The 115,343-nt window shown below is 62.0% G+C and carries 92 protein-coding genes and 2 tRNA genes (1 of these 94 running past the window's edge); 59 read left to right on the plus strand and 35 right to left on the minus strand.

Annotated features, from left to right (window positions below):
* Positions 1–17: 17 nt before the first annotated feature.
* Entirely contained in the window at positions 18–1,397 is a 1,380-nt protein-coding gene (locus tag KGJ62_07465; GenBank protein ID MDE2126411.1) for a hypothetical protein, read from the minus strand.
* A 440-nt stretch (positions 1,398–1,837) separates the two neighbouring features.
* Between KGJ62_07465 and KGJ62_07470 the strand changes: the two genes are divergently transcribed.
* A complete protein-coding gene (locus KGJ62_07470; protein MDE2126412.1) occupies positions 1,838–2,515 on the plus strand; it encodes a DUF1326 domain-containing protein in 678 nt (225 codons plus the stop codon).
* A gap of 16 nt (positions 2,516–2,531) precedes the next feature.
* Here KGJ62_07470 and KGJ62_07475 read toward each other — a convergent pair whose 3' ends face one another.
* A complete protein-coding gene (locus tag KGJ62_07475) occupies positions 2,532–3,581 on the minus strand; it encodes a WD40 repeat domain-containing protein (protein ID MDE2126413.1) in 1,050 nt (349 codons plus the stop codon).
* A gap of 298 nt (positions 3,582–3,879) precedes the next feature.
* Here KGJ62_07475 and KGJ62_07480 point away from each other — a divergent pair, with 298 nt between their 5' ends.
* The 4 genes from KGJ62_07480 (at position 3,880) to KGJ62_07495 (ending at position 8,512) form a co-directional block, all read left to right on the plus strand.
* Positions 3,880–5,571, plus strand: a complete 1,692-nt coding sequence (locus KGJ62_07480; GenBank protein MDE2126414.1) for a hypothetical protein — start codon at positions 3,880–3,882, stop codon at positions 5,569–5,571.
* 123 nt (positions 5,572–5,694) lie between these two features.
* Positions 5,695–6,627, plus strand: coding sequence for a preprotein translocase subunit TatC (locus KGJ62_07485; GenBank protein ID MDE2126415.1), 933 nt, complete (start codon positions 5,695–5,697; stop codon positions 6,625–6,627).
* Entirely contained in the window at positions 6,624–6,785 is a 162-nt protein-coding gene (locus tag KGJ62_07490; GenBank protein ID MDE2126416.1) for a hypothetical protein, read from the plus strand. Before KGJ62_07485 ends, KGJ62_07490 begins: the two co-directional genes overlap by 4 nt.
* Positions 6,782–8,512 (plus strand): glycosyltransferase family 39 protein, encoded by a 1,731-nt coding sequence (locus tag KGJ62_07495; GenBank protein ID MDE2126417.1) that lies wholly within the window; start codon positions 6,782–6,784, stop codon positions 8,510–8,512. Before KGJ62_07490 ends, KGJ62_07495 begins: the two co-directional genes overlap by 4 nt.
* 13 nt (positions 8,513–8,525) lie before the next feature.
* On the opposite strand, the gene KGJ62_07500 is transcribed toward KGJ62_07495, so the two are convergent.
* Both KGJ62_07500 and KGJ62_07505 read right to left on the minus strand, forming a co-directional pair.
* The gene (locus KGJ62_07500; protein MDE2126418.1) at positions 8,526–9,914 is read right to left on the minus strand and encodes an MATE family efflux transporter; all 1,389 of its coding nucleotides are present in this window, start codon (positions 9,912–9,914) and stop codon (positions 8,526–8,528) included.
* 132 nt (positions 9,915–10,046) lie between these two features.
* Entirely contained in the window at positions 10,047–11,435 is a 1,389-nt protein-coding gene (locus KGJ62_07505) for an MATE family efflux transporter (GenBank protein MDE2126419.1), read from the minus strand.
* Positions 11,436–11,614: 179 nt separating this feature from the next.
* Here KGJ62_07505 and KGJ62_07510 point away from each other — a divergent pair, with 179 nt between their 5' ends.
* Positions 11,615–12,520 carry an MBL fold metallo-hydrolase gene (locus KGJ62_07510; GenBank protein MDE2126420.1) on the plus strand — a complete coding sequence of 302 codons (906 nt, stop codon included), beginning with the start codon at positions 11,615–11,617 and terminating at the stop codon, positions 12,518–12,520.
* On the opposite strand, the gene KGJ62_07515 is transcribed toward KGJ62_07510, so the two are convergent.
* Both KGJ62_07515 and KGJ62_07520 read right to left on the minus strand, forming a co-directional pair.
* On the minus strand, positions 12,496–13,974 hold the full coding sequence (locus KGJ62_07515; GenBank protein MDE2126421.1) for an HDIG domain-containing protein: 1,479 nt from the start codon (positions 13,972–13,974) through the stop codon (positions 12,496–12,498). The two genes, KGJ62_07510 and KGJ62_07515, sit on opposite strands and share 25 nt — an antisense overlap.
* A gap of 56 nt (positions 13,975–14,030) precedes the next feature.
* Complete coding sequence (locus tag KGJ62_07520) at positions 14,031–14,657, minus strand: sterol desaturase family protein (GenBank protein ID MDE2126422.1); 627 nt, start codon at positions 14,655–14,657, stop codon at positions 14,031–14,033.
* A 350-nt stretch (positions 14,658–15,007) separates the two neighbouring features.
* Between KGJ62_07520 and KGJ62_07525 the strand changes: the two genes are divergently transcribed.
* From KGJ62_07525 to KGJ62_07570, 10 genes are all read left to right on the plus strand, one after another.
* Positions 15,008–15,568, plus strand: coding sequence for a hypothetical protein (locus KGJ62_07525; protein MDE2126423.1), 561 nt, complete (start codon positions 15,008–15,010; stop codon positions 15,566–15,568).
* 31 nt (positions 15,569–15,599) lie between these two features.
* Positions 15,600–16,631, plus strand: coding sequence for a low-specificity L-threonine aldolase (ltaE, locus tag KGJ62_07530; GenBank protein MDE2126424.1), 1,032 nt, complete (start codon positions 15,600–15,602; stop codon positions 16,629–16,631).
* A 23-nt stretch (positions 16,632–16,654) separates the two neighbouring features.
* Positions 16,655–17,782, plus strand: coding sequence for an alcohol dehydrogenase catalytic domain-containing protein (locus tag KGJ62_07535; GenBank protein ID MDE2126425.1), 1,128 nt, complete (start codon positions 16,655–16,657; stop codon positions 17,780–17,782).
* A 7-nt stretch (positions 17,783–17,789) separates the two neighbouring features.
* Positions 17,790–18,857, plus strand: a complete 1,068-nt coding sequence (locus KGJ62_07540) for an alcohol dehydrogenase catalytic domain-containing protein (GenBank protein ID MDE2126426.1) — start codon at positions 17,790–17,792, stop codon at positions 18,855–18,857.
* Between the two features lie 239 nt (positions 18,858–19,096).
* Positions 19,097–19,366 carry a hypothetical protein gene (locus KGJ62_07545; GenBank protein ID MDE2126427.1) on the plus strand — a complete coding sequence of 90 codons (270 nt, stop codon included), beginning with the start codon at positions 19,097–19,099 and terminating at the stop codon, positions 19,364–19,366.
* A gap of 385 nt (positions 19,367–19,751) precedes the next feature.
* Positions 19,752–20,648 (plus strand): squalene synthase HpnC, encoded by an 897-nt coding sequence (gene hpnC, locus KGJ62_07550; GenBank protein MDE2126428.1) that lies wholly within the window; start codon positions 19,752–19,754, stop codon positions 20,646–20,648.
* On the plus strand, positions 20,645–21,580 hold the full coding sequence (locus KGJ62_07555) for a squalene/phytoene synthase family protein (protein MDE2126429.1): 936 nt from the start codon (positions 20,645–20,647) through the stop codon (positions 21,578–21,580). Before hpnC ends, KGJ62_07555 begins: the two co-directional genes overlap by 4 nt.
* A 47-nt stretch (positions 21,581–21,627) precedes the next feature.
* The gene (gene hpnE / locus KGJ62_07560) at positions 21,628–22,977 is read left to right on the plus strand and encodes a hydroxysqualene dehydroxylase HpnE (protein ID MDE2126430.1); all 1,350 of its coding nucleotides are present in this window, start codon (positions 21,628–21,630) and stop codon (positions 22,975–22,977) included.
* Positions 22,978–23,004: 27 nt separating this feature from the next.
* Positions 23,005–23,802, plus strand: coding sequence for a tryptophan synthase subunit alpha (trpA, locus tag KGJ62_07565; GenBank protein ID MDE2126431.1), 798 nt, complete (start codon positions 23,005–23,007; stop codon positions 23,800–23,802).
* Between the two features lie 77 nt (positions 23,803–23,879).
* The gene (locus KGJ62_07570) at positions 23,880–24,608 is read left to right on the plus strand and encodes an MBL fold metallo-hydrolase (protein MDE2126432.1); all 729 of its coding nucleotides are present in this window, start codon (positions 23,880–23,882) and stop codon (positions 24,606–24,608) included.
* A gap of 132 nt (positions 24,609–24,740) precedes the next feature.
* Here the strand turns inward: KGJ62_07570 and KGJ62_07575 are convergent, their stop codons facing one another.
* A complete protein-coding gene (locus tag KGJ62_07575) occupies positions 24,741–25,412 on the minus strand; it encodes a sigma-70 family RNA polymerase sigma factor (protein MDE2126433.1) in 672 nt (223 codons plus the stop codon).
* A gap of 150 nt (positions 25,413–25,562) precedes the next feature.
* On the opposite strand from KGJ62_07575, the gene KGJ62_07580 reads away from it, so the two are divergent.
* The 10 genes from KGJ62_07580 (at position 25,563) to KGJ62_07625 (ending at position 37,279) form a co-directional block, all read left to right on the plus strand.
* Positions 25,563–26,594, plus strand: coding sequence for an NAD(P)/FAD-dependent oxidoreductase (locus tag KGJ62_07580; GenBank protein MDE2126434.1), 1,032 nt, complete (start codon positions 25,563–25,565; stop codon positions 26,592–26,594).
* Between the two features lie 191 nt (positions 26,595–26,785).
* Positions 26,786–29,278 (plus strand): PQQ-binding-like beta-propeller repeat protein, encoded by a 2,493-nt coding sequence (locus tag KGJ62_07585; protein ID MDE2126435.1) that lies wholly within the window; start codon positions 26,786–26,788, stop codon positions 29,276–29,278.
* Between the two features lie 237 nt (positions 29,279–29,515).
* Positions 29,516–30,088: a hypothetical protein gene (locus KGJ62_07590; protein ID MDE2126436.1), complete on the plus strand. Its 573-nt coding sequence runs from the start codon at positions 29,516–29,518 to the stop codon at positions 30,086–30,088.
* A 181-nt stretch (positions 30,089–30,269) separates the two neighbouring features.
* Complete coding sequence (locus KGJ62_07595; protein ID MDE2126437.1) at positions 30,270–30,836, plus strand: hypothetical protein; 567 nt, start codon at positions 30,270–30,272, stop codon at positions 30,834–30,836.
* 317 nt (positions 30,837–31,153) lie between these two features.
* Complete coding sequence (gene dnaK / locus KGJ62_07600; GenBank protein ID MDE2126438.1) at positions 31,154–33,043, plus strand: molecular chaperone DnaK; 1,890 nt, start codon at positions 31,154–31,156, stop codon at positions 33,041–33,043.
* A gap of 201 nt (positions 33,044–33,244) precedes the next feature.
* Complete coding sequence (locus KGJ62_07605; GenBank protein ID MDE2126439.1) at positions 33,245–34,273, plus strand: J domain-containing protein; 1,029 nt, start codon at positions 33,245–33,247, stop codon at positions 34,271–34,273.
* A gap of 16 nt (positions 34,274–34,289) precedes the next feature.
* Positions 34,290–34,631 (plus strand): MerR family transcriptional regulator, encoded by a 342-nt coding sequence (locus KGJ62_07610; GenBank protein MDE2126440.1) that lies wholly within the window; start codon positions 34,290–34,292, stop codon positions 34,629–34,631.
* A gap of 224 nt (positions 34,632–34,855) precedes the next feature.
* Positions 34,856–35,515, plus strand: a complete 660-nt coding sequence (locus KGJ62_07615) for a sigma-70 family RNA polymerase sigma factor (GenBank protein MDE2126441.1) — start codon at positions 34,856–34,858, stop codon at positions 35,513–35,515.
* The gene (locus tag KGJ62_07620; GenBank protein MDE2126442.1) at positions 35,516–36,283 is read left to right on the plus strand and encodes a zf-HC2 domain-containing protein; all 768 of its coding nucleotides are present in this window, start codon (positions 35,516–35,518) and stop codon (positions 36,281–36,283) included. It begins immediately after the preceding gene.
* 12 nt (positions 36,284–36,295) lie between these two features.
* Positions 36,296–37,279: a hypothetical protein gene (locus KGJ62_07625; protein ID MDE2126443.1), complete on the plus strand. Its 984-nt coding sequence runs from the start codon at positions 36,296–36,298 to the stop codon at positions 37,277–37,279.
* Between the two features lie 15 nt (positions 37,280–37,294).
* Here KGJ62_07625 and KGJ62_07630 read toward each other — a convergent pair whose 3' ends face one another.
* Complete coding sequence (locus KGJ62_07630; GenBank protein ID MDE2126444.1) at positions 37,295–38,419, minus strand: Gfo/Idh/MocA family oxidoreductase; 1,125 nt, start codon at positions 38,417–38,419, stop codon at positions 37,295–37,297.
* Between the two features lie 75 nt (positions 38,420–38,494).
* On the opposite strand from KGJ62_07630, the gene KGJ62_07635 reads away from it, so the two are divergent.
* Positions 38,495–39,796, plus strand: coding sequence for an extracellular solute-binding protein (locus KGJ62_07635; protein MDE2126445.1), 1,302 nt, complete (start codon positions 38,495–38,497; stop codon positions 39,794–39,796).
* A 93-nt stretch (positions 39,797–39,889) separates the two neighbouring features.
* Entirely contained in the window at positions 39,890–42,460 is a 2,571-nt protein-coding gene (locus tag KGJ62_07640) for a S9 family peptidase (GenBank protein ID MDE2126446.1), read from the plus strand.
* Positions 42,461–42,483: 23 nt separating this feature from the next.
* Here KGJ62_07640 and KGJ62_07645 read toward each other — a convergent pair.
* Positions 42,484–42,555 (minus strand) — tRNA-Thr (locus KGJ62_07645).
* A gap of 122 nt (positions 42,556–42,677) precedes the next feature.
* Here KGJ62_07645 and KGJ62_07650 point away from each other — a divergent pair.
* The 3 genes from KGJ62_07650 (at position 42,678) to KGJ62_07660 (ending at position 45,321) form a co-directional block, all read left to right on the plus strand.
* Entirely contained in the window at positions 42,678–43,223 is a 546-nt protein-coding gene (locus KGJ62_07650) for an FKBP-type peptidyl-prolyl cis-trans isomerase (GenBank protein ID MDE2126447.1), read from the plus strand.
* Positions 43,224–43,385: 162 nt separating this feature from the next.
* Positions 43,386–44,990, plus strand: coding sequence for a trypsin-like peptidase domain-containing protein (locus KGJ62_07655; protein ID MDE2126448.1), 1,605 nt, complete (start codon positions 43,386–43,388; stop codon positions 44,988–44,990).
* A gap of 133 nt (positions 44,991–45,123) precedes the next feature.
* Positions 45,124–45,321, plus strand: a complete 198-nt coding sequence (locus KGJ62_07660; protein MDE2126449.1) for a hypothetical protein — start codon at positions 45,124–45,126, stop codon at positions 45,319–45,321.
* A 115-nt stretch (positions 45,322–45,436) separates the two neighbouring features.
* On the opposite strand, the gene KGJ62_07665 is transcribed toward KGJ62_07660, so the two are convergent.
* The 12 genes from KGJ62_07665 to KGJ62_07720 form a co-directional block, all read right to left on the minus strand.
* Positions 45,437–46,627 (minus strand): MFS transporter, encoded by a 1,191-nt coding sequence (locus tag KGJ62_07665; GenBank protein ID MDE2126450.1) that lies wholly within the window; start codon positions 46,625–46,627, stop codon positions 45,437–45,439.
* On the minus strand, positions 46,620–47,816 hold the full coding sequence (trpB, locus tag KGJ62_07670; GenBank protein ID MDE2126451.1) for a tryptophan synthase subunit beta: 1,197 nt from the start codon (positions 47,814–47,816) through the stop codon (positions 46,620–46,622). The genes KGJ62_07665 and trpB overlap by 8 nt, the downstream gene beginning before the upstream one ends.
* 23 nt (positions 47,817–47,839) lie before the next feature.
* The gene (locus KGJ62_07675) at positions 47,840–48,187 is read right to left on the minus strand and encodes a DUF190 domain-containing protein (protein ID MDE2126452.1); all 348 of its coding nucleotides are present in this window, start codon (positions 48,185–48,187) and stop codon (positions 47,840–47,842) included.
* A 28-nt stretch (positions 48,188–48,215) separates the two neighbouring features.
* Positions 48,216–49,715, minus strand: coding sequence for a lysine--tRNA ligase (gene lysS / locus KGJ62_07680; GenBank protein ID MDE2126453.1), 1,500 nt, complete (start codon positions 49,713–49,715; stop codon positions 48,216–48,218).
* A 54-nt stretch (positions 49,716–49,769) separates the two neighbouring features.
* Positions 49,770–50,249, minus strand: coding sequence for a transcription elongation factor GreA (locus KGJ62_07685; GenBank protein ID MDE2126454.1), 480 nt, complete (start codon positions 50,247–50,249; stop codon positions 49,770–49,772).
* A 510-nt stretch (positions 50,250–50,759) separates the two neighbouring features.
* Entirely contained in the window at positions 50,760–51,302 is a 543-nt protein-coding gene (locus KGJ62_07690; GenBank protein MDE2126455.1) for a hypothetical protein, read from the minus strand.
* 55 nt (positions 51,303–51,357) lie between these two features.
* Positions 51,358–51,879, minus strand: a complete 522-nt coding sequence (locus KGJ62_07695) for a hypothetical protein (GenBank protein ID MDE2126456.1) — start codon at positions 51,877–51,879, stop codon at positions 51,358–51,360.
* A gap of 56 nt (positions 51,880–51,935) precedes the next feature.
* Complete coding sequence (locus KGJ62_07700; GenBank protein ID MDE2126457.1) at positions 51,936–52,457, minus strand: hypothetical protein; 522 nt, start codon at positions 52,455–52,457, stop codon at positions 51,936–51,938.
* Complete coding sequence (locus KGJ62_07705; GenBank protein ID MDE2126458.1) at positions 52,454–52,741, minus strand: hypothetical protein; 288 nt, start codon at positions 52,739–52,741, stop codon at positions 52,454–52,456. The genes KGJ62_07700 and KGJ62_07705 overlap by 4 nt, the downstream gene beginning before the upstream one ends.
* Positions 52,663–53,058, minus strand: coding sequence for a hypothetical protein (locus KGJ62_07710; protein MDE2126459.1), 396 nt, complete (start codon positions 53,056–53,058; stop codon positions 52,663–52,665). Before KGJ62_07710 ends, KGJ62_07705 begins: the two co-directional genes overlap by 79 nt.
* A gap of 171 nt (positions 53,059–53,229) precedes the next feature.
* On the minus strand, positions 53,230–54,417 hold the full coding sequence (locus tag KGJ62_07715) for a glycosyltransferase (GenBank protein ID MDE2126460.1): 1,188 nt from the start codon (positions 54,415–54,417) through the stop codon (positions 53,230–53,232).
* Positions 54,417–54,806: an EamA family transporter gene (locus KGJ62_07720; GenBank protein ID MDE2126461.1), complete on the minus strand. Its 390-nt coding sequence runs from the start codon at positions 54,804–54,806 to the stop codon at positions 54,417–54,419. Before KGJ62_07720 ends, KGJ62_07715 begins: the two co-directional genes overlap by 1 nt.
* A gap of 291 nt (positions 54,807–55,097) precedes the next feature.
* On the opposite strand from KGJ62_07720, the gene pqqB reads away from it, so the two are divergent.
* From pqqB to pqqE, 4 genes are read left to right on the plus strand one after another with little or no spacing between them, the layout of a single operon-like run.
* Entirely contained in the window at positions 55,098–56,006 is a 909-nt protein-coding gene (pqqB, locus tag KGJ62_07725) for a pyrroloquinoline quinone biosynthesis protein PqqB (protein MDE2126462.1), read from the plus strand.
* Complete coding sequence (pqqC, locus tag KGJ62_07730) at positions 56,003–56,722, plus strand: pyrroloquinoline-quinone synthase PqqC (protein ID MDE2126463.1); 720 nt, start codon at positions 56,003–56,005, stop codon at positions 56,720–56,722. Before pqqB ends, pqqC begins: the two co-directional genes overlap by 4 nt.
* Entirely contained in the window at positions 56,719–56,997 is a 279-nt protein-coding gene (gene pqqD, locus KGJ62_07735; GenBank protein MDE2126464.1) for a pyrroloquinoline quinone biosynthesis peptide chaperone PqqD, read from the plus strand. Before pqqC ends, pqqD begins: the two co-directional genes overlap by 4 nt.
* Entirely contained in the window at positions 56,994–58,103 is a 1,110-nt protein-coding gene (gene pqqE / locus KGJ62_07740; GenBank protein MDE2126465.1) for a pyrroloquinoline quinone biosynthesis protein PqqE, read from the plus strand. Before pqqD ends, pqqE begins: the two co-directional genes overlap by 4 nt.
* On the opposite strand, the gene KGJ62_07745 is transcribed toward pqqE, so the two are convergent.
* The 6 genes from KGJ62_07745 to KGJ62_07770 all read right to left on the minus strand — a co-directional run bounded on the left by KGJ62_07745 (position 58,081) and on the right by KGJ62_07770 (position 65,692).
* Positions 58,081–60,741 carry a glucosidase gene (locus KGJ62_07745; protein ID MDE2126466.1) on the minus strand — a complete coding sequence of 887 codons (2,661 nt, stop codon included), beginning with the start codon at positions 60,739–60,741 and terminating at the stop codon, positions 58,081–58,083. The two genes, pqqE and KGJ62_07745, sit on opposite strands and share 23 nt — an antisense overlap.
* Before the next feature lie 22 nt (positions 60,742–60,763).
* Complete coding sequence (gene clpX, locus KGJ62_07750; protein MDE2126467.1) at positions 60,764–62,029, minus strand: ATP-dependent Clp protease ATP-binding subunit ClpX; 1,266 nt, start codon at positions 62,027–62,029, stop codon at positions 60,764–60,766.
* Positions 62,030–62,089: 60 nt separating this feature from the next.
* Positions 62,090–62,701, minus strand: a complete 612-nt coding sequence (locus KGJ62_07755; GenBank protein ID MDE2126468.1) for an ATP-dependent Clp protease proteolytic subunit — start codon at positions 62,699–62,701, stop codon at positions 62,090–62,092.
* Positions 62,702–62,745: 44 nt separating this feature from the next.
* Positions 62,746–64,143 (minus strand): trigger factor, encoded by a 1,398-nt coding sequence (tig, locus tag KGJ62_07760; protein MDE2126469.1) that lies wholly within the window; start codon positions 64,141–64,143, stop codon positions 62,746–62,748.
* A 136-nt stretch (positions 64,144–64,279) separates the two neighbouring features.
* The gene (locus KGJ62_07765) at positions 64,280–64,759 is read right to left on the minus strand and encodes a hypothetical protein (protein MDE2126470.1); all 480 of its coding nucleotides are present in this window, start codon (positions 64,757–64,759) and stop codon (positions 64,280–64,282) included.
* Between the two features lie 108 nt (positions 64,760–64,867).
* Positions 64,868–65,692 carry a C40 family peptidase gene (locus KGJ62_07770; GenBank protein MDE2126471.1) on the minus strand — a complete coding sequence of 275 codons (825 nt, stop codon included), beginning with the start codon at positions 65,690–65,692 and terminating at the stop codon, positions 64,868–64,870.
* 127 nt (positions 65,693–65,819) lie between these two features.
* On the opposite strand from KGJ62_07770, the gene KGJ62_07775 reads away from it, so the two are divergent.
* From KGJ62_07775 to KGJ62_07795, 5 genes are all read left to right on the plus strand, one after another.
* Positions 65,820–66,461, plus strand: coding sequence for a DUF1361 domain-containing protein (locus KGJ62_07775; GenBank protein ID MDE2126472.1), 642 nt, complete (start codon positions 65,820–65,822; stop codon positions 66,459–66,461).
* The gene (locus tag KGJ62_07780; GenBank protein ID MDE2126473.1) at positions 66,458–67,558 is read left to right on the plus strand and encodes a Gfo/Idh/MocA family oxidoreductase; all 1,101 of its coding nucleotides are present in this window, start codon (positions 66,458–66,460) and stop codon (positions 67,556–67,558) included. Before KGJ62_07775 ends, KGJ62_07780 begins: the two co-directional genes overlap by 4 nt.
* Before the next feature lie 601 nt (positions 67,559–68,159).
* On the plus strand, positions 68,160–70,406 hold the full coding sequence (locus tag KGJ62_07785) for a polysaccharide biosynthesis tyrosine autokinase (protein MDE2126474.1): 2,247 nt from the start codon (positions 68,160–68,162) through the stop codon (positions 70,404–70,406).
* Positions 70,407–70,410: 4 nt separating this feature from the next.
* On the plus strand, positions 70,411–71,586 hold the full coding sequence (locus tag KGJ62_07790; GenBank protein MDE2126475.1) for an SLBB domain-containing protein: 1,176 nt from the start codon (positions 70,411–70,413) through the stop codon (positions 71,584–71,586).
* Positions 71,587–71,903: 317 nt separating this feature from the next.
* On the plus strand, positions 71,904–74,123 hold the full coding sequence (locus KGJ62_07795; GenBank protein ID MDE2126476.1) for an O-antigen ligase family protein: 2,220 nt from the start codon (positions 71,904–71,906) through the stop codon (positions 74,121–74,123).
* Between the two features lie 858 nt (positions 74,124–74,981).
* Here KGJ62_07795 and KGJ62_07800 read toward each other — a convergent pair.
* Positions 74,982–78,041, minus strand: a complete 3,060-nt coding sequence (locus KGJ62_07800; protein MDE2126477.1) for an exo-alpha-sialidase — start codon at positions 78,039–78,041, stop codon at positions 74,982–74,984.
* Positions 78,042–78,523: 482 nt separating this feature from the next.
* Between KGJ62_07800 and KGJ62_07805 the strand changes: the two genes are divergently transcribed.
* Positions 78,524–79,549: a YncE family protein gene (locus KGJ62_07805; GenBank protein ID MDE2126478.1), complete on the plus strand. Its 1,026-nt coding sequence runs from the start codon at positions 78,524–78,526 to the stop codon at positions 79,547–79,549.
* 63 nt (positions 79,550–79,612) lie between these two features.
* Positions 79,613–80,530 (plus strand): dihydrodipicolinate synthase family protein, encoded by a 918-nt coding sequence (locus KGJ62_07810; GenBank protein ID MDE2126479.1) that lies wholly within the window; start codon positions 79,613–79,615, stop codon positions 80,528–80,530.
* Between the two features lie 138 nt (positions 80,531–80,668).
* Here the strand turns inward: KGJ62_07810 and KGJ62_07815 are convergent, their stop codons facing one another.
* From KGJ62_07815 to KGJ62_07840, 6 genes are all read right to left on the minus strand, one after another.
* Positions 80,669–82,075: an alpha-N-arabinofuranosidase gene (locus KGJ62_07815; GenBank protein ID MDE2126480.1), complete on the minus strand. Its 1,407-nt coding sequence runs from the start codon at positions 82,073–82,075 to the stop codon at positions 80,669–80,671.
* Positions 82,076–82,171: 96 nt separating this feature from the next.
* Entirely contained in the window at positions 82,172–84,595 is a 2,424-nt protein-coding gene (locus KGJ62_07820) for a glycoside hydrolase family 127 protein (protein MDE2126481.1), read from the minus strand.
* A gap of 129 nt (positions 84,596–84,724) precedes the next feature.
* The gene (locus tag KGJ62_07825; protein ID MDE2126482.1) at positions 84,725–86,137 is read right to left on the minus strand and encodes a DUF4382 domain-containing protein; all 1,413 of its coding nucleotides are present in this window, start codon (positions 86,135–86,137) and stop codon (positions 84,725–84,727) included.
* A 78-nt stretch (positions 86,138–86,215) separates the two neighbouring features.
* Entirely contained in the window at positions 86,216–86,797 is a 582-nt protein-coding gene (hpt, locus tag KGJ62_07830; protein MDE2126483.1) for a hypoxanthine phosphoribosyltransferase, read from the minus strand.
* On the minus strand, positions 86,797–88,893 hold the full coding sequence (locus KGJ62_07835; GenBank protein ID MDE2126484.1) for a S9 family peptidase: 2,097 nt from the start codon (positions 88,891–88,893) through the stop codon (positions 86,797–86,799). The genes hpt and KGJ62_07835 overlap by 1 nt, the downstream gene beginning before the upstream one ends.
* A gap of 136 nt (positions 88,894–89,029) precedes the next feature.
* Positions 89,030–89,845 (minus strand): phytanoyl-CoA dioxygenase family protein, encoded by an 816-nt coding sequence (locus tag KGJ62_07840; protein MDE2126485.1) that lies wholly within the window; start codon positions 89,843–89,845, stop codon positions 89,030–89,032.
* A gap of 111 nt (positions 89,846–89,956) precedes the next feature.
* On the opposite strand from KGJ62_07840, the gene fdhD reads away from it, so the two are divergent.
* The 15 genes from fdhD (at position 89,957) to rodA (ending at position 107,356) form a co-directional block, all read left to right on the plus strand.
* Positions 89,957–90,814 (plus strand): formate dehydrogenase accessory sulfurtransferase FdhD, encoded by an 858-nt coding sequence (gene fdhD, locus KGJ62_07845; GenBank protein MDE2126486.1) that lies wholly within the window; start codon positions 89,957–89,959, stop codon positions 90,812–90,814.
* A complete protein-coding gene (locus KGJ62_07850) occupies positions 90,804–91,172 on the plus strand; it encodes a hypothetical protein (GenBank protein MDE2126487.1) in 369 nt (122 codons plus the stop codon). Before fdhD ends, KGJ62_07850 begins: the two co-directional genes overlap by 11 nt.
* 5 nt (positions 91,173–91,177) lie before the next feature.
* Complete coding sequence (locus KGJ62_07855) at positions 91,178–92,002, plus strand: SDR family oxidoreductase (protein MDE2126488.1); 825 nt, start codon at positions 91,178–91,180, stop codon at positions 92,000–92,002.
* A 72-nt stretch (positions 92,003–92,074) separates the two neighbouring features.
* Positions 92,075–94,876: a PD-(D/E)XK nuclease family protein gene (locus KGJ62_07860; GenBank protein ID MDE2126489.1), complete on the plus strand. Its 2,802-nt coding sequence runs from the start codon at positions 92,075–92,077 to the stop codon at positions 94,874–94,876.
* The gene (locus KGJ62_07865; protein MDE2126490.1) at positions 94,876–97,998 is read left to right on the plus strand and encodes a UvrD-helicase domain-containing protein; all 3,123 of its coding nucleotides are present in this window, start codon (positions 94,876–94,878) and stop codon (positions 97,996–97,998) included. The genes KGJ62_07860 and KGJ62_07865 overlap by 1 nt, the downstream gene beginning before the upstream one ends.
* 611 nt (positions 97,999–98,609) lie before the next feature.
* Positions 98,610–98,996, plus strand: coding sequence for a VOC family protein (locus tag KGJ62_07870; GenBank protein MDE2126491.1), 387 nt, complete (start codon positions 98,610–98,612; stop codon positions 98,994–98,996).
* A gap of 997 nt (positions 98,997–99,993) precedes the next feature.
* A complete protein-coding gene (locus tag KGJ62_07875) occupies positions 99,994–100,479 on the plus strand; it encodes a DinB family protein (protein ID MDE2126492.1) in 486 nt (161 codons plus the stop codon).
* Between the two features lie 181 nt (positions 100,480–100,660).
* A tRNA-Ser gene (locus KGJ62_07880) sits at positions 100,661–100,750 on the plus strand.
* A gap of 79 nt (positions 100,751–100,829) precedes the next feature.
* The gene (locus tag KGJ62_07885) at positions 100,830–102,281 is read left to right on the plus strand and encodes a PIG-L family deacetylase (protein ID MDE2126493.1); all 1,452 of its coding nucleotides are present in this window, start codon (positions 100,830–100,832) and stop codon (positions 102,279–102,281) included.
* Complete coding sequence (gene nadD / locus KGJ62_07890) at positions 102,275–102,889, plus strand: nicotinate-nucleotide adenylyltransferase (GenBank protein MDE2126494.1); 615 nt, start codon at positions 102,275–102,277, stop codon at positions 102,887–102,889. Before KGJ62_07885 ends, nadD begins: the two co-directional genes overlap by 7 nt.
* A gap of 23 nt (positions 102,890–102,912) precedes the next feature.
* Complete coding sequence (gene rsfS, locus KGJ62_07895; protein ID MDE2126495.1) at positions 102,913–103,389, plus strand: ribosome silencing factor; 477 nt, start codon at positions 102,913–102,915, stop codon at positions 103,387–103,389.
* A gap of 21 nt (positions 103,390–103,410) precedes the next feature.
* Complete coding sequence (locus tag KGJ62_07900) at positions 103,411–104,331, plus strand: tetratricopeptide repeat protein (protein ID MDE2126496.1); 921 nt, start codon at positions 103,411–103,413, stop codon at positions 104,329–104,331.
* A 13-nt stretch (positions 104,332–104,344) separates the two neighbouring features.
* On the plus strand, positions 104,345–105,031 hold the full coding sequence (gene gmk / locus KGJ62_07905) for a guanylate kinase (protein MDE2126497.1): 687 nt from the start codon (positions 104,345–104,347) through the stop codon (positions 105,029–105,031).
* Positions 105,024–106,244 (plus strand): bifunctional phosphopantothenoylcysteine decarboxylase/phosphopantothenate--cysteine ligase CoaBC, encoded by a 1,221-nt coding sequence (gene coaBC / locus KGJ62_07910; GenBank protein MDE2126498.1) that lies wholly within the window; start codon positions 105,024–105,026, stop codon positions 106,242–106,244. The genes gmk and coaBC overlap by 8 nt, the downstream gene beginning before the upstream one ends.
* Complete coding sequence (gene rodA / locus KGJ62_07915) at positions 106,241–107,356, plus strand: rod shape-determining protein RodA (GenBank protein ID MDE2126499.1); 1,116 nt, start codon at positions 106,241–106,243, stop codon at positions 107,354–107,356. Before coaBC ends, rodA begins: the two co-directional genes overlap by 4 nt.
* Positions 107,357–107,362: 6 nt before the next feature.
* On the opposite strand, the gene sucC is transcribed toward rodA, so the two are convergent.
* Positions 107,363–108,514 carry an ADP-forming succinate--CoA ligase subunit beta gene (gene sucC / locus KGJ62_07920; protein ID MDE2126500.1) on the minus strand — a complete coding sequence of 384 codons (1,152 nt, stop codon included), beginning with the start codon at positions 108,512–108,514 and terminating at the stop codon, positions 107,363–107,365.
* Between the two features lie 342 nt (positions 108,515–108,856).
* On the opposite strand from sucC, the gene rpoB reads away from it, so the two are divergent.
* Both rpoB and rpoC read left to right on the plus strand, forming a co-directional pair.
* Positions 108,857–112,978, plus strand: coding sequence for a DNA-directed RNA polymerase subunit beta (rpoB, locus tag KGJ62_07925; GenBank protein MDE2126501.1), 4,122 nt, complete (start codon positions 108,857–108,859; stop codon positions 112,976–112,978).
* Between the two features lie 101 nt (positions 112,979–113,079).
* Positions 113,080–115,343, plus strand: the start of a protein-coding gene (rpoC, locus tag KGJ62_07930) for a DNA-directed RNA polymerase subunit beta' (GenBank protein MDE2126502.1). It continues 2,560 nt past the right edge of the window; the window shows 2,264 of its 4,824 coding nt (coding positions 1–2,264); it begins with the start codon at positions 113,080–113,082; its stop codon lies beyond the right edge, outside the window.

The following is a 115,343-nucleotide window of genomic DNA, read 5'->3' on the forward strand; positions in this document are numbered from 1 at the left end:
TCATGCCGACCCGGCCGCTACGGCAGGAGGTGCACGGTGGTGTACCGGCGCCATCCGCCAAATGTCGCCTTGAGGACAACCGCGGTGTCCGTGGTGACGGTGCTGGTATTTGCAACGAAGTCTGCGCTCGTGTTCCCGGCCGAGATGAGCACGCCGGTGGAGTAGACGCCGGCGCCGAAGTTCACCTTGCCGCTGTACGAGGTCACAGTAACGTTCATATCGAACGGCGCCGGCGCGTCGAGCGTCACCGTTCCGCTGATCGTTTGACCGCCAACCACCGAGGATGGGCTTGGCGTGGTGATGCTGTTTATGATTACCGGTATCGCCAGAAACCCGGCCGCCTTCTGCTGGTAGTAGCCGCTGCCTACGATCGCGCCGTAGTCGTTCAGCGCCGTCGCGGTCACAAGCCGCCAACCGCTGCTGCTTTCCACCAGCGTGTTCAGATCGGTCATGAGCCCGCTCGCGGGCGCTGTAATGTCACCGGTCCAGAGGAAGGCATGCAGACCGGATTGGCCCACCACGATGCCGCTGGCCGTGTTGATCGCGTTCGCCACGCTGTAGGCGGTGTTATGCAGGAAACCAAGGGGACCGTAGGGCGCACTGGTCTGCCCGTTCCAGGCAAATGCCTCGGAATTGCCCGTGACACTGTTGTGCGCACTGCCGACCACGTCATCGGCATCGTCGATTCCGGTGGCGCTGGAGGGAGTCGAGTATGTCGCGGCGCCAAAGGTGCCCCCGGCAAGGCTCACCGAACCGTACCCCATGGTAATGAAGTTGTGACTGAATAGCGCCTGCAGCGGCGATACGCCGAGATCCGTGCCGCACATATCGTCGAATACATTCGATACGCCGGTGTACTCATAGTTCGCATAAATCGCTCCGGCGCTTGTACCGGACGACTCCAGGCCATCGAATGTCAGGGGCGTCCTGGCTGTGTCCTGGTAGGTGCCACAAAGATAGCCATCGTCATTTATCCCGAGGAAGGCGCCCGGCCAGTCCGTGGCGCTGGAACTCCCATATAAGAGCGTTTCGGAATAGGTCGTGCCGAGGTAGGTGGCCGGGCTCCACCGGGCCGGATCCACTGCCGCGCTTCGCGAGGTATCCCAGGCAGTCCCGCCAATCTGCCCCAGGTTGTTGACCGCATAGCCGTAGTAGTGTGTGTCCGATACCGTGGGATCGAAATGGAATGACGGCACGCCCGGCATCCAGACGAATCCTTTGCCGGTACTGTCATTCCCAACTACCTGGTAGTCATCGTTGACTCCGGTTGGAGCGCCAACAGTACTTGCGGGGTTGATGTTGATAATCGAGTAGTACTGCTGGGCGAAGCCCAGCCGTGGAAGGGCGGCCACCGCAAAAGCAATGGCGATGAGAGTTCCGAACCTTCGAAACTTCATGGTGTTCGTAGCCTTTCTGTGACGCACAATGCGTCGCCGGTGAATGTGAGTGCTGCGGTATGCGAAGCGTAAAGCCGCATGGCAGCCTATGCGCAGCGACTGAGCCATGCCCCCGGCAGGACTGTACGCTGCAGCCGAAACTACGGCAGGGTCGGCGGCAATTCCTGCCGGCGTGTTGCCGGCCCGTGCTGGCGGCCGCAGACGTTTACGGCGACAGTGGTCGGCATTGCAGAACGGAGAGGTTGGCCGACGTACTCCCGGCACAAGCGCGGCTGCGGCCGGTTTGCGGAGGCAGGGGAGCCGGGAACAGACGTGACCGTCAATTCAGGTGTGTCACATCTGCGGGTAACCACAGCCTGCGGGCTGGGCCAGCAGGAAACCAGGCTGTAGTATGCGAACCTGCTGCCGCCGCTTGCCACGGTAGAGAGGAGCGACCCTGGATGTTTACTGCCCTTTTTGCCGCAGCCATGTTGCCCGGGCTGCCGGCGCGAGCGACCAGGCGGCCGGAGTGGAGCGTATCGGGCAAGTTGTGCGAGGCCTGCACCTGCTCACCACCATGCACCTGCAATTTCGGCCTTGCGCCGGGCCCATACAGCTACTGCTGGACGATGTGGTCACTGGATATCCGCAAGGGCGTCTACAAGGGCGTCCAGCTGGATGGTCTGCATCTGGCTGCGTGCAGCGCGTCGAAGGGCTTTCTGTTCTTCATCGACTCGGCCGGAAGCGCGGCTCAACGGGCCGCGCTCACGTCCATTGCGCGCGACATCTACAACAAGCTGATGCAGGCGAACGGCACGAAGCCTGTGGATGCAGCAGCCGCCGCCGCTCGCGTTACCGTCGAATTAGCTGCGATTACCCAGAGTGAAACCGGTAAGGACTGCCATCTGCACATTGGCAACTTCGGCGGCTTCGATGCCGACTACCTGATGGGTCTGGATGGCAAAAAGCCGGTGGAACTGGTGAACAACTACAACTGGAACATCAAGCACAACGTCAAGGCCAAAACCGATACCTTTACCTATGCCGGGCCGAATGGCGACACGTTCCAGTACAAAGGCACTAACTGCAATGAGGGTGACTTCTCATGGAGCAGCGAGACCAAAATCTACTATCGCTGAAAGCCGCGCGAGTGGGCTAAGGCGTCAGAACAATGGTCCGTGCCGCGGCGCCGTTGCCGGCAAACAGCTTTATCAGCACTCCGGTAACCGCGAAGCATCGAACCGATCCGTCTTCCGAACCGGCAAGGAGCACGGCGCCATCGCCGGACCACACGATGGCGTGCACTGCGCTGCCTGTATCGGCAGTCAGCTGCGATGGCGCGCCGGAGACGACCCGCCACACCCGCACTTTGCCATCGGCGCTACCCGTCGCCAGCCGTCTGGAGTTGGGGCTCCATGCCACGCAAAGCACAGCCTGTTGGCTCACACGCGCCCGATACATGAGATCGCCCGACTGAAGGCTCCATGTTTTCAGGTAGCCGTCGGTTGAGACGCTGGCGATTGCGCTGTCGTTCGGCGCTACGGCCACTCCGGTTACAGCCCCATCGTGCGCCGGAATATCGTACCTGTAGCTGACTACGCCGCTCGATGGCGCCCGCCAGACACGCACCAGACGGTCGTCACCGCCGCTGACAAGCAGATTGTCGGCGGGAGCAAAAGCCAGACACCTTACCGGGGCGGCATGGCCGCGAAAGCGGGCAACCTGGTGCAGTGTGGCGCCACTGAAGATGGAGATGTGCGCATCGGCGCCGCCCACAGCAATGATCGAGCCATCCTGCGAGACCGCCAGAGCCGGCCTGCCGCATAGATCGGGTTGTGTTCCAAGCTGCAGGCGCACGCCACTCCAGCTCCATATGGATGGAAGTCCGTGTGCGTCCACCTCAAACAGCCCCTGCGGCCCTACGGCGATGGCCCGGATGCCGGCGCCACCGAACGGCATGGGAGCTGCCGGCACGCCACCAACCAGCCAGCGACGCACCTGGCCGGAGGCGTCCAGAACGGCAAATCCCGGAATCTGAGCGGTAGCTGCAGGCGCGGCCGGCGCCACCGGCGCCGGGGGCTCGGCCGGCTGCCGCGCCGGCTTGACATGCCTCTGTGCGGCGGCAGTGTTGGCGAATGCCAGTACGAACCCGGCTGAGACGAGGATTCTGCCGGACAGTGCCGTATAGAGGGTATTGCGCGTCATAAACGTCAGAAAGAGGCAAGCGCCCGGCGCAAGCAGTGCCGGTGAGCGGGCAGCGTGTGCAGCGGCAGCGAACTGGAAAGCTCAATCTGAGACACCTTCGCGCGCAACAAGTTTCGTCCTGTCGCCGGAGCCGGGCCGAAAGCGGTGAGGTTCCGCTGAACCGAATCGTATTGGGTACCTACTAAAACCATGGCGCCGGACATGGTACGGCGGCCAATCGGATCGTTTGACCTTTGCTCGCCGGGTGTGATACACTGCGCAAGTCGTTGGAGAATGCAGCCAACAGGAGAACCTATCTATGAGACGCCTCACGCTCCTCAGGGAGTTGGCAATGGCGGCGCTTCTTTGCCTGCCTGCCGCATCCAGCCTGGCTCAGGCGGGAACTGCGCCGTTCACCATCCGCATGCCTCCGGACGGCTCCACGGTGCGCGAAACGGTGAATGTTGAGATACCACGCGCCAGCATTCCAGAAAACGGCTTTGTCGCCTTCTTTATCGATGGCGTATTCGATGTCGCGCTCTCACCGCAAAAGGGTGCGCCGGCGGACTCGCCGTTCCTCTACCAGTGGGATACGAAAGCGCTCAAGGTTTCGGACGGTCCGCACACGCTGCGCGCCGTTCTTTACGCTCCAGTAGATAGCTCGCTCGGCGCGGCGCAGGTGACGCAAAAAGCCTCAAGCGAAGTGAACGTAACGGTGGCCAACCGGATCCATCAGGATCTCGGACGGGTACTGCTCCGGTACAAACTGCACAGCGGGCAGAACCTCCGATATACGCGTGGCGGCCGCACCTACATCGTAGGGGGCGTCACCGAGCAGGCCGTCTCCACCAGCGATCAGGACCTCGCCCGCATGACAGGCTCCCTGCTTCTGAATGTGGAAGACGCCAACTCAACTTCCTCGCTGGTTCGCAACAAGCTGACCAGCCTGACCGTTACGGTCAACGGGCAGGAATACACCCTACCCTCATCCGATCTTTCGGACTCGATGTACCAGGAAGTGAACCCGCGTGGCCTGGTGCAGTACGAGACCGGCGCCAGCACCGGCACTCAGCAGTTTGAGTCGCAAGGGTTGGCGGTGGATAACTCGATTGAACTTCCACTGCTGCCGGCTCAGGCGGTGCAGCAGGGCGATGTCTGGTACACCCCGAAACAGCGAATCGCCATACCGGGCGTGCCGCCGGACCAGCAGCCGAAGGAAGATGTGAAGAACACCTTTGAGGATGTGGAGTGGCAGAACAACTACCCCACGATTCGCATTCGGCAGGAGTACAGCGGACACGCCGGCAAACTGCCGATACAGGTTGGACCCGTTCTGGTGAGCTTTCCCCGGGTCAAGTACCAGCGTGATATCTACGTTGCCTGGCACTCGGGCACGTTGATTCGCACCGATCAGACGTTGACAATCTCGGGCCGCACGACACAGGTGATCGGTCAGAGTGCGCCTGGGGCTGGTGGCGCAGGCGCCGCGGGAGGCATGGGCAAGTTCGGTGGCGGATTGGGCATGATGGGTGGCGCTCCTGGTCCCGGAGGTTTCGGGGGCGTACCTGGTCCCGGCGGTTTCAGCGGTTTGCCCGGTAAATCCGGCGGCGCTTTTCCCGGCGGCTTCGGGGGCGGCGGCTTTCCCGGCGTGCCGGGTAAAGGCGGCGGCGCCTTCCCAGGTGGTTTTGGCGGCGGTAGAGCGGGCGGCGGAGCATTCCCCGGAGGTTTCGGTGGCGGACGCCAGGGCGGCGGTGCTTTTCCCGGCGGCTTTGGGGGCGGTGGCTTTCCCGGCGTGCCCGGTAAAGGCGGCGGCGCCTTCCCAGGTGGTTTCGGTGGCGCTCAGGGCGGGCCCGGCGCGTTCGGCGGCCGTCCCGGCATGGGCGGCGCATTCCCGGGCGGAGCCGGCGGTGGATTTGGCATAACGCCACCCACAGGCGGCATCGGCAGCGCGCCCGAGCATCCGGTCGTGATTCGGGCCGTAACCGATACGCGCCTTAAATCCACCCATTAAGCGCGGATCCTGACGCGCACATCGCGAGTCTGAGAACGGCGGGCGCACGTGGCGCCCGCCGTTCTCGTATGTGTATAATCAAATCCTTAATCCGGCGTCTTTAAGCCGACGCCTCTTAACGCAATGCGCATTTTTAGCCGTGAACTGGATGAGAAGCGGATGGAGCTTACCGAGCACCTCGGTGAGCTTCGGACGCGCATCATGCGGATGCTCGTCTATCTTTTGATAGGATCGATATTCGCGTACTACATGTTTCCAACCATGTATGGCTTTCTCTATCGGCCGCTCCACGCCGAGATGGTGCGCCAGAATGCGAAACTGGTTCGGGCCGGTGGTCCCAGCATCCAGTCGATCCCGTTCGTAGAAGGTCCGCCAAATGCGACGGTTACAGTCGCCCAGTTGAACAAGGCGCTGACCTGGGTGAAGCAATACGCCAGCAATCCCATCACCGCGCCGCCGATGTCGATTGTGTTCCTCAAATTTCACGAGCCGTTTATGGTACGGCTCAAGGTAAGTCTCATCTTTGGGCTGGTGCTCGTGCTGCCGCTGGTTGTCTACGAGGTTGCGCAGTTTATACTGCCGGCGCTGACGCAAAACGAGCGACGGCCAATCGCGATGCTGGCGCCAATTTCAGTCCTGCTGCTCATCTTCGGCGTTACCGTGGCGTACTACACCATGTTCTACGCGATGCACTGGTTCCTCTCGTACCTCGCCGACTACCCGCAGCCGACTGTTTTGATGCAAGACCCCAACGACTATATTCTCTTCTTCGTCAAGATGATGGCAGCATTCGGCATCGCGTTCCAGCTTCCCGTGGCGCTGATGGGCATGGCGTTTGCCGGAGTGGTGACATCGCGCGGGTTGATCAAGCACTGGCGCTGGGGGGTTGTGGTGGCGGCCGCGGGCGGCCTGTTTACGCCATCCAATGACCTCTTCTCGATGGCTTTGATGTCGATACCGCTGCTGATCCTGTACGGCTTCAGTATTATCCTCGTCTGGATGGTGGAGAACCAGCGTCGCCGCCGCAATCTCGCCGTTGGCGCACTCGTAAGATGACGGCTCCGAACGCCCCTAAGGACGGTTTGCTGCGCCACAAGGGGACGCTTGCACGGATTCTGATCGTGAGCCTCCTGATCATCGGCATCTCCTGGCTGGCCTGGTTCTCGCCATGGGCCCGCGTTCACCACCCGGTCCGTATTGAAACCGGCCGGTGAGCCCGCCAGGACCTTCGCTGGAGAAGCGGCTCCGGTCGCTGACCCGCATTACACCGACGCGAGCTCTGGCGGCCGCGATTACGCTCATCGGGTTGGCGCTGCGGCTTTGGGGCATCACCTGGAGCCTGCCCACCACGCTCCACCCGTGGGCCACATACCACCCCGATGAGACGATAAACCTGCAGGCCGCGGAGCAGGCCGATATTCCGCACGTCCGGCTGGATATCGGCTTCTACAACTACGGCGCGTTCGATTTCTACCTCGTCAGCCTTGCGCAGACCATCGCCAGGGGCTACGGACTTGTGCCGGCGGTCACCACGCCTCCCGCGGAACCAACAGCCCCAAGGGCCGTTCAGGCCGCGAGCGCTATGGAGGCCAACCGCGCCCAGCGCCGCGCGCTGTTTCTATGCGGTCGGCTGGTCAGCGTCCTTCTCGGTACGCTCACCATACCGCTGGTGTATCTCCTTGGCCTGCGCGTGTACAACCGCAAAGCGGGCGCGGCAGCTGCGCTGCTCTATGCCTTTGCCCCGCTTGCCGCGCTGCACGCCCACTTCTTCACCGTGGATGTTCCCGCCACGTTCTTCGTCGCCGGTACGCTTTTGGCCGCGGAGCGGATGACTCGTGAGGCTTCGGGGCGCGCGATTGCGGTGGCTGCCGTCTGGTGCGGCCTTGCGGCGGCCACGAAATACACGGCGGCGATGGCGCTGGTAGCGCCTGCCACAGCACTGTACCTGTGCCCCGGCCTTGTTCGCCGGGCGAGAATACAGCGGTTAGCTGCTCTTGGCGCAGGGACTGCTGCCGTCTTCCTGGTCGCGTGCCCGGGCATCTGGCTGAACTGGCACGCGTTCTGGTATGGCAGCTATCCCGGCGAGGGAGTGCGGTACGAACTGCTGGTGCACTCCCGTACCGGTCACGGGCTGCTGTTTGTTCATACGGGCAGCGGGTGGTGGTACCACCTGGTCGTCTCGCTGCCATTCGGACTGGGTGTGCCGCTGCTGCTGGCGGCCCTGGCGGGATGCTGGTACGCCCTGGCGCGGCGAACTCCCGCGGAGGTCGCGCAGTTGGCGTTTGTGGCCGTAACGTATCTGGTAACGGGGTTTTCGCAGGTCCGATTTGCCCGCTACATGCTTCCCCTGTTTCCGCCGTTGTGCGTGCTGGCCGGCGGCGTGCTGTTCGCCCCATATACGCGCCCGGCATGCCGGATTGCCGCGCGGATCGCGGCGGCCATGGCGCTGGTGACCACCGGCGTCTACGGTTTTACGCTCGTACGGCTACTTACATTGCCGGATCCGCGCGACCGGGCTGCAGCGTGGCTCAACCTCCATGCTCCGCCGGCTGCAAGCGTGGCGTTCGCTGAAACACCGTGGTTTTTCGCGCCGCCCCTGTCACCACTGCTGGGTGCGCCGGATGCGCCGGCGCGGGCCATGGCGGCCGCGCAGTGCACTCGCTACCGGCTGCTGATGCCGGCCGCAGAATGGGACGCCGGCGCGTTGAAACAGCGGCCGAACTATGTGGTGCTTTCCAACTTTGAGACGATGCATGCGGTATACCGGCTGCACCTGGCTTATGCCATGGCATTCATGAACGCCATACCTAAGGACTATGCGCGCCATCTGTTTGCATCGCCGCGCCCCTGGCTGATGCCGAGCGACGGACCGCTGATCCCGGACGACCTGTTGTACGTTATGCCGCGTATTACGGTCTATGCGCGGCCGGGCAGTTCCTGACCTACGGCCGGCGCTATACCGTCTGCCTCTTCCACCGGCCCGTACGGAAGTAGAGCAGCGTCGCCACGCCACTCACCATCGTCGAGCCACTCATCGCGAGCCAGGCTCCGTGTGCCTGCAGTCCTGCCGCCACCATGAGGAGCCAGGCAGCAGGCAGCCGCACGAACCACATGTTGAAGAGGGTTATACAGGTGGGAATCAGCGTTTCACCGGCGCCCTGCATGGCGCCCATCAGCACCATTCCCAGGGCCAGGAAAGGCTCGCAGAATGCGTTGATTCGCAGGTAGTCCGCGCCGATTCGCTGCACCATGGGATCCGTGGTGAAGAGACTGCTGAACGGTTTGGCGAACACAAAGAAGCAGATCGCCACAGCAGTCATAAGCACGACAGCCTGCATCAGCGCGTGGTAAGCGCACCGCTCCGCGCGGCGGGGATTGCCGGCGCCAAGGTTCTGGCCGACGAGCGTGGCTGCCGAGACGCGGTAGCCAAAGCCGGGCATAAACGCGGCCGCCTCCGCGCGCATTCCGATCTCCAGCGCGGCAACTCCTGCGGAGCCATCTGCCGTGTGCGCCAGCATGCCGGTAAACAGCAGCATGGCTACGCTGCGGAGCACGCCCTGAACACTGGCAGGGATACCGATGCGCAGAATGCGCCACGCCCATTCGCGCGTGAGACGCAGGTTGTGCGCCGAGACGGCAGCGGGAATGCCGCCAGGCGACCGCGTGACGGCAAGGTAGACCAACATTTCGAAGATCATCGAGCCGGCAAAACCGAGGCCCGCCCCACGCACGCCAAGCGCCGGAAAGCCCAGCAAGCCGTAGATGAGCACCACGCTGAGCGCCGTGTGGACCAGAATCACCACGCACATGATGTACATGGGGGTCCGCGTATTGCCGATTCCACGAAATGACGCGATAAGGGCGCTTCCGACCATCATTGCCGGGACGCCGGTCATTGCCATGGCCAGGAATTGGGCACAGAGACGCCGCGATTCGGTGTTGGCTGCGCCGCCAAGCAGAAGGTCGGCAAACCTGAAGCGTAACAGGAAGCATATCGCTGCGAATACGACTCCGGCCAGTGCCGCCAGGCTTATCGCCTGGCCGGCAGACCGGGCGGCAGCGGCGTGGTTTCCTTCACCTGTACTGCGAGCAACCAGCGCGGTAGCGCCGACGGTGACTCCCATCGACAGCGCGAGGAGGATGTAGATCATCTGTCCGCCGACGCCGGTTGCCGCCAGAGCGGCGCGACTATCCGGCAGGTGGCCAACGAATAGCGCGTCCATCATGCTGTTCACCATCTGCATCATCATGGTGAGGATGACGGGCCATGCCAGCACCCAGATTACGCGATGCAGACGCTCCTCCGGAGACACACGCTGCAGTTTGGTTTCCGGCAGTTGCATGAGTTGGTCCGGCAATAAGAGGAGAGCTGGCCACTACACTCAAGTGCAAAGAGGATGGCGCGAACCGGCCCTGAGTATACCTAGGGAACCGGGGCGCCATCGTTGGCGCCGCTGCGGCGCTCCAGGGCCCGTTCAGACCTTGTAATGCTTCCAGCGGCCGGTGCGAAAGTAGAGGCTGATACAGATACCGTTCAGAATGGCCGAAACGCACGTCGCGATCCAGGCGCCGCGGGCCTGCAGACCGGAATAGAACATCAGAAACCAGGCAAGCGGCAGCTGTATGAGCCAGTTTTCCACGATAGTGATCAAGGATGGGATGAGCGTTTCGCCTGCACCGCGCATGGCGCCGGCAAACACCATGGTGCATGCCATGAAGGGCTGGCAAAACGCATTGATTCGGAGGTATTCGGCGCCGAGATGCCGCACCGCGGGATCGGATGTGAAGAGCCCGCTCAACGTGTGGGCAAAAACAAAGAAGCAGACACCTGCCATCGACATGAACGCGGCGGATTGCAGGGCTGCGCCGCGCGCAGCCTGCTCCGCCCGTTTCGGCAGACCCGCGCCGAGGTTCTGGCCCGCGAGGGTGGCTGCCGCAACCCGGTAGCCGGCGCCTGGCATCACGGCTACGGCCTCGGCGCGGATACCGATCTCGAGCGCAGCGACTCCGGCGGAACCGTCTGCCGTGTGCGCCAGGATGCCCGTGAGCACCAGCATGGCTGCGTGCCCAAGCAGAGCGCGCATGGAAGCCGGCACGCCGATGCGCAGGATACGCCGGCTCCATGCTGCGGTCAGCCTCAGATTCCGCCACGTGAAAGCCTCTGGAATGCCCAGCCGGGACCTGAGGGCGACGACATAGAGTATCACTTCGGCTAGTGCAGAGCCCGCGAACGCAGCCCCGGCGCCCCGAACCAGCAGCCGCGGAAAGCCGAGCAGGCCGAAGATGAGGAGAGCGCTCAGCAGGAGGTGCACTGCCACCACTACGATCATGATATGCATGGGAGTACGCGTGTCACCGGCGCCGCGAAACGCGGCAATGATAGCCGCGCCAACGAACATCGGGAGCGCTCCCGGAAGCGCAGCCGCCAGATACTGCACGCACTGCCGCCGCGCCTCAACGTTGGCCGGGCCGCCGAGCAGAACGCCCGCCAGATGGAAGCGCAGGACATAGCAGGCCAGCCCGATCAGCGTGCCGGAGATCGCTGCCAGTGTAATCGCCTGACCGGCTGCCCGGGCAGCATCCGACCTGTTTCCGGCTCCGATACTGCGCGAAACCAGGGCCGTTACGCCGGCGCTGACGCCCATTGAACTGACGACGAGGAGATAGATCAGCGAACCGCCCACACCGGCCGCAGCGAGCGCCGCCCTGCTGTTGGGAAGATGCCCAACGAAGAGTGCATCCATCATGCTGTTCGCCATCAGCAGCAGCATGGTGACGACAGCGGGCCACGCGAGTGACCAGATGGCCCGGTGCAGTGGCGGCTCAGCCGCGCCGAAAGTGTCGTCGGAGTCCGCTGGTTGCACGAAAGGGCCTCAGCTCAACAGGTGACGGGCGCGCAGAAAGGAGATGCTGCCGAACAGGCAGGCGGGAGTCGCCCAGTATACCTTCGGCTGGGGCGCCCTACCGCAGGCGCCGGGTACAATGAGAGATCGCCGCGCCGGAACAATTCGGCGCGGCGCTTTGTTGAGTTGCCTCAAGTACCATGGATGCACCACGCCTAACGGTATTCTCTGTACCGCTCGTCTCGACATGGGTTCTGGACGAGACGCACCGGATTCTGTTTGACGCAGGCGACGGTGCGGCGGCCATGCTGGAGGGCCGAATCCTGCGCGCCAACATCGTGGCGCTGACGCACGCGCACCGCGATCACATCGGCGGTTTGCCGCAGCTTCTCAACCTGCGCGCGCAGGGCGCGGAAGCACCAACTCTGAGCATCGTGCATCCTGCGGGCAGCGGCGCGATTGGCGCCATGGCGCGCTTTCTGGCACGCCTGGACCCCGCTACAACCGGCACGCTGTCGTGGGCGGAGTGGAACGCCGGCGATCAGCTCGAACTGGAGCATCACCACAGGCTTATTGCGTTCGGCACCCGCCATATACCCGGCGGCGCCGGAACGGCATCGCGATCACTGGGTTATCGTGTGGAGCGCACGGTCAGCCGCCTTCGACCGGAGCTGCGAGGTCTCCCCCAATCCGAACTGGACCAGATGTGGCGATCGAGCGGCCGCGATGCGATAACCCGGGATGAGGTGGAGACGGTGCTTGCCGTGAGCGGCGACACCACGGTCCTCACGCCGGACGAGGTTGGGCACGCCCGATTTCTACTGCACGAGTGTACATTTCTGGAACTGGATTCCGATGCGTTTGAGTCGGTTCGCCAGCGCGGGCACGAACACAGCTCGCTGGATGAGGTGCTGCAGCTGGCAGCGGATGCCGGCGTGGAGCGGCTGGCACTCTACCATATCTCGCGACGATACGCCGACGACGAGATTGTGCGGCTTGTGCGCGCCAGGTGCGCGGCGCGGCATCTGGCCGCTTCGGTCAGCGTGGCATTCCCCGGGCGGGTAACCACCGACATTTTCGGTCAGGCGGTTTGGCCCGGTGTGTAGGCGGCCTCGGTCGCCGATTCCGTACCGCTTCCGGAGGCGACCCACCACGCGCGCAGCATCACCGCAGCGGCATCCCGATCATCCGGCGGCAGTGCACCCTCAATGACCTGGTTAAGCAGATACTCCTTGGCGCGCCCCACAGCCTCCGAAGGCCCTAATCCTAGCTCCTGCATGATCTCGCTGCCCGACAGCGGACTCTCGAGCGCCACCACATTCATGGCGGCGTTAACCGCTTCGATGCGGCCTCTCAGCCCTACGAGATCTACCTCCATGTCGGACGGAATACTGCACGCGGCAATATCGCAGCGCGCCATGATAAACAGCTCGTCAAGGTAAGAGCCGCAGTCCCGGATCAGCCGACGGATCGAGGCATCGGTCCACTCCGGCAGATAGTCGCCCAGTCGCATGTGAAGCCGCACGAGGTCGCAGACCGGAACGACATCGCGAGCGGCAAACTTGAGGCGCGTCATCATGGCGTGCACCATGCCCGCTCCAACCGCAGCGTGGTGGTAGAAGTGCACGCCGCGTGCGTCCTCCGTTCTTGTGGCGGGCTTACCGATATCGTGCCACAGCATCGCGAGGCGCGTGTGCATTCCGGCGGTGGGTGGCAGCGCCTCCACCGCCCGCAGCGTGTGCTCCCACACATCCCATGGGTGCCAGGCACTTTGAATGCAGCCCACCATCGGGCTCATCTCCGGCAGTATCTGCGGGAGCAGTCCGGACTGGAGCAGTAGGTCCATGCCGGCGCGCGCGGCGGAAGGCTCGAGTGCGATGATCTTAAGGAGCTCATCCTGCATGCGCTCCCACGCGACGGTTGGCGGCGCCAGGCTGGCGGCGGAGCTTTGAATGCTTAGCCAGCACTCGTCGTCGATTATGAAGTTGAGCTGCGCGGCAAATCTTATGGCGCGGAGCATCCGGAGCGGATCGTCGAGAAACGTGGCGTGCGGTTCGCGTGGGGTACGGATACGGCCCGCCTCAATATCCGCAAGCCCGCGTCCCGTGAGGTCCCGTATCTCGCCGGAGTGGAGCTCTTCCAGCAGCGTGTTGATGGTGAAGTCGCGCCGAAGCACATCCTGTTCAATCGTCGCCGGGGCCACGGTGGGCTTTCGTGATCCCGCCAGGTAACTCTCGGCGCGCGCGCCGGCCATCTCAATATTGACGGCGCGCATCCGCGGCGCCGGACGGACGCGAATGAGGGCAGTGCCGAAACGCGAGTAGATTACGGGTGGCCAGTCTATAACGCCTCTGGCGAAGAGCCATTTGGCGAACTCCACGGCATCGCCATCCACCAGGAGGTCGACGTCTGGGGATGCCGGGCGGTGTAGAATCCGATCACGAAGCCAGCCGCCGACCAGATAGATGCGGCCCTGCCACGGCGTGTGCTCGGTGGCGCCGCGCAAAACACCGACTGCCTGTTCGGCAGTCGAGCGCGATCCGGCACGGTAACTTCTCATAGCGAGGGAGTATACCGCCGCGCCGAGATCAGGCGGAGAGGCGAGAGCCGCCGCGTTTACTCGCCGATCGCCGGCTCGGGCGCGGTGGAAACTGGGCGCGCTGGATGGTGCGTGGGCTCCGCCGGCAGGCTCGGCGCGGTGAGCGATGAGCACTTCGATACCGGAACGGAGCGTCGGCTGCGGAACGTGCCCAGGCACACATCCGCCAGCGGAAAGAAGACGTTAAAGTTTTGCTGCATATACCGGTGATGGATGCGGTGATGCTCTTTGACGAACCGGTAGATGGCGGTACGCTCGAACCACCGGCTGCGCGGCACGTGCATGCAGTAGTGGAAGTACTCATACACACCGTAGTACGCTGTCACAGCGGCCAGGCCGCCCCAGAGGCTGGGAATACCGGTGAACCACTGGGCGAACATCATGAACGGTAGATGCACGCCGATAAACATCGGCAGTGCAAACCAATCCATAGAGATGTGGTCTTTCTGGCGGCCCTCCACCCACTCATACGAGGCCGGCTCATAACGATACCGCTGGTGGTGCACCAGGGCATGCGCTTTGAACGTATGGCGGATGAACTTCGGCGAGTGGAAGAGATGCTTGTGAAATGCCCACTCGAAAAAGCTGGCGTAGGTGAAGTAGAACAGAAACGCCAATACCTGGCACCTGAATTCCCATGTCATAAACGTGTCAGATCCTCCAGAAGGCCGGCTGAGCGCGTCGACCTGCCGTTTGGCCGGCGACGCGGAGAGTGCCCGGCAGCGTGCTGCAGATGTGCAGCTGCCGCCGCCGAATTGCGCAGGTTTCCGCGCTGGGCAAAGAGTTGGTCAAAAGCAATAGGGTGAGGTTCGGGTCGACACGCCCACACAGTGGCACGAATAGTGTACCTTAATGGGCGGCGAGCATAACGGTCCGGTCGCGCGCCTGATGAGAGACACAGGTTTCTTTACGTTCGGCGTCGAACCTCCGTTTCAGGGAAGTTGACGCAGCTGCCGCGGGTACACAGCCATATGCACCGCGAAAAGGAGAGATTTTGAAAACCCGATTTGTTGTTCTGACGGCATGCCTGTTTGTTGGTTCGGCCGGCTTGTCGAGCGCTGCTGTTGCTCAAGCGCCGACACCCGCCGAGCGGGTGCTAGGGTCGCTGCTGAGCGTAGGGGGATATGCCTTTACACAGGGACGGGCTATCCGGGCGCTGGGTACCCCCAAGTTCTTTGGCGATTCGCTGCTCTATGGCAAGCCGGCCAGTCGTGGTGGCTGGCTCTACAGCGGCGGCATCGAACTAATGGGGGCCAGCGACCACTTTTTGCCGTTCACCGGTGGCAATAGCGCCGACCTTATTGGGCCCAGCTTCCGCGTGACCACTGCGCAGGTGGCCGGTCGACTGCAGCCGTTTGCCGGCGCCGGGCTCTACTACTTTTCCGTCCATTCCGACCGTGAGAAGTTCAACTCCAACGGCATCGTGCCGGGTATCTCTTTCGGCGTCCGGTACCCCGTGGCCAGGTTTGTAACCCTGGAGGCCGCCTACCATATCAACGGCACCATCGGCGGCCTTGGATCCGATGGCTTTGCGCTCACCCTAAACGTATTCTGATGGCGCGGCGACCCGGCAGGCAGGTAACGGCATGCACACACCGGTAGACCTTCGCAGCGACACCACAACGCGGCCCTCGGCATCCATGCGGGCTGCGATGGCAGCTGCCGAGGTTGGCGACGACGTGTTCGACGACGATCCAACGATCCACCGTCTCCAGGAGCAGGCGGCCACTCGTTTCGGCAAGGAGGCTGCGCTGTTGATGCCCTCGGGCACCATGAGCAACTGCGTGGCCGTGAAGACACACACTACTCCCGGCGATGAGATTCTTCTGGATGCGGCGGCGCACTCCATGCTCTACGAGGTGGGGATGCCGGCCGTGATCGCAAACGTGCTCACGCGACAGTTTCCCAGCGAGCGCGGCGTGCCCGATGTGCCGTTCATCGCCGCCAATATCCAGACCGAATCGATTCACGCACCCGGCACCAGACTGATCGTGCTGGAGAACACGCATAACCGTGCCGGCGGGGCGATTATACCCATGGAGACACACCGTGAAATATGGGAGATCGCCAACGAACGAGGCCTGATGCTGCATATCGATGGCGCTCGCATCCTCAACGCCGCAGTGGCCACCGGGACCGAGCCGCGTGAGTACGGCGCCTGCTGCCATTCAATCACGTTCTGTCTGTCAAAGGGCCTCGGATGCCCGGTCGGTTCCGTGCTGTGCGGCAGTCGCGAGTTTATCGGTCGCGCCCGTCGCGTACGCAAACTGCTCGGCGGCGGCATGCGTCAGGCCGGTATTCTGGCCGCGGCCGGAATCTATGCGCTGGAGAACCATGTGGATCGCCTGGCCGACGATCACCGGCGCGCAGCAGCCCTGGCCATGGCGATCCGCGGCGCTCGCAATCTGGGTCTGGACGATCGGCCGCCGCCGACCAACATGGTCTACGTTCGTACGGCGGGCAGCGCCGCCGCCTTTTGCGCTGCGATGCGCGAAGCTGGAGTCCTGGCTGCGCCAACTGCCGCGGACCGATTTCGATTGGTGACGCATCTGGATATTGACGATGACGACGTTGAATTCGCGGCGAACGCTATTTGCCGCGTCGCAGCGGCTGCCTGAGCCGGCCCGCGCAGGAAGCCACTTTGCTGCACCACGATCACGTTGAGCGCGCCGCTGCCGAGACGATGCGCGCCGCCGTGTATATTGGGTGCGGCCGTGTCGAACTGCAGCACATTGCGGCGCCGGTTCCCGGAGACGACGAACTGACGGTTTCCGTGAAGGCGTGCGGACTCTGCCTGACCGACGTGAAGAAGATCACATCCAACGCCTTCCCGGCGCCACGGGTGTTCGGCCACGAGATCGCCGGCGTAGTCCATTCGGTTGGCCGGGATGTACAGGGCTGGCAGCCTGGTGACCGGGTGGTGGTCCACCACCACGTTCCATGCCGCGACTGCTTCTGGTGTCAACGGCGTCTTTTTGCGAGCTGCGAGCAGTTCAAGAGGACCGGCACAACGGCCGGGATTGGAGAGCCTTCGGGGGGCGGGTTCTCGGAGATGATCCTCGTTCACCGCTGGTGCATACCGGGCCTCGTCCGGATTCCCGAGAGCGTGGAGGATGGTCAGGCAACCTTTGTCGAGCCCGTAAACACCTGTCTCAAGGCTCTCCAGACGGCGCAGCTCGATGTGGGCGAGACACTGCTGGTGGTGGGGCAAGGGCCAATCGGCCTCCTCTTCACATGGCTGGCGGCCTCCAGGGGAATCCAGGTCATTGCGGTCGATCCACGTACCGAGCGCCTCGATGTCTCTCGGGGGCTTGGGGCCCGGGTGGCGCTCGAACAGAGTGACAATGGGCTCCGAAAGGCTCTAAGTGACGTGACGTCCGGCCGGGGCGCTGATACCGCCATCGTCACGGCAGACAGCGAAGCAGCCGTTGCGACTGCCGTGGAGAATACTCGCGCGGGCGGCAAGATCATTCTGTTCGCCCACACCGACGCCGCCGGTCGACAGGCCGTGAGCCTCGGGCACCTCTGCCGGGAGGAGCAGTGGATCACCGGATCATACAGCACCGACTTTACTATGCAGGAGGCCGCAGCCAAGATTGTATTCAGCAATCAGTTTCCTGCATCCACGCTAATCACGCACAGGATGTCGCTGGAGGAGCTGGAGACGGCAATCACGCTCGCAAACCGTGGCCGCGGAGATGCGCTCAAGATTGTGATCGAACCCGAACGCGGAAAGCCAAACGTGGGGAACGGCGGCGAGCGCCCGTGACGGCGGCATGACGTCGGCGGCGGGCGATACCATCCGGGCGGCTGTCCTCTATGGCGCAGCCGACGTGCGCATCGAGCAGGTCCTCCTGCCTCCACCGGCCAGCGGTGAGGTGCAAGTCCGCATTGCAGCGGCTTTGACCTGCGGTACCGACGTGAAGGTATATCGTCGCGGTTACCACGCACGGATGCTGCAACCGCCATGTCGCTTTGGCCACGAGTTTGCCGGGGAGATTTGCGCAGTTGGGCCCGACGTGGGTTTCTGGACCGTGGGCGACCGTGTGGTGGCCGCCAACTCGGCGCCTTGCGGGCAGTGCGCGTGGTGCCGCGCGCTGAGGGAATCACTGTGCGACGACTTGTTGTTTCTCAACGGCGCCTACGCCGAGCGAATCAACGTACCGGCGCGGATCGTTCGCCGCAACCTGGTACGCGCCGGTCCCGAAGTTTCGCTGGAAACACTTGCCATGGCCGAGCCGCTGGCGTGCGTCATGCACGGGCTTCGGCGGATGCGGATGGCTGCCGGTGACCTCGTCGCGGTGTTGGGCTGCGGCCCGATCGGCCTGATGTTTGTGGAGCGGTGCACGGCAGCCGGAGCGCGGGTGATCGCCCTGGGCCGGCGCGCGGGCCGGCTTGCCGCAGCGGAACGGATGGGCGCTGCCGCCGTTATCGACATCGATTCCGTGCACGATGCTGTCGCGGCTGTCGCGTATGCAGCCGGACGATCTGCTGCCGTCCCGGTGGTGGTGGAGGCCGTTGGCTCGCCGGAAGCCTGGGAGCTCGCGAGCCGGCTGATAGCACGCGGGGGCGAGCTGCACCTCTTCGGTGGCTGCCCCACCGGAGCACAATTCACCGTACCGGCCGAGCGGCTGCATTACGAGGAGCTGACGATCCGCGGATCCTTCCACCACACGCCTGCGTCGTTCGGCGAGGCAGCAGAGCTGCTCTCATCGCCATCGCCGACGCTGGCGTCATTGGTGGAGGCGCGGATTGGCCTGGATGATCTTCCCGCCTGGATGGAGGCTGCCGCCGCCGGCAGCGTGGATGCGGTCAAGACGGCTGTGCTTCCTCAGGCGTGTTGACACGCGCGAAGTATTTGATGCATATTCGGATTTGGTGAATCCCGCAGCGCAGCAATGGTGCCTGCGTCGTGAAGCTTTGGGCATGCTGCGCGGGAGTCGCCACCGATTCGTGATGCTCGGCCGCGCGCCCCGTTCGCGTGGCACGGCAGCCTCTGCATTGGCGTGCGGCCCGGCTCATCCCGTTCCTCTGCGAAAGTCACCGACCGGGTGACTGCCTGGTTAGCAACGGGTGTTACACCATGCGCAATCGCTCACTATTTATCCACATTTGGCGGCTGGACATCACGTTTCGCCGAAGAGGGCCGCGGCAGCGGCCGGCGTTCACGGCGCGTAAAACCGTATACCCGGCTCCCAAGACACCGCTCGCGTTCGACTACCCGATTCCACATGTGACGTGCGTCACCTTGCTTCTTCCCGGGTTCGACATACGTGTGGCGTACCACAAGTGCCGCTCGTCCGATGCTGCCGCGCTCTCGACGTGGCTCAGCGAGCACCATCCCGGTTCGTAGCGGCCGGGGCGCCGGCGCCGCCAACCAACGCTGCGCCGGCTCTCGTCCAGAACGAAGCGAAGGATCTCTCCGCTCCAACGCCATTGGCCACGACCAACGCGCCGCCGGCGCGTGCCTGGCGGAATGGGACGAATGAGACCCGTGCAACCATGGCAGCCACCGGCCAAATGGCTTCTGCGCACGCCTCGCGAGCCTGCGAAAGGCATTCGATGGCCGCTGTGCCGTTACTCTATGTGCGAGACACATAGAGTCCGTTTCTATTCGGTTCTCAGTCGCTTACGGGTTGCGCGCGCTTTGCCACAAGGTGGTTCCTGGCGCGGGAGGAACCGGAACGGTTATAATTCCGTGTGACGATCGAACCACGATACGCGGCGCAGACGCGATTATGACGGCTGTGGCGCTACTGCCGAAGTATCAGTTTGATGGCTCCGCTACTCTGGCCGAAGCTGAGGCATGGTGTGCGCGACTGGCGCGTTCGCACTACGAAAACTTTATCGTCGGCAGCCTCTTTTGTCCACGGCCGCTCCGCCACCACTTCTACAACTATTACGCTTTCTGCCGCGTCAGTGACGACCTTGCCGATGAAGCTGCCGACAGCCAGCAAGCCGCTTTAATGCTGGATGCGTGGGAGTCCGAGCTGGAGCGCATGGAGCGCGGCGAAGCCGAGCATCCCGTGTTTGTAGCCCTGAGAAGCACTACAGCCGAGTTCGGCATCCCGACCTCACTCTATCATGACCTTCTGCGTGCGTTCCGGCAGGATCAGAGCGTACAGCGCTATCCAACATTTCACGATCTGCTGGGCTACTGCCGGTACTCGGCCAACCCTGTGGGACGCGTGGTACTGCATCTCGCCGGTTATCGCGACGAAGAACGGTTGCTGCTCTCCGACTCGATCTGCACAGCGCTGCAGCTGGCTAACTTCTGGCAAGACGTGGGGCGCGACTATGCTCGCGGGCGCATCTACATACCGCTTGAGGATATCGCCCGATTTGGCTACACCGAAGCGGAACTTGCCCGGGGCGAGGAGACCGAGGCCTTTCGGAACCTCATGGCCTTTGAAGCGCAGCGCACGCGTGAGCTGTTTCAACTCGGTGCGCCGCTCGCAGGGATGGTGCATCGACGCCTGCGGCTGGACGTTGAGATGTTCTCCCAGGGCGGCGCCGAGGTGCTGCGTCTCATTGAGCGCCAGGAGGGGCGCGTCCTCAGCAAACGCCCTGCCGTCAGCCGCGGGCGCCAGGCGGTGATGCTAATTGGCCGGCTGATAGCGGGCTTGACGCCGTGACAAACTTCGCTGAGGAGTCGGCTCGGCCGGCGGACTGCACGGCAGGCAAGGCTGAGCTGGCGGCGTCCTACGCCTACTGTCGGACCGTTGCGCGCACGTCTGCGCGAAACTTTTACTACTCGTTTGTCACGCTGCCGCGAGCGCGCAAAGACGCGATGTGCGCCATTTACGCATTCATGCGGCGAAGTGACGATGCCGCCGATGAACCCGGCGACTTCGCGCTGCGCGAAAGACGCATGCGAGCCTGGCGCGCGACCGTTGATGCCGCGCTTCAAGGCAATTATGGGTCCGAGCCGGTGCTGCCGGCGCTGCACCACACCATCTGTCGATTCCGGGTGCCGGTCCATTACCTCTACGAGGTGATGGAGGGCACCTCGCAGGACCTCAGCGCCGTACGGTTCGAGACCTTTGAGGAGCTCCGCGCCTACTGTTATCGCGTGGCCGGCGTGGTTGGGTTTGTCTGCCTGTACGTATGGGGGTTCGGCGGCGACCGGGCGGAGGTCATGCGGATGGGTGAGGCCTGCGGCCTCGCGTTTCAACTGACCAACATCCTGCGAGACGTTGCAGAGGATGGCGCCCGCGGGAACATCTACCTGCCGCAGGAGGATCTCCGGCGCTTCGGCGTGACCGACGCGATGCTGCTGAACGCAAGCGCCGGCGATAAGGCTGTAAGAGAGTTGCTGCGATTTGAGGCCGAGCGCGCAGAGGACTGGTACCGGGCGGCGGAGCCGCTGGCCGCCTGCATCTCGACACCGAGCCGGCCGACCTTTGAGATCATGTTCGACATCTACCACGCCATTCTCACCGAGATAAAGCGCCTGGATTACGACGTGTTTTCAGACCGCATTACGGTGAGTACCCCCAGGAAGGTGATGGCTGTGGCGCGCGCGGTCGCGCGCACGCGGTTCAGCGCATTGCGGAGGCGCCGGTAGTGGGCGCCACCGGATCTGCCGCGGTTGCCGGCGGTGGAGTGGCAGGCATGGCCTGCGCAGTGGCGCTGTCGCAACTAGGCTACCAGGTTACACTCATCGAAAAGCGCCCCATGCTGGGCGGTCGCGCCAGTTCGTTTATCGATGCCGAAACCGGCGAGGTGATGGATGTATGCCAGCACGGAACGATGCGCTGCTGCACGAATCTGCAGTGGCTGCTGGCCGCGCTGGGCGTGGAGGATCAGATTCGGTGGCTGAGCGCATTGGAATTTGCCGATAGCTCCGGCCATCGCTTTCCTTTGCGCGCCGGTATCCTTCCCGCGCCGCTGCACATGGCGGCTTCCTTCGCCAGGTTTGGCGCGCTGCAGCTGGCGGACAAGCTGGCCATTGCGCGCGGCATGCTGCGCATCCTCCGCACCGGCGAGGAGGCTGACCGCGATGATCGCTCCATGGAGGCGTGGCTGCGCGAGACACGGCAAACCCCACGCGCCGTCAGCCGGTTCTGGCAGCCTGTGCTGGTTTCGGCGTGCAATGACTCGCCGGCCTGCATCAGCCAGGCCGTGGGCCTAAAGGTGTTTCGATACGGGTTCCTACGCAACCGTTCCGGGTGGCAGTTTGGCCTGCCTGGCGTGCCGTTGGGCACCCTGTTCACCGGTCCCGCGGAGCGCGTGGTGGCTGCCGCCGGCGGTGTTGTAAGGCTTCGAACGCATATCGCGCAGTTTGAAATAGATCGATCTTCCGATGGCGCAGCCATCACTGGATATCAGCTGCAGAGCGGTGAAACCGTGCGCGCCAGTCACTACATATCGGCTCTTCCCTTTGATGCGCTGGCGCGTATGGCGCCGGAGGCCCTTGGCCCTGGCGGGCTGGAGTTTGCGCCAATTGCGGGTGTACATCTCTGGTTCGAGGGGCGCATTGAAGCGCCGCACGCACTGGCGCTGCTGGATTGTGATGCAGACTGGGTGTTTAACAAGACGGCCAACTTTGCGATGGCCGAGAACGGCGAAACGTGGCTGCACGTGGTCAAGAGCAGCGCCGGTGAATGGTGCGCTAGTGAGCGCGAGGCCGTTCGCGATCGAGCGCTGGAGGGATTGTATGGCGCCCTACCCCGCGCACGCGAACATCGTTTGCTTCGATGGAAGGTTCTTAAAGAGCGAAAGGCCACATTTCGGCCTGGACCCGGGGTTGCCGCGCTGCGTCCTGGCCCTGAATCCAGCCTGAACGGGCTTGTACTGGCGGGCGAATGGACCAACACGGGCTGGCCATCCACGATGGAAAGCGCGGCACGAAGTGGCTTACGGGCAGCGGAAGCCATAGCGGCTCGAGATGGCATGCCCACCGCCCTTGTACAGCCTGACCTGTCGCCATCCACGCTGGTGCGTTGGCTGTCGGCCTGCTAGTGCCATAACTTGGGAAGCGGAGAAGCTATGCGGATTAGTCGGCGGTTTGAGGAGCTGCAGGCTGCCAACCAGGCAGCTCTGGTCTGTTTCGTTACAGCCGGTGATCCCGAACCTGGCGTACTGCCCGACCTTATATCGGCCATTGCAAGCGGCGGCGCGGATGCGATTGAGGTTGGCATTCCGTTTAGCGATCCACTGGCGGATGGTCCAAGTATTCAGGCATCCTCGCAGCGCGCACTGGCGGCCGGCATGAATTCGCGCCTCGCAATGGCAGAGATTGCAGAAGCCCGTCGGAGGCTGCCTGATCTACCGATTGTGGTGATGACATATTTCAATCCCGTTCTGCGATTTGGTATGGAGGCGTGGGCAGCCGCGGCGGCAAGTGCCGGCGTAGACGGTCATATCGTCACCGATCTCTCGCCGGAGGAGTCGGCGGAGTGGCGCGCCGTTTCGGCGCGTCACGGTCTGGATACGATCTTTTTAGTGGCGCCAACCAGCACCGACGAGCGGGCGGCAATTGTAGCGGAGCTTTGCACCGGCTTCGTTTACGGCGTTTCAAGGACGGGCGTCACCGGCGCTCGGCAAAAGCTGTCGGACGAAGTGGGGCCGATGGTGGCGCGTATGCGCCGGTTTACCCAACTGCCGGTATGCGTGGGCTTCGGAGTTTCCAGCGCAGACCAGGCCGGGCAAGTGGCCGCTATGGCCGACGGTGTGGTGGTGGGCAGCGCGCTTGTAGATTTGATCCATCAACGGCGCGACGATGCCGGCAGAGATGAGGCCGTTAGCGCATTCGTCCGCGAGCTGAAATCGGGCTGTATCCGTTGACGGGTGAAGAGACGCTCAGCGAACCGCGCGCGTTCCGTATCCGGATCCTGGGCAGCGGTACATCCCACGGCGTGCCGATGATCGGCTGCACGTGCGCTGTCTGCACCAGTACCAACCCGAAGAATCGTCGCACGCGCCCCTCAATTGCGGTGGAATACGGGAGCAGCGTGCTGGTGGTGGATACCGGCCCGGAGTTCCGGCTGCAGGCACTGGCGGCCGGCCTTTCGCGGGTGGATGCCGTGCTGATCACCCACACACACGCCGACCACATCTTTGGTATGGACGATCTGCGCCGGTTCAACGACCTGGCCCACGCTTCGATTCCCGTGTACGGCTCCGCCTCCACCCTGGAGGATATCCGGCGCATCTTCGATTACATCTTCAAGCCAACACAGGCCGGCGGCGGCAAGCCGCGCATTACGCTGCACGAGCTTCCCAGCACTCTGGAGCTGTGCGGGTTGGAGATCACCGTGCTGGAAGTGCTGCATGGCCGCCTCCCGGTACAGGCGTTCCGGTTCGATGTGCCCAGCGGACCGTCCGCCGCGTACATCACCGACGTCAACACAATACCGGAGGCGGCAATGTCGCATTTGGGCGGTCTGGACCTGCTCATTCTGGACGCGGTGCGGTTCGAACCCCACAGCACGCACTTTGGATTGTGGCAAGCCGTGGAGGTTGCGGGACTGCTGAAGCCGGCGATGGTTCGCTTTACGCACCTTTCACACCACTTCGATCACGAAGAGGTGAACGGCCGGCTGCCGCAAGGTATGTCCCTGGCATTTGATGGTGAGGTTTTGACGCTCTAGGCGCATCCGGTCGTTTGCCGCGCTCCGCCAGCCGGCGGTCGCTCCGGTAAAAGCATTGAGGCGGAAGCATCTCGCTTCCGCCTCAATGGAGTGCCTCTTATCCCGACCGGCAGCTCGGCGGTTCTTCCCGTTTCAGGCCGGAACAGGCTGCGACTTTGCCACGGGTCCGGCTGCCACAGCGCGCCGCTTCCGCGTCCGCGGGCGAATACCGGCCTCCATGATCCGCCGCAGCATCACCCGGCCGCGGTGGATGCGGGAGCGCACGGTGCCCACGGCGCACTTCATCCTCTGCGCGATCTCGTCATACGACTTCTCTTCAACGTCGCAGAGGAGTACGGCGTCACGGTACTCCGCCGGCAAAGCTGCCAGAGCCGATTGCAGCTTGTCGTCCATCATGGCGCCAACCACGATATCTTCCGGGTTGCTGTTTGGGTCGGCAAATTCATGCTGGAACACGTTACCCTCTTCATCCGTTCCTGCAGGAGCGTCCAGAGAGTGCATCGGAACGCGCTTCTGCCGGCGGCGCATATCGATGACACGGTTAGTGATGATGCGGAACAGCCAGCCTTCGAACGACCGGGTTTGATCGTACGACGCGAAGTTGACCAGAGCGCGCACATACGCATCCTGGGTCACATCCTCGGCATCTGCCGCGTTTCCTGTGAGCTTGTAGGCCAGATTGTAAGCACGCTTGTGGCTGCGCTCGTACAGCGAGGAAAAGTCGGCTACTTCCTGCGTTGGTGTTAATGCGGTCATGTTCCACCTCCTTGTTAATCCGACTACATTGTTGCAGTTATGTTCCATGTGCGCCCTAAGCAAACCAACGGTTTATTCACCGTGGAAATCCATGATGGCCGGCTGCCTGCATCAACTCACAACCGCGATATTGAGCGTGCGTGTGTGATAAAATGGAGGCGTCTGAACCGGACAGGCGCAGCGCGCCAGAGGGGGTTTATGGAGGACTCGAACACGGAGACGGATGAAACGTCACCGCCGGCCAGTGAGGTTTTCGACATAACCATCGTTGGCGGCGGACCGGTTGGGTTGTTCGGCGCATTTTACGCGGGCATGCGCCAGATGAAGACGAAGATACTGGAGAGCCTGCCGGAACTGGGCGGGCAGCTCGCGGCCCTCTACCCGGAGAAGTACATTTTTGATATGCCGGGCTTTCCACGGGTTCTGGCTCAAGACCTCGCCGTGGAAATGGCGAAACAAGGGACCCGCTTCGCGCCAAAGGTCTGCTGCAGCGAGAAGGTTCTGCAGCTTCAGCGGCAGCCCGAGGACGAGACGTGGCGGCTGATCACCAACCGTGCGGAGCATGTAACCAGGACAGTGGTACTCACTCTGGGCGGCGGTGCATTTGCTCCTAAACGACTGGATACTCCCGGCGTCACCGAGCTGGAGGGCCGTGGTGTCTACTACTTCGTGCGTGACATCGCCCAGTTTGCCGGCAAACGGCTTTTGATCGTTGGCGGCGGCGATTCGGCGCTGGATTGGGCCATGCACCTCGAGCCGGTAGCCAAATCGATCAGCCTGATCCATCGGCGCGACGTGTTCCGTGCGCACGAGGAGAGCGTCGACTGGCTATTAAATCGCTCACGCGTGGACGTGCGCCTCTGGCATGAGCTGCGGAGGGTGGAGGGTAACGGGCATCTTGAGCGCGCCGTTGTGATGCATAACCAGACGCGTGAAGAGGCCGTGCTGGAGGTTGATGGCGTACTGCTCCACATCGGATTCTCGATGGATATTGGGCCCGCCCGCGATTGGGGCGTGGAGATGGAGGGCTCGTCAATACTGGTCAACCATATGATGGAGACGAATCTGCCGGGTGTGTATGCCGCCGGCGACGTGGCCCAGTTTGAGGGCAAGATCAAGCTCATCGCCACGGGCGTAGGCGAGGTTTGCACCGCCGTAAACTACGCCAAGCACCGCATCGATCCGCACTCGAAGGTGTTTCCGGGCCACAGTACCAACATGGATCTATAACGGCTGGGAAACAGCGGAAGGAAAACCGGCTTCTGCCGTGGAACTGGTACGAAACCGCCGAACTGCGATTCTCAGGCGCAGTTTTCGGGCTGCCGAGCCGATCGGCGTGTTTGAGGGAGACCGGCGTCAACTCGGAACAGAGCAGCCAGCCGCTCTTTGCACCGAGATGCCCAGGAGGGGGAGTTTCGAGCATGCTATTTGAATCGTTACGTTGGACGAACCGCCGATTATCCGGCAGTTGTGCGCCAGCCCTGCTCATCATCGGCGCCGCGATGGTGATGTGCGCGCTGGTGCCCAGGGTCGCGGTCGCGCAGAACAAGGCGCACGTGACGCTGTACCACAACGACTTCGGTCGTACCGGCGCGAATCAAAACGAGTCCACGCTCACCCTTGCGAATGTGAACCCAACCGACTTCGGCAAGCTGTTTCAGCACAACGTAGACGGTCAGATTTACGCCCAGCCGCTCTATGTGCCGCACGTGGCGATCACCAATCCGCAAACCGGCGCGGTGGTTTATCACAACGTGGTCTATGTCGCCACCGAGCACGACAGCGTTTACGCATTTGACGCCGACAACAATATCGGCGATAACGCGGGCCCCCTTTGGGAGGCGAACTTTGACTTTCCTCAGATCGGCATCACCCCCATGCCGTCCGACGACGTCAACAGCGACGACATCTACCCAGAAATTGGAATAACCGGCACGCCGGTGATCAGCCTGAGCGGACACACACTGTACGTGGTTGCCACCACGCTGGAGCCGGACGGTGCACACCAGCACCTCCATGCTCTGGACCTTGGCACCGGATACGAGCAGTCGAACAGCCCGGTGGATATCTCAGCCAGTGTTCCTGGTGTGGGTGACGGCACCGACGGCAATGGCAATGTTCCGTTCGATCCGCTCTGGGAGAATCAGAGAGCCGCGCTGCAATTGTGGGGCAATACGCTCTACATAGCCTGGGGCTCACACGGCGACAATATCCCATACCACGGCTGGGTGCTTGCCTATGACGCCACCACACTGCAGCTGACGGGAGCCTGGAACTCATCGCCAAACGGCGTCACCACCATCAATCCCGATGGCAGTACAGGACCGCCGGCCGGTGGCGGCATATGGATGGGCGGCGGCGGCATCACTCTGGATAAGAACGGAAACCTGTTCCTTGCTACCGGCAACGGTATTTTCGATGCCGATCCTACCTTCTTCTCCGGAGGGACCGAATACGGGGACAGTGTGCTGAAACTCAACTTCAACACCGAGACCGGCTTCAACGTGGCCGACTACTTCACGCCGTACAACCAGGACGTGCTGAATAGCGCGGATCTGGATCTTGGCAGCGCGGCGCCGATGCTCCTTCCCGATCAGCCCGGCGCTCATCCCCACGAACTCATACAGGTGGGTAAAGAAGGCACCATCTACGTAATCAATCGTGACAACATGGGTGGCTTCAACCTGGGCAGCGACAGTCAGATTGTCCAGGAACTGCCCGGCGCCGTCGGCGGCGTCTGGGGCATGCCCGCTTACTGGAACAATATGGTGTACTTCGGCGGCGTGGGAGACTCCATCCAGCAATTCCAGCTGAAGAACGGTCTGCTCTCCGCGACGCCGACGGCGTCGACCGGTGACGTCTACGACTATCCCGGCGCCACACCCAGCATTTCATCCAACGGCGTGGCCAACGGGATCCTGTGGGCCATACAGCCGGTCTATCCCAACGACGGAACTGCGCCGGCAGCGGTGCTCAAGGCGTACAACGCTACAAACCTCAACCAGCTCTTCTCGAGTACCGCGCTTGGACCGGTGGACGGGGCTGGAACGTATGTCAAGTTCGCCGTCCCGACCATCGCCAACGGCAAGGTGTACGTAGGCGCTCAGAACCGGCTCACCATCTACGGGCTGCGCCCTGCCCCGCCACAGCAGCAGGTAGACCACTTTACGGTAACGGGCCCTGTATACGTACCCGCGTACTTCAACGAACCACTGCTGGCCAGCAACATCTATGAGCCGTTCAGCATCACAGCCGTGGGATCCGACGGAAACCCCGAGGTATTCACGGGACGCGTCTACTGTGCGGCACGCGAATCCAATGGATCGCTCTTCCCGCTCGGCACCGTAACGTTCAACAACCAGACCAACGTCATACGCTGGTTCCTGATGAGTAACTTCGGCAATATCGATGGCGAGGGCTTTTTCGAGTTTGTGGCCACCGACGGTCATGGGCACGATGCTACGGCGCCTTACGAGCCGATACCCGGCTTCTGCCCGTTCATCGTGTTTCCCACGCAACTCATCGGTCCCGACCACTTCCAGGTTCGGGCGCCGGTCAACGTTCGCGAAGGCCAGACCACGCTGATCACGATCACGTGCCTGGATGGCGCCAATCAGGTCGCCGATGCCACGTTCCCCGGCAGCTGCCTCGGGCCTCCCGGAGTGTGGGTGTACGATACGCTACCGGACGGCACCTCGGTGGGCAATGGCAGCGGTATGTTTGCCTATGAGGGCCAGTATGGCGCGCCATTCATACCCGCAAACAACTGCGTTATCGATTGGGAAGATGCACTCGGCAATCCGATCCACCGTCTCACGGTACCGGTAACGTTCACCGATCCCGGCAAGCATGTTCTGGTTGTCCTTGCACCAGGCGCCATCACGGGTACGACGGTGGTCAACGTAACACCGTAACCCGGCGCAGACCGATCGCACACTGCGGCCCGCACCGGTACTCTCCGGTGCGGGCCGTTCTGCTTTGTCGACTCCAACCGTGCCCGGCTCTGAACCTTCCGCTAGCGGTTGCGTCTCTACTGGCGAGGAGGAAACAGGCGAGCAGACAATTCCTGCACTCCTCCATCACTCCAGGTATCCGGCGCGCGGCATGCGCGCCACTCAACTCCATATCGCTCGTAAAACAAGGAAGAGAACATGAATCGCATGACCATTTTGGCTGTACTCTGCGTCGGACTGGCTCAGCCGCTGCTCTTGCCGGCAGGCGCGCAAATACCGGCGGTCCAGCGTCCCATCCGATCCACATTGCATGGACGGCTGGCCGGCGCGGGCCTACACAAGAGGCTCCACGCCATCCCGTGGTCACAAACGCTCGGGGCTCCAAAGCTGGAGGCTGGAAAGCAGGTCGGCTATTTCATCTGGCACGATGCAAAAGGCGTCTATCTGGCCACGACCAATGAGGTTGACAAAGGCCAGGTCTTTCGTGGCGCCGTTCGGGTTCGCCCGGGCAGTATCGCGAATGTCGCTGGTGTGAAGCTGGAAAAGCAGGACCGCTTCAAGCAGACCAAACCCAACGTGGTGCAGTTCCGCTTCGTCACACATGAAGGAGTGGACGGCATCACGTTTCAGGTGAGCGACATGTCGCGCTTCATAGCGTTTCGCCTGAACCTTGCCTCGCACGTAACGGCAAAGGTCTTTCTCGGCGCGAAAATGACCGAAGCCCAAAACTCCGGGCGGCCCGGTGTCTACCTGTTCAACCTGGCAAAGTAAGCCGGACAGCACGCTGGTCTGCAGGCAGAAAGCGGCGGGAGCGCAGGCTTCCGCCGCTTTCTGCGTGCGGCGATGGTGAAATCCTGCAACTTCCGCGCCGCGCCCGGCTCTAACCGCTAAGGCGGATTTGATCCGCCACGGCGCAACGCCATTTTCGCCACGCTCACCAGGAGAGACTTGCATGAGCAGACTGCAACAATGTGTCCGGTTCGGAGCGATCGCTGCGGCGATTATCTTCCCGGCGCTTGCCGGCGCGCAGGCAGGCAGCGCTACCCCCCAAAAAGGCAAAAGCCCGCTTCTGAATAAAGCCGGGCACAAGAAACTCGCCCATTTGAAGTGGTCCTCCACCGATGGCAAGCCGAAGATCAACCCCGGCAAGCAGGTCGGCTACTTTATCTGGCACGAGGGCAACACAGTGTCGATCGTGGTCACCGACAAAGCGCTAAAGGGACAGTACTTTGTAGGTCGCGTTCGCCTGAACAATGGCGTGATCACCAATCCGATCGGCTTGAAGGGCGAGGACGACAAGCGCGTCCAGGTGCTGGATACCAGCAACATCCGGTTTCGGTTCAAAACCAAGCACGCCGAGGATGGCGTCACATTCAATATTGCGCCTGGCGCAACGCAACTTTATGTCAACCTGGACTGGCTGGGACACCCCACGTACCATGTGTATCTGGGAAAGAGCAAGACGGAACCACCCAGCGAGCGGCACAAGGGCTGGCTGGCGTTTGACATCGCCCGATAGCGCCCGGCGCGTCGATAGGCTTGAGACGGCCCCGGTGCAGAAACGCTCTGGGGCCGTTGCTGCGTTTGTGCGGCAACCGACCACTTTGGTGGACGCCCGTCTGCACCGGTAACGCACTGCATCGGGACGTATTGACGGCGGCCGCCGACCACCCACTCGCGCCTCCCCAGCCGCGACTGTGATTTCGTGCGAAGCTGCACTTCGGCCGAAATTCACTTGACAATATGACACTAAACTTGTATCATACGCGTATATTCATGTGTGACTGCATGTTCGATATCAAGCGATGAGCATATGGGAGGCGGAGGAACATCAAAATGGGTAAGGCAGTTGGCATCGACCTCGGCACTACCAACTCGGTGGTGGCCATTATGGAGGGCGGCGAGCCGGAAGTGATATTGAACACTGAAGGCAGCCGAATCACTCCATCGGTTGTGGGCTTTAACAAATCGGGTGAGCGGCTGGTAGGCGCCAGCGCCAAGAGGCAGGCGATCATCCATCCGGACCGGACCATCATCTCCATCAAGCGCAAAATGGGCACCGGCGAAAAGGTCTCCATCGACGGCAAACCATACAGCCCGGAGGAGATATCGGCAATGGTGCTGCAGAAGCTGAAGGCCGACGCCGAAGCCCAGCTCGGGCAGCCGATAACCGATGCGGTGATCACGGTGCCTGCGTACTTCGACGACGCACAGCGCACCGCTACCAAGAACGCCGGCGAGATCGCCGGGCTTAAAGTACTGCGGATCATCAACGAACCGACCGCGGCCGCGCTTGCCTATGGCCTGGACAAGCAGAAGGAGGAGACCGTCCTGGTATTCGACCTCGGGGGCGGTACCTTCGACGTTACGCTGCTGGAGATTGGCAAAACGGAAGACGGCGGAAGCGTACTGGAGGTTCTGGCCACCAACGGGGATACGCACCTGGGCGGTGACGACTGGGATCAGCGCATTGTGGAGTACGTTTGCGATGAGTTTCAGAAGCAGAATGCCGTGGACCTCCGGAAGGACAAGCAGGCACTCCAGCGGGTTCGCGAGGCGGCCGAAAAGGCGAAGGTGGAACTCTCCAGCGTAACCACGGCCAACCTCAACCTGCCGTTCATCACGCTCACGCCGGACGGCCCGCTCCATCTGGACGTCAACCTCTCGCGCGCCAAGTTCGAGGAGCTGACAAAAGACCTGGTCGACAGGTGCCGCAAGCCGTTTGAGCAGGTACTGACGGACGGAGCGAAACCGGCCAGCAAGATCGACGAGATCGTTCTGGTTGGCGGCTCAACCCGGATGCCGATGATCCAGGAACTGGTGCGCGTACTTGGCGGCGGCAAGGAGCCAAACCGCACGGTGAACCCGGACGAGGTCGTGGCGATCGGGGCAGCTATTCAAGCCGGCGTACTGAGCCAGGAACCCGGCTCGGGCCAGAACATCCTGCTTCTCGACGTGACACCGCTCTCGCTGGGCATCGAGACGCTGGGCGGCGTGATGACTCGCCTCATCGAGCGAAACACCACCATTCCCACCAAAAAGAGCGATGTGTTCAGCACCGCGGAATCGGGCCAGCAGAGCGTACACGTCAAGGTCTATCAAGGCGAGCGCGAGATGGCCAGCGCCAACAAGATGCTCGGCGATTTTCAGTTGACGGGCATTCCACCGGCGCCGCGCGGTGTGCCTCAGATCGAGGTGACGTTCGACATCGATGCAAACGGCATCGTGAGTGTGTCGGCCAAAGATCGCGCCACCGGCCGGGAGCAGAAGATCACCATAACGGGATCCAGCAACCTGAAAAAGGATGAGGTGGAGCGTATGGTGAAGGACGCAGCCGCGCACGCAGAGGAGGATCGCAGCCAGCGGGAGCGTGCCGAAGTGCGCAACAAAGCCGAGGCGCTGATGTATACCTCGGAGGAGCAGTTGAAGCAGGTCGGCGCCGAAGCGCCAGCCGACGTGAAGCAGCCGGTGGAGAGCGCCATAGCGGATCTCCGTACCGCACTCAATTCCAATGATACGGCCACCGGCGAGCTGACGCAGCTGACCGAAACGCTGGAGCAAGCGGTGTACAAGCTCTCCGAGATTGCCTACCAGAAGGCCTCGGCAGAGGCACCGGACACGCCTGCAGGTGGTGGTGCTCCCGATGAGAGCGAAGTACCGCATCCCACAGCGGGTGAAGAGGAGCCGGTACTGGATACGGAGTTCACCCAGACGGGTGACCACTAAACACGAATGGCGCCGGTGCGGGCGAGCGCGGCCGCACCGGCGCTGGAAGTAGAGCGATACAAGTCTGCCCGGGCCTTCTGTGTGAGTGTGAGCTCGGGCGTGCCGCGGCCGGCGGCCAATCGGTTCGGTGGTGGCGAGGAGACTCGTTGGCGCCTGCCCCGTCGACGGCCGAAACCATAACGCAAAGGTGACCCGGCAGCGATGAAGGATCCGTACGAGGTGATGGGTGTTGCGAAGAACGCGACGGATGAAGAGATCCGGCGCGCGCACCTGCGCCTTGCCCGAAAACACCATCCGGATCTGAACCCGGGAGACAAACGCGCCGAAGATCGGTTCAAGGAGATACAGGAAGCCTACGACATCCTCTCAGACCCCGAGACGCGGCGTAAGTACGATACCTTTGGCCAATACTATCAAACCGCCGGCGAGGCGGCTCCGCCGCCGGCTGGTGAGCCGCGGCGAGGCCAGCCATTTCCCGATATCAACGCCCACGGGTTGAATCTCGACGAACTGCTCGAGCGCATGTTTGGCGGCTCTCGCGGCAACCGTGCGCAGCAGGCGACATCCGAATCGCCCCAACCTGCGCAGGAACACACGCTGGAGATCAGCCTGGAAGAGGCATGGCGCGGCACGGCCCGCCGCATCACGCTGGCACTGCAGGATGTGTGCCCGGATTGCGGCGGCAGCGGCGTGCGCCGCACCGCGCGCGGCGCCGTTGACCTGGGAGGGCCGCCCTGCCCGCGCTGCAACGGTGCCGGACAGATCGGTTCCTCACGCGAAGGCGAGGTCAAGATCCCGCCTGGAGCCTGGGACGGCTTGCGCCTCAAGCTGGCCGGTCAGGGCGCAGCCAGCGCCACGGGCCAGCGAAGCGATGTCGTGATACGGCTGAGGATCCGGCCACACCCAGCGTTCGAGCGCGACGGCCAGGACCTGATCTTCGATGGACTGACTCCATACACCGTAGCCGTACTCGGTGGTGAAATCAGCGTTACCATGCTCGACGGAAGAAAACGCAGTCTGGTCGTTCCGCCCGGCGTGCAGAGCGGCCAGCGGCTGCGAATAGCCGGCCAGGGAATGCCGGCGCTGCAAGACCGGCCGCAGGGCGATGCATATGCCAGGATCCGGATACTGGTTCCCAAAACGGTAACCGGACGAGAACGCGAATTGCTGCAGGAGTTGGCCGAGCTGCGGAGAGATACGGTCCGTTCGGAACGCGGCGGGCCGAACTGAGAGGTGCGCAATGCCGATGGATGAAAGAACCGACGGCGTGTACATGATCGGCGTTGTTGCCGAGCTGACGCAGATGCACGCGCAAACCATCCGACTATACGAAAGGCTGGGCCTTGTGGCGCCCATGCGCCGCAGCAAGAACCGGCTCTACTCGGAAGCCGATGTGGAACGGCTTCGCCAAATCCGGCGGTTGACTCAGGACATGGGTGTGAACCTGGCCGGAGTGGAGGTGATTCTCGACCTGCTCGCCAAGCTGGAACGCACCCAGAATGAATGCCATGAGCTGCGCCAGCAGGGTGAGGCCTTGAAGGAGCAGTTTCGCGCTGTCCTGGAGCAGCTTGGCCGCGGCTATCCTTGACTGAACAGCCCTCCGCCATTGCCCGCCGGGAGGCAGGTGCGGAGGAGGATCGCATCCGTGCCACCCAACCAGTTGATACGCCAAATCACGCGTGGGCCACTGATCACGCCTGTGCCCAAACGCGGGCGGCGCTAGTTAACCAGCCGGTAACCGGAATGCAAGCCGGCGCGTCTAATGGTTTGACCGGGAGCGCCTGACGCGCCGCGGTGCGGGAGAAACCGGCGGTGAAGCCGACCAGTGGAGCAGCCTTGAGCGTTATGGCGGCAAGGTGGAATACAGCCTCGACACCAGGCGCCAACGCAGCGGGCAGTGATGATGCCGCACTTGTCCAGCGGTACCTTGCAGGTGACGGAGCGGCATTCGACCTGCTCGTCGATCGGTACCGCGCGTTCGTCTATCGTGTTGTATTGGGCGTGCTGCCGAATATCGAAGAGGCTCGCGATATCACGCAGGAGGTATTCATACAGGCCTTCCGCGGGATTCGCCGTTTCCGGCACGACTCGCAGTTTGCCACCTGGCTGTATCGCATTGCGGTCAACCGGGCGTTGGATGCCGCGCGGGCCGCAAGCCGTCGGTCGCGACTGAGCAGTCCGGAGTTACTTTCCGAGCGGAGTACGTCCACAGCGGAGATGCGACCCGAGGATGCGGTTGCAGAGGCTGATGAAGCCGCGCAGGTTCGAGCGGCGTTGGCGCTGTGTAAGCCGCAGCACCGTTCCGTGCTGGCGCTGAAATACCTGGAGGACCTCACGATTGAAGAGATGGTCCCGCTGCTGGCGTGCAGCGAAACGGCAGTCAAGGTTCGGCTTCACCGCGCACGCAAAGCCTTCCGGACAGCGTGGTCGCAGCTGCACAACGGATGCCCATCGCCGGCGGAGGAGTTGTAGATGCGCGCTGTCAGTTGGCCGCTCCCGTTTGTATGCCGGCGAACGCGCCGGGCTCTGGAAGCCCAAATGGACGGGCAGTTGCCGGCAGCTCGAGCCGCCGCGATGCACGCCCATACCGCGCAGTGCGCGGCCTGCCGCGCGTTTCAAAACGAGATCACCCAGGCCGACCAGGCGCTCACCCGGTATGGCGCAGCGCTCCGGGCCGTGCCCGACTTCGCCATCGCGGCTGCTCCAGCGGCGCACCGCCAGCCACACGTCAGCAGGTTGCTGCCGGTAGCGTTCGCACTGGGCGCTTGCGCGCTGGCGATCGTTCTCGTGCCGTCAGCGCGTCGTGGGCCGGTGGCGCCGATGCCGACAACTGGGCCCAACCGGATCGCCCAGGCAGCCATCGCACCAACGCCAACAAGCACACCACTGATCGGTTTGCATACCCTGGCGGCTCACGCCCGACCGCGCCGTCAACAACTTGCGCGACGTCGGATGCCAACGCTTCGCCCGGCCGTCACGATGATCGCGATGTCGAAAACACGGTCAACGGTCCCATTTCATCATGGTTGGTGGCACAAGCCGGCGCCATCACCAAAAATCGCGGCAAAGCTGCCGGTAGTGCAGCTGGCCGATGCGCAAGCCGCCCAACCCGATGATGTGCGGATTACCATCACCGACGATGTGCGAGGCTTTACCAGCACCGCGCGCCTCAGCGGGGGATCCGGTTCATCGCAGTTGCTGGTATTACAGGCGGATGCTCCCGTCTCCGGCGCCCAGTAGCAGGAACTCGCTATGACTCTTGAAAACAGATACCGCATGCTCAGTGCGCTGGCGGCAGCGCTTATCGTGATGCCTGGCGCGGCTGTAGCGGCTGTGGACAACACCTCCGGTACGCCAACGACGCAACGCGCGCCGAGCGTGCTCGAGATATCGAGCTCGGGCTCGCTGTACTCGGTCCATGCCGAACATGCCGTTATAGCTACTGTAATTAGTCAGTTGTTCGGTCTGGCGCACCAACAGTTTGTATTGGGTCCGCACGTCGGCGGCGATGTCACGCTGCGGTTGGTGAAGCAGCCCTTGCTTACCGTACTTAACGCCATCTGTTCGGCCGCAATGCTCAAGTATCAGGAGACAGGTACCGGCACCGCGAGGCGGATCACCATCCTGGTGGACGAAAGCGCGGTGCACGCATTTGCCGTATCGATGGCTCGCATATCGGCGGATCGCCAATCTCAGTTGACTGCGCTCCAGCTCTCCCTGGCCGCACCTCGCATCATGGCCCCGGGCGGAGCTGCGAGCCGCGGGCTGCGTAACAGTCCGGCGCCCCTGGGAGGGTTCGGTGGTGCGTCGACCGCGCCGATAAATGGCCTGGCACAGGCAAAGGTGGTCCAGAAGGTGGCGGAACTGCCGATCAACCGGTTTGCAGGAGGACTGCCCAATCGTGAGGTCTCCATTCAGGTTCCCGCCGCCCATCCGATGCCGATGACCGATGTACTGCGTAGCCTAACCGACCAGGCAGGCGTTGGCCTGGTGCTGGATAAAACGGTACCGACCGGCGAGCGGTTTCGGTTTGTGGGCAGCATTCCGTCTCGCACGCTGGAGCAGGCGCTGAACCTGCTTGCGCCCTTGGCGCACCTGGAGTGGTATTGGACGGGCAGCGCTATCTACATTTCCACCACCCCAAACTTCGCGATCTACTACGGCAGCAGCAAGCAGCCCAAGGTGCAGTTTGGTTCGCAGCCCGCACTCGCGGCGCCGGCAAGGCCACCGAAGTAGCGCGAGGGCCGCACGTCAGGCATCGACCCGATCCGGCGGCAGGCCCATAGCCAGCGGCTCGGGCCGTTCGCACGTTGACTCCATAGAGTATCGCTGGCCGGACGACGCGGCATCGTGGAAGCCATGCATGGCTTCCAGAACGTGGTAGGCCAAGTCGCCCGATGCGCGGTGGGGCCGGCCGGAACGCAGCGCCGAGGCCATGTCGGCCACGGCCACGCCGCGGCTGTTCTCGGCGAAACCATGCGTCAGTGGAATATCCGACCACTCGGCGCTGTTCATTCGCCGCACGCGAACTGGCCCGCCAAACGTATTCGGGTCGGGCACCAGCAAGGTTCCTTCCGTGCCGTAGATCTCAATACACGGAGTGGTGCTCGACCATACGTCGAAGCTGGTTACCAGCGTTGCAACGGCGCCGGAAGAAAACTCCAGGATGCCCGCCACGTGCGTTGGAACCTCAACCTGGATACGCTCACCATAGTGTGGCTGGCTGGTGATGATTCGCTGTGGAAAGGTGATTCGCGTCGCGCCGCTCACCTGCCGTATGGGTCCCAGCAGCGTAATGAGCGCGGTGAGGTAATACGGCCCCATGTCGAACATCGGACCGCCGCCCACCTCGTAGTAAAACGCCGGATCCGGATGCCAGCTCTCGTGCCCGTGACACAAAAGAAAGGCTGTGGCGGCAATCGGCCTACCGATCCAACCGTCATCAATCAGCTTCCGGCACGTTTGCAGCCCGCCGCCGAGGAACGTGTCGGGCGCACCGCCGAGTCGCAATCCACGCTGCCGCGCGATTGCCAGCAACTCCTTGCCCTGTTCGCGAGTGAGGCTTAGCGGCTTCTCCACGTGAGAATTCTTACCTGCCTCAAGTGTCGCAAGGCACACCTCGTGGTGAGCGTCCGGCGTGGTAATGTTGATTACGATTTCGATTTCCGGGTCGGCGAGCAGTTCAGCATTGCTGCACGCCCGCGGAATGTTGTGCTTTTCCGCCTTTGCAACAGCCCGTTCGTGGATCAGATCGGCGCAGGCGCGGATGTTGAGCATGGAAAACGTTCGGCCAGCCTGAAAATAGATATCGCTGATGTTTCCGCATCCGATTACTCCCACCCCCGCCGGGCGCACACCCGCGTCCAGTTCTGCCATCGGTACCTCCGGCCGGTTTACCGATAGTTTGCCGACGCGCCGCCACGATTCCTGTACGGCCCAGGATGGCCACGCGTGAGCGGTCCACGCATCACCCGCCGGCGCGCGCTGCTGCTGGGGGCCTCGCTCGGCCTGGCCGGCTGCTCCGGTGCACGCAGACGCGGCGTGCTCGACCTTTGGTCGGCGCCTGTTGGACTGGAAGAGCGGGCGTTTATGCGGATCTGCCGCCGCTTTGAGCGCGAACACCCGGGCATCACAATCCAAAACAGCAGTGGCGTCAATGAGGAGAAGCTGGATCGCGCGATTGTCGCCGGTGCGGCGCCGGATCTGGCGTACCTGTACAACGAGCCGCCCCTTGGACCGCTGGCGGCAAACCATGCGGTGCTGCCCCTCGACGCGTACTACGAGGCAGAGCGCTTTCAGGATGAACAGTTCCTGCCCGGCGCCATCCAGCAACAGCGCTACAACGGTGTGCTGTACGCTATGCCAACTACCCGGGATTCCCGCGCCTTTTACTGGAACCCGGAGCGGTTTCATGCAGCGGGCATCAATCCGACCCGGCCGCCGACCACCACCGAGGAGTTGCTTCAGGTGGCCGGGACGCTGACACAGCGAGATGGCAGCGGCAACGTGCGCGCACTGGGGTTTACGTTACCGGACGACCCCGACCTGGTATTCGCGATGTTTGGCGGTCGCAGTTACAACGTCTCAACGCGCCGTATCACGGCCGACTCCGACGCGAACGTGCTGGCGCTCACGTGGCTTCTCCAGATTTGCGACGCGCAGGGAGGCATCGAGCAGGTTTCGCGCTGTACCGCCAGCTTCGGCAGCGACAACAGCTCCGAGAACCCGCTCGCAGCAGGCACAGCGGCTTCGCGGATTGACGGTGAGTGGGCGGCTATTGCTCTGGAGCGGTACGCACCACGTTTCCAGTACGGCGTCGGCGAAATCCCGTATCCCGGCAGCCGACCCGACCTGAAAAACCTGGGATTCTGCGATGGAGATATCATGATGATCCCTGTTGGCTCACGACAGCCGGAGCTGGCATGGACCTTTATGGCGTGGCTGCAGCGGCCGGCTCAGCAGCTGACCTACTCGATGCAGATGGACAATCTTCCGACGATTCGCGCGCTAATCAACTCACCACAGCTGGCCACAGGCTCGCCAAGCCGCCGGACGACCGCGTATATCCTTTCGCATATAGCCAGTAACGCACAGAACACCTGTGAGACTCCGCCGCTGCCGATCTCGATCCTCTACCGCAACACGCTGATCAACGCCTTCCAGCGCACTCTGTATCACGCAGTGACGCCGCTGCAGGCGCTGCGCGACGTTCAGAATCGAATGCAGATGGATATGGCGCGGTACGCGGCGTGAGTGTATACTCAACAGGTTTACCGCCGCTCTGATTGACGGCTGTCGCGAGGCTATTTGGCGCACGCGCCCGCCGGCGGTTCTGTTCCAAACGAGATGAGTACTCAACAAGACGAGGGCGTTCCTGCGCCAACCGAAGGCGGCGACTCTAACCGGCTGCGAATTACGCCCCGTGCTCTGCTGGAAGCGCCGCGTCTATCGGATCCTCAATTCCATCCCGATGGCCACCGTATTGCATTCGTGGTGTCGGAACCGGACTTCAACCAGAGTTCGTGGCTGAGCCACATCTGGATTACGGAGTGGCTGGAGGATGGCGTCGACGACGAGGAGCCACCACCAACGCCGGACGAGGAGCTGCCCGACCCACCGGATTCAACGCGACAGCTTACCTTCTCGCGGGAGGGTGAACGCAATCCGAGGTGGTCGCCCGATGGCCGGTATCTGGCGTTCATCTCTACACGGTTGGACCCGACCGAACATGAGCCGGAACACGACGAAGAGGTGGAGGATCCACACGACCAGATATGGGTATTGCCCACCGATGGCGGTGAGGCCGTTAAGATCACATCGGCTCCTGAAGGCGTTTTAGACTTTGTATGGCATCCGGATTGCTCCAGCCTGTTGTTCGTGGCGGCGCAGCCGAGGCCGCCGGCCGTTGACGCAGTGCGGCGGCACGACGAGCGCCAACGGCGCATCGACGCGGTGGTTGAACATGAAGACCGCCTTCGGCGCGAGGTTTGGCGGGTAAGCGTTGACGACAAGCGGTGCGATCGCCTTTTTACGGGCGACTTTGGTATCGAAGAGATCGACGTTTCGCCCGACGGCACGCGCATCTGCTACACCACAAACTATACCGGCGATGGCAACGACTATCACCTTATCGATGTCTGGGTGTGGGAAGCCGAAAGCGGGGAGCACCGGCGCCTGTTGGAGCGTAACGGAGCAAAATACCACCCGCGATGGTCGCCGGACGGCCGAAACATTGCGTTTACCGGGCCGTTGGATGCCAACGTAAGTTTCTCGCGGGAGTCGCTGTTTGTGGTGAGGGCGCCGAGTGTGGAGGGCGGCGAGGATCTGCGGCCTTGCCGCCTCATGACACCTGCGGGCTTTGATTGTGACGTTCTGGCATACGAGTGGTCGCTTCTGGATGCCAGCGTGGTCGTGGTGGCGGCGACAGGCGCCTCAACCGGCCTCTTCCGATTGGATCCGGACCTCCATGCACTCACTGAGGGTGACCTGTGCGAAATCGAAGGGTTTTGCGTTGATCCCGGCAGCAATGTGGTTGCGTTCGTGGCGCATTCGGCGACTGCACTCGACGAGCTCTATCTTGTATGCCCGGACGGGAGCCGACTTTGCCTTACCAGTCTCAACCGGCGATTCTCCGAGACCTATGCGCCGCCACAGATGGAGCTGCTCCATTGGCACAGCGCCGACGGCACGCCGGTTGAAGGCGTGGTGACCTGGCCCAACGACATGGCGCCCGCGCAGCGCTATCCGTTGGTACTTCAGCTGCATGGCGGTCCGAAAGGACGGTCTGCGCTCTCCATGCGCGATTACCTGATGCACGCGGTGTGGGCGGCACACGGCTATATTGTGCTGCGTCCAAATTACCGCGGTTCGGAAGGATACGGCGCTGCGTTTTGCGTGGCCAACCAGCGCGACCTTGGCGGCGGCGACTATGCCGATATTATGGCCGGCGTGTCGCACGTGCTGGAGCGCGGTGTGGTGGACGCCAACCGAATGGCGGTGATGGGCGGCTCGTACGGTGGGTACCTGACCAACTGGATAATCGGACACACCGACCGCTTTCGAGCTGCCGTCTCGCTGTTCGGTGTGTTTCACTTGATGACGGATTTCAGCAACTCGACCTATTTCCGCTGGGATTACGACTACCTGGGCGCAGCGTGGTGGGAGGACCCGGAAATCTACCGCCGGCTCTCGCCCGGAACTTACGTCGATCGGATGCAGACTCCCACGCTGATTATCCACGGCGACGAGGATGATGTAACCTCGATCAGCAATTCCAGAGAGCTGTACCGTGCTCTGCGCGAGCGCGGCATAGCGACGCAGTTTGTTCACTACCCGCGTGAGGGCCATGGACTGGGCGAGCCCAACCATCGTTTGGACGAACTGCGCCGCTGCCTGGCATGGACCGATCGCCATTTGCATGGCGGTAACGCTACGCTCTATCAGATTGGTGATCGCGTACCGAATACCGAGCTTGGACTGGAGTTACGCGTTGTGAGCGCAACGCACACCGAAGTCCCCGGCTGGCAGCCCTCAATCGGTGGTGAGGCGGCGCCCGAACTGTTGGAGGTGGCGTTCACGATATCGGCAGCGGGCCCAAGAGATGCTTCGGCAGGTTATCGGGTGCTGGCCGGCGAAATAAACCTGGCGTGTGACGATACATCGCATCGGATCGCTCCGAAGGGCATTGTTACCGATTCGCCTGGTGGCAAGCTGCTGCTGACCGGAGACGCGCTGGTGATCGAACGCTTTCCCGACGGCAAAACGGGCGCGCTGGCGGTAGCCATATCATTAGCGTTCGATCCGGAATGCAACCCCGGCGAACTGTGGCTGCACGTGCCGGAGTTTCCGCCGGTTTGGCTGGCCTGGGACGGCGTTCGGCCGGACGGATCCGGCGACAACGGGCTGCGCGGACGATAGCGACGGGGCACACAGAGCAAGAAAGCCTCCGGTCGGAATCGAACCGACGACCTGCCGCTTACAAGGCGGCTGCTCTACCGCTGAGCCACAGAGGCTGGCGCCAACGCGCACTCCATTGTAACATTCCGCGCTCAAAAACGTCAATTAGTGAGCGGTTGGCCACGGGTTGGCGTTGCATTATCGTGCTCCACGTATCGGACTTCAGGAGGACCACACAATGAGACATCGGATCGGCACATTAGCCGTGGTACTTGGGCTGGCATTGCTTGCCGGTGTGGCTGCTGCCGGGCCGGGCAAGCAGGCGAAGCACAAGCATTTGGCGCATCACAAAGGCGCTAAGTCGCACGGCCCAAAAATGGTGACTCTGAAGAACGGACTGAAGTACGTTGACCTGGTGGTGGGAAAAGGCGCGATGGCCAGCGCGCCACACGTGGTTGTAGTTCAGTATATCGGTACGCTGGCGAACGGCACCAAGTTCGACAGTTCTTACGACCACGGAACGCCATTCACCTTCGGCCTGGGCCAGCACCAGGTCATCAAGGGTTGGGACATCGGTGTGGCCGGCATGCGCGTTGGTGGCAAGCGCAAGCTCATCGTTCCACCATCGCTGGGATATGGAGCTGAGGGTACCCCGGGCGGACCGATTCCCCCAAATGCCACTCTGACATTTGTTATTCAACTGCTGAAGATTCAGCCATTGCCGAAGGCGCATGCCGGTGGTACGCACAAAACGGGAGATCGATTCAAGGCGCCGCATGGTTAGGACTGTTTGCGCTTTACGCTCGGAAGGAAACACGGCGACGGGCCTGTTGCGTACTACAATCCGTAAGGGCTTCACATCGCAGCTCCGTCCGCCGGCGTAAGGCGTGCGCCGGGCGCGGTTACTGCGGAGCCGTTTAACCCTGACCGAGGAGATTAAAAGAGAATGTCAGTAGCACAGAAGTACACGCGAGTAGCACGTTTCATTGCGCCGCCGGTGCTTATCGCGCTTGGCGCCGTTGCGGTTATGGCCCTGAGGGCCAGCCCCACGGCCGCTGCGTTGAACGATCCGCCGGTGATTCCGTCGCAGCAGGTCCTGGGTATCCAGCAGAACTTTGAGCAAGTAGCCGAGCGCCTTCGGCCATCTATCGTTTTGATCAAGAGCATTCACGTGCTTGGCGGCGGCGGGCAGCGAAGCCGCATCGTGCCCGGAGCGTGGCAGGGCCAGGGACAGAACCCATTTCAGTTCTTCTTTGGGAACCCCGGCAATGGGCAGAACCCGTTTGGCAACGGGCCGAATCCCTTCGGCAACGCGCCCGGCCAGGCGTTTCCGTTCAGCCAAAGCCCCTATCCGCAAACCGAAACGGCCAGCGGCTCGGGCGTTATCGTTCGCCCTGATGGCTACATCCTGACCAACGATCATGTAGTGGCAAACGCCAGCAGCGTTTCGGTACAGCTTCAGGACGGCCGCGTCTTTCCTGGCAAGGTGTATCGCGACTTTCAAAGCGACCTTGCCCTGGTAAAGATCAATGCAGACAATCTGCCGGCTGCAACGCTCGGCGATTCCAAGGGCGTAAAGATCGGCCAGTGGGCAATAGCCTTCGGTAACCCGTTTGGCCTCAGCGATACGATGACGGTCGGCGTCATTTCGTCGGTCCATCGCGATGCGACCATCGGCGACAATCAGTCGGCGCGCTACTACCCCAGCCTGCTTCAGACCGACGCCAGCATCAACCCCGGCAACTCCGGCGGAGCGCTGGTTGATGTGTTCGGCCGGGTTATCGGGATCAATGTGGCGATCGAGTCTCCATCCGGCGGGAACGTCGGTATCGGATTCGCAATACCGGTCAACACGGCGCGGTACGTTATGGATCAACTGATTGATCATGGCGTCGTCCAGCGTGGTTTTCTTGGGCTGACGCCGGTGGCGCTGACGCCTTCGGACAAGTCGCTGTACGGCGTACAGGCGGGTGCGCTGGTAACCTCCGTGGAAGATGGTACGCCGGCCGCGCGCGCCGGAGTGCAGGTACAGGATGTGGTCACCCAGTTCAACGGCACTCCGGTCAATTCGGAACTGGAGTTAAGGAACCTGGTCGCCCGCACCACGCCGGGCACGGACGTCAGCGTGGTGGTGGTACGGAACCACAATCCCGTTCATCTGAACGCGGTTGTCGGCAAGGCGCCGGTGCAGGCGTCGAACACCACGACGCCGTTGGCGCCCACGAATCCATCGACCCGACCAGCCGCTCTTGGCGTGCAGGTGGGCAGTGCCAGCGATCCTTCGATCCGCCAGCAGTTCAAGCTGCCTGCCGACATACAGTCGGGCGCGGTGGTGGTGTCGGTGACGTCCGGCAGCCCCGCGGAACTCGCAGGCATCCAGGCTGGTGAGGTGATAACCTCCATCAACGGTCGGGCCGTTTCCGGCGCTTCCAGCGTGCCCGCGATTACCCGGCAGTTGAGTCCCGGCTCGACGGTAAGGCTGGTGGTACGGGGCAGATTCAGCGATACCGGCCAGTGGGCCACGATGCTGGTACCTGTCCATCTCGACTGAGGTTGTGCAGCAAGCGCGCGCCGGGCATCCGCCTGGTGCGCGCTTGCTGTGTGTGGCCCTTTGGTGTTTTGCGGTGCGCCGCGATTCTCAGAGGGGCGTTTGGACCAAACCGCGAGGCGAAGGGAAGAGACTGATGGCTCAGGTTGTCGTTGAGCGCCTTCCAAATGGTACGGTACGCGTTCCTGAATGGATTTTTCTGTTTACCGACGAACAGTTCATTCAGTGGTGCACCAGGTTTAAGCTCCGCATCTCGTCGGAAGCACGGGCCGTGCCCGACGACGAACGCGCGGCGATATTCCGCTACATGGTACGCCAGGAGCTTATGGACTGACCCGGCCCACTCCGCGCTTTCAAACCGCATGCGGCCCCCGCCATTGAACAACGATGGCGGGGGCCGCAAACCGTTTGGGACCGTGGCTGGTACGAGCGCTGGCCCCGACTGCCCGCTAAGCCTTGACGGAATTGGCTCGGGCCGGCAGAAACTGTGTAGCAACTAGCGCTACAAATGCGATAGTAATTCCTACGTAGAACGGCAGCTTGTAGTTACCGTAGTGGGCCCACAACCACGCCCCGCCGGCAGGCACCGTCACCGCTGCGATGTGGTTCATTGTGGTGCCCATTGCCAGACATGGCGTCAATTCCGATGGCTCCGCGATACGGTGGAGATAGGTTGTGTATCCCACGCCGAAACCGAAGAGGATGTTATCCACAAGGTAGAGCGCGTAAAGCGCCCCGACCACCTGGAAGTGCGTGTACCCGAAGAACACGATGATCAGGGCGATGGAGTAGAACGTCAGCGGGCGACGCTCGCCAATTCGATCGGTAAGCCGGCCGATGAGCGGCGCCGTGAACGCAATGAGCAGGCTGTTGGCAAACTGAACTACCAGCATGGCCGCCAGGGGCTGCTTGTACACCATGATAAGCGCGAATGTGGCGAATATGCCAAATATCTGGCGGCGACACCCCTCCAGAAATATCAACAGGTAGTAGAGACCGTACTTTTTGCGAAGGACCAGGCGCGATCGCGGCGCGCCGTGCGCATCGGTGGAAAGACGCGAACAAAGGAGCGAAGCGACGCCAATGGAAACGCCGCCGATGACAAAGTACGGCAGATAATCATGGTGGGGCAGAAGGCGCGACAGGCTGAACGATGCGCCGAGCGCGCCCAGCGTCGCCAGATTGGAGATACCCGAAATGCGCCCGAGGTGATAGCCACCCTGCAGGCCCTTTGCCAGCGCGAGCGTAATTGCCGGCGCCACCGAGGACCAGAGGTGAAAGCCCACCGACCAGAATACCGTGACGAGGATGAGCTTGTCATACGAGGGCACGGAGCCCGAGAATCCGATTCCAATGGCCATTACGAACAGCCCGAGCGAGGCAATGCGCGTTTCCGCGAGCGCCACCAGCGTGCCCGCCATTACGGCCGCAAGAAGCCCGGGGATTTCCCGCAGCGACTCCAGGTTGCCAAGCTGCTGCGGGCCCGCGTGGAGAACATCGCGCATGAAGTTCAGAAACACGCCGGCATAGACCGCGAAACCAAAGGCAAAGGCGACGTTCAGGCCGTAGAACAGCGCCCAATCGCGTTTGTGTCGCCTGCCGGACGCGGTTTCCGCCTCTTTCGCCTCCGCATCACACAAGCTGAAGTTCCCGGACTACGGTCTCCATATCCTTGTCACCACGGCCCGAGAGGTTCACGATAACCGTGGCTCCGGCCGGCAGCCGGTCGCCCAATTCGTGGAGATATGCGAGTGCGTGCGCCGATTCCAGGGCGGGGATGATGCCCTCCAGCCGGGCAAGCGTTTGCAATGCCTGCAGCGCATCCTTGTCGGTGCACGAGCCGTAATCTACCCGGCCGCTCTCCTTGAGGAACGCGTGCTGCGGCCCAACACCGGGATAGTCCAACCCGGCGGAGATTGAGTGCGTTTCCGTCACCTGGCCGTCGGCATCCTGCAGCAGGTAGCTTAGCGATCCGTGAAGCACGCCCGGCAATCCACGACCCAGAGTGGCGCAGTGATGCGGCGTATCCACTCCTTCGCCGGCAGCTTCGACGCCGAAGAGGCGGACATTACGATCGGCCACGAAGGCCGAGAAGATGCCCATCGCGTTGGATCCACCTCCAACGCAGGCGACCACGGCGGCCGGAAGAGTGCCATCGCGCTCCAGTATCTGACTCCTGGCCTCCCGTCCGATCACGCTCTGAAAGTCGCGCACGATGGCGGGGTACGGATGCGGCCCGACGACGCTGCCGATTATGTAGTGTGTAGTCCGTACGTTGGTTACCCAGTCACGAATGGCTTCGTTGGTGGCATCTTTGAGCGTTCGCGTGCCACTGGAAACCTTGACCACCTCGGCGCCGAGAAGCCGCATGCGGGCAACATTGAGCGCCTGGCGGCGGATATCTTCCTCGCCCATATAGACGCAGCACTCCAGCCCGTAGCGAGCGCAGACGGTAGCCGTGGCCACACCATGCTGTCCGGCGCCGGTTTCCGCTATGATGCGCGGCTTGCCCATCCGCAGCGCCAGGTGGATCTGCCCGACTGTGTTGTTGATCTTGTGCGCACCGGTATGGCACAGGTCCTCGCGCTTGAGGTAGACGCGCAGTCCGGTGCTTTCCGAAATGCGTTCAGCCAGGTACAGCGGCGTAGGACGCCCAACAAAATCGCGCAGGGCGAGGTCGACGCGGGCTGTGAACGCCTCGTCGGCGCAGGCGCGCGCGTATTCTGCCTCCAACTCGTCGAGCGCAGGGATCAAGGTCTCCGGCACATACCTGCCGCCAAAGCGACCGAAGTGGCCCGGTGCGTCGACAATCCCAGTGGTTTGGCTCATGGTCTCCTGTTGGCCCGGTGAGGTCAGACGCTGCCCGCACGGCTGTGGGTGTACTTCACAACCGAGCACGGCTGCCGCGTGATCAGCCCTTCGGTGACCATCTCGTCCAGCACCGGCACGAACGCGCTGATCTTCTCGTCGCTGTCCACCAGCTCAATCACGACCGGCAGGTCCTCTGAAAGCCGCAGAATGGATGCCGTGTGGATACGGCTGTTAGCCCCGAAGCCGGCAATGCCAATCGAGACCGTTGCCCCCGCCAACCCTTCCTGACGGGCTCGCTCAAGGATCGCTTGATGAAGCGACCGTCCGTGCCAGTGATCATCCTGGCCCACATAGACGCGCAGCATCGTCGCCTCGCCTGCTATTTTCATGACATAGCCTTTCCGCGGCAGCTTCCATCTATCGCGGACGAAGCAGAGGAAACGGTATCACATCACGGATTGAGGCTGTATTCGTCAGCACCATAACCAGCCGGTCAATACCGATTCCCAGCCCCCCGGTGGGCGGCATTCCATACTCCATCGCCTCTAGGAAGTCGGTATCCATGGGATGCGCTTCCGCATTACCGGCCTCATTCTGCCGCACCTGCTCCTCGAAACGCTGACGCTGATCCACAGGGTCGTTCAGTTCACTGAAGGCGTTGCCGAGTTCCTGCGAGGCGATATAGAGCTCAAACCGGCGCGCCACCGCCGGATTCCTGGCGCTGCGTTTGGCAAGCGGCGAGGTTTCCACGGGGAAATCGACGATGAACGTTGGCTGCAGCAGGTGTGGCTGCGTATAGACCTCGTGCAGCTTTTCAATAAGTCCGCCGAGCGTCGTTTCAGCCGCCAGGTCCAGTGGCGCGCCGACGCGACGGCACGCAGCTTTCGCCTGCTCCAGGCTTGCCAACTCCTCCGGCCGTATTCCGGCAAACTCGGCGATGCCATCGTTCATGGCCAGCCGCCGCCACGGTCGCTGCGCCAGGTCGATCGCGCCATCGGCGCACGCGATCATGGGTGAGCCGTTTACCGCCGTGGCCACGGCAATGTACATCTCCTCCACCAGCTCCATGATCTCTTCCAGGTTTGCGTAGGCCTGATAGAGCTCCATCAGACTGAATTCCGGCGAATGCCGTGGTGAGACGCCCTCGTTCCGAAACACCCTGCCAATTTCGTACACGCGCTCGAAGCCGCCAATTATGAGACGCTTCAGGTAGAGCTCCAGCGAGATGCGCAGCTTCAGGTCGAGGTCCAGCGCGTTGTGGTGTGTGACAAACGGCCGCGCCAATGCCCCACCCGCCACGTTCTGAAGAACCGGCGTTTCAATTTCAATAAACTGGTGGTCATCCAGCCAGCGCCGGATGGTTGAAATGGCGACACTGCGCCGGCGAACCAGATCGCGAGCTGCCGGATTCGCCAGAAAATCGAGGTAGCGCCGGCGATACCGGTCTTCCACATCGGCCAGTGCGCCATGGACCAGGCCCTGATCGTCAACCTTTCCCGTCGGTGGCGACCGCAGCGCCTTGGCCAAAAGCGTGATTTCGGACGCTCGGATCGATATCTCGCCGGAGTTGGTCCGGAAAACCGATCCGACGGCCCCTACGATGTCACCCAGATCCATGTCGAGGAACAGCTGGTAGGCGGCATCCCCCAATTCGTCGCCGCGCACGTAGAGCTGAATTCGGCCGGATTGATCCTCAATGTTACAGAATGAGGCCTTACCCATTTTGCGGCGAGCGACAACACGCCCGGCCACGGTTACGTGGGTGCCGTCGAGGCTGCTGAATGCCACTTCGCACGCAACCTCGGCTGCCTTGTGGCTGCGATCAAAGCGCTCGATCGCAAAAGGATCGCGCCCTTTCGCGTTCAGCTCCTTTAGTTTGGCGAGGCGCGCCACATACGTTTCGGTCTCTTCAGACATAGCCGGTTGGGCGCTGGTCCGGGTCGGCGCATGCAGATCGGCGGCGCCCTTACCTTACTTTCTAATGGAATCGATCCGGTAGCGGACCACGCCCGCCGGTACGTTGGCTACAATCTCGTCACCCGGCTTGTGCCCGACCATAGAGAGGCCAATCGGCGACTCATCCGAGATCAGGTCCTCGTCGGGATTGGCCTCAACAGAGCCAACCAGCGTAAACGTCCAGTTGTCGCCATCGTCCAGATTGGTAACGGTGATCACCGAGCCGATACCTGCGACGTCCACCGGAATGTCGTCATCGTTGAGCACCTGCGCCAGCTGCAGCAGGCGCCGGATCTCCATGATCTCACTCTCAACGAGAGCCTGCTCCGTTTTGGCGGTCGCGTACTCGGTGTTTTCGGAGACATCGTCGGACAGCAAAGATTCGTGGATTCGCGTGGCAATCTCCTTGCGCTCAACACTGCGCAGAAACTCCAGCCGCTCCTCCAATCGGCGGTAAGCCTGCGGAGTTATGACCACAACACCGTCGCCAGTCATCTACCGCCTCCTCACAGCGCCACGTTTGCTGGGATCGAGCCGCGCACGCGTCACCATACAGAAAACAAAGCACTGCCTTCGTTTTCAAGGTCAGTGCCATCTCGCCAGACGAATTGTGTGAACGGGCCATTTTGGCACACGCGGTTCTGCGAAGTCAATTACCCGAGGCGCCTCGTCCAAAACCTGACCGGACTAGAACCGTTGCGTGTTAATCGAACCGGACCGACGGCCCGGACGGTTTGCTGACTTTCGCGAGGCGCTATCGCAATGCCGGCGTGCTGCCTACGACGTGCGGCAGGTTGGCTCTAGCGCGGAATCGCGCAGCGCTCTTGGGCCGTGGTCGGCGCGCTCAATGCGGCGTACATACAGCGGCACCGAGCGGCGATGATTTCTCGGCCATAACCACGGGCCTTATCGACGATGAGGTTGCAGACGGTATACCCGCCGGGGCGGTGGTAAACGTCAAGTCGGCTGACAACCCGCTTTGGCCCGGCGCGGGTGAGCCGCGGATCATAGTTCCACCACCCGAATTGTGTCAAACGACTGGCGCAAGCAGTCCACGGCGGCCAACTCGGCTGCGATCACCTGATACGGCCCAAAGTCGGAATTGCGGATAACAAGATCGACGGGAAACGGGGGCGGCGTAGCGCCCGGCGTCCGGCAATGGGCGATCTCGACTGGCAGCGCGACCGCTCGACGGCAACTTCGCCGCGCTGCGTGGACGCATTCACATTGGTGCACGATCGCCGCCCTCTCCAGCAGCCGAACGCCGGATACGCGCGCTGCGCGGCTTTCCTGCGCCGCCAGCTCAGGAAACATGATCCCGACTGCTTCGGCATCGGCTCCGCTCTGGCGAGCACCGGGAAGATACGTGTGGAACTCGACATCCGACAGAAACCATTCGCTAAGCGCCACAGCGCTCGGACCTGCGGTGGCCAGCGCGCGCAAGACGTCGATCAAGTCCCAACATGGCCGCAGCCGCCCGCAAACGCGGTCATATATCGTTACCGCGAAAGCGCGGCATCCCTCAACCCCTGCTTCGCCACTTGCCACACAGCGCTCCCCGGTCCGTCGCCGCCCATGCTGGCGCCTGCGACCGCCTGGCACGTCAGAACTCGGCGATCCGAACTATGTCGAACGCTTCGTGCAGCGCAGATAATGCCCTGCGGTCCCGTGTTACCACCTCGAACGGCTCATCTGCGCAGCAGCGAACGAGCATATCTGCCGGGAATGGCAGAATGGTATCGGGAAAAGACCAGCCCGCGCTGACATCTGTCGGGACACCAGCTTCGCCGGGGCCAGCCCGCCGCGCGCACTGGACTTCCTCGAATCGCTGAACGATGGATGCGCGCTCCAGCAGGCGGCTGCCCGGCACCGTGACGACCCGGGCTCCCTCGCCGGCGAGCTCTGGAAACAGTGTGTTAATTGCTGCGGACCCGTATGCCGCCGGTTGCGGGCCAACAAAGGACCGTACACCAACGTTTGAGACACACCACTCCCGCCCAGCTACGGCAGCCGGCTCCATTGCTGCGAGCGCCCGCAGCACCTCAACAAGATCGTGGTGGCACGTGCTCCGGTTGAAAGCGCACCGCAGGTGAACCACAACAACGATGAGGCGTTGGTGACACATGGAATTCAGGCTCCGGACCGAGGCACAGCGAGCCTCCGCATCGATAGACTCAACGGCTAGAATGCCCTTCGGGTCGCGGACGCGAACACATCGTACACTGCGTCGAATTCGCTCTCGTTCAAGCAGGCAATTGACCATGGCCCGGCCGGCGTCAGCCAGGCCGCGAAATCCGTGGGTGGCGGCTCAGTTATGCAGCCCTCGCCAAGGCGCAGCACCTGAGTTGGAAGCGCCTTCTCCTTGCTGCGGGATACTCGGTGCACGCGGCCGGTTACCCATTGCGCTACAAGCGCAGACCTCTCCAGCAGGCGCTCGCCGGTCACGACAGCTGCGCTCTCGTCGCCGTGCCCAAGTTCCGGAAACATTGCACGCATGCCGCCATCCCCGGCCCGCCCGGATGAAATGCTCTGGCCAAAAAGGCGCACCGAGAGACCGTGGACCCACCAGTCGCGCTCGACGACGAGGTCCCACCCGATCGGCGTGAGCAGCCGCAGGATATCAATGAGCGAAAAGTCATGGTCGACCGAAGCCCGCATGTGCATGGTGTACAACTTGCCTGTAAAGCACTCCCTACGGCTCATGGTTCCGGTGACTCCTTCCCTAGGATCTCCTTCGGCGAGCCACCGCGATCATTCCGCGCGTTGGGTGCCCACACCATCTCGTGGTAATGCGGAAACGTGTGGTCAGTTCGACCGCTCCGACTGTAGAAGTCCATCTGCCGCGTCACATAGCCCTCCAGGTCGTACTCGGCGGCGCTCTGGTTGCCTCGGCCCTCTTCGCCCCATCTCAACAAGGCGTACGCTGCGCCCTCGCCCTCCGGGTTGGGCCGGTACTGCGGGAACTTGCCGCCTCGCTTCGCCCGCATGGCCCGTGATGAACCTCAACCCCGCCACCGACTTGCCCGACCGAATAGTCGTGGACGCCATCGACGATGAGGTTGTAGACGGTATACCCGCCATGGCGGTGCAAAACGTCAACACGGCTGACAACCAGCTTTGGCCCGGCGCGGGTGACAATGGAAGTGCCGAGCGCCAACTCGCCCGCGTATACAAAGCCCTTGCCGGCAGCGTAGAACGGATGCTGCCGCGTGCAGAGCAGGGTTTCAACCGGTTTGCGGGAGCCTGGCGCCGTGAGCGTAACGCGAAGTAGCTGCGGTACGTTCCGGGCCGCGGTGGAGAGCACGCGGCAGTATTGGCGACGAAGACCGCATTGGAGCACACTCGGATTAACGTGGCTCCCGGCATATGCTGCACGGGTCTCATTGGTACCACAGCGCAGACTTGCCGGTTGCGGTCGACCGTCGCCAACTGCAGAGTCCCAATGGCGCCAGCGCCATGTATGGCAGAGAGTCCGTTACGGGTTGCCGGTCCGGATCAGCCGGCCGCCACGGCCGATACGAAGCCGGACACCGCGCCAGGTGATCGTCCGGCCAGCTACCGATGCCACGAAGATTGCGAACGTGACCACGTCGGCGACAGGGAGCCACCACTTGAAGCGGCGTACGCAGAGATCCTGCGTGCAGCGCCCTACAAGTTCGGCTGCGCTCAGGCGCAGCGCCAGCGTGAAAGCCACGGCCCACAAGCCGAATGGACTGGCGCCGGTGACGGCCAGAAGCGTAAGGGCCACAACCCATCCATGCGTCACAACTGAGCCGAGGTGGCCGGCCGGCCGACAAGCCCTCACGGTTCGCATCCAGCGCAACCGCCGCCCCAGCGATTCTCGCCAGCCGGGTGCGCCAAGTACGTCATCCACCATCTCCGTACTGAGCACCACGGCATGCCCGGACGACAAAACCGCCTGGGCCAGCAGATAGTCGTCAGCCAGTTCATTGCGCAGTGGCTCGAGTCCGCCGCACTCCTGAAGCAGGGCAGCGGGCAGCACGATGGTTGAACCAAAGGCAAACTTCACGCCCTCCATCCTGCGACTGACGAACGCGCCGGGAAGAAAGTCGGCGCCAATGGCGAGCGCTTCGAAGACGGCTGCGAGAGACTCCGGATGGGTGCCGCGATACGGAGCGGTGACCATGCCGATCTTCGCCCCTTTGCCCCCATTGACCACGAATGGCGCCGTGATCGCACGGAGGTAATCGGGGCCGACACGCATGTCACTGTCGGAGAGGAGAATAAATGGGTGGCTGGCGTTGGGTAGCATCGCCACAAGGTTGCACACCTTGCGGTTGAGACCATCGGGCTGCGGCAACCTGGCGTCCAGCACCTGCACATTGTGCTCGGGAAACTCGCGCCCAACCTCGCGCGCGATCTCCAGCGCCGGATCATCAACACTGGAGGATCGGATCAGAAGCTGAAATCTGTCGACGGGATAGCGCTGCCGACAAAACGAGCGGATATTGTCGGCAAGGTGCGGGTCCGCACCGGCCACGGGCTTCAGGATCGTTATGCCGGGCAGCTTGTTTTCCGGCGCAGAAGCCAACCTGGACCGGAGCCAATCGCGCGCAGCCGCAACGAGGGCCAACTGGTAACCGGCAAACGCAGCCAGACACAACGTGAGCAGCCACACCACGGCCTGGTGCACCACATGCATCAGGGAGCAGCGTGCGGACCCGCGTCGCCGAGCCCGACGATGATTACGCCGATGGTAATCACAATCGCGCCGATCCAGCGGACGGCAGTCACGTGTTCGTGCAGGTAGAGCCTGGCCAGAATGGCGCCAAGCAGGTACGAAAGCGCGGTGATGGGCAGTACAAAGCTAAGATCGGCCCAGCGCAGCGCCAGCATATACAGCGCGAAGTAGACCGCCATGAGGCACACGCCGCATATTACGCGCGGATTGGCAGCGGCGGCGCGTATGGCGGCAGCGCCGGACGCGCCTGCGGTCTGCTTCATGCCTTTGGCAAGTAGAGCCTCGCCACACGAGACCGCCAGTACGGCAACAAGCATGATCAGCAGGACCCGGGCTTTGGCCGGTGTCACGGCGCAGCCTCCTTCAATCACAATCGCGCGGGGGGACGGAACCGCAACGGCGCGTATTGTACCAGATTGGTCTCGCCTGCGTCGGTAAGGAGTGTCGCTCAGCGCGGCATCGGATATAATAGGCGTGGAAAGGAGGGCCTGGAACATGGAAAACTGGGTCACCCCTGACTTCGAAGAGGTTGGCGTCAATGCCGAGTGCACTGCGTACGCCGGCGTTAGCTGATCATCGACCCGCATAAGGCCGCTTGTTCGCAGGCGGCCTGCTGCGGCCCTAAAGCCCACCTGGAGACGATGCGCGTTCACATTTTGGGTTCGGCGGCCGGCGGCGGCGTGCCGCAATGGAACTGCGGCTGCCTGAACTGTTGTGAAGCTCGCCGCGAAGGTGGAACCGTTACGGCGCGAACTCAATCGTGCGCAGCGATAACGGGAGACGGCTCTGCCTGGTACCTGCTCAACGCATCGCCGGATGCGCCGGCACAGTTGGCGGCGTTTGCCGCCCTCCGCCCCAACGATGGCGCGGCAAGGCACAATCCCGTCGCCGGCGTACTCCTGACAAATGCCGACCTGGATCACGTCCTCGGCATAGCGCTCCTCCGCGAAGGCGAGGCCATGCCGGTGTGGGCAACGGCGGAGGTGCGCCGCGCTATGGAAAGCGGTTGGAATGCAACGGGATTGCTGGCCGCGTATGGCGGCATTCACTGGAGTATCGCCGTACCGGGAGCGGCCGAGTTCGAGCTCTGCGGCGGGCTGCGGGCCAGATGCGTTGCCTTGACGGGCAAGCCACCCCGCTATCGCGAATCGCAAGAAAAATCGGTGACCGGCAACTGCGTAGCCTGGCTCTTCACCGACATACAAACCGGACGCCGACTCCTGGTTGCGCCGGACGTCGCGTGCCTGGATCCTCAGCTGCAGGATGCTGCCGAGACCGCGGACGCGGTGCTCCTTGACGGCACGTTCTGGAGCGACGGCGAACTCCGCGAGGTCGATCCCGCGGGTCGCACCGCCCGGGATATGGGACACTGGCCAGTCGGGGGTCCGTCCGGCTCTCTCGAGTGGTTGAGATCGCACCGCGCGCCACGGCGCGGCTACCTCCACATCAACAACACCAACCCGATGCTGCGGTGCGACTCAGAACAGGCGGCGGAGGTGCGCCTTCATGGCATCACCATTGCTGAAGACGGAATGGAGTGGACGATTTGACGACGGAACCACAAGCGGGAGTCGGTAGCCTCACCGAACGGCTGCGCAAGGTTGGCGAGAGCCGGTACCACCACCTGCACCCGTTTCACCAGCAGATGAATGCCGGCATGTTGAGTCCCGAACAGATTCGGGGATGGATTGCCAACCGGTTCTATTACCAGCAGAGCATTCCTCTGAAAGACGCAGCCATCATCTCCAACTGCCCGATCCGGGAAGTGCGCCGGATGTGGCTGCACCGGATTACCGATCATGACGGTACGGCTCCCGGTGAAGGCGGCATCGAAGCCTGGCTGCGCCTTGCCGAGGCTGCCGGCATTGGGCGTGACACAGAAGAGCTGCACCAGCGCCTCCTGCCCGGCGTGCGCTTTGCCGTGGACGCTTATGTTCAGTTTGCGCGGACTGAGCCGTGGCCAATCGCGGTGGCCTCCTCGCTCACCGAGCTGTTCGCTCCAGACCTGATGGCGGAGCGGATCGCGGCCTTTGAGCGCTACTATACGTGGCTGCCGACGTGGGGCCTGGACTACTTTCGCTCGCGCGTTACACTAGCCCGCGGCGACTCCGACGAGGGTCTTCGGCTGACGCTGCAGTACTGCACCACCGCCGAGATGGAAAACGCCGCCGTCCAGGCACTGAACTTCAAGTGCGACGTACTCTGGCAGATGCTGGATGCCATGATGCTTGCATACGGACCGGTACCAGGCAGTGGCAACCCATGACCGCAGCGCTGAAACCACGATGGGCACTGGCCGTGGGCACACGCCTCCATGAGGACCGCCTGACCGGCAGGCCGGTTCTGCTGTATCCGGAGAGCGCACTCTGGCTGAATCGGTCAGCGGCCAGCATCTGCGCGCTGCTGGACGGCACTCGGACCTCCGACGACATTGCGCGTGAACTCAGCCGCACGTTCAACCGGCCCGTTGACACAATTGCCGCCGACGTGGAGGTTTGCATCAGCAGATTGCGTGACAAAGGTCTGGTGACGGTGAGGTGACACCCGCAGAGGCGCCTCGTCCGCTCGGACTGCTCGCCGAACTCACGTGGCGCTGCCCGCTGCACTGCCCCTACTGTTCGAACCCGGCGCACTATCCCGCTCCAGAACCCGAGCTCTCCACGGAAGATTGGCGGCGCGTCATGGCCGAAGCCGCGGAACTCGGTGTGCTGCATGCCCTGATTTCGGGAGGCGAGCCGCTACTGCGCGCAGATCTGGAACTCATCGTGAAGGCCGCCCGCTCCGCGGGACTCTATACCAACCTGATCACCTCCGGCATTGGCCTCTCGCAGGCACGCCTGACGGCGCTTTCAACAGCCGGCCTCGAGAGTGTGCAGATCAGCCTTCAGGCCGCGGAAGCCGGGATGGCAAACGAAATTGCTGGTGCACGTGCTCATACGGCTAAACTGGAGGCGGCGCGGCGCGTTACAGGCGCCGGCTTGCCGCTGACCATAAACACCGTCATCCATCGGTTGAATATCGAGCAGGTAGGCGCGATCATCGCTCTTGCGGAGGCGCTTGGCGCGCGCCGTCTGGAACTGGCAAGCGCGCAGTTTTATGGATGGGCGTTGTTGAATCGGGATGCCCTGCTGGCGTCACGCCGGCAGGTGGAATCGATGATGGCGTGCATCAACACCGAGCGAGACCGTCTGGGCAGCCGGATGCAGCTGCTTGTGGTGACGCCCGACTACTATGCCGGGCGCCCGAAGCCCTGTATGAACGGTTGGGGCGCCAGGTACCTCACGGTAAATCCGTACGGACGTGTGCTACCCTGCCCAACCGCCGGTCACATTGCCGGAATGGAGTTTGAATCCGTACGCGTGGCGAGCCTGCGCCGAATCTGGACCGACTCCGAAGCGTTTAATCGCTATCGCGGCACGGCGTGGATGCCCGCCCCATGTTCCGACTGTGCGATGCGTGAAATTGATTTTGGCGGCTGCCGGTGCCAGGCAGCGGCGCTGACCGGAGATGCGGCAGGCGCCGATCCCGTTTGCGAGCTCGCACCGGACCACGGGCTGGTTTTGGCGGCCGCAGCGGCGGCCGAAAGCGGAGAGTCACGTCCCGCCTGGCAGTACCGCCGCAATCCTACTGGCCGCTTTGCTGGATAAGCTTGGCTACCAGGGCTGTCCAGCCGGTTTGGTGGCTGGCGCCCAGTCCCGCGCCGGTGTCTCCGTTGTAGTACTCGTAAAACGGGATATTATCGCGCCACAGAGGGTCCTTCTGATACACCTCGTTCGCGCCGAACACGGGCCGTGTGCCGTCTGGCCGGCGCGTAAAGGTGCTGATCAAGCGCCGCGAGAGCTCAACCGATACCTCCCACAGGTTCATCAGCTTGCCGGAACCGGTTGGGAACTCGATTTGAAAGTCGGAGCCGTAGTAGTAGTCGTACTTTTGCAGCGCCTCGATGATCAGGTAGTTAAGCGGGAACCATACCGGCCCGCGCCAGTTTGAGTTGCCGCCGAACGCGGCTGTGGTCGACTCTGCGGCCTCATAGTCAATGCGATACTCGCGCCCGGCCAACGCCAAAGTATACGGATTCTCCAGGTGGTAGCGCGAAAGCGAGCGGATGCCTGTGGGGGCAAGAAACTCCGCCGGATCGAACGCTCGCGTCAGGATTCGACGCAGGCGATCCGGCGCGACCACCGTAAAGATCCTTCGCTCGCCGGCGCCGGTGCGCGTCAGCGAAGCCGCGGTAGAGCACAGGTCGGGCCGGTGCTGAATAAACCAGTCGAGCCGCCGGCGCAAATCGGGAAGCCGCTCGAGAACGTCGGGATCGAGCGTCGCGACACCCAGCAGCGGCACCAGCCCGACCATAGACCGGATTTGAAGTGGAAAGTGCGTGCCGTCGGGGAGGTGCATCACGTCGCAATAGAAGCCCAACTCCTCGTCCCACAGTTCTACGTCGTCACCATAATGGGTGCTTGACCGGGCATTCATAGCATGGCTGATGTAGAAGAAGTGCTCGAGGAACTTGATCGCTAAATCCTCATAACTGCGCTCCTCCACGGCCAGTTCAATGGCCATGGCCAACATGTTGAGGCAATACATGGCCATCCAACTGGTGCCATCGGACTGATCCAGATGGCCACCGGTCGGCAGCGGCTGGCTGCGATCGAAAATCCCGATGTTGTCGAGTCCGAGAAAGCCACCCTGAAAAACGTTGTTTCCCTCGGAATCCTTGCGGTTGACCCACCATGTGAAATTGAGGAGCAGCTTATGAAAAACGCGCTCCAAAAAGTTTCTATCGCCCTTACCTGTGGCTTTTCGATCGATCTGAAACACGCGCATCGCAGCCCAGGCATGCACCGGCGGGTTGACGTCTCCGAACGACCACTCATACGCAGGCAGTTGGCCGTTAGGATGCATGAACCACTCGCGCAGCAGTAGTATCAGTTGACCCTTGGCGAACTGCGGATCGACCAGCGAGATCGGGATACAGTGAAACGCAAGGTCCCATGCCGCATACCACGGATACTCCCACGTATCCGGCATCGTCATGACCCGGACGTTGTTGATGTGCTGCCAGCCACAGTTGCGTCCGCGCCAGCGGTCTTCCGCAGGCGCCGGCTCGGCACTATCGCCCACCAACCACTTACGCACGTTGTAGTGGTAAAACTGCTTGCACCAGAGCAGCCCAGCGAACGCCTGGCGCTGCACGCGCAGCGCGTCATCAGAGAGCCCCGCGGGGGCCAGATCCGCGTAAAACTGGTCCGCTTCGGATCGGCGGAGATTGAGAATGGTGGAGAACGGACGTCCGAATGGCACATCCGGCACTGTTCGGCATAAACGCAGTCGAACTTGCACCTCTCCCCGTCCAGGGACGTTCAAGTGCCATAACGCCGATGAGCGCGTACCCTGAAGATCGGGCGATACTGCCGAATGCACCCCATTGACGATATAGTTATTGATGCTGTCTTTTGGATACCGGGAAATGGGCTGGCCGCCGGGGAATAGCCGCTCCACGTTGGTCTCGTTATCACAAAACAGCAGCTCGGGAGTTCCTGGCTCCGTGTCGCAGATCAACCACCAGGCACCGATCTCCGCGTGCTCGGCCCGGATCGCCGGGCAGCCGGCAGCGTTGGCCGCGCTCAGCCGTGGACGGCGCGGGTCTCCCGTCCATATCCAGGTGTTTCGGAACCAGAACATGGGCGCCAGATCGAGCGTCGCAGCTTCGGGACCGCGATTGCGCACGGAGATGGAGATAAGGATGTCGTCTGGAGCGTTCTTTGCGTACTGCGCCACCACATCAAAGAAGCGGTTATCATCAAACACCCTGGTGTCAAAGAGCTCATACTCCGGTCGCGTGCGGTCACGGCGCGCGTTCTCGGCCACCAGGTCGCCGTATGGGTACTCCGCGTGCGGATACCGGTACAATGCCTCCATCCACGAGTGCGTCGGCGTGGAGTCGAGGTAGTAGTAGACCTCTTTGACATCTTCGCCGTGGTTGCCTTCAACCCCGGTAAGGCCGAACAGACGCTCCTTGATAATGGGATCACGCCCGTTCCACATCGCCAGCGCAAAGCAAAGGTGCTGAAGGTTGTCGCAAATGCCGAGCAGCCCATCTTCGTTCCAGCGGTAAGCGCGTGAGCGCGCGTGGTCGTGTGGAAAGTACTGCCAGGCTGAGCCATCGGGGCTGTAGTCCTCGCGAACCGTGCCCCAGGCCCGTTCGGCAAGGTATGGTCCCCACAAACGCCACGTATCCCAGGTGCGCCCGCAATCACCAAGGCGGTCACCTTCAGGATTCATCAGCGATTTGAGTGGCCCGTGCTCACGAGGCCTGCCGCAACTGCTCGCGCGTGTACAACTCAGGCTGGGATCGGGTTTGCACACAGTCGGCGGTGATAACGCATCGCCGCACTTCGTCATTCGACGGGATTTCGTACATCACGTCGAGCATCACTTCTTCCAGGATAGTGCGCAGCGCGCGTGCACCGGTGCTGCGAGTCATTGCCTCCCGCGCAATAGCCCGAACGGCCTCGGGCGTGAACGCCAACTCCACATTGTCCAGTTCAAATATGCGCGTGTACTGCTTCACGAGCGCGTTGCGTGGTTCCTGTAGAATCCGTACCAATGCGTCTTCGTCCAGCGCTTCAAGAGTGGCCAGCACCGGCAGCCGACCGATGAATTCAGGAATCAGTCCAAACTTGAGCAGGTCGTCCGGCATCACCTGCTGCAGCAGTTGATTGTTTCGGTCGTGCTGATCGGCGCGTCCGGACACCTGCGCCCGAATTCCCATGGCGCGTGTGTGGACGCGACGCCCAGTCAGCTCGGCCAGCCCTTCAAAGGCGCCGCCGCAGATGAACAGCACGTCGCTGGAATCAATCTGCACGTACTCTTGCTGCGGATGCTTGCGTCCGCCCTGGGGAGGTACGTTGGCTACCGTGCCCTCCAGAATCTTCAACAGGGCCTGCTGCACACCCTCGCCGCTTACGTCCCGCGTAATGCTTGGGTTATCACTTTTACGGGCGATCTTGTCGATCTCGTCGATGTAGATGATGCCCCGCTGCGCCGACTGCACCGTCTGCTCCATACTCCCACCGACATCGGCGGCCTGCAGCAGCTTGAGAAGGATGTTCTCAACATCCTCACCCACATACCCGGCCTCGGTAAGCGCGGTGGCGTCGGCCATGGCGAAGGGCACCTGAAGGATGCGCGCCAGCGTCTGCGCCAGCAGCGTTTTGCCGCAGCCGGTTGGCCCAATGAGCAGGATGTTGCTCTTCTGAAGCTCCACATCGGTGCTGACGCTGGAGATGCGCTTGTAGTGGTTGTACACGGCCACGGAAAGCGACCGCTTGGCTCGCTCCTGACCAACAACGTATTGACTGAGCGTTCGGTAGATCTCTTGCGGCCTCGGAACGCCTCCCGGTATCGGCAGCGTGGTGGTTTCGCCCGCCGGCGCATCGTTTCGGAGCAAGTCGTTGCAGCGACCCACGCATTCCAGGCAGACGCTGCCGTTTTGCCCCACGATGAGCTTTTTGACCTGCTCCCGGGTTTTGCCGCACAGGACGCAGCGGCCCTCAGTCGGTTTTGTCACAGAATGCCCCCAATGTTGCGATAGCCGGCGCGGACCAGGCCTGCCAAGGTACGTACGATACTACCGCTCACCTCGCTCCGCTATTTTGTCGATGAGCCCGTACTCCAGCGCCTCCTGCGGAGACATGAAGTAATCACGATCCATGTCGCGGCGCACGCGCTCTTGCGTTTGCCCGGAGTGGTGAGCCAGGATCTCGTTGATGGTGTCGTGCATCCGAACCATCTCCTTCAGTCGGATCTCGGCATCCTGAACGGGGCCCTCAAAGCCGCCCGAGACCGCGTGTATCATGATGCGCGAGTTGGGTAGTGCGTAACGCTTACCGGTCCGCCCACCGGTTAGCAGTACCGAAGCCATAGAGGCCGCAAGGCCGACGCAGATGGTTGCTATGTCGCACTTTACCATCTGCATCACATCGTAGATTGCCAGCCCAGCCGAGACGCTGCCGCCCGGACTGTTGATGTAGACATCGATATCGGCGTCGGCATCCTCCTTCTCAAGGAAAAGAATCTCGGCGATCACCAGGTTTGCGAGGTGGTCGCCGATCGGCTCTCCGATAAAGATAATGCGATCCTTGAGCAGGCGTGAGTAGATGTCGTACGCTCGCTCGCCACGCGCACTTTGCTCCACCACCATCGGAATCACGTTGTCCGGACGCCAGATCGATTGCATCATGTTTGGGTTATCGCTTCGTGTTGTATTGACCATATTGAACAGGCTCAGCTATCTTCAGCTTCTGTCGAAGCGGGTGCCGAATCCGCAGCGGGCTCACCACCGCTTTCGGTTTCCGCCCCCTGCCCGCCCGCGGCCTCGCCGGCCCGTTCCGTTACGGGCTCTGCATCCACAACGGTATTGTTGTTCAACAGGAACGCACGTATCCGCTCGGTCAGAATGCCCGCCGAGACCGCACCCTCCAGCCGGTTGGCCGCGGCTCGGCCCGAAAGCAGGCTGCTGGGGATCCGCTCTTGCTCAACCATCTCCGTGAGACGCTCGTCCACCTCGTCGTGGCCAACCTCGATGCCGTTCGCTTTCGCGATCTCATTGCATACCAGTACGGATCTGAGTCGCTGCTCCGCCGACGGACGCAGGCGCTGCAGAATGCCCTCCACGTCGAGGTTGTTTTGCTGCAGGTAAGCTTCCAGCGAGCTGCCGTTCTGCTGCAAGTCGCGATCCAGGTGCCGCGCAAGTGTCAACGCCTGTTCGGTGACCATGCCTTCGGGATACTGAATCTCCGAGGATTCAATGATCTGCGACAGTAAGTCGGACTCAACAGCCTGGAGCGCGGTCCGTTGATTTCGCGCAATGAGATTTGCTGAAATCGTTTCTCGCAGCGCAGCCACGGTCTCCACGCCGGCCACCTTCAGGGCGAATGCGTCGTCGACTGCTGGAAGCTCCGGCGCATTGATTCGATGCAGGGTAACGGTGACCTGACCCGATTTACCGCTGGAAGCATCCCCCTCCGTTGAATCCGGCGCCGGCACCGCGAAGGTACGGGTTTCGCCAATCGCCATACCGATGATTTCACTTAGAAACGGCTCGGACCCGGATCCCGCGTGGGCGAGCTGCCTTCGTTGCGGCTCCGGTTCACCGCCTTCCTGCGCCCACGTGGCGTCTATCACCAACGTGTCACCGGCTTCCACACTCCGCCCAGTGACATCGGCAAGGCGCGCATTCGACTCGCGCATCCGCTGAATCACTGCGTCAACATCGGCTTCGGTCACCTCAACTACCGGGCGCCGGGCTGTAAGGCCCTTGACGGGACCAAGCTTTACAATCGCGTCAAGTTCAACTACGGCTGACCATTTGTAAGGCTCGTTATCCACCATGTCGCCGGCATCCACATGCGGATCACCGTTTGGCGTGAGTTGCTTCTCGTCAAGCGCCTGCCTGCCCGTGTTTAGCAGCACAATGTCGCGCGCCCTCTCCCGGACGCGGTCACGGTCTGCAAACTGCTCGACGATGTTTCGAGGCGCCTTGCCGGGCCGGAAGCCCGGTACACGGACAGCGCGGCCGGCCTCACGCCACGCCTGCGCGAACGCGCCGGAGACCTCGGCGGCATCTACCTCAACCTCGAGCTTTACCGTACAGGGGCCGACGTTCTCAAGTTGAACCTGCATGAATTACTCTGCTAACAGCGTGGAGCCGGACTGCCGTGTTGTGCAAGTGCGGCAGTTCAACCGCCGGCTCACGGCAAACCCCGCTTCATCCGTATAAGCGGGGTCGTGATGATCGATTACCGTGTTCACCGTCGCTCTAACCGCCCGATTCTCCATCGGACGCCGGCGCATCGGACCCGGCTTTTTCCGCCGCGGCCTTTGCACTCGTGGCTCTTGGCGCTCGAGCAGGCTTTTCTCCCTTGACGGCCTCGGGTGAGGCGGCCTTCGGCGAAGCCGCCTTTGGGGTCCTGGCTGGTGCCGGCTTGTCGGCCGTCGGTGATGCTGCCTGTACGGCAACCGGCGTAGCTGCGGAGGCCGCACGAGGGGCCCTGGCAGCACGAGCCGGTTTGGTTTCTGTGGCAACGGCCACCGGCGCAACCTCGGTCACTGCAGCTTCAGCCACCGTCGGAGCGACCGTTTTCTTTGGCCTCGGCGCCTTTACGGGGGCTACGGCAATTGTGGTTTTCGGCGCGCGCAATGTGGGCGTGCTTGCCGCCTTGGCAGCCACGGCCAGCTTTTTCAGTCGCTCGGCCTCACGCTTCCGGCGGTGCCGGATCTCCTTCGATCGAATTCGCACTGGCAAGATTCTCCCCGGCCGGCTTGGTCTGAAACGCGGCCGCTACTCGTGTGGTTATACCAGAGCGGTTGCCCCCCCGTCAATCAGCACGAGCGCAGGAGGCGCCCCTCAGGCGCTGCACCGCCAGGCGGAAACCTCCTCATATCTACTTCGCATTGCCGCGCTGTGCCGTCTTACTATTTCCACGCCGTTGACCGATGCGTGGACGAGGCGTTCCGAAGAGAGGCAGAGGGCAACATGCGTGATGGCGCGGCTGGATGTGCCGGCGGCCGCCCGAAAGAAAACCAGATCTGCAGGCTCCAGTGCCTCTGCAGCGGTTATCACCCTGCCGCCGGATGCGCCTGCCTGCATCCAGGCATCACGTGGCAGCCGGACGCCGCACCAGCCGAACACACGCTGCACCAGGCCGGAGCAATCAAATCCAAATGGCGTGACGCCGCCCCACAAGTACGGCGCCCCGGCAAAACCGGCTGCCAGGCGACAAACCGTTTCGGCAGCAAAAGCTGGTCGCTCAACCGTTACGCAGCATGCATCCACGGTGCCGAACCTCCAGCCACGCGGTTGCGGCCACGCCACGGCAAACCTGCCTGCCGGTGCGCGAGCGCGAATACGAAGCACTTCCGCGCCAAACGGCGCCAGGAGCGAGTTCGCCACAACCGATCGCCGCGTGAACGTCGCAAACGCCGAAGACACGTATGCCGGCTCCCCGCTGGGCCGTTGGCCAGCCGTGGCTGCCATTTGAAGGTGACTGCGGAGCAGCCAGCCCGTATAGCCGTCCGGCGTTTCTAGCCGGACGAATGGGCCGGAATGCTCCAGCACCTGCACAGTTTCGCCCAACACCGACTGGCTGACGACCTCAGCCCTTTCATGAGGCTCGGCTCGAAGGCTCGAAACAGTTAGCGCGGTTGTTGCCCGTCCAATTCGCATCTCCATGCAGATAGTTTGCCCCTTAACGCGCCACAATGGTGCGGACGATTACCGACTTGACCCAGGTTGAACTCCGGGTCGACCGCGCTCACGATGCCCGGAGCAGTAAGGCAGTACTGGAGGTGAGCAAGGCATGCAGTCGTATCACTGGATCCTCTGGAATGTGATGTTGGCGGCTGTTCCGGCAGCTTGCGCGTACGTGATGGAGGCTGGACTGAAGGTTGCGCGCAAACTGCACATTCCAGCGGCTGTAGTACTGGCGCCGCTCGCTCCGGTATGGCTTGCATTTCTTCCCAACTCGTGTTATCTGCTCACCGAGTGGCGGCACTTTCTTTTTGACCGGCCGTACACCGCGATGCGCGCCGCAGCCGCCGTGGAGCATATCAAGCGGTTGGACGTCGCCGTCTGGGGGCTCTACTTTGTGCTGTACGCGGCTATCGGCGCGCTCTGCTTTGGCCTGGCAATTCGCCCGGTGGCGCGGATGATGGGCAGGCGCCGAGCGTTAAGGGCGCTGGCAGCTGTACCGTTCTTTTTTCTGGTCTCGCTCGGCGTCTATCTCGGACTGATTGTGCGTCTTAACTCGTGGGATCTGGCGCGACGGCCGGCTTTGGTTTTGCAATCGGCACAAGAGGCGCTGTCGCGGCCGATACTGGCCAACGCGATACTGGTGTTTGCCGTGCTGCTGTACCTACTCTACATGACGGTGGATGTATGGATCGATGGACTTGCACTACGTATCGGCAGCGTTCACCTTGCTGGACGGAGGAGCGGATGAATAGACCCGTCAGGATCGGGATGCTGTCGTTTGCGCACGGTCACGTAGGCGTTTACGCGCGCGAACTGGCTGCGCGCGACGACGCCGAATTGACCGCGTGCTGGGATTCCGACACCGACCGGATGCATGCCATGGCCGCGACTTTCGGCATGCAAGCGGAGCCCGACCTGGATCGATTTCTGAGCCGGGATGACGTGGAGTGCGTCATCATAGGCAGCGAGACGGCCTACCACGCCCGGCATGCTGTGATGGCCCTCCGCCGCGGTAAGGCGGTGCTGCTGCAGAAACCGATGGCTCTCACCTTGCCGGAGTGTGACGAGATCATTCGGGAAGCAGCCGCCGCGGGCCGCTGGTTCAGCCTTGCATTCCAGATGCGATGCGACCCAGTGAACATCGCGATACGCAGCATCGTTCAGTCTCACCGGTTGGGACGGCTGATCTTTATCCGGCGACGCCATTGCATCGGCGTGCTGTTCAACGATCAGTTCGTGAATGGCGCAACCCGTTGGCATACCGAGCAATGGGCAAACCGCGGCATGTTTTTTGACGACGCAATTCACGCAATCGATTGGCTTACGTGGACGCTGGACCGACTGCCCGAATCGTGCACTGCCGAGATATCTAATACGATCGGTCGCATCGAAACCGACGACACCGGCGTGGCGATCTATCGGTACAGCGACGGCTTGACGGCCACGGTAATGAACAGCAGCGTTATCCTTGCGGGTGAGAACACGACCGAGATATATGGCGATAAGGGGGTTTTGATCCAGAACCACGGCGATGGCCCATCATCTTCATGCATGCCGGCTTGCGGAGGGTGTGCCCTAAAACTCTGGGAGACCACGGATTCCGGATCCGGCTGGACCGACCTGGGCCTCCCAATCCAGCAGCAGGGTGAGCGAATCGCCGCGGTTGTTCCTGTATTCCTGAGCGCCTATCGAGCCGGCGTCCCGATGTGCAGCGCCCAGGAGGGCCGCAGATCGGTGGAGATGTGCCTTGCCGCCTACCGGTCATCGCATTTGGGGCAGCGCGTGCGGCTGCCGCTGACGCACGATGAACTGGATCGCGTACCGGCGCCGCCGGGCCAGGGATGAACAACAGCCGGGACGGGATGCGGCGCTTTATAGCAGGCCGACCACAAAGCGCGTAGCCGTCGCAGAACGCCCTTCGCTGCCGACCGGCGCGCCTGTCTCTCGCTGCAGCCTTGCCCAGTGGGAGCCGTCTCAGACGTTTTCGACCGAAGCATCGCCCAGCAACGTGAGAGCGCCCGGAAGACTGTGACTCTATCGCAGGCGCAGACCAAACACAGAAGAGTTATGAAATACTGCCGTCTGCAAACCGGTGCCTGCGCAGGAACAAACTGCAGCCCAGCCGCGTCGAACGGACCAGCACTTCCCTACCGACGAGGTCAGGGGGTTTGGTAGCTTGTCGCGCCATGTCGCCCGTCAACCGGCTTGACACATACGCGATACTAGGATAAACTGCTTTTCCTTCCGCGCGTTTCGCTGTGTGCGGTCAGGAGGCCGCGCATGGCAGCAACACAGGTCGCCGGCGCCCAGCATGAAAGGCGCACTGCGTAACAAGCCAGGTCGGTGGAGCGGATACGATAACCTGTCGAATACCATTTCGCGACCCCGCCCTACGAGCCCTTGTTCCTGCATCCCCACTTCAGGCATTGTTGAGGAATAGTCACCTATGAGAGATGAGCTGATCGACAGCGGCCCCCAGTTCGGAATCCGCGAATACCTTGAGATCCTTCGGCGACGCAAGGCGATCATCATCCAGACGCTGGTACTGGTGATGGTTGTTGGTCTCATCGTAACCTTCATGACGAAGCCGCTGTATCGCTCCACGACAAAGATTCTGGTCGAGGGGAAAAACATGGTGGTCGCCAGCATCAATGCCAACGACCCGATGAGCAACCTCTATCAGCCGGACGTGGGACATGAGGTTCCGACGCAGCTGGAAGTAATTCAGAGCGCTTCCGTAGTCCGCAGCGCCATGGATGAAGCCGGCATTCCGCGGACGGTGCCGGGGCAGGTGGGCTCACCGGCATACCTCTCCGCCTCACAGGTGAATGACACCGACGTTCTGGAAGTGGATGCGGAGTCGCATAATCCAGAGTGGGCCTTTGCACTTGCCCGTACCATTGAGCCAACGTACCTGACGTACGTAACCGGCAACCAGAAGGAGCAGGTGCTGACGGCCCTGCGCTTTGCATCGGACCAGTTGACCAAGGAGAACAAGGCGCTTGAGAACTCTGCGAACGCGTTAGAGGCATTCAAGCAGCATGCCGGCGTCGTCGGCGTGGAGACGGAGAAGGCGGCCCGCATCAACGATGAGATCACCGCGCAGGCAACCGTGCGTAGTATTGAGGGCGAGCTGGCCGCCAATAGGGCGCGACTTGCCTCCCTGCAGGGCGATCTCACCTCGACGCCGGCGATGGTGACAACACCGCAAACCGTTACAAATCTGCAAGAGATCCAGAACGCTCAGGATCGGCTTGCGCAGCTTCAGCAGGAGCGTGCGCGTCTGCTTGTAAACTACAAGCCGAATTCGATACCACTTCAGAAGATTGGCGCGCAGATCGCGGACGCCACAACGGTTCTGAACTCGATACCGAAGACGGTATCCACGATCAGCCGGCAGGTGAATCCCGAAGTTCAGAGCATCCAGGATCGTATTTCGCAGGCACAGGCTGACGTAGCTTCTTCAACGGCATCGTTGGCAGCCGCACAACAGAAGGCTGCGCAGGTTTCGGCGGGACTCGGTCGCTTTTCCCAGATTGAGCACACGAATACCGACCTTCAGCGGGAGTACGACAAGCACTCAGCCGCTGTTGACACGCTCAGCACAATGGTGCTCGATCTGCGGCTGCGGGCCAATGCCGAGCACGACCCGGTTCTCACGATTTCCGCAGCTACGCCTCCGACTCTGGTTCGACCGCAGAAAGCGCTGTATCTTGTTCTCAGCCTGGTGCTCGGGTTGGTGCTGGGCGTGGCATTTGCCGTAGTTCAAGACTTCCTGGACGACAGGATCCGCGATCCCGAAGAGGCACGGCGCATTACCGGCTCTCCGCCGCTGGGTTATGTTCCGCTTGCAGGTAACCAGAGCGCATTGCTTATCGAGCAGCCGCGCAGTGGCCTCGTGCTGGAGAGCTTCCGTGTGCTTCGCTCCAACGTGGGATTCGCGGCTGTAGATGCCCCGACAATGTCGCTCACCATCACCAGCACCGTTCCATCTGAAGGCAAATCACTAACATCCACCAATCTTGCCGTGGCCATGGCGCTGGATGGGCGGCGCGTCATTCTGGTTGACGCCGACTTGCGGCGCCCAACGCTTCACCGTAACTTTGCCGTGAACAAGCATCCGGGCTTGACCAACATCCTGCTCGGTGAACTGAAAGCCAGCGAAGCCCTGATTGATACACGGGTCGAGGGTCTGCGCCTGCTCACATCCGGGCCGGTGCCGCCCAATCCCGCCGAGCTGCTGAACTCACAGGCAATGCGTCACCTTCAGAACGAGCTCAAGTCCATGGCGGACGTGGTGATTTTCGACAGCCCGCCCTGCCTGGCAACTGCCGACGCGCAGGTACTGGCCAGCGGAACGGATGGAGTTATCTACGTGATGCAGTTCGGCGCCGCCAAGAAGTCTGAGGTGCGCCATTCGTTCGACTTGCTCAACCAGGCGCACGCACGCATGCTCGGCATCGTATATAACAAGGTAGACACTTCGGGTCGGAGCGGCGGATACTACTATGGCTACTATAGCCACTATAAGTACTACGCCTCGCCAGCGGCCGACGACCCCGGTGATGTTGGGGAAGGCGCGGCGGTTCGGTCGATTGGAGCCAATGGCGGCAACGGTTCGCATAACGGCGCAGCCCGGCAAAATGGCTCAGCCTCACATGACAAGCCGCAAGACGCCAACGGCAAGGAGTAGCGGAATGAAGAGGCACAGCCAAATTGCGGCTACGGCCGGCGCCATCGTCTGTTTGGCGCTGGCGTGGCGCGCCGCAGGGGCTCAGGAGACACCATCCTCCTATCGGCTTGGAGCCGGCGATGTGATTGAGGTTACCGTACCTAACTATGTGGATACGGAAAAGGACCTGGATCAGGTACTTACCGTCTTGCCGGACGGCACTATCACCTACCCCGAAATCGGCCGTGTGGTTGCGGCCGGCATTACGCCCGAGAAACTCGGCGCCGAGATACAGACCGTGCTCAGCAAGACGCGCAACAACGCGGACGTGCTGGTGATTGTCAAGGAGGTTCACTCCCGTAAGGTGAGCGTGGTTGGCGCCGTACACCAGCAAGGCCAGTACGACCTGGGACCAGGCTGGCGCGTTATGGACGCGATAGCCGCGGCCGGCGGACTTTCGACCGAGGTTCAGTGGACCAAAGGCCGATTGATCCGCGGACCATCTACGGTCGCGTTGAACCTTGTCGAGGCGCTCGCCCTGCCGAACTCCGACGCCAATCCAACGCTGCGCCCGGGCGACCTCGTTATTCTGGACCAGCAAGACGTGCACAACCAGGTGCATGTGCTGGGAGCCGTGGCGCGGGCCGGCGCGTACGATCTCGAACAGAACATGACGCTCTTCTCGCTGCTCTCTGAGGCCGGCGGCGCGTCGGACAATGCAGCCCTGAAGCAGGTGTATGTATTGCGTAACGGCAAGCAGATACCGCTCGACCTGTACCCGGTGCTGGCGGAGGGCCGTGATGACCCAACCATCTCCACGTTCACGATGCATCCGGGCGACACACTCTTTGTACCGGTTATCCAGGCACAGTACGCGGTGATGGGCGATGTGCTCAAACCCGCCTACTACACGCTGCCGGAGAATCCCGCAGACGCCACGCTCCTCAAAGCCCTCAGCAGGGCCGGCGGTCAGTCAGCCGATGCCGACCTATCCAGAGCTGTGATCATCCATACTGCCGGCGGCCAGAATACAACCCAGAAGGTGAATATCGCGCAAATGCTCCAGCACGGGGATCTTGCCCCAAACCTGCGCCTGGCCGGTGGCGACGTGCTCTTCATACCGCCGAAGGGTCAAAAGCGGACTTTCGCAGATTTCTTCTATGCGCTCAGCGGTCTCTCGTACCTGCGAACCTTGTTCTGACAGTCGGCTCGTGAGCCGGTATCCACCAGCAAACGGGGCGGCAAGGCCGCCCCGTTTGCGCATCCGGCGGTAATTGTATAGCGCGGTTCGCGCAACGCCGGCAGTTTTTTAGCGACCTACCCGATATTTCACCCAGATGGCACTCTTTTGGGTGTACAATATGGTGCTGCCACTGTGCCGGGGATGGCAGCGCTGTACTCCCCGGCATTACCCTAAACCCGCGCATGCGGATGTGCAAGGCACCGCATGCCATTTCGTGGACGGTTTGGCGCGGATGTGTAAGTCACCGTGCCGGCCGGCCAGGAGAAAGTTCAGGAATGAAACGAAAGACTGAAACCTGGTGGGCGCAAGTGCTGCAGAATCGCCTCATAGCACTTGTCCTGGCGATGGTGGTCATAGTACCGCTGATCGCCACTCCCGCCGATGGCCGCATCCATGGTGTGGCCGCATTCGCGTTCGAAGGATTGGCGATCCTTCTCTTTGGCACTCTAATCCTGCGGTCCAAGTGGGACCTTCGGCGGGAGAAGATTGTCGCGTTTCTCAAAACAGGCCCGAACCTGCCTATCCTGGCGCTTGGCGTCCTCGGTGGTATTTCGGTTCTGTATGCAGCCCACAAGGGATATGCAGAGCAGGCGCTCCTTCAACTGGTCGCCGGCATTCTGATCTACTTCGTGGCTGCGTACCAGTTCCGCAGGTCTGAGCACCTGACCAAACTGGTAGACACTGTCATGGCGGTAGGAGCTGTCGCAGCGATCTACGGCTTTGTGCAGTACGGGCTTTCGAGCACGCACTCGGTAGTCGGACCGTTCGGAAACGACCAGCTGATGGGCTCGTTCCTGATGATCCTCCTGCCGCTGCTGGGCATCACCGCCCTTACCGAGAAGTCACCAGCACGCAAAAACGTGGCGATGGTGGTTACGGTAATGGTGGGCGCATGCCTCGCACTTGCCCACTCACGTAGCGCGTGGCTCGGCCTTACGGCCGGCGCCGCCGTTATTGGCGTACTGGCAATCGTGCTTGCCCGCCGCGGCACGCAGCTCTTCGGTCGGAAGGCCGACGTGGTGCTGCCGATCGCGATGGTGATTTCCGCCATTGCGCTGTTCCTGTTCCTGGCGCCGAACAGCGGCTCGATCCTCGATCGGGTTGCCTCAATCGGCAACGCCAACGGCCAAAGCACCTTCATTCAGCGCGAAACCCAGTGGGCCGGCAGTCTGAAGATGGTTGCTAACAAGCCAATCCTGGGATACGGCATCGGCCAGTATCCTCCGGATCAAGCGGCATTCACTCACGTGGGTGTTACAACCGCCGGCGCCAAGCTGATGGGCAGCAACGCAGTGCTCCTGCCATCGCTTCTCGAGCAGGCTCACGACTACTATCTGCAGCTTACGGCAGAGCTTGGCCTTACGGGCCTTCTGCTGATGCTGGCGGTTCTCGGCTCGTTCCTGACATTGGGCCTCATGAAGGTTCGATCGATGGACGCGGGCGTGCGCCGCAACGTACTTCTCGCCTCGATCGCCGCTATCGTTGCCTTTATGGTTGACGCAATGGCGAGTCCGTCGTGGCAGTTCGGTCAGATTTCGATGTTTATGTGGCTGATGCTGGGCGTTGGCGTAAGCTGCGCGCGCGGTCATCAGCGCCGGGATCGCGAAGAGGCAGAGGTAGCGGCGTCGCCGCGGCTCAGCCGGGCTACCGCCCTCGTGGGCGCAGGCCTTATGGCAACCATGCTTCCCTCCGTGGTCTTCGCGAACATCGGAAACCGCTATGTGCCGCCGGTTAGCGCCACGCTGGGCGCCAGTCCGGATCCTGATCCGGGCGGAACACAGATCCAGCTGCAGGCGATCGTGCGATTCAACGATGGAAGCACCGTTGACTTCACCAACGACCCGAGCACGGCAACCTTCTCAGCGACGCGAGTCCGCGGCACGGGCCCGGTCGGGCAGCTGGGCGGACCGAACAACAGCGTGTACAGTCCGGCAGCCGGCGAAAACGATGAGATCCTCTTCAAAGTGAATCTCAGCGTGCTCGTAACCAGCCGGCAGACCGGCGGCGGTACGATCCACATGCTTCAGGCGTCCCGCGCCGTTGCCGTTGGGAACTTCGTAGTTACAGGTTCCTCGAGCAACACCGGCGCAGCCATCGCGGGCGGCATTGGCGGCGCAGCGCTTCTTTATGAAGTGTTCGCGGCGCATGGTGGTCCTGCCGCAGGTGGCGGAACCGGGAAGAATGTGCTGATTCGGCCAGGTAACGCATCGGTAACTGAGGGGCAGAGCCAGGCGTTTACGCTGTGGGCACGCGTCAACGGCGACAAGCTTGTTGACGTTACGCTCAGCAAGTACACGCGGTTCACGGTGGAAGGTGGCCACGGCTACCTGACCGGCCCGAACGACTCGGTCTACCAATCGGTTGCCGGAGAGCCGGAATCGGTTACCGTGACGGGCGAATACAGCGGCCCCGAAGTTCAGGGCAGCGATACCAGCTCGCTTAAGGTTACCGAGGCCATACCCGGACCAGCAGGTACCAACGCAGGCGATCCGTAATCGCCCATCCGCTGCAGAGTGGACGGGCCTTGCACCGCCTTCCATTCGACGCATAGGATAAAAGGCCGCCGCCCAGCAGTGGGCGGCGGCCTTTTTGTCAGATTGTCGGACACGCTCGTAATCTCGAAGGTGCGTGCCCTCTATTGTCCGGCGGGTAGAAACCGTCAGGCTGGCGCCGCAATGCCGCCGTCGGCCTCGCCTGAATTTCGACGGTCGGCAAGCGCCGGCAGATCCCTCGCAGCGCTCCTGTTAACAGCGCACCACGGCGCTAAGCTAAAAACATTGGCTGGTGGAGAGTGTACGGCGACCAGACGCCCAACTGCTGGTAATGTGCCGCGCCGAACGCGTTATTTCAGCCCGGTAGTCGCAATAGCTCCAAGTGACCCCTCCGACAAGCGCTCCTCACACCGGAAGCATCTACGCGCGGAACAGCGGCGTAAGCGAATGGGAGATTGCCAAATCCGGGTATGGCTGCGAGGCAGTTAACTAGTTCAAAACCACACAACGGCGAACCACCGCTCGGTGTTAGGCTCACCACGTGCATGCGACTCAAGCGGAAGGTGGCCACGGGCTACCAACGCGCGTGAGTAGCCCGGTCTACCAATAGGTTGGCGGCGATCCGGCAACCGTTACCTTAGCAGTCTCGTACGCAGAGGACCGGAAGTTCAGGGTCACGCGTGCCCCGCCTTTCCGGCGGTGATTACCGATCTCAACGCGATCAAGACTAATGACACTTCGCGGTACTCGCTCGTCCACTGCACGATCGATTTGCCCCGCGTTGGCCAGTATCGCAGGCAATTGAGGTGGGGGGTCGCTGTCGACCACCCCACCCCAATTTGTCACCGTCTCGGCCGCAGGTTACGGGTTTACCGTAATATACGCCGCGCGGGCAATGGAGAGGTAGGTGCCCGTGATGCGAACCACTGTGGTGACGGCTGGCGGTGATGTGACCACACGGAACGTCACGGAGCTGGAACCGGCCGGCACCAGCACGTAGCGCGGCGGCAAAGCCACGCCCGGCGCAGATGACACCAGCCTCACGGTGACACCGCCAACCGGCGCAGTGCCGGAGAGGCGCACCGTACCGGTGGCGGAGGCGCCGCCGACCACCGTGGAGGGGCTGATGCTGACCGACACGAGGTGTACCGGCTGAGGGGTAACCGTGAAGGCCGCACCCAGCGAGGTCCCGCCGCCTGGCGTTGGATTGGTAACCGTCACTGAGAAAGTGCCTGCCACTGTGAGATCCGTCGCCGGGATGGCGGCAGTGAGCGACGTGCCGCTGTTGAATGTCGTCGTGAGCCCCGCCCCATTCCATTTTACGACGCTGGTGCTTACGAAACCGGTGCCGGTGACCGTAACGTTCGTCGCGCCGGTTCCCGCCATCACGGTCGACGGCGACAGACTGCTTATGACCGGCGATGGGTTGTTGATCGCAAACGACAGCGCATTGGATGCCGCGCTTCCCGGGTTGGTGGCCGTCACGGACGCCGTGCCGGTTGCCGCGATGTCGGTTGCCGGCACAGTGGCCTGAAGCTGCGTAGGACTGGTAACGGTGGTCGTGAGGCCGGTTCCGTTCCATGCCACCACAGCACCGCTCTGGAAACCGGAACCGTTTACCAGCAGCGTGAAGCCCGGCCCGCCAACAATGGCGGACGAAGGTGAGAGGCTGGTCAGGGTTGGTGCGGCCGCGGCGAGCGAGATTTCCCATGCCGACCGGCCATGCGTGTATGCGGCCAACAGGTTCAAACTGGAGTTGAACGCCAGATCAGCAACCTGCGCATCGGCCAGGCCCGTGCCGAACAGGCTCCATTGCGTGGCCACGGTCGACTGATACACGCCATCATCCGTTCCCACCCAGACGGTGCCGTTCGTCCAGTTAACCTTGATCGCGTTTGTAGGTATGTCTGGCAGGTTGCCGGTTTCGTCCGTCCATGAGCTGCCGCTGTTCGAGGTAAAGAAGACGTGTCCCGTGCCGGCGGAACCGGTAAACCGGTCCCGCACGATATAGGCCTGTGCCGCGTTGGCCGGATTGACGCTGATATCCTGAAAGTGATCGGTGAAACCGGTCACATTCCTGGTCGCCCACGAACCACCATCGTTCGTCGTGACGTAGATGGAGCCGCCTGCGGAGGCATAGACTGTGCTTCCGCTCACGCCTACGCAGTTCACGGTGGCACCAGGGTTGTTAAACCCGCTACTGCCGGCTACGCCGATTTCTTTCCAGGTCGTGGTGTCATTTGTGGTTTCCCAGACGCCGGTTGTGGGAAACAGCAGCCGCGAGGAGTTGGACGGATCCATCGTAAAGTGCGGGTAAAAGTCGGAGCTTTCGCCGCTCGGCGGCCCGGCGGAGTTCCAGGTGCTGCCGCCATCGGTAGACTTGGCGAGGTCGTTACCACTGTATGTGTGGTACATGATGAGCGGGTTGGTCTGGTTGATCTTGCAGAATCCCCCATCGCCGCCATCAATCTCGGGCCAGATGGTGTTGTTGTTGTACTCCTCGGTCCCGTCGTCCTGGCTTCCGGCTAAGGCGAACAGCGAGTTGGTCGGATGCAGGTCACCGCCGGTGAATTGAGTGGTCGCGAGGTTGCCGTTGATCGACTCCCACTGCAGGTTGGCGGGGCTCAGGGTGTCCAGCCGCCAGATGCCTCCGTCGCAGCCATTCAGCAGGCGGCCGGAGGCATCAAAGGTCAACGAATGTTCATCCGTATGCGGTCCGTTACCGGAGGAGTCGCTCTGAACGTTGCTCCACGTCGTGCCGCCATCCGTCGACTCCGCCACGTTTTCGCCGCTGAAGTCGCCGGCGCCGGCGATGAAGACCACGCTGGCGTTAGTTGGGCTCACGCCGATCGGCATGTCGTACCATGCCTGTGGCTGCGCGACGTTGGGCGCAGAAGTCAACTGCGACCAGCTCGTGCCGCCATTGGTCGTCTTCCAGACACCAAGGATTCCGCTTGTGCTGATATTCTCCACAACGCTATAGATCGTGCTGGGCGCCGATGGAGCAATCGCAATATGGATCCAGCCAACATTGCCATTGGTGTGCCCGTTGGGGTGGCCGGACAGCAGTGTCCACGTGCTTCCACTGTCCGTAGATTCGTAGACGCCGTTGTTGGCGCTGCCCCCGACGTTTCCGACCGCACAGTAGACGGTACTCGGCGTTGTTGGGTTTATAGCCACATCGCTGAATGGGTCGATCGACGTTGTAATCGCCGACGTCATCTTGGTCCACGTCGAACCGCCGTCCGTCGATTTGTAGATACCGGGACCGCCGCCGTAGCTTCCGTTCGCGCCGAAGTCTCCCATGGCTGCGTAGACGATGTTCGCGTTTGTGGGATCGACCGCGATACGCGACGTTGTCATACCGACGAATGCACCGCCTCCGGTTTCTAATGTCCACGTAGAACCGGCATCGGTAGAGACCAGAATACCGAGGCCATACCGTGAGTCACCGGCATTGTTGGCCTCACCGGTACCGGCATAGATCACGTTGGCGTTGGATGGCGCTACAGCGATAGCGCCCATCGCGAGGTCGGGCTCCGTGTCCGTCAGGGGCACCCAGCTCGTACCGCCGTTGGTCGTTTTCCATACGCCGCCGCCGGCCGGCGCCAGATAGATCGTATTTGCATCGGTGGGGGAACCGGCCGCGTCAGCCACCCGGCCGGACATGCCGGACTCTACGCCGAAGCCGTTGAACTCCATAAGCGGCGCAGGACCGATAAGCTGCCACGTTCCACCCAGCTGCGGTGTGTAAAAACCACGCGGCGGCGGAAGCGTCACCTGGTTGAGGAGCATTTGACTGCGCGTCGCGCGCACGTGCAGGATGGGCCGGTGGTTCTGTGCAATTGCCGGAAGGCAGGGGGTGAAACAGGCAGCCAGCGCGCTTGCCAGTACGGCCGATCTCCGAATTGAAGCGTTCATTACAGGTCTCCGTAGATTCAAAACACATGGGCGCTTCCACCAGATACCGGGCGAACGCCTCCGGCGCGTGGAACCCATCTGTACGGCGATGGCCGGCGCTGCGGTATGACGCCACCTACCCTTCCGCTACGAGGCGGGGTGGTGCGAGATAAGACGCGCAGTTGAGCCGGTTCGATTGTCCTTGCCGCCGATGCGGCTGGTTCAGCGGTGTATTCACCACCGGAGATGGATTATACTCCTTTGTTTTGCCAGGCAATTCGCAAAAAACATCGGGCAGTGCTCGCGCGTAGTTAGCAGGAGGTCGCCACTTTCGCCGCGTGACGCGGGCGACATCGTATGTCGCGCGACACCGGGAGATACTGAGCTCTTCGGCGTGACGCTCCGGTGCTCGTTGCTTGGCGCGGGCACGGGAAGCACAGGCTGAAGCGCTCTGCGACCTGGCCGGTACGGGTCTGCAAGGCTGGCTTGACAAGAGGTCTCAAATGCGGAGCTCGGATGTTCGATGCTTGATCGGCGTACAGGCGGTGACCTGCGTATTGGTCTTTCTCCTGCTCAGTTGTCCGGAAGCAGGCTGTGCGCGCAGTACGGCTCCTCCCGTCCTTCACATGGTTGCAGACGTACCGCTCCCAGGGGCGACGACACGATTTGACTATCAGAGCTACGACCCAACCGCTCACAGGCTCTACATCAGCCACATGGGTGATGGCGCGTTAATCGTATTCGATACGCTTACACGGCAGGTCGTGGCTGTAATTCGTGGATTGCCCTCTTGCACGGGTGTTCGCGCAGTACCGGCACTTGGCCGCGTATTCGTCAGCTCTCCGGGCCTCCATGCCGTAGCTGTGTACAACAGTCAAACCCTCCAGCGCATTGCCCTGATACACGGCCCGCGTTTTCCAGATGGCATCGCGTGGTCTCCCGCCGACGACAGGGTCTTCGTCTCAGACGAGTCGGGGCGCGCCGTTTGGGCCATCGACGCCGTGCACAACCGGATACTCCGGCGCATTCCGCTGGATGGCGAGGCCGGGAACACGCATTACGATTCCCGCCAGCACCTGGTATACACCACCAACCAGACGGCCAACGCGCTAGAGGCGATAGATCCTGTGCGGCTGGCGGTGAAGGCTACCTACCCGCTCGCGATCGGCAGGGGCAGCCATGGCTGGCTGATCGACGAAAAGCACCAACTGGCCTACATAACCTGTGAGGATGATGCAAGCCTGCTGGTTTTCAATCTGGCGACGCATCGGATCATGGCAAGTTACCGTGTGGGCGCCGGACCGGATGTGCTGCGAATGGATGCCAATCTTCACCGCCTCTATGTGGCGTGCGAGTCCGGTGTCGTGAATATCTTCCGGCAGGCTGGTGACCACCTGGCTGAGATTGGTTCGTTGACCGTCCCGGCGGCACATACCGTCGAACTGGATCCAAATACCGGACTGGTCTACCTGGCGCTCAAGGATATTCACGGACACGCAGTGCTTCGCATCTTGAGAGAGGTTCACTAGCGATTGGATTCTGCACCCGACGCGCTGTGCGGCGGGCAAGCGGACGCGGCGGCAGGCCATACCATGGAAACACCGGAAGCAATTCGGAGCGGGCTCATTGCACCACCACACACGCCGTTCACGCCGGATGGCAATCTGGACACGTCACGGATTGTACGCCAGGCCGACCGGTTTGTTCGCACCGGCATCACCGGGGTCTTCGTTTGCGGCAGTACCGGCGAGGGTCTTTCCCTCACATCCGCCGAGCGCCGGACCGTGCTCGAGGCCTGGGTTGCGGCTTCCGCAGGCCGCCTCGTCGTCATCGCGCATGTCGGCTGCACAAGCGCACAGGAAGCGCGGGAGCTCGCAACGCACGCGAAGGCAGTGGGCGCAGACGCGATAGGTGCGCTGCCACCGTTCTACCACAGCCCGGCTACCATTGAAGACCTCGTGCGGACGATGCGGTTTATCGCCGACGGTGCGGTTGATTTGCCATTCTACTACTATCACATTCCCATGTTATCGCACGTACAGCTCCCGATGCTGGCCTTCGCAGATCAGGCGGTAGAGCAGATACCGAACTTTGCCGGCATCAAGTACACGCACAACCACCTTGTGGAGTACACCGCGCTGCGCGAGGCGCATCCAGACCTTGCGATGTTCTGGGGTCTGGATGAACTTCTGGTTCCTGCAATGAGCTGCGGGTGCGTGGCCGCGGTGGGCAGCTGCTACAACCTCGCCGCACGGTTCTTCCTCAAGATGATGGCAGCTTACCGGGGTGGTGACCTGCAGGACGCGCTGGCACACCATCAAACCGCCGTACAGTTCGTCTCGAAGTTACTGCCGCTCGGCGTTGTGCCCTCCCAAAAGGCGATCCTGGCTGGGCTGGGTCTGGACCTCGGGCCGCCACGCCTGCCGCTTCGGTCGCCGGATCCCCCGGAGGCTGCGCGATTGTTCGATGCCGTCAGCAGGCTCGGTCTACTGGACGTGGAGCCGCAATAAGGTCACGGCGACGAAACCAGCGCGCACTTCCGCGCGACGGTCACTTCAAATCCAGGTCACGCTTTGAGATCGGTTAGCGCCGGTCAATTAGCCGCTCCCCGCACAGCCTCCGCAACCTGAGACGTGTCCGGTGCGCGGCTACAGCTTGACGCTTAGGCGCGTCACCGATGCGGCGGGTAGTGTGACCACGTCACTCTCCTCATCGTGTTGCAGCGGATGGCTGGCGACAGCGTCAGGATGCTGGAACGTGTTGTGCGCGTGATAATCACCACCGGGTGCTGCGAGCGTCTCAGCCGCCGTTATCCTGACACGGCCGCTCGCGGCGCGAAGTTGAACATCAACCGGACACGTGGCGGAGCTGTTTGTCAGCGTCAATGTGGCGGATCCGCGTGCCAGGCTCGAGGCCGAAGCTGCCACCAGCGGCATGTCAAACCGGCCGGGCGCCAGCTCGGAATCCACCTGTGTTCGCAGCGCATCGGCGCCCTGATGCGGCGCGAACATCCGGTACACATGCCATGTTGGTGTGCGAACAAGGCGGTCTTCCTCAGTCAGCAGCACCGCCTGCAGTACATTGATGGTCTGCGCTATGTTCGCCATGGTCACCACTGCAGCATGATTGTTGAAGATGTTGAGCGTAATGGCTGCGACCAGAGCATCGCGGATGGTGTTCTGCTGCCACAGGAACGAGGGATTCTCGCCAGGCGTTGCAGGATGCCATGTGCCCCACTCATCAATAATCAGGCCGATCTCACCGTCCGGGTCGACCTCGCGGAGCGCAGCCGACTGTGCCCGAATGAGGTTCTCGATGCCGGCGGCCCTGGCCAGCAGCTCTGTCCACTGGTCCTCGGTGTATTCCAGTGCCGAGCCGGCGGTGCCGCAGTAGTAGTGCGCGGCGAAGCCATGCACACGCTCGCCTTGCCCGTAGTCGCGCCGGAGGCGGGCAAAGAATCGGCGCGTCCATTCCAGGTCATTGCCATTTGGTCCGCACGCAATCAGATGGAGTTGACTGCCGCTGTAGTTCCGCATGAAGGTGGCGTAACGCCGATAATCTGCGGCATAATCCTCGGGCGAGAGGTTACCGCCGCAGCCCCACAGCTCGTTGCCCACGCCCCAGAATCGCACCTTGAAGGGTTCGGCGCTCCCGTTTCGCGCACGAAGCTGCGCCAGCGAGCTGTCGCCGGCATAGTTGCAGTACTCAACCCAATCGCGCAGCTCGCGAGGCGAACCGCTGCCAACGTTGCCACACAGATACGGTTCCGCGCCGGTCATGCGACACAGATCGAGGAACTCGTGTGTACCGAATTCATTCGATTCCAGCGTCTCGCCCCAGTGGATATTCACCGTGGTGGGCCGATGCTCGCGCAGGCCGACCCCGTCGCGCCAGTGATAGTCATCGGCAAAGCAGCCGCCCGGCCATCGGATTACAGCCGGCCGTATTTCCGACAGTGCCTGGATCACATCATTGCGTATGCCGCGTGTGTTCGGAATGCGCGACTGTTCGCCAACCCAGCATCCGCCGTAGATGCAGGCGCCGAGATGCTCCATGAAGTGGCCATACAGATTCGGCGAGATACGGCCGATCGGCTCATCCGCCAGGATCGTTACCGTGGCTGTAGTCAAAAGCAGCTCCCCAGATTCAAGTTAATCCGTATCGCGGAAAGTATCGGGCCCGGATACTCGCCACTGCTGGATGCCGGCCGCCCAATCCGGCTTCAGCTGCAGCTCCAACCGTAGTGCGGTTGTAACGACCGGTTGAAACGAAACGCGGCACCATCCATCATCCCGGATTGGCCAACCGGCATTCTGGTCCGAACGGGATACAGGCGCCCAGCCGCTGGCGGTACGGTACATGAGTCGCCAGGAGGCCGGCAGGCGGCACTCACCGCGCCCGGTGTCATCAAACCAGTAGACCTGCGACGAGTCGATGGTAACGGGATGCTTCCACGTGTACTGCACCCACTCAGCTGTGCCTTTATGCGGCCACCAGTGGCACAGCGCCGGCGGCTGCTGACCAGAGCTGGCAGGGTCACGCCCGTTGTTGATTCCCCAGGGCTGGCAGTTACCGCTCACATACGACATGCTGACTTGTGCTGACCGCTCCAACGTGCCGTAGATCGGAGCCGGCGGCTGTTCCGGAATCCAGATCTCCATAGCGTCCGGCGTGCGATTATCCCAGCAATACCACGGAATCGCGCGGATTGGAACGCGCTTTACGCTCGATGCCGTCTCGTAGAGACCGCCGGGCCAATCCCGAGAGCCCTGCGTCTCTCCCGTTCCGGCTATGGTGACCACGCCATTCAAAAGGTGGGCATCGTAGGCGCAGGTAAGCGCGCTCTGTACAGGCAGCGCCAGGGCGGCGACCGGCGCCGACTGGTCGACGCCCTCCAGGCAGTATATTAGTGGACCACGTGCCAGCGCGACTTTGCCGACGTCATTCTTCACGAGCGGATTTGCCTGAATCCGCCGGACCGGCATCGGCATGTAGTAACGCACCGAATCGCCGTTACGCCACACGCGATCGATTGCGATATAACCGCGCTTGACCGCCGGCGGCATCAGGCTGCCATTGACGCGCACCTTCTCACCGCGGCACCACCCCGGAGCCCGCAGATTGAGAGCGAAGCGACCCGGTTTCTTGAGCTGAACCCGAATCTCCACGAGCCCGCTCCAGGGATAGACGGTCTTCACTGCAAGTGTTACGGGCTCTCCATCGACGCGCGTCTGTACGGTGCCCTGCACAAACAGGTTCAGGTAGATGGATCCTGGGCCAGAGGCGGCAACATACTCGCCGAGAGCCGCAATCGTCCGTGCGGCATTCGGCGGGCAGCATGCACATGAGAACCAGCCGGAACGGGCGTAGCCGCCGGGACACGCCAATGGGTTGCCATAGAAGAAAGTATGGCCATCCAGCGAGACTCCATCGAGCATCCCATTGTAGAGCGCGCGCTCCATCTCGTCGGCATATCGGCCGTCGCCAAACAGCAGATTCATCCTGTGCGCCCACAGAATCATGGCGACAGAGGCGCAGGTCTCCTGATACGCGCTCTGGTTCGGCAGGTCGTAGTCCGTGGTGAAGCCTTCGTTTGACCCGGTGGACCCCACCCCGCCCGTAACATACATCCGCTTCTCGGTGGTGTTGTCCCAAATGCGGCGAAGGGCCGTCAACAGCGTTTCGTCGTGCGTCATAGCGGCGACATCGGTGGCGCCGGCCATCAAGTATCCGGCTCGCACGGCATGTCCCTGCAAGACGCGACGGTCGACGATGCGTTGATTATCGAGCCAGTACGTACCGTCGTACTGCGACAACGCTGTGTGGTGCTCCGTGGCAAAGAACTTTGTGCCACGATTCATGATAAAAAAGCGCGCCAGGCGGAAGTAACGTCGCCTGCCGGTTACACGGTAGAGCTTCATCAGCGCCAATTCGATTTCCGGATGGCCGGGATAGCCCATGCGCTTGCCGGGCCCGGAGCCGAATATGGAAGAGAGGTGATCGGCCAGGCGCGTCGCCACATTCAACAGATCGCGGTGACGCGTTGCCTGGTACCACGCGACAGCGGCCTCAAACATGTGTCCTGCGCAGTACATCTCGTGATTGTCGCGCAGGTTCACATACTCCACGCCGGGGTGGTTTACCTCGTACCAGGTGTCCAGGTAGCCGTCGGGCCTCTGAGCGGCGGCTATCAGGCGCACGATCGCCTCTACTTGCGCTTCCATGCCCGGGTCGGGGTGGGTAGCCAGCGAGTACGAGACGGCCTCGATCACTTTATACACATCGGAGTCCATGAAGACTGGACCCGAATAGCCGCTGTGAATGTTGGCAGCCGCTAACCGAAAATCGGTAAGGTTGCCGGCCTGTTTGAGCATATTGAGGCTGTGCGGTAGCGACACCCGCCGGATCGCCTTTTGCCTTGGCGCCCAGAAGCCCTTACCGATGGTCACGCTGGTGAGCGGGATCTCGGTGAGGTTCGCCGTCCGCGGCTGCTGAGCCAGGAGCGGCACAGCCGTAATCGAGGTGGTCAGAAGCGCAGTAACAAGCGTAGCGTGCGGCAGAAAGCGGATTCTCACGAGGTTGGCCCTCCAAAGGCGGAATCGGCGGCGCAAACGTGCCTGTCTGCGCCGTCAACACCGCCAGGCCAACTTCGCCAAACCACACCGAGATGCCTGCCCCGCCCGGTTGCGCAGGCACGGCGCCATTCAGTCGGAGCCGATATCCACCGTCGCCGCAGTCACGGAAGTGCCGGAGAGCGTGCCGTGCACGCGCACGCTCTCGCCGGCCTTGAGCTGTGCGAAGAAAGCCGCCATGGTAATTGGCTGTCCCTTCAGACGGTAGGCCGTACCAGCCACGGTTTGAACCAGAAGAGATCCGCCCGGATTGATGAAACCATCCCACTGGGTACGGGTTTGCACGGTGAACGATGCCTGAGCAAGATCGATGGTCGACACCGGCCCGCTGAGTTCCACCTCCCCGGCCTCGTGCGACTGATCGATCCGGCACAGAAATGCCGTGATCGTGTTGGAACTGCTGTCGTACGAACCAACCACCTTCACGCCCAGCGAACCGCCGAGTATGCTGAAGAAGGCGGCAGGCGTCTCAATCACACCGCCGTCGTCGCGCAGAACGGTGTTGGCGGTAACCAATACGTTGACGGTGGATAGCTGAGGCAGCAGATGCCGGCAGCTGCCCACGGTCACTTGAAATGATCCAGCGCTTGGAAGGACGTTGGTCGGCGCTCCGCGTACTGCGACGGCGGTGTCGCTGTCCCCGCTGCCCGCGACATCAATCTGGACCGCCGTCGCCTCGACGGCATGCAGGCTGGTGTTGCGGATGCCGAACACCTCCACCAACTCACCGTTCGCCAGTACAGGGCTCGGCGATGCATCGGAGTTGTAGACGACCGTGCCCTGATTCACATCGACCTGTATGACTTCGCCCGAGGCGGCCTGCAGCGAGAATGACAGGTTCGGGGCCGTGCCGCTGAGGCCGGAAACGGAGCCATCCCACTCACGTGGGGTTTGGCGCGATTCGTCGGAGATTCCGCTCTCGTCCCCCTCGCTCATGGCGGTGGCGAGTTTCCCGCCCGTGATCATGAACCCGGCAAGGTTGAAGTCGATGGCAATATCGTCGCTGCCGGAGGATTCGGTGCGTGGACTCTTCAGGTTGAACGAAACTGCAACCTGCCCGCTGCCTGCACTCTGCCCGCTGATCGGTACAACCTGCCCGCTTGGCGATGCCGAGGTGAAGACGGTTGCATCAGCTCCAAGCACAACGCGCGCCATTGTGTAGATACCGGGCGTAACGCTACCGGAGCCGAGGAATGCGAAGAGCGGGCCATGGGAGTCGTGCAGCGACGCCAGGTCGACGACGACTCCGGATGGATCGGACCATGCCGATAGAGGCGCGCCGTGGGCCGTGGCCAGTTCCACGTGATACAGGGTTACCCAGACGTGCGTGTATGGCGAACCTGGCGTATCCGTCATCCACGTGTTGATAGCGGCCGAACGGGTTGCGCCAGGGCCGCCACTTGAGCCGGTACCGCCGCCACCGCCGCATCCGGCAAGCCCAATGGCGGCAAGCACCAATAGCGCCAGGGCAGTTCGAGTTTTCATGGTTCGTCTCCTCACAAAGCGCAGGCTGTTGACGGTGGGGATACCGTTAAGACGACCGGGATCTGCACAATGTTCTCACTACCGAACGCGTACGCAAATCTCCGGCGTGGCAGCCAAATCGATTGTGCCTACATACTCGAGCTCGCGAAACCGCCCGTTGTAATCCAGCCCGCAGCCCACCACGAACTCCGGACCGATTTCAAAGCCTACGAAATCCGGCGTGCAGACGCGTTCGGCTCTGTGTCTGCGGCTCAGCAGCGCACAGCTCCGCAGGCTTCGTGGCGCCACAGGAAGCATGCGTGCCAGCAGCCACTCCAGCGTCTGTCCGGTATCGACAATATCCTCAACAATCAACACGTCGCGGTCGCCTATCGGTTCAGTCAGGTCCTGTAAGAGGCGCAGAGTGCCGGATTGCGCGCCGCTGTAGCTGGCGACGCGGATGAAGTCGAAAGTGAGCGGTACCGAAATGGCGCGAGCCAGCTCTGCTGCAAAAAAGAACGCCCCATGAAGCACTACCACCAGGTGCAGCGGTCCACTGCGATTCACTGCGGATACAGCGTCGCCAAGTTCCTGAACCCGGCGCGCCACGTCGCGCGCGGATATCAGTTCATGAACAGTCAACTCATCCGCGGAGGCTTGTGATGCGTTGCACCCGCTCACTACCACTCCTTCGGAACCGGCACGTCCAGCACCTTGGAGAGAAACGCCCAGCGATCGGCCGTTTCTTCCAGGATTTTGGAGATCGGCTTCCCGCCACCGTGCCCGGCGCGTGTTTCTATGCGGATGAGGACGGGGTTTGGCCCCGCCTGCGCCCACTGCATTTCGGCGGTGAACTTGAAGCTGTGGGCCGGTACCACCCGATCATCGTGATCGCTGGTTGTAACCAGGGTGGCGGGATAGTGCGTGCCCTTATGAATGTTCTGGAGCGGTGAGTAAGCACGCAGAACCTTGAAATCGGCCGGATTCTCAGGCGAACCATACTCGGATTGCCAACCCCAGCCGATGGTGAACTTGTTGAAGCGGAGCATGTCCATCACACCGACCTCTGGGACGGCTGCTGCAAACAGGTCCGGCCGCTGGGTTTCGCAGGCGCCCACCAAAAGCCCACCGTTGCTGCCACCACCAATCGAAAGCTTCGGTGTCGAGGTGTAACGGTTGGAGATCAGCCACTGCGCGGCGGCGATGAAGTCATCAAAAACGTTCTGCTTCTTGTGCTTCATGCCTGCCTTGTGCCATGCCTCTCCATACTCACCACCACCGCGGATATTCGCCACGGCGAATATCCCGCCCATATCCAGCCATACCGGTATGGAGGGTGAGAAGAACGGCGTGATCGAGATGTCGAAACCGCCGTACCCGTACAGGTACACGGGGTTCTTACCGTTGCGTACCACGCCCTTTTTGTAGACCAGAAACATGGGTACGCGCGTGCCATCTTTGCTGTGATAGAACACCTGGCGAACCACATAGTTGGCCGGCTCGAAGTCGACCGTTGGCCGTTTGTAAAGGTAGCTCCGCCCGGTGGCAATATCGTAGCGATAGATGGTATTCGGACGTGTGAAACTTGTAAACGAGTAGAAGGTCTCCTTGTCGAGCGACGTTCCGGAAAAGCCCGTCGCGTACCCGATAGCCGGCAGTTTGATCTCGCCCGCCGGCGCGCCGGTTTCGCTGAAGATGCGTACGCGTGAACTTGCGTCCTTCAGGTACGAGACGATGATCCGGCCACCCACCATCGAAGCTCCGTCGATCGCGTCCGACTGCTCGGCGACCACCGTGTGTCGTGCTTCGGGATGCTGGATATCGATGGAGATGACGCGCTTCATCGGCGCGCCAAGATCGGTGGAGAAGAAGAACTTCGGTCCAACGTTGCCAATGAAGTTGTACTGGGCGTCGAAGCCATCGAGCAGCTTGACAACTTTTCCGCCGCCGGCCGGAATGGATGGCTGGAGGGGATTCCCGAGATCCTGATAGTAGACGCGATTCCTTGTTTCCGTGCCAACCCACACGGTGATGATGAGGTAGTGACCGTCATCGGTTACGCTGCCGTCGAATCCCCAGTCCTTGTTCTTTTTGCTCTGATAGATCAGTGTATCGGCGGATTGCGGCGTACCGAGGCGGTGGTAATACAGCTTCTGATAGTAGTTGGCGGCCTGGAGTTTGGCCTGCGGATCCGGCGCGTCGTACGCACTGTAGAAGAAGCCCCTGTTATCGTGCGTCCAGCTTGCGCCTGAAAACTTGCTCCATTTGATGTCGTCACTGGTGTCTTCACCGGTGGCCACGTCGCGAACTTTCCACTCCATCCAGTCTGAGCCCGCAGACTGCACGCTGTAGGCAATGTACTTACCGTCCCAGCTCGGGACTATTGAGCCCAGAGCCACAGTTCCATCGGCGCTCAGTTTGTTGGGATCGATGAGCACGCGTGGCTCGCCCTTCAAGCCGTAGCTGGTGTAGAGAACCGCCTGATTCTGCAGTCCATCGTTTTTGCTGAAGAAGTAGTGTCCGGCCCGATGCTCGGGCATGCCGTAGCGCTCATAGTTCCAGAGCTTCTGGAGCCGATGGAGAATTCGCGCGCGGCCGGGAACCTTGTCCAGCCAGCCGAAGGTCAACTGGTTCTCCGCCTCAATCCAGGCGTGCGTTTCGGGTGAATTGGCATCTTCCAACCAGCGGTAAGGATCCGGCACACGCACGGCGCCGTACTCATCTACGACGGTGCCGCGAGGCGCTGCTGGATAGTGGATCGGACCACGCTTCTCCAGGCGGGCGCCCCCATCGGAAACGAGGGACGCCAGCAAAACGACTGCTGCCACAACGGGAAGATTAAGCAAGTGATCGTATTCCTTTCCAAATTCTCCAAAGCTGCCGATGCCGGGCAGCGCCTCATCGGGCAGTACTCTACCTATGCCAGATCAAAGGGTTCTGACGATCGTTGTTCAGCACGTCGCCAGGCTTGAGGGCAGCAAAATAGTCTGGCGGCAGTACGTTCTGTGTACCGTTGAACGTACTACCGTCGGGCATGTAGGCGCAAGTCATAGCGCGCCGCGGTCGTGGAGTCATATTGGCGCCGGCTCCGTGTGCCGTGCGGCCATTGTGAAACACGGCGCTGCCGGCGGCGCAGTCGGCCGGGACGGCATCCAGCTTTTCCCACTCCGGGTAGCTGTCGAACAGGCTGCGCTGATTCGTGCTGATACCGGCGTTTTTGCCGGTGAACTGCTTATGGGTTCCGGGCAGGTACCAGAGGCATCCGTTCGCGAGCGTCGCGTCGTCTAGAGCGACCCAGATTGAGAGTGAATCCGGCGATGTGAATGACCAGTACGGGTTATCCAGATGCCATCCCGTTGGATTGCCCCATGGCTGCTTGTAGAGCGCCTGGTCGTGCCAGATCCGTATTCCGTCGACGCCGGCGAGCGAACCGGCCATTCGTCCAAGTCGCGGGTCGAGCATCAGGTCCGCCATGCCGGCGTGCGTATCGGCGAGGCGCACGCACTGTACAAAAACCTGCGCGTAGAAGTTGTTGGGATCTGCCTGGTTGGTCCAGGCCGTTCGGTCGAGACCGTCGGATTTGGCGGCAGCCTCCAGGCGCTGTTCCACGGCCTCATCCGTTACGCTGCGCCACGTGTTCAACTCGCCGTCGGTCAGAAAATTCGGTATGATGAGGAAGCCATCACGCTGGTAACGCTCAATCTGCTCCTGCGACACATCCGTAAGCATGGCAGTCTGCTGCTCCTGGCCCGCTGAATCGGGGGAATGGACGTTTACATCCATGGCAGGTTACCCCGAAAAGTCAACCAATCGCCTCTATAGCCGGTCCGGATGCTGCCTGTGAAAACCGTGGACGGCTCAACTCCCGTCCACCGGTACTGCGGTTCCGCATCCGCCCGGTGCGAATTCGACACGGTACCGGTTGAAGCGCCGATCGAGATTTGCGCCGGCATTGTTTCCGCGGGCCGACGTACGCACCTCCCACTGGGAATAACCTTGCGCACACCCGGCGCCGATGTGGACCTGGTTACCGGCTGGCTCTTCGCCGAAGGTGTGGTTGACCGTATGGCCGATATCATGTCGCTGGAGTGTGGTGGCGATGACCATGGTGACCGAGTGGTAGCCGAGTTGTCGCCCGGCGCATCGGCACGGGCAGCGGGACGAAGCCGCTCCTCCACATCCACGGCCGCTTGTGGCGCCTGCAGCCATGGGTCGCTCGTCACGCTCGCGGAGACGCCGGCGCCACCGGTGCCCAATTCGGTAACGTTTGGGCCTGCCGAGTTGTGCGCCGTGCCGCATCAAGTGCGCAGCCGCCAGCCTCACTTCGCACGGACAGGCGGAGTGCACGCGGCCGCGCTCTTTCAGCCCGACGGAACTGTGCTGGCGGTGGGCGAGGACATCGGCCGTCATAACGCGCTGGACAAAGTCATCGGGTCGCATCTGCGCGCCGGCAAAGCGTTTGACGGTCTCGGCGTGTTCCTGAGTGGCAGGTCGGGATACGAGCTGATACAAAAGGCGGCACGCGCCCAACTCGAACTGGTCGCCTCGGTAGGCGCTCCAAGCAGTCTGGCAATTCAGTTAGCGAACCGGTGTGGCGTAACGTTGGTCGGTTTCCTGCGAGGAGACGAGTTTAACGTATACACCCACGCCGACCGCATACAGGCGAATTCGCCTGCGGAGGTACGTGATGAAGCTTAGGGTCCGCGGCGATTCGATCCGCATGCGGCTGACCCGCACGGAGGTGGAGCGATTGACAACGGCCGGCGAGGTGCATGATGCCGTGCACTTCGACAGCGGCAGCGCCGTAATGGCATACGCCATTCAGACCTGTGCGAACGTAGCCGTGGCATGGGCCGAGTTCACCGACGGCACGCTGCGAGTTATTGCCGACCGCGAGACCATAAGGCTGTGGGCAAGCTCGGATGAGGTAGCGCTGCAGTGGAACGGCACGCTGCCGGCAATTCTTATCGAGAAAGACTTCGCCTGCCTGCAGCCACGAGTCGATGAGGACCGTGCCGACCTGTTTCCGAATCCACACGCGGACCGCTGCAGTTGACCGGAATGCGGACCGTTTTGCTGATGGGGGCGAGCCAGGGGATCGGTCGGGCAGTGGCGCTTCGGTTCGCCGCTCACGACTGCTGCATTCTGGTCGGCGATCGAAATGCCGAACTGGCAGAGCGGTTGTCCGATGAGGTTGCGAGCGTGTTTGGCGCCGGTCGGGCCGCCTGGCGGCTTGCGGACTGCACCAACAGCCTATCCGCGGCGAATTTCGCACGAGCCGCCATTGAGGAGTTCGGGCAGGCCGACGTGCTGGCGCACGTGGCCGGCATTTTCATCCCGCCCCGCCCGGAGTCCGCGCGCAGCAATTCCGCCGATACCCTGCGCACCCTCGAGGTGAACGTGGCGGGCGCCTTGACGATGGCGGAAGCGGCTCGCGATGTGATAGTCTCCACCTCCGGTAAAGGGTGCATGGTGCTGATATCCAGTGCCAACGCGGTGGTGGCGAAGTCTGGCAGTATCGCCTACGACACCAGCAAGGCCGCCGTCAGTCACCTGGTGCGGGAGCTTGCCGTTAGTTGCGCGCCGCACATCCGGGTCAATGGAGTAGCGCCGGCCGGAGTCGTGGAGGGCTCCGGCCAGTTTCCACGTGAGCGGCTGCTATCGTCGCTCGCCAAATACGCGATACCGCATCATGACTCGGAAAGCACGGATAAGCTCGCCACAAAGCTCGGGGATTTCTACGCGGAGCGGACCCTCCTCAAGCGATCCGTGCCGCCGGATGCGGTCGCAGAGGCGGTGGTGGCCCTTTGCAGTGACGGTTTCGGTTGGACAACCGGTCATGTGGTACCGGTAGATGCCGGCCTGCCGGACGCATTTCTACGATAGGCCATCTGCAACGCTTCCGCTAGCGGTTGCCTACGGTTAGTAACTCAACAGGGATCGATCCCAACTCGCAACATGCCGATCGAACTTGAGTTTACGGGCTGGGAAGGCCTCTTTCTACCGCTCCTCGTAGCATCGCTTCATCGCCGGTTCGTGGCGCAAGACGATTGGGACATGGGCGCGGTTGTGGTGGTACTCCGCAGCGCACGCGGTAGAGCAAGGCTGCTGCAGCTCCTCGCCGAGCGTGCCGCGGCTGACCACCTGCTGCTGACTCCGCCGGATATCGTAACGCCGGGCCGACTGCCGGAAGCTTTGATGGCGCACGGCACGGCTGAGCCACCGGACATCGTGGATGCACTGGCATGGCTTACTGCAGTGCATACCCACGGTGGGGACGTACTCGCTGACCTTTTGGGTCCCGCCGCTGAAGCCGGTAGCGGCGGACGCATGATGCGCAGTCTCAGCGACGACATTCGGGCACTCTATCTCGAGCTCTCTGCGGCCGGCCTGTCCATGCTGGAGGCATCGCGACGGCTCATGGCTGCCGGATTTGCCGATGCCGGCACTCGGATTGCGGGCCTCGAAGCGATTGTGTCGGAACATAACCGGCTGGTCGAAGCGGCTGGCTTCGTGGATCGCGAGGCCCAGCGGGCAACGACGGCTCTGCACGGTGATCTGCGATGCGACCGGACGATCGTTCTGGCCGGCGTGGTGGAGCTACCCGTGCCGGCTCGCGATATGCTGCTGAAGAGCGGCGCACAGGCAATCGCTCTCGTTCATGCACCGGAATCTGCGGCCGAGGGCTTCGATGCGTTGGGATGTCTCGATCCGGAGTACTGGCTCAACCGTGAGAACGCCGCGGGTGATCTACGGATCCTCACGGTCAAGCGGCCGGCGGAGCAGGCGCCGGCGATCGCCCTCCTGTTGAACGAAATCGGCGGTGACCTCGAGGCCGACGCAGTTACCGTTGGCTTGTGCGACGAGCGGCTGGCCGCACAAATGCAGCGTGAACTTACCGGCGCCGGAGTACCGTGCCGAATTGCGGCAGGAACGGAGCTTTCGAAAAGCACCGTATTCAAGCTTCTACGCAGCATAGCCGCGTACGTTGAGCGTCCAACGCCGAGCAACCTGGCCATTCTGGCGCGAGAGCCGGATCTGGCTGCCTGGATGGTCAACACCGGCGTGGTTGCCAACGAAAACATCCTTATACGGGAACTAGACCGATGGATTACCGAACTGACGCCCTGCACGATCACTCCGCCCGTAACATACGGCGCTATCCAACGCCTGCTTGCCGCGCTCGACGGTGTGCTTCATCCCCTCCTCCAGCTGCAGCCCGCATCCGAAACGGCCGCGCAACTTATGCTCGCGCTGGGGGCCATATACCAGTCGGTTGAACTGGCGCCCCACAGAGAGCGATCCCGATCGGCCAGCCTCACCGCGGCGGCGGAGATACTACGCACATGCGCCGGCCTGCGCGCGGATTGCGATCTGAACGCAGCTGTATCCGCGTCGGAACTACTGCGCCTGTTGACGGACTGCCTTGCCGAAACGACCACACCCGATGAGCTTTCGGGCGATGTGGTGGAACTGGCAGGCTGGCTGGAACTTCACCTCGACGACGCGCAAGTACTCTTGCTCGCCAGCGCCAACGATGAGTTCCTGCCGGCGCGTACTCCCGCGAATGCACTCATCACGGCCGACGAGACGGCGTCGCTAGCGACTGTGTCGGCCGGGGAGCGTCTTGCCCGTGACAGCTACCTTTTCGCCGCGATGCGAGTCGGCCGTCGAGCGTTTGCCGTGGTATGCAGCCAGTCAGGCACCGATGAAGAGCCGCTGATGCCGTCCCGGCTGCTGGCGCAGTGCGAGCCGGCTGTTCTGGTCGACCGGATCAAGGCGTTTACCGAATTGCGGCAGCGTTACCACTTCGCGACGCCTGACGTGCCGTCGCCTGCTACCGGCGCGTTTCTCATTCCGCCGCCGGATGGCGCATCGCCCGCACTGGCTGCGATGCCGGTCACGGGTTTCCGTGCCTACTTGCGATGTCCATATCGGTTCTATCTCAAATACGTCCGCCGGGTGCGCGAGCAGCGTGATGACGCCGTGGAGCTGGACCCTGCTGCGTTCGGAAACCTGCTTCATGCCACACTTGCGGCATTCGGGCGCAACGATGCCGTTCGGGACGAGCAGAACCCCGAAACAATTGCCCGCTTCCTCCGAAGCGAGTTAGAGGAACAACTGCGCAAAACGGTTGGGAGTGAGCGCAGCGCCTTTGTAGAGGCGCAGCACATCGCGTTAGAGAGCCGCCTTGAGGTGTTTGCACGGCTTCAAGCGCAGCATGCTGCCGCCGGCTGGCGGATCGTGGCAGCCGAAACAGAATTGGCAGGCGTGCTGCCGGGAACCGCAACCCCGATTACGGGCCGAATCGACCGGATCGATCGGCGTGACGGCCACCTGCTCATTTTGGACTACAAGTCGGGCCGCGTACGAATACCGGAAAAGTCCCATCGCGGCCGTGAAGGTGACCCGACTGCCTGGATCGATCTCCAGCTTCCCGCCTACCTGCTATTGACGGACGCGGCCAAATACGACGCTGAAAGTGCCCGGGCAGGCATCATCTGCCTGCCGGCAGCCCGCAAAGACGCGGCCGTGCACGAGGCAGGCTGGACGGCCGAGGATCTGGCAGCCGCACAGAAGACGGCCGTCGACGTGATCCACAAAGTGGAGGCCGGCATCTTCTGGCCGCCGTCGAGTGAGCCGGACGACGATGACGAACTGAGTCCTATACTGCTGGACAGGACACGAGACTGGGCGTCTGTTCGTCAAGAGTCGGTTGTTTCGGCAGCTTCAGCCGCACGGCGGCCTCCTGCACCCTGATGTCCAGCTCTGAACCAACATCTGAACCGGCGTACACTGCAACTGCAGAGGTCGTCTACGCGTCTGCGGGCACTGGAAAAACCTGGAGTCTGACGCAGCGATACCGCGACGCGCTTGAACGCGGCGCCGAACCCGGCGCGATTCTCGCCACGACATTCACCAGGCTGGCGTCAGCCGAGATTCTGAATCGCGTACTCACTGAACTGGCGACGCACAGCGCCACGGGCGCCGAGGTGCTGACCCGCTTCTGCCGAGGCGCCGACGCACTGCACGTCTCCACCATCGACAGCTTTCTGTCGGCGATAACCTCAGCCTACCGGTACCGGACCGGAATACCGTACGGCGTTCGGTTAACCGACAGCGGCTCACCGGAGGTACAGCGGCTGCTTTCCACATCACTCACGCAGGCGCTTGCGAGCGTGGATCGGCCTGCTCTCGCCGACCTGCTCGCACAGCTTGAGCCCGGCCGCGATATAAGCGCGCCGGCCGCTAAGTTGGTAAGCTCGGTGATGCAGATGCAGGCGCTTTACGTCGAGAGCGGCGATGAAGCCTGGCGGCAATTCGATGCACCACCGGTCGAACTGTGGCGCTACGCCACGGTCGCCGACCGACTCGACGTTGCCTCCGAGGCAGCCGGCGGCAATCCGAGCCTGCAAAAACTGCTTGACAAATGCGCCGCAGCATGCCGCTCGCAGCATCCTCCCGAGCCGGGCACCGAGACCGCATTCAATATCGCCGCTGCGGGTACCTACTCCAGGAAAGAGGTTCCGGATGAAGTGCGCGCGGCTTGCAGTGACTACCGCGACATCAGTATCGCCGCGCTACGGTTTGATACGGCGGCAAAAACGCACGGCCTGGCAAACCTGCTCAGCCGGTTGACGCCCGTATTTACCGAGGAGCGCTTGAGCGCCGGACTCGCGCTGTTCGAGGATGTTACACGTGCGGCTGCGGCGATCGTTGAGGCGGAGGGCGCCGCTTCGGTTTGGCAAAGGATGCGCTGGTCGGTGACCCACCTGATGCTTGATGAGTTTCAGGATACGAGTCGCCTTCAGTGGCGCGTGCTCCTCCCACTCGCCCGCCACTGCATGGCGAGCGGCGCGGCAGGGGGACTCTTCGTAGTCGGCGACACCAAGCAGGCAATTTACGGCTGGCGTGGCGGCTGCGCAGCAATCATGAGCACGCTGCCGGAACAGCTGCTGGGCATTCAACAGAGTCACCTCAAAAAGAACTACCGATCGTCGCAGGTCGTCCTCGACTTCGTCAACCACATTTTTGAGAACCTGGACAGCAACACCGAATTCCGGACACTTGATGCGGAGACCGCCGCAGCATGGAGTTCGGCGTTCCGACGGCATGTAGCCAACGACGCCTCGCGTCCGGGCTGCGTTGTGATATTTGAGTCGCCGGCAGACGGTGAACCGGAGGCCGACGACGGCGATGATGAGACCCCTGCGCGATGTACACCACACGTGGCGTGCGTGGCAGACCGCGTTGCGGAGCTACGGCGCTCGCATCCCGGCGCCACCATAGGCGTACTGGCTCAGCGTGTCAAGTGGGTGCGTTCGGTGGTCGCGGAACTGCATGCGCGCAATATCCCCACGACCGGGGAGGGGGGCGAGCAGCCAGACGAAGATCCGGCGATTACACGCGTCCTGGCCATGCTCACGCTGATCGATCATCCAGGCGACAGCGTATGTGAGCTAGCTGTGAGAAACTCACCGATCGCAGACGCGTTTGGCCTTCAGGCCGACGAGCCGCTTGATAGCTGGCTCCGGGGCATGCGACGGCAGCTTGTAGAGCAAGGTTATGCCGCGACGATCGCGATGGCGCTACAGCGCCTCACCGCCAACGGACAGCTCTCCAGCGCGCAGGTGGAGCGACTTACGCTGCTGGCACGCGCCGCAGATGCCTTCGATGCTCGGGGCGGTGGGAGGCCGATCGAGTTTGTGCGCGAGGTGCGCCATACCAGTTTCCCGGTCCAGGCCGGGTCCGCTGTCCGAGTCATGACCGTGCATGCAGCGAAAGGCCTGCAATTTGACGCCGTGGTGGTGGCCGATATCGATCGGCAAATGCCGGGGACGCTGCCGGAGGCGATTCCAATCCGGAAAGACCCTACTGGGCCCATCATCGGTGTGACCTGCTGGCCAAACAAGCAGCTGCAGGCAGACGACGACACCTTCAAAAAGGCCGCGGACGACTGGCGCGCCGAACAGGTACAGGAGGGGCTGAACAACCTCTATGTAGCCCTGACGCGGGCGCGTCAATGCCTGGTACTGGTGCTGCCGGCTGCAGGCAGGCATCGGCTTTCGGGCGCAACGGTCGTGCGAACCGGAGCGAACCTGCCGTCCTCCGCAGAGGGTATGCCGGGCGACCGCACCATCTATACATCGGGTGACCTGAACTGGACGCTCACGCGCGCGCCTGAGCCGGAAGTCGAACGGATCGCCGTGCCTCAGCCGTCGTTTACAGCCGGCGGCAGTCATACGAGGCGTTATCTGCCGGTTCGCTCGCCATCCATGTCGGAGTCCGCCACGATACGCGGCGCCGACCTGTTCCAGGCGACCGGTTTCGAAGGCAGGAGCCACGGAACGGCGGTGCATGCGATGTTCAGTACAGTCAAGTGGTTGGACGAACACAGTCCGCTTGACGCCGAACTCGTGGACGCGCTGGCAGCTGCAGGAGCAATCTCCGGAGCGACGGACGACCGACTGCCACCCCTGCTCGCTACTTTTCGGGCAATGCTTTCGCGGCCGGTCCTTGCGGCGCTGTTGAGTAGGAGCTCATGGCCGCCTGGAGATGACGCCGAAGTCTGGCGTGAGCGCCGGTTTACCGTGGCGGGAGCCAACGCACTTACGACCGGTGTGTTCGACCGCGTCGTGGTTACGCGGCGCGGTGGGCGCCCGGTCAAGGCTGAGATACTCGACTTCAAGACCGACTTGCCGGGTGCGGACGGTGCCGCCAGGCTGATCGCGCTCTATGCGGGTCAGATGGCCGCGTACCAGACGGCGGCTGCTTCGATGTTGAATCTGGCCGAGAATCAGGTGAGCGCGCGGCTCGTGCTGGTTGGTACCGGCGAGGTCGTCTTGATGCCTGGAGGCGATTCAGGCGGCACGACGTCGTGACTATTGGGAAGCATTCGTTCGATTATTATCCAGCATTGACCGGACGACGAACGATGTGCAAAGCGGCCGGCTAACCAATCCGAGCCGCGTTACTGCGCGAGACGAACTTGAGTTCTCGCTGGCTAGCGGGCCACAGGCCGGCTTTTGAAGGCAAGGCTATCCGTTAACCTGGTCGTGCAATGCAGCATGCCGGACCGGCGACAAGCGGCAGTCCCCGACCGCACCTGCATTAGTCACGTAGGCACGCGCCGACGGTGCCCGACCTGAGTTGCCGATTGGTCCGTATAGGATTCAGGTTGAGCAGTGCATCGATCGCAAACCCCGCACTTCAGTGATTTTTCGAACGGACAATCTTTTGCGGCATCCTCGAGCCCGTGGTTCTATAACCAGAGAGGCGACGGCCCCAACGATAGTCAAGAGGTTGCATGGGCCTGATTGGTCGGATCGCGGTTGGCGGCCGTGCGCATACAATCTACGACTACCCGGAGTGGCACCAATGAGATGGGTACGCCGGACGCCCGAGGCCCTTCGGCCTCCGCTCGCTTTCAGCCGGCGCTTCGTCGCTGTGGTACCATCGACGAAGCCCGAACCGGTGTCGTGAGAACAACGCGATGACAGCGCCCACAGAAGCAAAACTGATTGCCATCGCGCCTCAATTTCTGGTGCCAGACCTGCAGGCGGCCCTCGATTTTTATCTCGAACGGCTGGGCTTTCGCATCGCCTTCCGGTACAGCGATTTCTACGCCGCGGTAGAGCGCGATGGAATGATGATCCATCTCAAGCATTCCGACGAGCCAGACCCCGGCCGCCGCACCAAACAGCACGGCGACCACCTGGATGCCTACATCAGCGTGACTGGTGTGGTGGCCCTGTACGAGGAATACCAGCGGCGCGGCGTTGCGTTTGCCCAGCCGCTTCAGGCCACAGCGTGGGGCACACAGGAGTTTGTTGTTTGGGATAACAGCGGCTACATTCTCTACTTCGGCCAACCATCCTGACAACTGCCCGACCGTCGTCGTTCTGCCGTCCGATCGGCGCGTCGAGTACCACGACAGAGCATCAGGTACGCCATGGGACTGTTGCCACTTAGGCTGCCTATGCGACCTACCGATATGGTGACCGTTTGGCTGGCTCCTGAAGATCGGGACTTCACACGCCGTGCGCTGCGTAGCGCGGAAGGTGGGTAAAGAGACAGGCAGGGTTGCGAGTCGTCCGGTGCCGTTCTCATACCAGCCGGTCGGCCCAACTCTACACTTGTCGCGAGCTCGCGCTCCTGTGCATCGTCATCCTTCTAACGCCTCAGTACGCGATCGCCCCGCATGCGTAACGATGCAGGGCGGGCTGGCAGGCGAAAGAGGCGTGCTCTCCCGGCTGCGAGACCTTCGCGACACCTTAACCGCCATCACCAGCTTCGTGGCGCCAGCGACGATGCGTGGCCTCGTTGACCTGCTCCCGGTTGGGCCGCCGGGCGTGTTCGTGAGCGGAGTCAAACTTTACACAGGGCATATCCACTTTGATAATGGGCTATGGGGGCGGCGACCGAAGAGTGGATGGAAGGCACGGACCCCGAAGAACCGGTCCGGACGGGCACGGGACAACCGCAGATCGGCGCTCGCCAACCTGCAACAAGAACCGGGAAAACCGCAAGCATTGAAAGATGTGTTCATCCCCGTCATCGCGGTCGTCGCGTGTGTTGGCTCGCACAGCCTCAGAGGCGATTGCAGCGCATTTTGAGAGCGGCGATTCTGCGAGAATCGCCGCTCTCAGTCGCGTTGCAGCGCGGGCCAACCGTACGATATCCCGGCAGCATTGCGATGCTGCGACGGGTCTGTGGCGAACCGGCCCTGCCGGTTCGTCGGGGCGTTTGACAGCGGATTTGCACGTTCGCGGCCGTCATCCGCGCTGCCGCCAGACATTGAGAAGGCTCAGGTCCTTACTCCGCGCTAGCAGCGCGATCCATTGCCGTTGAGGGCGTACGGCGGTGTATAATGCCGTGTGCCCACATCACGCAGAGACATCATCAAGGGCCGGCTCGCAACGGCCCGCAAGTGGCTCGATTCGGTAACCGTTCGCCTCACGCCAGACCTGATGGACTGGGCGCCGGCCGAAGGCATGCGCACCGTGGGCGGTCAGCTTGCAGAAATCGTGAGTGTTGAGCTGCCGCTCGTTCCATTTATGAAAAACGGCGTAGCGATGACCGATGCTGAAATGAACGCCGTTGTTGGGGATTGGGACGACTTGGAGAACATGAAGCAGAAGCTCGTTGATATCCGCAACTCCACCTTGCTGTATCTCGCCTCGCTTTCGGAAGCGGAGTTGGACGCGCCAAGTACGGTCAGTGAGGACTGGTATGGCTGTTTCTGGCAGCCAGGCGAGCCGCGTGCCGAGCATTTTGTAAACATCGCCGAGCACGAGTACTACCACGCCGGCCAACTTATCTCCTATATGTGGTTCAGAGGCGATGATCCCTACCGATGGTGAGTGCCGGAGCCGGACTGGAGCATGCGCCGTCGCCGGCGCGCATTAAACGGTATTCGCGCGGTAGCGGCCACAGCTTTCGGGCTGCGACGCAGCCATACCAGAGACGGCAACGTTATGCCGGCACAAACCTTTCCGGCTATGGCCCGTAGCAGCGGGTAAACTAACCAGCCGCGCACACTACGGAGTGATGTCCGAGTTGGTCTAAGGAGCACGACTGGAAATCGTGTAGCGGGCGAAAGCTTGCTCGAGGGTTCGAATCCCTCTCACTCCGCGTTTAGCCGCTGCGCCCGCACCTTGCCGGGCGCAGAAACTGCAGAACCTTGACAGAACGCTTCCGGCCAGCCTCCCGATTGGTACGTCGCGCTATCCGCGCGCTGATTCTGGGCCTCACCGTGGTGCTGGTCTACTTCGGTGGCCAGGGCGCGGCCTTCGTTTACCGGCACCACCTTGCCAATGAGGTGGGCGACGCGTGGCACTTTGCGCCCGTAGCCGGGTTCTCGCGCCGTACCCGTTTCCTGGTGATTGCGCCACACCCGGACGATGAGGCGCTGGGCGCCTCCGGCGCTATCCAACAGACGCTCGAGGCGGGCGGCGCGGTCTGCGTGGTGGTTGTAACCAATGGCGATGGCTTTGCCACTGCCGTCAAGCGTCAGTTCCGCACGATGACCCCAACGCCCGCCAATTATGTGGCGTTTGGCGAAATGCGCCAGCAAGAGACGCTGCGCGCCATGCGCGTCCTTGGCGTACCATCAGCCAACGTTGACTTCCTCGGTTATCCCGATGGTGGCGTCAACCATATCTGGATGAACCACTGGTCGCCGCTCGATCCCTATCTATCGCGAGATACGCGCAGCCGGCGATCGCCCTACACGCTGGCATATCGGCAGGGCGCACCGTATTGTGGCGCCGCCATTCTCGCCGACCTTCGGCAGATTATGGTGCAGTTTCAGCCAACCGTGATTGCCGTATGCCATCCCGATGAGGATCATCCGGACCATCGCGCAGTAGCGGCGTTCACCGACCTTGCTCTACAAACTGTGCGCGACGGGCCGAGTCCGCCGGCATGGTCCCGTTCGGCTCTGCTTATCCACTATCTCATCCACCGCGGCGACTGGCCGCTGCCGCAGGGCTTGGACGCCCGCGACCCGCTCCTTCCGCCGGCCGAAATGGCAGCGCTGGATACGCAGTGGCGAGAGCTTCCAGTTACCACCGGCCAGGAGGAAAACAAGGAGCAGGCGATCCGTATGTACGCAACGCAGATGGCGATTATGCAGCCGTTTCTGCAATCGTTCGTCCGCGCAACCGAACTGTACGGAACCATACAAGAGGGTTCCGTCCCAATACTTGCCAACCAGGCCGGACTGCAGCACGTTCAGTGGTCGGCAGTGGTGCCGGCGCTCCTCGACCCGGTGCGCGACAACATGCTGGCAGATCTGCAGGGCAGCGGAGACATTCGTGCCCTGTACGTATGTCACGACAGCCGGCGCGTCTATTTCCGGATGGAGCTGCGGCAGCGGCCAACTCAGGCGTTCCGGTACTCGTTCACCGTGAGGCCGTTTCGGGAGGTGGACTTGAGTCCGGACGCCGCTCTGGAAGTGGATGTTGGCGCCGGTGGCAAGAACGTAGCGGATCCCCCCGGACTGACCACGAAATGGACCTCGGACTCGGTGCAGGCCAGCGTGCCGATCGCCGACCTCGACCCGTCTACGGACCATCCTCTCCAATTCATCAGCATTTCCGGCACCGCCTCGCTAGCGGGAGTGACTGTGGATGTAACCGGCGCCCGGATCCTCGCTTGGTAGGTGCCGGAAACCAGCAAGTTCGGATTGGTGTTCTCGGCGGGGTGTTCAATCCGATCCACTTTGGGCATCTGCAGGTTGCCGAGGAAGCCGTTCGGGTATTGGGACTTCATACGCTGCTGGTTATGCCAAATGGCTACCCGCCGCACAAGTTCGGCGAAGCGCTGGCGCTGCCCGGTCATCGGCTGGCGATGGCGCAGTTAGCCATTCTTGGCCACCAGCGATTTGAATGCTGCGAAATCGAGATGGCGCCACCGGGTCCGCACTATACCGTTGATACCATGAGTGCGCTATTGCTGCGCTACCCAGGCGCCGACTTCTGGCAGATAATTGGCGCAGATACGCTGCCGCAACTCGCCGGCTGGCGCGGCATCGACGCACTTTGCAAGATGGTCCGGTTTTGTGTTGCAGCGCGTGGTTGTGCTGAACCGGCCGCGCATTCTGTGGCTTCCGTACCGTACCGTGGTGCACGCGTAACGGCCCTCGAGATGCCACCGAATAGTATTAGTTCCAGCGATATCCGGGACCGTGTTCGACGAGGCCAGTCGATCCGTGAGCTAACACCGGCCGCCGTTTGCGAGTATATTGAACAGCACAATCTGTATCGCTGATGGCGTGCGCGGGAGATGAGCCGATGCCGGCGCGTAAGAAACAGGCCGAACAAACTACCGATTCTGAGTTCCGATGCCGTCTGGTGGCCGCAGCGGCCGACTCACTGCGCGCGTCCGACATTGTGGCGCTGGACCTACGTCCGCTCACAATCATTGCCGACTTCTTTGTGATCTGTACAGGCAAATCCAGTGTGCAGATTCGCTCCATTGCCGACCGGATGGAGGAGCGAATGCGCGCACAAGGTTACCGGAAGCACCGGATTGAAGGATATCGCGACGGCACGTGGATTCTTCTGGATTATGGCGACGTGGTTGCCCACGTGATGGCCGCCGAAGCTCGTGAATTCTACAATCTGGAGACGTTCTGGGCAGCGGCCGAGCGCCTGGAGTTGGTGCTGGACGTTGAGTCCACTGCCACCCCACCGGAGCTGCCGGCCGTGCGGACCACCTCCGCTCGCACGCGTACAACAAAGAGCCCGGCGCTTCAAATCCAGACCTGATCGCGGTACGACGACGCTGCAATGGAAACTCCGGAAGCGCATCAGAGCTCGAACCCGACGCCTGCCACCGGATCTGGTAACGGCGACGCGATACGCGACGACCCACAGCAGCGACGTAAGGTAGAGGCGGAGTTGGCGCGTCTGGGACTTGCTCCAGACGCCATCCGCCGCTTCGTGGATAGTGACGCGCATGCTGCGGACCGCCCTCCAGCAGATATTGCCAAACCACGAGCCGCTGCGGTCGGAAAAGCGTCACTTGAATCGCTTGCAGCGATGGCCGCCGAGTTGGCAGCAGCCAATGCGTCCAAACGACTGGAAGAGCTGAAGCAGGTCGATTTGGGCCTTCCACCGGTTCGCGAAGTGACCCGTGAGGAGGCCGAACGTGCGGAAACGATGCTGCGCGAGGCGCAGATGCTTCGGCGACGCGAAAAGTGGAACGATGCCATCGCCAAATGCCACGAAGCAATCAACGTGGCCCCTACCGACGCGGCCGGGATCGAGATGCTGGGCGACCTCTACCAGAGCGTTGGACGAGTCCAGGAAGCCATGGCGGCATACAAGCATGCGGTCACCATCAATCCCAAGCGAGTAGGCGCTGAGCGGAAGTTTGGGGATCTTCTCATGCGGCAGGAGCAATGGTCGCACGGTGATCCGGAGGCGATGCCGGTCAATCCCTTCGCGGCCGTTCTACTCTCCATGCTCATCCCGGGCGCCGGACAGATCCACAATCACGACACGCTCAAGGGCATTGTCTGCCTGGTGCTTGACGGCGTATTCGGCTGGGTGCTCACGGCTACGTCGGTCGGCTTTCCGGCGTTTCGAACCGGGCGAGGGCTCCATACCACCCCGTTTGTTACGATGGCAGTTGCCGGCATATACTACATTGCGGTTTTGATGGACGCAAACCTCGTGGCACGCGCTGGAGGTAAACATCGCGACTGATTTTGATGCCCCGATGACTACAGACCAGTCGGCAGCGAATCGCGGTATCGCCTGGGGCCGATGCGTACGTTCCGCTGGGCGGCTTTTCGTGCTCAGTGGTCCATCGGGCGTGGGTAAGGACACGCTCTTTGCACAGTCGCGCCAGCAGCTGAGCCAGATGGAGCGAAGCGTCAGCTGCACCACGCGGAAGCCGCGCCTGGGTGAGCGCGACGGCGTTGACTACCACTTTTGGAGCGAGGAACGTTTCTCCGAATCGGTAAGCAGCGGAGATTTTCTCGAATCCGCGGAATATGGCGGCAACTGGTACGGCACGCTCCGGGATCCGGTGGTGCACTTGCTGTCTACGGGCATCGACGTGATGCTGATTATCGAAGTGAAGGGCGCGCTAAAGGCGCGGGCAAGTATTCCCGATGCCGTGTTGATCTATGTAGCGCCACCCAGCTTCGCCGAACTGCGACGGCGGCTTGAGAACCGGCCCGACTTTAGCGCCGAGAAGATCGCAGCCCGGCTGGCGATAGCCGTTGAGGAGCTTGCCAGCGTTCCGGAGTACGACTACCTGATTGTAAACCAGCAACTGGATGCGGCCGCTGCGCAGCTTTCGGAGGTGGTGCGTTCAGAGCGCCTTCGCATCGATCCGGTGGCCGCGGCATCCCTGGCGTCCGGCCTTCAACGCGAGCTGGTGGCGCCACGAAATGGCTGAGCATTCCGGGCCGTCGATCCTGTTGTGTGTTGGCGGCAGTATAGCGGCATACAAAGCCGCGGACCTCTGCAGCGGCCTGCTGAAGCTGGGCGCTGAGGTGACCGTGGCCCTAACGGCCTCCGCGACGAGATTCATAGGGCCGGCCACGTTCCGCGGCCTGACAGGCTCGGATCCGCTGACCGACGTATTTGATGAGCCGATCGCGCACCGGATGGCACACATTGCAGTGGCGCAACACGCCGCTCTGGTACTTGTAGCGCCAGCGACGGCAAACCTGCTTGCCAAAATGGCTGCCGGCATCGCCGATGACATCGTTACCACATGCTTGCTGGCTGTGCCCAAACAGACACCGGTGCTAGCTGCACCAGCCATGAACACGGCGATGTGGGAGCATGCCGCAACGCGGGCCAATGTTGAGCTGCTGCAGAAGCGCGGGGTGCAGTTGATACCGCCCGACTCCGGCCTTCTTGCATGTGGCGATATTGGCGAAGGACGGCTTGCCAACGTGGCCACGATAATGGCCGAAGTACAGAGCCGCCTTGCTGTGTCCACCAGCCTCGCCGGCCTACGTGTGCTGATTACCGCCGGCGCCACGCGTGAGCCGCTGGACCCCATCCGGTTTCTATCTAACCGCTCCAGCGGAAAGATGGGCTTTGCCCTCGCCGAAGTTGCCAGGGAGCGCGGCGCCGCTGTGACCGTCCTGGCAGGCTTCACCACGGCGCCAGAGCCGGCCGGCATCCGCGTGGTGCGCGCATCGTCAGCAGCAGAGATGCATGCTTTGGCGCTCGACCTGTGCGGCGAAACCGATGTGATTATCGCGGCGGCCGCGGTAGCCGACTACACGCCCGTGGCGCCCGCCTCGGCAAAACTGAAGAAGCTGCAGAGCGGCGAGAAGCTGACGGTGGAGTTCGTGCGAACGCCCGACATCCTCGCAGATATCTCCGCGGCACGTCGCCCGGGCCAGACCATCGTGGGCTTCGCCGCCGAAACGCACGACCTCGCAGCCCATGCGCGCCAGAAACTAAAATCCAAGGCACTCGATCTGGTGGTTGGAAACAACGTAATGCGCCGCGGCGCCGGCTTTGAGACCGACACCAATGCCATTACCATCATCTGGCCGGACGGGCGGAGTGAAGAGCACGATGTGATGCCAAAGCGGGCTGTTGCCGATCGCATCTGGGATGCGATTGAGCTTGCGCGCCGAAGTTCGTGATTGCGCAGCTGCTCGATTCTCGCTACCGGCGCACGGTGGATTGGGCGCTTTTTGCCATTACCGCAGTGCTGTGCGCACTCGGCATTGTGTTCATCTTCAGCGCTACCCGCGGCCTTCCGGGCGAGGCCTGGAAAAAACAGTTGTTGGCAATTGTGCTTGGCTGCTTTGCGCTGGTCGCTGCGATGCGCGTCGATTTTCATCGCTATACGCGCTACTGCACCCGCCTGTACGTTGCCACCCTGATTCTCCTCATTATTGTGCTGAAAGCCGCACCGGCAACCAACGGAGCCGCCCGCTGGATCCGCATCGGAGGCTTTCCGTTTCAGCCGTCCGAGTTTGCGAAGCTCGTCGTCATCTATGGCCTGGCTGTTTTCCTCAAGAACCGGCAGGAAGAGATCGGCGAACTCCGGACGGTGCTGCTCTCCCTGGCGTGGGTAGCTGTACCGATGGCTCTTATCTTCAAGCAGCCGGATCTTGGTACAGCGCTGGTCATATTTGCAATATGGCTAGGCATGGTGTTCATGGCCGGTGGTCGCCTCCGGCATATCGGCGGTCTCCTGGCGATTGGCGCCGTACTGTTCGTGGGGCTCTGGTTCAGCGGGCGGGTGTTGAAGCACTACCAAAAGAACCGGCTCATCGCATTTGTCAATCCGGAAGCCGAACCCAAGGAGGCCGGATATCACATCCTTCAGGCGCGCATCGCGATCGGTTCCGGCCAGATGTGGGGCCAGGGCTACCTCAAAGGCACCGAGGTTCATGGCGGGTATATACCGGAGCGGCAATCGGACTTCATATTCACCGATATCGGTGAAGAGTGGGGCTTTGTAGGCGCACTCGCCGTTATCGGCCTTTACGTAGCGCTATTGTGGCGCGGTGCGCTTGTTGTGGCGGCGGCTTCACAGGATTTTCTCGGCCAGATGATCGCCACCGGAATCGTAACGATGTTGGCAGTGCATGTGCTGGTGAATATCGGCATGAATGTGGGCATCATGCCGGTAACCGGGGTGCCGCTGCCGCTGATCTCGGTGGGGGGCAGCAACGTCGTCTCTACACTTATCGCCGTGGGCCTGTTGCAATCGGTAGGCATCAGGCACCACCGCCTGCTCTTCTAGCCCCAGCTACCTCGACAGGGCGACGATCCGCGCGGCAGCCTCTTCCATGGTTGCCATCGGGATGAGGCGGCTGCCTTTGAGAATAGCGGCCCCCTCCTCGGCGCGCGTGCCGGCCAGGCGAACCACAATCGGCAGCTTCAACTCCACACCATCGATCGCGCTCAGTATGCCGTGCGCCACCTCATCACAGCGCGTTATGCCGCCAAAAATGTTGATGAGGATGCCGCGCACGTTCGTGTCACTCATCACCAGGTTGATGCAGCTGCGAACACGCTCGGCTTGCGCTCCGCCGCCTACATCCAGAAAGTTAGCGGGAGACCCACCCGCGCGCTTCACCTCGTCCATGGTTGTCATGGTGAGGCCGGCGCCGTTGCAGATGATGCCGATATCTCCACCTAAATGCACGTACGCAATATCCTGTTTGTGGGCCTCGGCCTCTATCGGATCCTCTTCCGCCGATTCGGCCCACTGCGCCAGTTCCGGATGGCGGAACAGAGCGCTGTCATCCACCTCAAACTTGGCGTCGGCGGCAACTACGGCGCCATCGGCCGTGATGGCTAGTGGATTGACTTCAACGAGCGCGCCATCCATGGCGGTAAAGCACTTGTAGAGCTGCGCGCCAAGCGTTACGATTCTATTGACAGCCGCGCGGTTAAGACCGGCGCGGTACGCTGCGTCTCGCAGGGCAAATTCGCACAAGCCGACGAGCGGATCGACGTCCACCTTTACGATGGCCTCCGGCGTCTCTTCAGCCACCTGCTCTATATCCATGCCGCCCTTGGCGCTCAGCATCACCACGTTATGGCGGGTTGTCCGGTCCGGCACAATCCCAAGATAGTATTCGCTCGTAATCTCAATGGGCGCTTCAATAAGCAGCCGGTCGATGCGGAGGCCGTCCGGCGCCTGTTTGGTCTTGAGAAGCATCCCCAGCAGTTGGCCGGCGACCTCCACAGCCTCTGATGCCGAGTGCACCACACGAATGCCACCGGCTTTGCCCCGGCCCCCAGTATGGACCTGGGCTTTCAGCACACCGGCGCCGCCAAGCCGCTCAACGGCCGCGGCGGCCTCAGCGGCTTCGACGATGACCCCGGCATTTGCCGGCACGGCCACGCCCCACCGTGCGAAAACCTCTTTTGCCTGATACTCATGCAGTTTCAACTTGGTACACTCCGGAACGGAAGGTTTAGGCGCCGGCGGCCTGCAAAACTTGCAACATCTGGCGCAACATTCCGAATAGATTCGTATTTATAGTCTAGCGGCTTTGCCATTTTGGCGCAACAGGCGCCCAGACCTCGTTCGGTTGCAAATCGGGCGGCTGGCGGGAGGCGTGTATTACCGCTGCATCACACTTGAATACCCATTTGGGTTTCACACACCCTGCCGACACGCGCCAGTGGCGAAACGGTCGGCGTGACCGGCCGTTTTGAGGCTTGACGCCATTGACCGGTATGTGCGCAACGTGGTAAACTATCGTTTCGTGTTCAGAAATAGGAGGGCTTTCTGTTGAAGGAAATTCAGCACGCCACCAAGCGTGTTTCCCACGTGGTCGAGATCCCCAGCCTGGTTGAGCTTCAGTTGGATTCGTACAAGTGGTTTCTGGAAGAAGGCCTGCACGAGCTATTTGAGAGCTTTTCGCCCATTCGAGACTTTCAAGGCAAAACCGAGATCTATCTCGAAGATTTTACCATTGGCGAGCCGAAGTACTCGGTGGAGGAGTGTCGCGATCGCGACATGACCTTTGAGGCGCCGATCAAGGCCTCCATCTCAGTTGTACACTCCAACGACGAGCGCGTAAGGAGCGAGGTCTATCTCGGCGATCTGCCGCTGATGACGGATAAGGGCACCTTTGTCATCAACGGCGCCGAGCGGGTGGTGGTAAGCCAGCTGGCGCGCTCGCCCGGCGTCTACTTTGAAGATGACATCTCGTATTCGGGCAGGTTTCTCTACCACGCCAAGATCATTCCCCAAGAGGGCGCGTGGATTGAAGTGGAAGCCGACGATGACTGCAAGGTAACGCTGCGCATCGGTCAACTGAAGAAGATACCGCTCACCACGCTGCTGCGCGCGCTGAACGAGTTTGCGCCGGCTCGCCTGCCGTTGCGCATGCCGATATCGGCGGCGATCAACAGCGCCTTGATCTATTCCAAGCCGAATCTCGTAGACGGCTCGCCCGACAAGGGTCCAGTCGCCAGCGGATTCCTGACGCGCGTCTTCGCCGAGGCTGTTGCGGATAGCAAAACCGGCGAGGTTCTCGCCAGCGCCGGCACAGCCGCCACGCAGGCCCGCCTCACGGAACTGGCTGCAAAGCTTGGCGACAGCCACGAGGTGGTGGTTGAAACGCCCAGCGTCACCACGCTGGATATCGTACGCGCATTCGGCCAGAAGGCAAAACTCACCGAGGTTACTCCCGAAGCGCTCACAGGAGTGCGTTTGGCTCAGGATGTTACTGACGCCAAAGGAAAGGTGATCGCGCGCGCCTACCAGGCGCTGGACCGTACATCGGCGACCGCCATTAGCGAGTTGGGCCTGGATTCGGTAGATATCATTCAACTGAGCCCTTACGTAGCGGCGACGCTGGCGATTGACATCAACAACGAGCCTGACCCGGGCAAAAACGACGACGAAGCCTACAGGACGTCGGTGATTACGCAGGCGCTGCTGGATATTCAGAAGACGGTGCGACCCTCCGAGCCGTCCACGTATGAATCGGCGCGCACCCTCATCCTTGGCACGTTCTACGACCCTCGTCGCTACGACACCGCCAAGGTGGGACGGTTCAAGATCAACAAGAAGCTGGAGCAGACGCTTCCCCTTTCCGCCCGCACTTTGTGCAGGGAGGATCTTGTCGGCATTCTGCGATACATCATCAATCTGAACGCCGGCAAGGGCACCAAAGACGATATCGACCATCTCGAGAACAAGCGCGTTCGTAGTGTAGGCGAGCTGCTGGCGTCGCAGCTGCGCATGGGCTTCATGCGGATGGAGAAGGTAGCCCGCGAGCGGATGGCCTCTGCGGATGCCGAAAACGTCTCCGCACAAACGGTTCTCAGCGTCAAGCCGATCAGCGCCAGTATCAAGAGCTTCTTCGGCAGCAGTCAGTTGAGCCAGTTTATGGATCAGACGAATCCGCTGGCAGAGATTACGGCAAAGCGCAAGCTCTCGGCGTTGGGGCCCGGCGGCCTGTCACGCCAGAGCGCCAAACTCGAGGTGCGCGACGTTCACCACAGCCACTATGGGCGCATCTGCCCCATCGAGACGCCGGAAGGGCCAAACATCGGCCTCATCGGCTCGCTGGCCGTGCACGCTCGCGTTGACGAGTATGGCTTTATTGAAACGCCCTATCGAAAGGTAAATGGCGGCGTGGTGACCGGTGACATCGTCTGGATGACAGCCGATGAGGATTTCCGCTACCACATAGCACCCGCGAACCTGAAACTGGACGAGCACGGACGCTTTGAAGAAGGCGAAGTGCAGGTCCGCTTCGAGGACGCTTACCCCGTGGTCAGCCGCTCCAAGGTGGAGTACATGGATGTGGCGCCCGTGCAGCTCATCTCCATTGCCACCGCCATGATTCCGTTCATCGAGAATGATGAAGCCACGCGGGCACTGATGGGCGCCAACATGCAGCGGCAGGCCGTTCCCACCTTGCGGCCCACCGCCCCGATTGTGAAGACCGGCATGGAACGCCGGACTGCCCGGGATTCCGGCGCGATGATCCTGGCGCGGCGCAGCGGCGTGGTGAAGCGCGTAACCGCGGACCAGATCGACGTGCTCACGGAAGACGGCAAGATAGACAACTATCGGCTGATCAACCTGCTGCGCTCCAACAACTCTACATGCATCACGCAGCGTCCCGTGGTCAACAACGGGCAGCGCGTTCGCCAGGGTCAGGTGCTTACCGACGGTCCGTGTACAGATCACGGCGAGCTGGCGCTGGGCCAAAACGTGCTCGTTGCGTTTATGCCCTGGGGCGGTTACAACTTTGAAGACGCCATCCTGCTCTCCGAGCGGCTGGTCAAAGACGACGTTTTCACGTCGATCCATATCGAAGAGTTTGACCGCGAAGCGCGCGACACCAAGCTAGGACCGGAAGAGATCACGCGAGATATCCCCAACGTGGGTGAGGAGATGCTCAAGGATCTGGACGAAGACGGCATCGTCCGCATCGGCGCCGAAGTGCACCCGGAAGATATCCTTCTCGGCGAAGTTGCACCGAAGGGTCAGGGCGAGTTGACGGCTGAGGAGCGGCTCATCATCGCTATCTTCGGCAAGAAAGCCGAAGAGACGCGCGACGTTTCGCTGCGCGTTCCCCACGGCAACGGCGGACGTGTGGTGGATGTGAAGGTTTTCAGTCGCTTCAAGTATCAGGGCTCGCGAGATCGGCGGATCTACAACTTCTGCAAGAAGGCGACCGACGGTGAGCAGGATTCGAGCGGCGGCGACCTGCTGCGGCTTCAGGCAGACGAACTGAATCCGGGCGTGAACATGATGGTCCGTGTCTACCTGGCGCAGAAGCGCAAGATCATGGAAGGCGACAAGATGGCGGGTCGTCACGGCAACAAAGGTGTTGTCAGCAAGATCCTGCCGACGGAAGACATGCCGTTCCTGCCGGACGGCACGCCGGTGGACATCGTGCTCAACCCGCTCGGCGTCCCATCGCGAATGAACATCGGACAGGTGCTTGAAACACACCTGGGTTATGTGGGCCACCACCTGAACTGCACATTTGTGAGCCCGGCGTTCGAGGGATCGACCGAATCCGAGATACGCGGCGAAATGTGGCGCCTGGCCGAACACTTTCGCAAAAGCGTGCTGGAGAATTACGTCAACAGCGAACTCCGCCTGGATATGCGCTTCAGTTCCGGCGCGGCCACCGGCGACATGCTGCTGCAGATCGGCGAGCGCCTGCAGTCGCTGAATCCGGAAGCACTGGAGGCGGTGAGTCGCATTGTGGGTGGCCCGCCTGTGCCCATTCCCCAGCCGGCTGAAGATGGCGCTCCAGCCGGGCCGATGGGCCCTGACTACGACGTATCGGCAATCGTGGAGCGCATCAAGGAAAACGCCTGGGCACGCGCCAGCTATGATCCGCTTACCGGCAAAACGCGACTGGTTGACGGACTGACCGGCGAGTTTTTCGATATGCCCGTAACCGTAGGCATTATCTACATGCTGAAGTTAGCCCACCTTGTGGATGACAAGATCCATGCCCGGTCAACCGGCCCATACTCGCTGGTTACACAGCAGCCGCTGGGCGGCAAGGCACAGTTCGGCGGGCAGCGGTTTGGTGAAATGGAGGTGTGGGCGCTGGAAGCATACGGCGCGGCGTATACCCTCCAGGAGATCCTCACCATCAAATCCGACGACGTGCAGGGCCGCGTCAAAACGTACGAGAGCATCGTGAAGGGCGACAGCATCCTTGAGCCGGGCGTTCCAGAGTCGTTCAAGATCCTGGTTAACGAACTTCAGAGCCTGGCGCTCAAGGTTACGGTTCTGGATGCCGCAGATAACCCGATCGATCTGCGCGACCACGATGACGACCTGGACCGGCACGGCGACCCCGTGAAGAACCTGACGCGTCAGCGGTCGCGCGGATTGAAGATGGAGTCCGACGACGTCTTGTAGCTTTACCGGATCAACTTCCGCCGACCTCTCAACCCTTTCGCGCGGCTGAGAGGTCGGCGCTACCTGTCTCTGTTTGAGCATTGGCCGGAGGTATCGCAGCGATGGCGGACGCCAGTACGTTCTCTAAGATCCGGATTGGTATCGCATCTCCCAAAGAGATCGAAGAGTGGTCGAAAGGCGAGGTCAAGAAGCCCGAGACCATAAACTACCGCACCTACAAGCCGGAGCGGGACGGGCTGTTTTGCGAGCGGATTTTCGGTCCCGTAAAGGACTGGGAGTGCCATTGCGGCCGCTACCGCAAGGTGAAGTACAAGGGCGTAGTCTGCGAGCGGTGCGGTGTTGAAGTAACTCGCTCGAAAGTCCGCCGTGAGCGAATGGGCCACATCCTGCTCGCGGCTCCGGTGTGCCACATCTGGTACCTCAAGGGCGTGCCGAGCCCACTGGCATTGCTGCTGGACATCAGCCCGCGCTTGCTGGAAAAGGTGCTCTATTTCGCGTCGTATATCGTAACCCGGGTGGATCGGCCGATGATCGCGGCAAATCAGCCCGAGATACAGGCCGCCGTCGCCGCCGAGGTTGAATCGCTCACCCGTGAGGCAGAGAGTATTCCGGCGCTGCTGGAAGAGGAGTTCGCGCGCGAGCTGGAGCTGCACAAGGCGCCCGAGCATATCTCCGAGTACTCCACGGAAGAGTTGAATATCTGGGATGAGGATACGATAAAGCAGAAGCGTGCCTACCTGGCCGAGCGCATCAATCAGGAGCAGCAGGAGCTGGAGGGGCGCATCATCGACCTCACCGACCCGACCGAAGGCTCGGTAGTGCTGCTCAACAAGCTGGAGAAGCGGGCGTTGATTTCGGAGGATCAGTTTCGCTCGCTTGAGCGACTGATTGAGGTGTTGACCCAACGGACCGGCGATGACTGGACGCAGGCCGTCCACGCCGGACTGGGCGGTACGGCCGTCAAGGAGTTGTTGGCTGAGGTAGACCTCGAGCGGCTGTCGCGCACGTTGCGTGAAGAGATAGCCAACGTACAGGGGCCCCGGCGTGTTCGCGCTATCAAACGTCTTGAGATGTCGGAAGCGTTCATCGCGTCAAAAGCTCAGCCGCAGTGGATGGTCATGGACTGCGTGCCCGTCATTTCGCCGGAGCTGCGCCCCATGGTTCAACTGGATGGTGGCCGGTTCGCCACCTCCGACCTGAACGACCTGTACCGCCGGATCATCAACCGAAACAACCGCCTGAAGAAGATTACCGAGATACGCGCGCCCGAAAGCATCGTCAATCACGAAAAGCGGCTTCTGCAGGAAGCGGTGGATGCGCTCATCGACAACGGCCGGCGACAAAGGCCGGTGGTGGGCAGCAACAACCGTGCGCTGAAGTCACTCAGCGACATGCTGAAAGGCAAAGAAGGACGGTTTCGCAAGAACCTGCTTGGCAAGCGCGTCGACTATAGTGGCCGCTCCGTAATCGTGGTGGGGCCACACCTCAAGCTGCACCAGTGCGGGCTGCCGAAAGAGATGGCGCTGGAGCTGTTCAAGCCTTTCGTGATGAAGACGCTGGTTCTGCGTGGGTTTACCAGCAATATCAAAGCCGCAAAGCGGATGATCGAGAAGATGCTGCCCGAAGTCTGGGATGCGCTTGAGCATGTCATCGGTGAGCACCCGGTACTGTTGAACCGCGCACCAACCCTCCACCGCCTGGGCATACAGGCGTTCGAGCCGGTACTGGTGGATGGCAAGGCCATTCAGGTTCATCCACTGGTATGTAAAGCGTTCAACGCTGATTTTGATGGCGATCAGATGGCGGTGCATGTGCCGCTTTCGGCATACGCGCAGGCCGAGGCCCGCGTGCTGATGCTCTCCAGCCACAACCTGTTCAGCCCCGCTAACGGCGGGCCGATTGTGGCGCCGGATAAAGACATCATCCTGGGTTCGTACTACATCACCATGATGCGCGTCCCTACAGATCCGACGCCGTCGCGGCAGCGCCTCTTCGGCACGCCAGAAGAGGCGATGCTGGCGTATGAGACTGGCGCCATTACCCTTCACGAACCGATCATCGTGCGCATCGCCACGGCGCCGGATGGAGCAGCCGGCGGTCGCGAGCGCCGCACGGTCGGCACGCTTGGCCCGAACGGCTTGCCGGACCCAGCTACATGTACCACAGCGGGACGGCTGCTGTTCAACCAGATCCTGCCGCTGCGCCTGCGCTACCGCGACCGCAGCCTCTTTACCACGATCAACAAGAAGGAGATTGGCGAGGTTGTCACCGCGGTCTACGAGGCCGAAGGCAAGGAGTGCTGCGTCAACTTCCTGGACGACCTGAAGGCGCTGGGATTCAAGTACGCCACCAAAGCCGGTATCAC

Source organism: Armatimonadota bacterium (assembly GCA_028871815.1).
GTDB lineage: Bacteria > Armatimonadota > Chthonomonadetes > Chthonomonadales > Chthonomonadaceae > REEB205.

Excerpts from the sequence above, each read along its gene's own strand:
- KGJ62_07465 (MDE2126411.1), bottom strand. The coding sequence starts at position 1,397 with ATGAAGTTTCGAAGGTTCGGAACTCTCATCGCCATTGCTTTTGCGGTG.
- KGJ62_07470 (MDE2126412.1), top strand. The coding sequence starts at position 1,838 with ATGTTTACTGCCCTTTTTGCCGCAGCCATGTTGCCCGGGCTGCCGGCG.
- KGJ62_07475 (MDE2126413.1), bottom strand. The coding sequence starts at position 3,581 with ATGACGCGCAATACCCTCTATACGGCACTGTCCGGCAGAATCCTCGTC.
- KGJ62_07480 (MDE2126414.1), top strand. The coding sequence starts at position 3,880 with ATGAGACGCCTCACGCTCCTCAGGGAGTTGGCAATGGCGGCGCTTCTT.
- KGJ62_07485 (MDE2126415.1), top strand. The coding sequence starts at position 5,695 with ATGCGCATTTTTAGCCGTGAACTGGATGAGAAGCGGATGGAGCTTACC.
- KGJ62_07490 (MDE2126416.1), top strand. The coding sequence starts at position 6,624 with ATGACGGCTCCGAACGCCCCTAAGGACGGTTTGCTGCGCCACAAGGGG.
- KGJ62_07500 (MDE2126418.1), bottom strand. The coding sequence starts at position 9,914 with ATGCAACTGCCGGAAACCAAACTGCAGCGTGTGTCTCCGGAGGAGCGT.
- KGJ62_07510 (MDE2126420.1), top strand. The coding sequence starts at position 11,615 with ATGGATGCACCACGCCTAACGGTATTCTCTGTACCGCTCGTCTCGACA.
- KGJ62_07515 (MDE2126421.1), bottom strand. The coding sequence starts at position 13,974 with ATGAGAAGTTACCGTGCCGGATCGCGCTCGACTGCCGAACAGGCAGTC.
- KGJ62_07520 (MDE2126422.1), bottom strand. The coding sequence starts at position 14,657 with ATGACATGGGAATTCAGGTGCCAGGTATTGGCGTTTCTGTTCTACTTC.
- ltaE (MDE2126424.1), top strand. The coding sequence starts at position 15,600 with ATGCACACACCGGTAGACCTTCGCAGCGACACCACAACGCGGCCCTCG.
- KGJ62_07540 (MDE2126426.1), top strand. The coding sequence starts at position 17,790 with ATGACGTCGGCGGCGGGCGATACCATCCGGGCGGCTGTCCTCTATGGC.
- KGJ62_07545 (MDE2126427.1), top strand. The coding sequence starts at position 19,097 with ATGCGCAATCGCTCACTATTTATCCACATTTGGCGGCTGGACATCACG.
- hpnC (MDE2126428.1), top strand. The coding sequence starts at position 19,752 with ATGACGGCTGTGGCGCTACTGCCGAAGTATCAGTTTGATGGCTCCGCT.
- hpnE (MDE2126430.1), top strand. The coding sequence starts at position 21,628 with ATGGCCTGCGCAGTGGCGCTGTCGCAACTAGGCTACCAGGTTACACTC.
- trpA (MDE2126431.1), top strand. The coding sequence starts at position 23,005 with ATGCGGATTAGTCGGCGGTTTGAGGAGCTGCAGGCTGCCAACCAGGCA.
- KGJ62_07570 (MDE2126432.1), top strand. The coding sequence starts at position 23,880 with ATGATCGGCTGCACGTGCGCTGTCTGCACCAGTACCAACCCGAAGAAT.
- KGJ62_07575 (MDE2126433.1), bottom strand. The coding sequence starts at position 25,412 with ATGGAACATAACTGCAACAATGTAGTCGGATTAACAAGGAGGTGGAAC.
- KGJ62_07580 (MDE2126434.1), top strand. The coding sequence starts at position 25,563 with ATGGAGGACTCGAACACGGAGACGGATGAAACGTCACCGCCGGCCAGT.
- KGJ62_07585 (MDE2126435.1), top strand. The coding sequence starts at position 26,786 with ATGCTATTTGAATCGTTACGTTGGACGAACCGCCGATTATCCGGCAGT.
- KGJ62_07590 (MDE2126436.1), top strand. The coding sequence starts at position 29,516 with ATGAATCGCATGACCATTTTGGCTGTACTCTGCGTCGGACTGGCTCAG.
- KGJ62_07595 (MDE2126437.1), top strand. The coding sequence starts at position 30,270 with ATGAGCAGACTGCAACAATGTGTCCGGTTCGGAGCGATCGCTGCGGCG.
- dnaK (MDE2126438.1), top strand. The coding sequence starts at position 31,154 with ATGGGTAAGGCAGTTGGCATCGACCTCGGCACTACCAACTCGGTGGTG.
- KGJ62_07605 (MDE2126439.1), top strand. The coding sequence starts at position 33,245 with ATGAAGGATCCGTACGAGGTGATGGGTGTTGCGAAGAACGCGACGGAT.
- KGJ62_07610 (MDE2126440.1), top strand. The coding sequence starts at position 34,290 with ATGGATGAAAGAACCGACGGCGTGTACATGATCGGCGTTGTTGCCGAG.
- KGJ62_07620 (MDE2126442.1), top strand. The coding sequence starts at position 35,516 with ATGCGCGCTGTCAGTTGGCCGCTCCCGTTTGTATGCCGGCGAACGCGC.
- KGJ62_07625 (MDE2126443.1), top strand. The coding sequence starts at position 36,296 with ATGACTCTTGAAAACAGATACCGCATGCTCAGTGCGCTGGCGGCAGCG.
- KGJ62_07630 (MDE2126444.1), bottom strand. The coding sequence starts at position 38,419 with ATGGCAGAACTGGACGCGGGTGTGCGCCCGGCGGGGGTGGGAGTAATC.
- KGJ62_07640 (MDE2126446.1), top strand. The coding sequence starts at position 39,890 with ATGAGTACTCAACAAGACGAGGGCGTTCCTGCGCCAACCGAAGGCGGC.
- KGJ62_07650 (MDE2126447.1), top strand. The coding sequence starts at position 42,678 with ATGAGACATCGGATCGGCACATTAGCCGTGGTACTTGGGCTGGCATTG.
- KGJ62_07655 (MDE2126448.1), top strand. The coding sequence starts at position 43,386 with ATGTCAGTAGCACAGAAGTACACGCGAGTAGCACGTTTCATTGCGCCG.
- KGJ62_07660 (MDE2126449.1), top strand. The coding sequence starts at position 45,124 with ATGGCTCAGGTTGTCGTTGAGCGCCTTCCAAATGGTACGGTACGCGTT.
- trpB (MDE2126451.1), bottom strand. The coding sequence starts at position 47,816 with ATGAGCCAAACCACTGGGATTGTCGACGCACCGGGCCACTTCGGTCGC.
- KGJ62_07675 (MDE2126452.1), bottom strand. The coding sequence starts at position 48,187 with ATGAAAATAGCAGGCGAGGCGACGATGCTGCGCGTCTATGTGGGCCAG.
- lysS (MDE2126453.1), bottom strand. The coding sequence starts at position 49,715 with ATGTCTGAAGAGACCGAAACGTATGTGGCGCGCCTCGCCAAACTAAAG.
- KGJ62_07685 (MDE2126454.1), bottom strand. The coding sequence starts at position 50,249 with ATGACTGGCGACGGTGTTGTGGTCATAACTCCGCAGGCTTACCGCCGA.
- KGJ62_07695 (MDE2126456.1), bottom strand. The coding sequence starts at position 51,879 with ATGTGTCACCAACGCCTCATCGTTGTTGTGGTTCACCTGCGGTGCGCT.
- KGJ62_07700 (MDE2126457.1), bottom strand. The coding sequence starts at position 52,457 with ATGAGCCGTAGGGAGTGCTTTACAGGCAAGTTGTACACCATGCACATG.
- KGJ62_07705 (MDE2126458.1), bottom strand. The coding sequence starts at position 52,741 with ATGCGGGCGAAGCGAGGCGGCAAGTTCCCGCAGTACCGGCCCAACCCG.
- KGJ62_07715 (MDE2126460.1), bottom strand. The coding sequence starts at position 54,417 with ATGCATGTGGTGCACCAGGCCGTGGTGTGGCTGCTCACGTTGTGTCTG.
- pqqB (MDE2126462.1), top strand. The coding sequence starts at position 55,098 with ATGCGCGTTCACATTTTGGGTTCGGCGGCCGGCGGCGGCGTGCCGCAA.
- pqqD (MDE2126464.1), top strand. The coding sequence starts at position 56,719 with ATGACCGCAGCGCTGAAACCACGATGGGCACTGGCCGTGGGCACACGC.
- KGJ62_07745 (MDE2126466.1), bottom strand. The coding sequence starts at position 60,741 with ATGAATCCTGAAGGTGACCGCCTTGGTGATTGCGGGCGCACCTGGGAT.
- KGJ62_07755 (MDE2126468.1), bottom strand. The coding sequence starts at position 62,701 with ATGATGCAATCGATCTGGCGTCCGGACAACGTGATTCCGATGGTGGTG.
- tig (MDE2126469.1), bottom strand. The coding sequence starts at position 64,143 with ATGCAGGTTCAACTTGAGAACGTCGGCCCCTGTACGGTAAAGCTCGAG.
- KGJ62_07770 (MDE2126471.1), bottom strand. The coding sequence starts at position 65,692 with ATGGAGATGCGAATTGGACGGGCAACAACCGCGCTAACTGTTTCGAGC.
- KGJ62_07775 (MDE2126472.1), top strand. The coding sequence starts at position 65,820 with ATGCAGTCGTATCACTGGATCCTCTGGAATGTGATGTTGGCGGCTGTT.
- KGJ62_07780 (MDE2126473.1), top strand. The coding sequence starts at position 66,458 with ATGAATAGACCCGTCAGGATCGGGATGCTGTCGTTTGCGCACGGTCAC.
- KGJ62_07785 (MDE2126474.1), top strand. The coding sequence starts at position 68,160 with ATGAGAGATGAGCTGATCGACAGCGGCCCCCAGTTCGGAATCCGCGAA.
- KGJ62_07790 (MDE2126475.1), top strand. The coding sequence starts at position 70,411 with ATGAAGAGGCACAGCCAAATTGCGGCTACGGCCGGCGCCATCGTCTGT.
- KGJ62_07795 (MDE2126476.1), top strand. The coding sequence starts at position 71,904 with ATGAAACGAAAGACTGAAACCTGGTGGGCGCAAGTGCTGCAGAATCGC.
- KGJ62_07800 (MDE2126477.1), bottom strand. The coding sequence starts at position 78,041 with ATGAACGCTTCAATTCGGAGATCGGCCGTACTGGCAAGCGCGCTGGCT.
- KGJ62_07805 (MDE2126478.1), top strand. The coding sequence starts at position 78,524 with ATGCGGAGCTCGGATGTTCGATGCTTGATCGGCGTACAGGCGGTGACC.
- KGJ62_07810 (MDE2126479.1), top strand. The coding sequence starts at position 79,613 with ATGGAAACACCGGAAGCAATTCGGAGCGGGCTCATTGCACCACCACAC.
- KGJ62_07815 (MDE2126480.1), bottom strand. The coding sequence starts at position 82,075 with ATGGAGCATCTCGGCGCCTGCATCTACGGCGGATGCTGGGTTGGCGAA.
- KGJ62_07825 (MDE2126482.1), bottom strand. The coding sequence starts at position 86,137 with ATGAAAACTCGAACTGCCCTGGCGCTATTGGTGCTTGCCGCCATTGGG.
- KGJ62_07840 (MDE2126485.1), bottom strand. The coding sequence starts at position 89,845 with ATGCTTACGGATGTGTCGCAGGAGCAGATTGAGCGTTACCAGCGTGAT.
- KGJ62_07850 (MDE2126487.1), top strand. The coding sequence starts at position 90,804 with ATGAAGCTTAGGGTCCGCGGCGATTCGATCCGCATGCGGCTGACCCGC.
- KGJ62_07855 (MDE2126488.1), top strand. The coding sequence starts at position 91,178 with ATGCGGACCGTTTTGCTGATGGGGGCGAGCCAGGGGATCGGTCGGGCA.
- KGJ62_07860 (MDE2126489.1), top strand. The coding sequence starts at position 92,075 with ATGCCGATCGAACTTGAGTTTACGGGCTGGGAAGGCCTCTTTCTACCG.
- KGJ62_07865 (MDE2126490.1), top strand. The coding sequence starts at position 94,876 with ATGTCCAGCTCTGAACCAACATCTGAACCGGCGTACACTGCAACTGCA.
- KGJ62_07870 (MDE2126491.1), top strand. The coding sequence starts at position 98,610 with ATGACAGCGCCCACAGAAGCAAAACTGATTGCCATCGCGCCTCAATTT.
- rsfS (MDE2126495.1), top strand. The coding sequence starts at position 102,913 with ATGCCGGCGCGTAAGAAACAGGCCGAACAAACTACCGATTCTGAGTTC.
- KGJ62_07900 (MDE2126496.1), top strand. The coding sequence starts at position 103,411 with ATGGAAACTCCGGAAGCGCATCAGAGCTCGAACCCGACGCCTGCCACC.
- gmk (MDE2126497.1), top strand. The coding sequence starts at position 104,345 with ATGACTACAGACCAGTCGGCAGCGAATCGCGGTATCGCCTGGGGCCGA.
- coaBC (MDE2126498.1), top strand. The coding sequence starts at position 105,024 with ATGGCTGAGCATTCCGGGCCGTCGATCCTGTTGTGTGTTGGCGGCAGT.